The 112818-nt window shown below is 71.8% G+C and carries 102 protein-coding genes, 1 pseudogene and 1 riboswitch; of the genes and pseudogenes, 56 read left to right on the top strand and 47 right to left on the bottom strand.

Annotated features, from left to right (window positions below; translation table 11 throughout):
• Positions 1–128 precede the first annotated feature (128 nt).
• A complete protein-coding gene (locus ACWD4O_RS05540; RefSeq protein WP_451277652.1) occupies positions 129–1409 on the bottom strand; it encodes a helix-turn-helix domain-containing protein in 1281 nt (426 codons plus the stop codon).
• Positions 1410–1505: 96 nt separating this feature from the next.
• Between ACWD4O_RS05540 and ACWD4O_RS05535 the strand changes: the two genes are divergently transcribed.
• Positions 1506–3332 (top strand): cell division protein PerM, encoded by a 1827-nt coding sequence (locus tag ACWD4O_RS05535; protein ID WP_451277650.1) that lies wholly within the window; start codon positions 1506–1508, stop codon positions 3330–3332.
• Positions 3333–3342: 10 nt separating this feature from the next.
• On the opposite strand, the gene ACWD4O_RS05530 is transcribed toward ACWD4O_RS05535, so the two are convergent.
• Positions 3343–4098 carry a hypothetical protein gene (locus tag ACWD4O_RS05530; RefSeq protein WP_451277648.1) on the bottom strand — a complete coding sequence of 252 codons (756 nt, stop codon included), beginning with the start codon at positions 4096–4098 and terminating at the stop codon, positions 3343–3345.
• A 344-nt stretch (positions 4099–4442) separates the two neighbouring features.
• On the opposite strand from ACWD4O_RS05530, the gene purN reads away from it, so the two are divergent.
• Together purN and purH are read left to right on the top strand one after the other, a co-directional pair.
• A complete protein-coding gene (purN, locus tag ACWD4O_RS05525; protein WP_358800863.1) occupies positions 4443–5072 on the top strand; it encodes a phosphoribosylglycinamide formyltransferase in 630 nt (209 codons plus the stop codon).
• Entirely contained in the window at positions 5069–6652 is a 1584-nt protein-coding gene (gene purH / locus ACWD4O_RS05520; RefSeq protein ID WP_451277646.1) for a bifunctional phosphoribosylaminoimidazolecarboxamide formyltransferase/IMP cyclohydrolase, read from the top strand. The genes purN and purH overlap by 4 nt, the downstream gene beginning before the upstream one ends.
• 61 nt (positions 6653–6713) lie before the next feature.
• Here the strand turns inward: purH and ACWD4O_RS05515 are convergent, their stop codons facing one another.
• The 5 genes from ACWD4O_RS05515 to ACWD4O_RS05495 all read right to left on the bottom strand — a co-directional run bounded on the left by ACWD4O_RS05515 (position 6714) and on the right by ACWD4O_RS05495 (position 11397).
• Positions 6714–7163, bottom strand: a complete 450-nt coding sequence (locus ACWD4O_RS05515; RefSeq protein WP_451277644.1) for a peptidase inhibitor family I36 protein — start codon at positions 7161–7163, stop codon at positions 6714–6716.
• A gap of 70 nt (positions 7164–7233) precedes the next feature.
• On the bottom strand, positions 7234–8142 hold the full coding sequence (locus ACWD4O_RS05510) for a hypothetical protein (RefSeq protein WP_451277642.1): 909 nt from the start codon (positions 8140–8142) through the stop codon (positions 7234–7236).
• Positions 8143–8251: 109 nt separating this feature from the next.
• Positions 8252–9838: a protein kinase domain-containing protein gene (locus ACWD4O_RS05505; protein WP_451277640.1), complete on the bottom strand. Its 1587-nt coding sequence runs from the start codon at positions 9836–9838 to the stop codon at positions 8252–8254.
• Positions 9835–10566: an FHA domain-containing protein gene (locus ACWD4O_RS05500; RefSeq protein ID WP_351908614.1), complete on the bottom strand. Its 732-nt coding sequence runs from the start codon at positions 10564–10566 to the stop codon at positions 9835–9837. The genes ACWD4O_RS05505 and ACWD4O_RS05500 overlap by 4 nt, the downstream gene beginning before the upstream one ends.
• A 213-nt stretch (positions 10567–10779) precedes the next feature.
• Positions 10780–11397: a hypothetical protein gene (locus tag ACWD4O_RS05495; protein ID WP_451277638.1), complete on the bottom strand. Its 618-nt coding sequence runs from the start codon at positions 11395–11397 to the stop codon at positions 10780–10782.
• A 306-nt stretch (positions 11398–11703) separates the two neighbouring features.
• Here ACWD4O_RS05495 and ACWD4O_RS05490 point away from each other — a divergent pair, with 306 nt between their 5' ends.
• The 5 genes from ACWD4O_RS05490 to ACWD4O_RS05470 all read left to right on the top strand — a co-directional run bounded on the left by ACWD4O_RS05490 (position 11704) and on the right by ACWD4O_RS05470 (position 16050).
• Positions 11704–12558, top strand: a complete 855-nt coding sequence (locus ACWD4O_RS05490; RefSeq protein WP_451277636.1) for a bifunctional methylenetetrahydrofolate dehydrogenase/methenyltetrahydrofolate cyclohydrolase — start codon at positions 11704–11706, stop codon at positions 12556–12558.
• Entirely contained in the window at positions 12548–13003 is a 456-nt protein-coding gene (locus tag ACWD4O_RS05485) for a DUF3017 domain-containing protein (protein ID WP_451277634.1), read from the top strand. Before ACWD4O_RS05490 ends, ACWD4O_RS05485 begins: the two co-directional genes overlap by 11 nt.
• Positions 13004–13253: 250 nt before the next feature.
• Complete coding sequence (locus ACWD4O_RS05480; protein WP_451277632.1) at positions 13254–13712, top strand: helix-turn-helix domain-containing protein; 459 nt, start codon at positions 13254–13256, stop codon at positions 13710–13712.
• A 54-nt stretch (positions 13713–13766) separates the two neighbouring features.
• A complete protein-coding gene (locus tag ACWD4O_RS05475) occupies positions 13767–14699 on the top strand; it encodes a helix-turn-helix domain-containing protein (protein WP_451277630.1) in 933 nt (310 codons plus the stop codon).
• A 361-nt stretch (positions 14700–15060) separates the two neighbouring features.
• A complete protein-coding gene (locus tag ACWD4O_RS05470) occupies positions 15061–16050 on the top strand; it encodes a malate dehydrogenase (protein ID WP_351908626.1) in 990 nt (329 codons plus the stop codon).
• A gap of 56 nt (positions 16051–16106) precedes the next feature.
• On the opposite strand, the gene ACWD4O_RS05465 is transcribed toward ACWD4O_RS05470, so the two are convergent.
• The 6 genes and pseudogenes from ACWD4O_RS05465 to ACWD4O_RS05440 form a co-directional block, all read right to left on the bottom strand.
• Entirely contained in the window at positions 16107–19490 is a 3384-nt protein-coding gene (locus ACWD4O_RS05465) for an SAV_2336 N-terminal domain-related protein (RefSeq protein WP_451277628.1), read from the bottom strand.
• 4 nt (positions 19491–19494) lie between these two features.
• Positions 19495–20445: an AAA family ATPase gene (locus tag ACWD4O_RS05460; RefSeq protein ID WP_451277626.1), complete on the bottom strand. Its 951-nt coding sequence runs from the start codon at positions 20443–20445 to the stop codon at positions 19495–19497.
• Entirely contained in the window at positions 20442–22601 is a 2160-nt protein-coding gene (locus ACWD4O_RS05455) for a VMAP-C domain-containing protein (RefSeq protein ID WP_451277624.1), read from the bottom strand. Before ACWD4O_RS05455 ends, ACWD4O_RS05460 begins: the two co-directional genes overlap by 4 nt.
• A gap of 3 nt (positions 22602–22604) precedes the next feature.
• Positions 22605–22991 (bottom strand): CU044_2847 family protein, encoded by a 387-nt coding sequence (locus tag ACWD4O_RS05450; protein ID WP_451277622.1) that lies wholly within the window; start codon positions 22989–22991, stop codon positions 22605–22607.
• A gap of 49 nt (positions 22992–23040) precedes the next feature.
• Positions 23041–23544: pseudogene (locus ACWD4O_RS05445) on the bottom strand (GNAT family N-acetyltransferase); the annotation flags it as partial.
• Positions 23545–23651: 107 nt separating this feature from the next.
• The gene (locus ACWD4O_RS05440; RefSeq protein WP_451277620.1) at positions 23652–25652 is read right to left on the bottom strand and encodes a zinc ribbon domain-containing protein; all 2001 of its coding nucleotides are present in this window, start codon (positions 25650–25652) and stop codon (positions 23652–23654) included.
• A 144-nt stretch (positions 25653–25796) separates the two neighbouring features.
• Between ACWD4O_RS05440 and ACWD4O_RS05435 the strand changes: the two genes are divergently transcribed.
• Together ACWD4O_RS05435 and ACWD4O_RS05430 are read left to right on the top strand one after the other, a co-directional pair.
• Positions 25797–26351: a DinB family protein gene (locus ACWD4O_RS05435; RefSeq protein WP_451277618.1), complete on the top strand. Its 555-nt coding sequence runs from the start codon at positions 25797–25799 to the stop codon at positions 26349–26351.
• A complete protein-coding gene (locus ACWD4O_RS05430; RefSeq protein ID WP_451277616.1) occupies positions 26348–26968 on the top strand; it encodes a GNAT family N-acetyltransferase in 621 nt (206 codons plus the stop codon). Before ACWD4O_RS05435 ends, ACWD4O_RS05430 begins: the two co-directional genes overlap by 4 nt.
• Here the strand turns inward: ACWD4O_RS05430 and ACWD4O_RS05425 are convergent.
• Both ACWD4O_RS05425 and ACWD4O_RS05420 read right to left on the bottom strand, forming a co-directional pair.
• Positions 26959–27402: a carboxymuconolactone decarboxylase family protein gene (locus ACWD4O_RS05425; RefSeq protein ID WP_451277614.1), complete on the bottom strand. Its 444-nt coding sequence runs from the start codon at positions 27400–27402 to the stop codon at positions 26959–26961. The two genes, ACWD4O_RS05430 and ACWD4O_RS05425, sit on opposite strands and share 10 nt — an antisense overlap.
• Positions 27399–27941, bottom strand: a complete 543-nt coding sequence (locus ACWD4O_RS05420) for a carboxymuconolactone decarboxylase family protein (RefSeq protein ID WP_451277612.1) — start codon at positions 27939–27941, stop codon at positions 27399–27401. The genes ACWD4O_RS05425 and ACWD4O_RS05420 overlap by 4 nt, the downstream gene beginning before the upstream one ends.
• Before the next feature lie 47 nt (positions 27942–27988).
• Here ACWD4O_RS05420 and pdxR point away from each other — a divergent pair, with 47 nt between their 5' ends.
• Together pdxR and ACWD4O_RS05410 are read left to right on the top strand one after the other, a co-directional pair.
• On the top strand, positions 27989–29413 hold the full coding sequence (pdxR, locus tag ACWD4O_RS05415) for a MocR-like pyridoxine biosynthesis transcription factor PdxR (RefSeq protein ID WP_451277610.1): 1425 nt from the start codon (positions 27989–27991) through the stop codon (positions 29411–29413).
• 38 nt (positions 29414–29451) lie between these two features.
• The gene (locus ACWD4O_RS05410) at positions 29452–29937 is read left to right on the top strand and encodes a carboxymuconolactone decarboxylase family protein (protein ID WP_451277608.1); all 486 of its coding nucleotides are present in this window, start codon (positions 29452–29454) and stop codon (positions 29935–29937) included.
• A gap of 120 nt (positions 29938–30057) precedes the next feature.
• On the opposite strand, the gene ACWD4O_RS05405 is transcribed toward ACWD4O_RS05410, so the two are convergent.
• The 6 genes from ACWD4O_RS05405 to ACWD4O_RS05380 are packed head-to-tail and all read right to left on the bottom strand — an operon-like array spanning position 30058 to position 38126.
• Positions 30058–30858, bottom strand: a complete 801-nt coding sequence (locus tag ACWD4O_RS05405) for an aminotransferase class IV (RefSeq protein WP_451277606.1) — start codon at positions 30856–30858, stop codon at positions 30058–30060.
• 14 nt (positions 30859–30872) lie between these two features.
• Positions 30873–32051, bottom strand: a complete 1179-nt coding sequence (locus tag ACWD4O_RS05400; protein WP_451277604.1) for an FAD-dependent oxidoreductase — start codon at positions 32049–32051, stop codon at positions 30873–30875.
• On the bottom strand, positions 32048–33616 hold the full coding sequence (locus tag ACWD4O_RS05395) for a class I adenylate-forming enzyme family protein (protein ID WP_451277602.1): 1569 nt from the start codon (positions 33614–33616) through the stop codon (positions 32048–32050). Before ACWD4O_RS05395 ends, ACWD4O_RS05400 begins: the two co-directional genes overlap by 4 nt.
• A gap of 23 nt (positions 33617–33639) precedes the next feature.
• Positions 33640–35202 carry an AMP-binding protein gene (locus tag ACWD4O_RS05390; protein ID WP_451277600.1) on the bottom strand — a complete coding sequence of 521 codons (1563 nt, stop codon included), beginning with the start codon at positions 35200–35202 and terminating at the stop codon, positions 33640–33642.
• Entirely contained in the window at positions 35199–37517 is a 2319-nt protein-coding gene (pabB, locus tag ACWD4O_RS05385; RefSeq protein ID WP_451277598.1) for an aminodeoxychorismate synthase component I, read from the bottom strand. Before pabB ends, ACWD4O_RS05390 begins: the two co-directional genes overlap by 4 nt.
• A gap of 30 nt (positions 37518–37547) precedes the next feature.
• Entirely contained in the window at positions 37548–38126 is a 579-nt protein-coding gene (locus ACWD4O_RS05380; protein WP_450946237.1) for an antibiotic biosynthesis monooxygenase, read from the bottom strand.
• Positions 38127–38354: 228 nt separating this feature from the next.
• Here ACWD4O_RS05380 and ACWD4O_RS05375 point away from each other — a divergent pair, with 228 nt between their 5' ends.
• Positions 38355–39134 carry a DUF3050 domain-containing protein gene (locus ACWD4O_RS05375; protein ID WP_451277596.1) on the top strand — a complete coding sequence of 260 codons (780 nt, stop codon included), beginning with the start codon at positions 38355–38357 and terminating at the stop codon, positions 39132–39134.
• A 487-nt stretch (positions 39135–39621) separates the two neighbouring features.
• On the opposite strand, the gene ACWD4O_RS05370 is transcribed toward ACWD4O_RS05375, so the two are convergent.
• Positions 39622–40482 carry a hypothetical protein gene (locus ACWD4O_RS05370; protein WP_451277764.1) on the bottom strand — a complete coding sequence of 287 codons (861 nt, stop codon included), beginning with the start codon at positions 40480–40482 and terminating at the stop codon, positions 39622–39624.
• A 150-nt stretch (positions 40483–40632) separates the two neighbouring features.
• Here ACWD4O_RS05370 and ACWD4O_RS05365 point away from each other — a divergent pair, with 150 nt between their 5' ends.
• The 5 genes from ACWD4O_RS05365 to ACWD4O_RS05345 all read left to right on the top strand — a co-directional run bounded on the left by ACWD4O_RS05365 (position 40633) and on the right by ACWD4O_RS05345 (position 45955).
• Positions 40633–41055 (top strand): hypothetical protein, encoded by a 423-nt coding sequence (locus ACWD4O_RS05365; RefSeq protein ID WP_451277594.1) that lies wholly within the window; start codon positions 40633–40635, stop codon positions 41053–41055.
• A gap of 51 nt (positions 41056–41106) precedes the next feature.
• A complete protein-coding gene (locus tag ACWD4O_RS05360) occupies positions 41107–42294 on the top strand; it encodes a glutathionylspermidine synthase family protein (RefSeq protein WP_451277592.1) in 1188 nt (395 codons plus the stop codon).
• A gap of 69 nt (positions 42295–42363) precedes the next feature.
• Positions 42364–42453, top strand: a riboswitch (ZMP/ZTP riboswitch).
• A 48-nt stretch (positions 42454–42501) separates the two neighbouring features.
• Positions 42502–43953, top strand: coding sequence for a glycine hydroxymethyltransferase (locus tag ACWD4O_RS05355; protein ID WP_451277590.1), 1452 nt, complete (start codon positions 42502–42504; stop codon positions 43951–43953).
• Between the two features lie 159 nt (positions 43954–44112).
• Positions 44113–45126, top strand: a complete 1014-nt coding sequence (gene trpS / locus ACWD4O_RS05350; protein WP_451277588.1) for a tryptophan--tRNA ligase — start codon at positions 44113–44115, stop codon at positions 45124–45126.
• A 250-nt stretch (positions 45127–45376) separates the two neighbouring features.
• A complete protein-coding gene (locus ACWD4O_RS05345; protein WP_451277586.1) occupies positions 45377–45955 on the top strand; it encodes a 2'-5' RNA ligase family protein in 579 nt (192 codons plus the stop codon).
• A gap of 95 nt (positions 45956–46050) precedes the next feature.
• On the opposite strand, the gene ACWD4O_RS05340 is transcribed toward ACWD4O_RS05345, so the two are convergent.
• The gene (locus ACWD4O_RS05340; RefSeq protein ID WP_451277584.1) at positions 46051–46803 is read right to left on the bottom strand and encodes a decaprenylphospho-beta-D-erythro-pentofuranosid-2-ulose 2-reductase; all 753 of its coding nucleotides are present in this window, start codon (positions 46801–46803) and stop codon (positions 46051–46053) included.
• A gap of 121 nt (positions 46804–46924) precedes the next feature.
• Here ACWD4O_RS05340 and ACWD4O_RS05335 point away from each other — a divergent pair, with 121 nt between their 5' ends.
• Positions 46925–47842, top strand: a complete 918-nt coding sequence (locus tag ACWD4O_RS05335; RefSeq protein ID WP_451277582.1) for a YihY/virulence factor BrkB family protein — start codon at positions 46925–46927, stop codon at positions 47840–47842.
• Here the strand turns inward: ACWD4O_RS05335 and ACWD4O_RS05330 are convergent.
• Positions 47796–49121: a D-alanyl-D-alanine carboxypeptidase family protein gene (locus ACWD4O_RS05330; RefSeq protein WP_451277580.1), complete on the bottom strand. Its 1326-nt coding sequence runs from the start codon at positions 49119–49121 to the stop codon at positions 47796–47798. The two genes, ACWD4O_RS05335 and ACWD4O_RS05330, sit on opposite strands and share 47 nt — an antisense overlap.
• A gap of 91 nt (positions 49122–49212) precedes the next feature.
• Between ACWD4O_RS05330 and ACWD4O_RS05325 the strand changes: the two genes are divergently transcribed.
• The 4 genes from ACWD4O_RS05325 to ACWD4O_RS05310 all read left to right on the top strand — a co-directional run bounded on the left by ACWD4O_RS05325 (position 49213) and on the right by ACWD4O_RS05310 (position 53244).
• The gene (locus ACWD4O_RS05325) at positions 49213–49461 is read left to right on the top strand and encodes an SCO4848 family membrane protein (RefSeq protein WP_351908678.1); all 249 of its coding nucleotides are present in this window, start codon (positions 49213–49215) and stop codon (positions 49459–49461) included.
• A gap of 2 nt (positions 49462–49463) precedes the next feature.
• On the top strand, positions 49464–50948 hold the full coding sequence (locus tag ACWD4O_RS05320; RefSeq protein WP_451277578.1) for a metallophosphoesterase: 1485 nt from the start codon (positions 49464–49466) through the stop codon (positions 50946–50948).
• A 228-nt stretch (positions 50949–51176) separates the two neighbouring features.
• Positions 51177–52715: an ABC transporter substrate-binding protein gene (locus tag ACWD4O_RS05315; RefSeq protein WP_451277576.1), complete on the top strand. Its 1539-nt coding sequence runs from the start codon at positions 51177–51179 to the stop codon at positions 52713–52715.
• Between the two features lie 118 nt (positions 52716–52833).
• Positions 52834–53244 (top strand): ATP-binding protein, encoded by a 411-nt coding sequence (locus ACWD4O_RS05310; RefSeq protein ID WP_451277574.1) that lies wholly within the window; start codon positions 52834–52836, stop codon positions 53242–53244.
• An 88-nt stretch (positions 53245–53332) separates the two neighbouring features.
• On the opposite strand, the gene ACWD4O_RS05305 is transcribed toward ACWD4O_RS05310, so the two are convergent.
• Both ACWD4O_RS05305 and ACWD4O_RS05300 read right to left on the bottom strand, forming a co-directional pair.
• A complete protein-coding gene (locus ACWD4O_RS05305; protein WP_451277572.1) occupies positions 53333–54778 on the bottom strand; it encodes an ATP-binding protein in 1446 nt (481 codons plus the stop codon).
• Positions 54775–55464, bottom strand: coding sequence for a response regulator transcription factor (locus tag ACWD4O_RS05300; RefSeq protein ID WP_450946251.1), 690 nt, complete (start codon positions 55462–55464; stop codon positions 54775–54777). The genes ACWD4O_RS05305 and ACWD4O_RS05300 overlap by 4 nt, the downstream gene beginning before the upstream one ends.
• A 165-nt stretch (positions 55465–55629) precedes the next feature.
• Between ACWD4O_RS05300 and ACWD4O_RS05295 the strand changes: the two genes are divergently transcribed.
• Positions 55630–58032 (top strand): MMPL family transporter, encoded by a 2403-nt coding sequence (locus tag ACWD4O_RS05295; protein WP_451277762.1) that lies wholly within the window; start codon positions 55630–55632, stop codon positions 58030–58032.
• A 24-nt stretch (positions 58033–58056) separates the two neighbouring features.
• On the opposite strand, the gene ACWD4O_RS05290 is transcribed toward ACWD4O_RS05295, so the two are convergent.
• From ACWD4O_RS05290 to ACWD4O_RS05275, 4 genes are all read right to left on the bottom strand, one after another.
• Positions 58057–58833 carry a TetR family transcriptional regulator gene (locus ACWD4O_RS05290; protein WP_451277760.1) on the bottom strand — a complete coding sequence of 259 codons (777 nt, stop codon included), beginning with the start codon at positions 58831–58833 and terminating at the stop codon, positions 58057–58059.
• Positions 58834–58872: 39 nt separating this feature from the next.
• Positions 58873–59379, bottom strand: a complete 507-nt coding sequence (locus tag ACWD4O_RS05285; protein ID WP_451277758.1) for a thiol-disulfide oxidoreductase DCC family protein — start codon at positions 59377–59379, stop codon at positions 58873–58875.
• Between the two features lie 5 nt (positions 59380–59384).
• Entirely contained in the window at positions 59385–59801 is a 417-nt protein-coding gene (locus tag ACWD4O_RS05280; RefSeq protein ID WP_351908693.1) for a hypothetical protein, read from the bottom strand.
• A gap of 108 nt (positions 59802–59909) precedes the next feature.
• A complete protein-coding gene (locus ACWD4O_RS05275; protein WP_451277569.1) occupies positions 59910–60323 on the bottom strand; it encodes a VOC family protein in 414 nt (137 codons plus the stop codon).
• Positions 60324–60429: 106 nt separating this feature from the next.
• Between ACWD4O_RS05275 and ACWD4O_RS05270 the strand changes: the two genes are divergently transcribed.
• Positions 60430–60888, top strand: a complete 459-nt coding sequence (locus ACWD4O_RS05270; RefSeq protein ID WP_451277568.1) for an SMI1/KNR4 family protein — start codon at positions 60430–60432, stop codon at positions 60886–60888.
• 7 nt (positions 60889–60895) lie between these two features.
• On the opposite strand, the gene ACWD4O_RS05265 is transcribed toward ACWD4O_RS05270, so the two are convergent.
• The 6 genes from ACWD4O_RS05265 to ACWD4O_RS05240 form a co-directional block, all read right to left on the bottom strand.
• Positions 60896–61507, bottom strand: a complete 612-nt coding sequence (locus ACWD4O_RS05265; protein WP_451277566.1) for a Uma2 family endonuclease — start codon at positions 61505–61507, stop codon at positions 60896–60898.
• A 160-nt stretch (positions 61508–61667) separates the two neighbouring features.
• Positions 61668–62447, bottom strand: coding sequence for a succinate dehydrogenase iron-sulfur subunit (locus tag ACWD4O_RS05260; RefSeq protein WP_450950791.1), 780 nt, complete (start codon positions 62445–62447; stop codon positions 61668–61670).
• On the bottom strand, positions 62447–64201 hold the full coding sequence (gene sdhA / locus ACWD4O_RS05255; protein ID WP_351908702.1) for a succinate dehydrogenase flavoprotein subunit: 1755 nt from the start codon (positions 64199–64201) through the stop codon (positions 62447–62449). Before sdhA ends, ACWD4O_RS05260 begins: the two co-directional genes overlap by 1 nt.
• A gap of 19 nt (positions 64202–64220) precedes the next feature.
• Entirely contained in the window at positions 64221–64703 is a 483-nt protein-coding gene (locus ACWD4O_RS05250) for a succinate dehydrogenase hydrophobic membrane anchor subunit (protein WP_351908704.1), read from the bottom strand.
• A gap of 5 nt (positions 64704–64708) precedes the next feature.
• Positions 64709–65089, bottom strand: coding sequence for a succinate dehydrogenase, cytochrome b556 subunit (gene sdhC, locus ACWD4O_RS05245; protein ID WP_351908706.1), 381 nt, complete (start codon positions 65087–65089; stop codon positions 64709–64711).
• Between the two features lie 251 nt (positions 65090–65340).
• Positions 65341–65895 (bottom strand): 2-oxo-4-hydroxy-4-carboxy-5-ureidoimidazoline decarboxylase, encoded by a 555-nt coding sequence (locus ACWD4O_RS05240; protein ID WP_451277562.1) that lies wholly within the window; start codon positions 65893–65895, stop codon positions 65341–65343.
• Positions 65896–66072: 177 nt separating this feature from the next.
• Here ACWD4O_RS05240 and ACWD4O_RS05235 point away from each other — a divergent pair, with 177 nt between their 5' ends.
• Both ACWD4O_RS05235 and ACWD4O_RS05230 read left to right on the top strand, forming a co-directional pair.
• Complete coding sequence (locus ACWD4O_RS05235) at positions 66073–67743, top strand: beta-N-acetylhexosaminidase (RefSeq protein ID WP_451277560.1); 1671 nt, start codon at positions 66073–66075, stop codon at positions 67741–67743.
• Between the two features lie 154 nt (positions 67744–67897).
• Positions 67898–68464 (top strand): hypothetical protein, encoded by a 567-nt coding sequence (locus ACWD4O_RS05230; protein ID WP_451277558.1) that lies wholly within the window; start codon positions 67898–67900, stop codon positions 68462–68464.
• Between the two features lie 37 nt (positions 68465–68501).
• Here the strand turns inward: ACWD4O_RS05230 and ACWD4O_RS05225 are convergent, their stop codons facing one another.
• Positions 68502–68969 carry a DUF1877 domain-containing protein gene (locus tag ACWD4O_RS05225; protein WP_451277556.1) on the bottom strand — a complete coding sequence of 156 codons (468 nt, stop codon included), beginning with the start codon at positions 68967–68969 and terminating at the stop codon, positions 68502–68504.
• Between the two features lie 137 nt (positions 68970–69106).
• Here ACWD4O_RS05225 and ACWD4O_RS05220 point away from each other — a divergent pair, with 137 nt between their 5' ends.
• The 5 genes from ACWD4O_RS05220 (at position 69107) to ACWD4O_RS05200 (ending at position 73401) form a co-directional block, all read left to right on the top strand.
• Positions 69107–69508 carry a hypothetical protein gene (locus ACWD4O_RS05220; protein WP_451277554.1) on the top strand — a complete coding sequence of 134 codons (402 nt, stop codon included), beginning with the start codon at positions 69107–69109 and terminating at the stop codon, positions 69506–69508.
• 221 nt (positions 69509–69729) lie between these two features.
• The gene (locus tag ACWD4O_RS05215; protein ID WP_451277552.1) at positions 69730–70377 is read left to right on the top strand and encodes an RNA polymerase sigma factor; all 648 of its coding nucleotides are present in this window, start codon (positions 69730–69732) and stop codon (positions 70375–70377) included.
• A gap of 201 nt (positions 70378–70578) precedes the next feature.
• Positions 70579–71307 carry a hypothetical protein gene (locus tag ACWD4O_RS05210; RefSeq protein ID WP_451277550.1) on the top strand — a complete coding sequence of 243 codons (729 nt, stop codon included), beginning with the start codon at positions 70579–70581 and terminating at the stop codon, positions 71305–71307.
• A 280-nt stretch (positions 71308–71587) separates the two neighbouring features.
• Positions 71588–72247 carry an RNA polymerase sigma factor gene (locus tag ACWD4O_RS05205; RefSeq protein ID WP_450950799.1) on the top strand — a complete coding sequence of 220 codons (660 nt, stop codon included), beginning with the start codon at positions 71588–71590 and terminating at the stop codon, positions 72245–72247.
• A complete protein-coding gene (locus ACWD4O_RS05200; protein WP_451277548.1) occupies positions 72247–73401 on the top strand; it encodes a hypothetical protein in 1155 nt (384 codons plus the stop codon). Before ACWD4O_RS05205 ends, ACWD4O_RS05200 begins: the two co-directional genes overlap by 1 nt.
• 217 nt (positions 73402–73618) lie before the next feature.
• Here ACWD4O_RS05200 and ACWD4O_RS05195 read toward each other — a convergent pair whose 3' ends face one another.
• Positions 73619–74473: a L,D-transpeptidase family protein gene (locus ACWD4O_RS05195; protein ID WP_451277756.1), complete on the bottom strand. Its 855-nt coding sequence runs from the start codon at positions 74471–74473 to the stop codon at positions 73619–73621.
• Positions 74474–74619: 146 nt separating this feature from the next.
• On the opposite strand from ACWD4O_RS05195, the gene ACWD4O_RS05190 reads away from it, so the two are divergent.
• Together ACWD4O_RS05190 and leuE are read left to right on the top strand one after the other, a co-directional pair.
• Complete coding sequence (locus ACWD4O_RS05190; protein WP_451277546.1) at positions 74620–76200, top strand: acyl-CoA mutase large subunit family protein; 1581 nt, start codon at positions 74620–74622, stop codon at positions 76198–76200.
• A 44-nt stretch (positions 76201–76244) separates the two neighbouring features.
• Positions 76245–76892: a leucine efflux protein LeuE gene (leuE, locus tag ACWD4O_RS05185; RefSeq protein WP_451277544.1), complete on the top strand. Its 648-nt coding sequence runs from the start codon at positions 76245–76247 to the stop codon at positions 76890–76892.
• A 23-nt stretch (positions 76893–76915) separates the two neighbouring features.
• Here the strand turns inward: leuE and ACWD4O_RS05180 are convergent, their stop codons facing one another.
• Positions 76916–78262: an FAD-dependent monooxygenase gene (locus tag ACWD4O_RS05180; RefSeq protein ID WP_451277542.1), complete on the bottom strand. Its 1347-nt coding sequence runs from the start codon at positions 78260–78262 to the stop codon at positions 76916–76918.
• A gap of 73 nt (positions 78263–78335) precedes the next feature.
• On the opposite strand from ACWD4O_RS05180, the gene ACWD4O_RS05175 reads away from it, so the two are divergent.
• From ACWD4O_RS05175 to ACWD4O_RS05160, 4 genes are all read left to right on the top strand, one after another.
• Entirely contained in the window at positions 78336–78986 is a 651-nt protein-coding gene (locus tag ACWD4O_RS05175; protein WP_451277540.1) for a TetR/AcrR family transcriptional regulator C-terminal domain-containing protein, read from the top strand.
• Between the two features lie 109 nt (positions 78987–79095).
• Positions 79096–80145 (top strand): glycosyltransferase family 2 protein, encoded by a 1050-nt coding sequence (locus ACWD4O_RS05170; protein WP_450950806.1) that lies wholly within the window; start codon positions 79096–79098, stop codon positions 80143–80145.
• Positions 80135–80545 carry a GtrA family protein gene (locus tag ACWD4O_RS05165; RefSeq protein WP_451277538.1) on the top strand — a complete coding sequence of 137 codons (411 nt, stop codon included), beginning with the start codon at positions 80135–80137 and terminating at the stop codon, positions 80543–80545. The genes ACWD4O_RS05170 and ACWD4O_RS05165 overlap by 11 nt, the downstream gene beginning before the upstream one ends.
• Positions 80542–81810: an NAD(P)/FAD-dependent oxidoreductase gene (locus ACWD4O_RS05160; protein WP_451277536.1), complete on the top strand. Its 1269-nt coding sequence runs from the start codon at positions 80542–80544 to the stop codon at positions 81808–81810. The genes ACWD4O_RS05165 and ACWD4O_RS05160 overlap by 4 nt, the downstream gene beginning before the upstream one ends.
• A gap of 111 nt (positions 81811–81921) precedes the next feature.
• On the opposite strand, the gene ACWD4O_RS05155 is transcribed toward ACWD4O_RS05160, so the two are convergent.
• Entirely contained in the window at positions 81922–83655 is a 1734-nt protein-coding gene (locus tag ACWD4O_RS05155) for a hypothetical protein (RefSeq protein WP_451277534.1), read from the bottom strand.
• 164 nt (positions 83656–83819) lie between these two features.
• Here ACWD4O_RS05155 and ACWD4O_RS05150 point away from each other — a divergent pair, with 164 nt between their 5' ends.
• Both ACWD4O_RS05150 and ACWD4O_RS05145 read left to right on the top strand, forming a co-directional pair.
• Complete coding sequence (locus tag ACWD4O_RS05150) at positions 83820–84803, top strand: glycosyltransferase family 2 protein (RefSeq protein WP_451277532.1); 984 nt, start codon at positions 83820–83822, stop codon at positions 84801–84803.
• Positions 84800–86152 carry an alpha-2,8-polysialyltransferase family protein gene (locus tag ACWD4O_RS05145; protein ID WP_451277530.1) on the top strand — a complete coding sequence of 451 codons (1353 nt, stop codon included), beginning with the start codon at positions 84800–84802 and terminating at the stop codon, positions 86150–86152. The genes ACWD4O_RS05150 and ACWD4O_RS05145 overlap by 4 nt, the downstream gene beginning before the upstream one ends.
• A 79-nt stretch (positions 86153–86231) precedes the next feature.
• Here ACWD4O_RS05145 and ACWD4O_RS05140 read toward each other — a convergent pair whose 3' ends face one another.
• The 3 genes from ACWD4O_RS05140 to ACWD4O_RS05130 all read right to left on the bottom strand — a co-directional run bounded on the left by ACWD4O_RS05140 (position 86232) and on the right by ACWD4O_RS05130 (position 89905).
• Complete coding sequence (locus ACWD4O_RS05140) at positions 86232–87401, bottom strand: acyltransferase family protein (RefSeq protein ID WP_451277528.1); 1170 nt, start codon at positions 87399–87401, stop codon at positions 86232–86234.
• A gap of 156 nt (positions 87402–87557) precedes the next feature.
• Positions 87558–88925 carry a polysialyltransferase family glycosyltransferase gene (locus ACWD4O_RS05135; RefSeq protein ID WP_451277526.1) on the bottom strand — a complete coding sequence of 456 codons (1368 nt, stop codon included), beginning with the start codon at positions 88923–88925 and terminating at the stop codon, positions 87558–87560.
• Positions 88925–89905: a glycosyltransferase family 2 protein gene (locus ACWD4O_RS05130; RefSeq protein ID WP_451277524.1), complete on the bottom strand. Its 981-nt coding sequence runs from the start codon at positions 89903–89905 to the stop codon at positions 88925–88927. The genes ACWD4O_RS05135 and ACWD4O_RS05130 overlap by 1 nt, the downstream gene beginning before the upstream one ends.
• 197 nt (positions 89906–90102) lie before the next feature.
• Between ACWD4O_RS05130 and ACWD4O_RS05125 the strand changes: the two genes are divergently transcribed.
• The 14 genes from ACWD4O_RS05125 to ACWD4O_RS05060 all read left to right on the top strand — a co-directional run bounded on the left by ACWD4O_RS05125 (position 90103) and on the right by ACWD4O_RS05060 (position 106197).
• Positions 90103–91449: a DUF6716 putative glycosyltransferase gene (locus tag ACWD4O_RS05125; RefSeq protein ID WP_451277523.1), complete on the top strand. Its 1347-nt coding sequence runs from the start codon at positions 90103–90105 to the stop codon at positions 91447–91449.
• Between the two features lie 26 nt (positions 91450–91475).
• A complete protein-coding gene (locus ACWD4O_RS05120) occupies positions 91476–92693 on the top strand; it encodes a cytidylyltransferase domain-containing protein (RefSeq protein ID WP_451277521.1) in 1218 nt (405 codons plus the stop codon).
• A gap of 13 nt (positions 92694–92706) precedes the next feature.
• Positions 92707–93645, top strand: a complete 939-nt coding sequence (locus ACWD4O_RS05115) for an N-acetylneuraminate synthase family protein (RefSeq protein ID WP_451277519.1) — start codon at positions 92707–92709, stop codon at positions 93643–93645.
• A 53-nt stretch (positions 93646–93698) separates the two neighbouring features.
• Positions 93699–94784, top strand: coding sequence for a hypothetical protein (locus ACWD4O_RS05110; protein ID WP_451277517.1), 1086 nt, complete (start codon positions 93699–93701; stop codon positions 94782–94784).
• A gap of 313 nt (positions 94785–95097) precedes the next feature.
• The gene (locus tag ACWD4O_RS05105; protein WP_451277515.1) at positions 95098–96348 is read left to right on the top strand and encodes an amidohydrolase; all 1251 of its coding nucleotides are present in this window, start codon (positions 95098–95100) and stop codon (positions 96346–96348) included.
• 278 nt (positions 96349–96626) lie between these two features.
• Positions 96627–97697: a BMP family lipoprotein gene (locus ACWD4O_RS05100; RefSeq protein WP_451277513.1), complete on the top strand. Its 1071-nt coding sequence runs from the start codon at positions 96627–96629 to the stop codon at positions 97695–97697.
• Between the two features lie 242 nt (positions 97698–97939).
• Positions 97940–98992, top strand: coding sequence for a BMP family lipoprotein (locus ACWD4O_RS05095; protein WP_451277511.1), 1053 nt, complete (start codon positions 97940–97942; stop codon positions 98990–98992).
• 257 nt (positions 98993–99249) lie between these two features.
• A complete protein-coding gene (locus ACWD4O_RS05090) occupies positions 99250–100950 on the top strand; it encodes an ABC transporter ATP-binding protein (RefSeq protein ID WP_451277754.1) in 1701 nt (566 codons plus the stop codon).
• Positions 100947–102065, top strand: a complete 1119-nt coding sequence (locus tag ACWD4O_RS05085) for an ABC transporter permease (protein WP_451277509.1) — start codon at positions 100947–100949, stop codon at positions 102063–102065. The genes ACWD4O_RS05090 and ACWD4O_RS05085 overlap by 4 nt, the downstream gene beginning before the upstream one ends.
• Positions 102065–103327: an ABC transporter permease gene (locus ACWD4O_RS05080; protein WP_451277507.1), complete on the top strand. Its 1263-nt coding sequence runs from the start codon at positions 102065–102067 to the stop codon at positions 103325–103327. The genes ACWD4O_RS05085 and ACWD4O_RS05080 overlap by 1 nt, the downstream gene beginning before the upstream one ends.
• Positions 103324–103734: a cytidine deaminase gene (locus ACWD4O_RS05075; RefSeq protein ID WP_451277505.1), complete on the top strand. Its 411-nt coding sequence runs from the start codon at positions 103324–103326 to the stop codon at positions 103732–103734. The genes ACWD4O_RS05080 and ACWD4O_RS05075 overlap by 4 nt, the downstream gene beginning before the upstream one ends.
• Positions 103735–103814: 80 nt before the next feature.
• Positions 103815–105098, top strand: coding sequence for a thymidine phosphorylase (locus tag ACWD4O_RS05070; protein ID WP_451277503.1), 1284 nt, complete (start codon positions 103815–103817; stop codon positions 105096–105098).
• A gap of 95 nt (positions 105099–105193) precedes the next feature.
• On the top strand, positions 105194–105787 hold the full coding sequence (locus ACWD4O_RS05065) for a Uma2 family endonuclease (protein ID WP_451277501.1): 594 nt from the start codon (positions 105194–105196) through the stop codon (positions 105785–105787).
• Between the two features lie 44 nt (positions 105788–105831).
• Entirely contained in the window at positions 105832–106197 is a 366-nt protein-coding gene (locus ACWD4O_RS05060) for an STAS domain-containing protein (RefSeq protein ID WP_451277499.1), read from the top strand.
• On the opposite strand, the gene ACWD4O_RS05055 is transcribed toward ACWD4O_RS05060, so the two are convergent.
• The 3 genes from ACWD4O_RS05055 to ACWD4O_RS05045 form a co-directional block, all read right to left on the bottom strand.
• On the bottom strand, positions 106081–107094 hold the full coding sequence (locus ACWD4O_RS05055) for a sigma-70 family RNA polymerase sigma factor (protein ID WP_451277497.1): 1014 nt from the start codon (positions 107092–107094) through the stop codon (positions 106081–106083). The two genes, ACWD4O_RS05060 and ACWD4O_RS05055, sit on opposite strands and share 117 nt — an antisense overlap.
• A 118-nt stretch (positions 107095–107212) precedes the next feature.
• The gene (gene dnaN / locus ACWD4O_RS05050) at positions 107213–108334 is read right to left on the bottom strand and encodes a DNA polymerase III subunit beta (RefSeq protein WP_451277495.1); all 1122 of its coding nucleotides are present in this window, start codon (positions 108332–108334) and stop codon (positions 107213–107215) included.
• Positions 108335–108423: 89 nt separating this feature from the next.
• Positions 108424–109716 (bottom strand): MFS transporter, encoded by a 1293-nt coding sequence (locus ACWD4O_RS05045; RefSeq protein ID WP_451277493.1) that lies wholly within the window; start codon positions 109714–109716, stop codon positions 108424–108426.
• Positions 109717–109779: 63 nt separating this feature from the next.
• On the opposite strand from ACWD4O_RS05045, the gene ACWD4O_RS05040 reads away from it, so the two are divergent.
• On the top strand, positions 109780–110733 hold the full coding sequence (locus ACWD4O_RS05040; protein WP_451277752.1) for a LysR family transcriptional regulator: 954 nt from the start codon (positions 109780–109782) through the stop codon (positions 110731–110733).
• Between the two features lie 33 nt (positions 110734–110766).
• Here the strand turns inward: ACWD4O_RS05040 and ACWD4O_RS05035 are convergent, their stop codons facing one another.
• On the bottom strand, positions 110767–111528 hold the full coding sequence (locus tag ACWD4O_RS05035; protein ID WP_451277491.1) for a prolyl oligopeptidase family serine peptidase: 762 nt from the start codon (positions 111526–111528) through the stop codon (positions 110767–110769).
• A 113-nt stretch (positions 111529–111641) separates the two neighbouring features.
• Here ACWD4O_RS05035 and ACWD4O_RS05030 point away from each other — a divergent pair, with 113 nt between their 5' ends.
• The gene (locus tag ACWD4O_RS05030; RefSeq protein ID WP_451277489.1) at positions 111642–112805 is read left to right on the top strand and encodes an adenosine deaminase; all 1164 of its coding nucleotides are present in this window, start codon (positions 111642–111644) and stop codon (positions 112803–112805) included.
• Positions 112806–112818 lie beyond the last annotated feature (13 nt).

Raw genomic sequence — 112818 nt, 5'->3', positions numbered from 1 at the left:
CCGACCCCGCAGCGCGCGGGGGCGGGCCCAACGGTGTTTTCGCCGGTCAGCCGGTCAGCCGGTCAGCCGGTCAGTCAGCCGGTCAGCCGGTCGACCAGTTAGTCGGTCGGCTGGTGGGCCGGTCGGCGTCAGCGGCCTTCCGGGAGCAGGCGTTCGGGGCCGGGCTGGGCCTCGGCCCGCAGCTTCGCGCGCAGGTTCAGCTCCGCGTCCGAGAGCGCGCCCGGGGCCGTTCGGGGCGGGACTCCCTGCACGGTCTCGCCGGGCGGCACCGGGGGCTCGTACCGGGTGGGGGCCGTGCGCGCGGTCAGCGCCGTCGCGCCGATGATCGCGATCGTGAACGCGATCGCCGCCCTGGTCCAGAAGCGGGCCCGCCGTTCGCTGCCCAACCGCACGGTGGGCGACTTGGCCGCACGCAGCCGCTCGGCGGACGCCACCTCCGCCAGCCGTCGGTGGAGCTCCACCGGGTCCGCCAGGTCGGGGAGCCGCGCGGCGATCACCTTGCGCGCGTGCAGCAGCCGGTTCGCCGCCGCCGGTGTGCTCGCCTCCGTCTCGGCCGCGGTCTCCGGCAGGTCGAGGCCGACACCGTCATAGAGGAGGAGGGTGCGGCGCTGCGGCGCGGGGAGGGTCAGGAACACATCGAGCAGCGCGCGGTCGGAGGCGTCCGCCGGGGGCGGCTCCGGGTGGCGGTAGCGGGGGCGGAACCGGTGCCAGGGGGAGAGGGCGAACTCGTACGCGGTCGCCCGCACCCAGCCCGCCGGGTCGCGGTCGACGGCCACCTCGGGCCAGCGCTGCCAGGCCAGTTGGAAGGCCCACTCGACCGATTCGCGCGCCAGTTCGCGGCGACCGGAGAGCAGATAGGTCTGCCGGACCAGGGCGGGGGCGCAGAAGGCGTAGAGGGCGTCGAAGGCCTGAGCGGGGGTCAGAGAAGCGCCGGGAGGCGGGGGCGAGGGGGCGCCGACCCCGGGCACGAGAGGCGCGGGGGATGCGGGGGATGCGGGGGCTGCGAGAGGCGCGAGGGGCGCGAGAGGCGCGACGGGTTGCAGTTCGAGGGTGGAGGTGAGGGTGGAGGTGAGGGCCGGGTCGAGGAGAGGCGCCGACGCCGTGCCCGACGGTCTCGGCCTCCGGTCCTTCCTGCCCTTCGCGTCCGGGCCTGCCGTCACCTGGGGTCGAGGCGCTGTCTCCTGGGTGTTCGTCACCTTGTCCGCCTTGTTCAGCGATGCCAGCAGTTTCGCGTACGCCTCCCGCTTGGGGCCGCTCGGTGTCGTGCGGCCGGACTCCCACGCGCGCACCGTCTCCCGGGCGACGCCCACCTGCTCGGCGACCTGAGCCTGCGTCAACGAGGCCGCCTCGCGCAGGCGTCGGCGTTCCTTGGGGGACGGGAGCGGGGGGACAGGGCGCTGCTGCGTCACAGGATGTCCCTTCGCGCGAAAAAGTACATAAGCGTATATTGAGCGACACAGCGGAAGTTCGCCTGTTACGACGGGAAAGCGCGTGTCGTTGGGACCATGACCGTCGTGATCCAGATGACCGCTCGCCGACTGTCGCTGTCGCCCCTGCTCGCCCGGATGCGCGACCGCTCGCCCGGACTCGCCGCCGGCTTCCTGGGCGGGGTGCTCGCGGCCGGGCTGGGGCTCGGTGCGTTCGCCGTGCTCGTGATGGTGCTGTGGATCAGCTCCCCGTATCCGGACAGCGGGCCCGGCGGCGCGCTGCACGTCGCCGCCGCGCTCTGGCTGCTGGCCCATGGCGCGGAACTGGTCCGCGTCGACACGCTGTCCGGGGTCCCGGCCCCGGTCGGCGTCACTCCGCTGCTGCTGCTCGTGCTGCCCGTGTGGCTGGTGCGGCGCGCCGCGCGGGACGCGGTGGACGGGGGCGTCGTCGTCGAGGCGGACGGCACCGGCGAGTACGGGACGCTCGTGAGCGCTCGTACGGCCTGGGCGGGCGTCGTGCTCGGCTACCTCGCCGTCGGCTCGGGCATCGCCTGCTACGCCGCCGGCGGTGTGCTGCGGCCCTCGTGGGTGTGGACGGCGGTGTCGGTGCCCGCGGTCGCCGTGCTGGCGGCCGGGGCGGGGGCCTGGTCGGCCCACGGCCGTCCGCGCGGGCCGGTGGACAGGGCACTGCAGGTGCTGCCGCGCGGGATGCGGCGGCTGCTCCTCGAGGAGGACGGGCGCGCGCGGCTCGGGGTCGCCGGGCGGGCGGCGGGGGCCGGGGCAGCGGTGCTCGTCGGGGGTGGGGCGTTGCTGGTGGCGGCCTCGTCGGTGTGGCACGCGGATGCGGCTCGGCAGGCGTTTCTGCAGCTCACGGAGGGGTGGTCGGGGCGGTTCGCGGTGCTGTTGCTGTGCGTGGCGCTGGTGCCCAACGCGGCGGTGTGGGGTGCGGCGTACGCGCTCGGTCCGGGGTACGTCCTCGGGGCCGGGCAGGTCATGGCACCTCTGTCCGCCGACCCCGCGCCGCTGCTGCCGCCGTTTCCGCTGCTGGCGGCGGTGCCGGAGGCGGGAGGCGGGACGGCGTTGAACTGGGCGGCGGGGGTGGTGCCGCTGGTCGCCGGGGTGACGGTGGGCGTGTTCGTGGCCCGGGCGGCAGACGTGGCGGACGCGGCGGGGCGTTGGTCGCGGCGGCGGACCGTGGAGGCCGTCGCGGCGGCGGGGGCGGTGTGCGGGGCGCTGATGGGAGCGCTCGCGGGGTTGGCCGGCGGCCCGCTGGGAGTGGCCGCGTTGGCTCGGTTCGGGCCGGTGTGGTGGCAGGTGGGGGGCGCGGTGCTGCTGTGGACCGTGGGGGTGGGGATGCCGGTGGCTGTGGGGGTACGGGGATGGCGGGGGCGTGGGCAGCGGGAGAGAGGGCGGGAGCGGGGCGCTCGCGGGGCAGGTGGGGCTTGGAAGGGATGGAGAGACTGGTGGGGCTGGTGGAGGCGTGGGGCGAAGGAGGAACGGGGGGTGCCGGCGGTGGCGATGAGGGCGGAGTCCGCGTCCGGATCGGAGTCGGAGCTGTACGACTTCGCTCCCCTTGAGCCCTTCGCCGCGGAGCCCCCGCCCTCGCCAGGGCCCCCGTCCGTGTCCGCGCCCACATCCGTGTCCGTACCCGCCCCCGCGCCCGTGCCTTCGCCCGTAGTACCCGCAGAGCCCGTGCCTTCGCCCGTAGTACCCGCAGAGCCCGTGCCCTCGCCCGAAGTACCCGCAGCGCCCCTCGTGCACGCAGCGCCCCTCGTACCCGCAGCGCCCGGTGCCGTCGAGCCCGACCCCGTGGACCCGGACCCGGTGTGGCGCGGGGACGTCGGTCGGGAGGCTCGGTGGGCCGCCCTGCGGGAGGCGGGGGAGGACGGGCCGGAGGGGCGGTGACCTGAAGGAATCAGGCGTTCGCGCCCAGGATTCCCTTCAGCTCCTTCGGCAGCAGGTCGCTGCACGACTGCTTCGCCTCGTTCGTCAGGGCGTCGTTCGTGCAGGTGTAGTAGTCGCTGTAGACCAGCTGCGCGGTGAAGCTCGCGGCGACCAGGGCCAGGGCCAGGGACGCGGTGACCAGGCCGCTGACGGCGGCGGTCCGCTGGGGACGGGCGCCGGTCTCGGGGGTGGGCGGGATGTCCGGGTCGGGGGTGCGGGGCTTGGCGCGCAGGGCGCTGATGCCCCAGTTCAGGGCCAGTGCGCCGAGCAGCAGGGCCACGTACGGCCAGCCGAAGAGGGCGAAGAAGAAGGCCCACATACCGCAGAGCAGGGCGTAGCGCGCGCGGCGCTGGGCGGGGTCCGTGGGGTCCCAGCGTTTGCCGGGGTCGGTGTTGCCGGGGCCGCCGCCGCCCTCGGGGCTGCCGCCGCCGGGTCGCTCGCCGAAGCCGCCGGGGGAGCGGCCGGGCTGCTGGTTGCTCCAGTGGCCGCCCCACGGGGAACGCCCGCTCTCGGGGGCGCCGCCCGCCGGGCGCCGGGGCTGCCAGGGGCGGTCCGGGGCGCCCTCCGGCGGCGGGGCGAAGGGGTTGTCGTCCTCGGGGGGTGTGCTGTCGCCCGACGGGGCGTCGGGGGGAGAGGCTGGGCGCTCCCGCAGCAGCACGGCGCCGCGCTCCCCTCCCTGCGGTGACTGCGGGGGGAGCGTGAGGAGTCGCAGACTGCGGTCCGGCATCAAATGAGCGTCTTCCCCTAGGAGGTACGACTGTCTGGAGTGAGCTGTCACTTCGGAAACGCACCGCACTACCACCGCGTTCCCGATCCGGCTCGTCGCAGACGCTACCTTCCGGCCACGCCCCCGTCCCGTGGGGGCTGCCTCGTGTGCCGGTATCGTTGCTGACGGTCGGCTGCTTCGTAGGCTTCCCCGTATCCGGGGGCGCGATGCATTCGTATGAACGTACAAGTGGCGAACGTGCGAGTGGCAACGTGTCAACAGGTGAACGGGTGAACGGGTCATCTGTGAGTGACGCGGGGCGGGCCGGCATTGCACACACGTTTCCCCGAGAAAGGGCCCCCGCCGTGGCCGCCAAGCCCGTGGCCAAGCGCCTCGTCGTGCTGGTCTCCGGATCCGGTACGAACCTGCAGGCACTCCTGGACGCCGTCGGAGCCGCCGGCGTCGAGGCCTACGGAGCCGAGATCGTGGCCGTCGGGGCCGATCGCGACGGCATCGAGGGGCTGGCCCGTGCCGAACGGGCCGGGATTCCCACCTTCGTGCGCCGCGTCAAGGACTACGGGAGCCGGGAGGAGTGGGACGCCGCTCTTGCCGAGGCCGTGGCCGAGCACGAGCCCGACCTCGTCGTGTCCGCCGGGTTCATGAAGATCGTGGGGAAGCGGTTCCTGGCGCGGTTCGGGGGGCGGGTCGTCAACACGCATCCCGCGCTGCTGCCCAGTTTTCCCGGGACCCACGGCGTGCGTGACGCGCTCGCGTACGGCGCGCGGGTCACCGGCTGCACCGTCCACTTCGTCGACGACGGCGTCGACACCGGGCCGATCATCGCCCAGGGCGTGGTCGAGATCCGGGACGAGGACGACGAGAGCGCTCTGCACGAGCGCATCAAGGAAGTCGAGCGAAGGCTGCTCGTCGAGGTCGTGGGGCGGCTCGCCCGCAACGGCTATCGCATTGAGGGACGAAAGGTAGTTATCCAGTGACCGCCGACAGCACTGTCACGGCCGAGAGCAGCAAGCGGGGCATCCGTCGCGCGCTCGTCAGCGTCTACGACAAGACCGGTCTGGAAGAGCTCGCGCGCGGGCTGCACGAGGCGGGCGTGGAGCTCGTCTCCACCGGGTCCACCGCCTCCCGCATCGCCGCCGCCGGCGTCCCCGTCACCAAGGTCGAGGAGCTCACCGGCTTCCCCGAGTGCCTGGACGGCCGGGTCAAGACCCTGCACCCCAAGGTGCACGCCGGCATCCTCGCCGACCTGCGCCTGGAGAGCCACCGCGAGCAGCTCGCCGAGCTGGGCGTCGAGCCGTTCGACCTGGTCGTCGTCAACCTCTACCCGTTCCGCGAGACCGTCGCCTCGGGCGCCTCGCCCGACGAGTGCGTCGAGCAGATCGACATCGGCGGGCCGTCCATGGTGCGTGCCGCCGCCAAGAACCACCCGTCGGTGGCCGTCGTCACCAGCCCGGCGCGGTACGCCGACGTCCTCGCGGCCGTGCAGGACGGCGGGTTCGACCTCGCCGCCCGCAAGCGGCTCGCCGCCGAGGCCTTCCAGCACACCGCCGCCTACGACGTGGCCGTGGCCTCCTGGTTCGCCTCCTCCTACGCGCCCGTGGACCAGTCGCGGTTCCCCGACTTCCTCGGCGCCACCTGGGAGCGCAGGAGCACCCTGCGCTACGGCGAGAACCCGCACCAGCCCGCCGCGCTCTACGTGGACGGCAGTGGCGCCGGTCTCGCCGAGGCCGAGCAGCTGCACGGCAAGGAGATGTCGTACAACAACTACACGGACACGGACGCCGCGCACCGTGCCGCGTACGACCACGCCGAGCCGGCCGTCGCGATCATCAAGCACGCCAACCCGTGCGGGATCGCCGTCGGCGCGGATGTCGCCGAGGCGCATCGCAAGGCACACGCGTGTGACCCGCTGTCGGCGTTCGGCGGCGTCATCGCCGTCAACCGGCCGGTCAGCAAGGAGATGGCGGAGCAGGTCGCGGAGATCTTCACCGAGGTCATCGTCGCGCCCGACTACGAGGAGGGGGCCCTGGAGGCCCTCGCCAAGAAGAAGAACATCCGGGTGCTGAAGGCGCCGCAGGGCCCGTCCGGCCCGGTCGAGCTCAAGCCCGTCGGCGGCGGCGCGCTGCTCCAGGTCGCCGACCGGCTGCAGGCCGACGGCGACGACGCGGCCCACTGGACCCTCGCGGCCGGGGAGGCGCTGAGCCCCGAGGAGCTGAGCGAGCTGTCCTTCGCCTGGAAGGCGTGCCGGGCCGTGAAGTCCAACGCCATCCTGCTCGCCAAGGACGGCGCCTCGGTCGGCGTCGGCATGGGGCAGGTCAACCGGGTCGACTCGGCGAAGCTGGCCGTCGAGCGGGCGGGCGAGGAACGGGCACGCGGTTCGTACGCCGCGTCCGACGCGTTCTTCCCGTTCCCGGACGGGCTGGAGGTGCTGCTCGACGCGGGAGTCAAGGCCGTGGTGCAGCCCGGCGGCTCGGTCCGTGACGAACTGGTCGTCGAGGCCGCGAAGAAGGCGGGCGTGACGATGTACTTCACGGGGACGCGGCACTTCTTCCACTGAGCCGCACAGGGCGAGGGGGGCGGTCCGGCACAGCGCCGGGCCGCCCCCCTCGTCACGGGCATCACGTCAGGAAGGCTCCGCAGGCGCTCGCGACGACCCACTGGTGCGAGGTGATCGCGTCGTTCACGTTGACGCCGTTGGTGAACGCGTTGTCGGTCAGGTTGTCGGCGTACAGCTCGCCCGGCTTCAGGCAGGCGTGGCCGCCGCCGTAGTTGATGTCCTGGTAGAACGCGACGACGTCCCGGCCACCGGTGTAGCCGCGGTTCATGACGGACGTGGCCTTGTCGTTGGAGGCGCCCCAGTAGGTGCTGTTCCCCGGCGTGCCGATGAGCTGGGCGCCCTGACAGTCCAGGTCCTGCCAGGCGTACACGTTGCCGTTGCGCGGACCCCACTTGCTGTCGCAGCCGGGGCCGGCGACGGTGGACCCGGCCGCCTGAGCGGTCGCGGTGGGCACGACGACGCCCAGCGCGGTGAGCGCGACGAGCGCTGCCGTGACGGTGAACTTGCGCATGGTGTTTCCCCTCGTAGGTGGTGGTGCCTTGCGGGTGGTGCGTGGGCGGCGCCCGTCCGGGGCGCGGTGGTCAGCCGCGCTCCGGAACGACGTGCACCGCCCGGTCGTAGGCCTGCCGACCGAGACGTCGATAGGTGTCGACGTCCTTGCCGTACCGGTCGCGCAGGCGGTCCTGGTAGTACGTCTCCCGGGCCGTGGCCACGGCCCGCAGGGAGGTCTCGCGGGCGCAGGTCGCGTCCGCGACGGCGGTCCTGCGCTCGGCGGCGAACGCCTCGTCGGCGCGGGCCGCGCCCAGCCGGGCGGTGGCGGTGCGGACGGCGTCCCGGGCCGCCTGGGGGTCCTTGTAGGGCTGCCCCGCGGTCTTCATGCACCGGGACCAGGCCCCCACCGCAGCCGTGAGCTCACGGTCCTTCATGAGCTGTCCGCCGTAGAGCGAGTTGAGGCCCGTGGCGACCTTGCCGGTGCGGAACCATTCGGCCGGATCGCCGTAGAGCTCGCGTTCGGCCTCCCCCGTGCAGCCGCCGAGGCGTTTGCGGATCTCCCCGCCGCCCGGCAGCGCAGCGGTGAGCACGCGGGTGCCGGCGCCGCCGTCCAGCGCCTCGTCGAAGGCGGCGCGGCGGGCGGCGGACAGGCCCTGCCGGTACGCGGCGATGGGATTGTCGGTGTGCAGCCGCTCCTGCTCCGCGTCGATCCGGCCGCCGTAGCCGTACGTCCGCGCCCAGGCCACGTCGTCCTGCACGTACCGCACCGGTCTGCTCTCGCGCAGGGTCAGGGTGCGGTCCTCCCAGTACGTGAAGCCGTGACGCTTCATGCACCGGGAGGTCAGCCGCGCTTGCGCGTCGCTGATCCGCAGCTCCTGCTGCCAGGTCAGCGGCGCGGGCCGGGCTGCCCGTTCGGCGTCCGAACCGGTGCCGCATCCGGTCGCGACGGCCCCCGTCACCGCCGCGACCGCACACAGCGAAGCGAGAACACGCTTCATGGGACGTACCCCCGTTTCCCCTGTGGTTTCCCGGACGCCGCCCGTATCCCGTGCGGCACTCACACCATCGGGCACGCGACGGGGGAGGGGTACCTCGGAACTCTCAGGGTCACTTCCGGCCCGGGGGCGTGTACTCCTTGAGGTAGTGGGCGACCCGGTCCGCGTAGGCGCGGTACTCCGAGGGGACGCCGTCCGCCTTGTTCACGACGTCCCACGAGGTGCGGTAGGCGGCGGCGACCAGGACGCGCCGGTCGCCCTTGAGGTCGGCGTCCAGCCGCGGGGCGATCCAGCACAGGTAGCGGCCCATGGCCGGGACGGACTCGGCCGGCGGGAAGGGAGGCGAGGGGACGGCCTCCCCGGGGGTGCCGTCGGCGTTCATCCACCAGCGCAGCACGCTCGGGGTCCAGCGGGCGATCCCGTACTCGTTCTTGTCGGGGTCGGCGAGGTCCGGGTCGAAGTCGCTCTCCACCTTCAGCATCGCGGCGATCAGGGAGGGGGTGACGGAGTCGTGGTCGCAGTCGTGCGCCGTCTCGACGATGAGCAGCCGGTACGCGGCCGGCACGCCCTTGTCGGTGCGCAGATCCGCCGCGCCGTACTGCGCGGCGGCGCTCGCCGTCCCGCTCCCACCGCCCTTGCCGTCGCCCGAGTCGAGGAGGCCGCCGGCCCACACGCTGACGCCGTAGCCCAGGGCGACGGTCACCAGGACGCCGGCCAGGACCGTCGTGCGGCGGGACGGCCGACCGGTGAGCAGCCGGGGCCGGCGGCCGCTGGGCGCGGTGGCGGTGGCGGTGGCGGTCTCCACCCGGCGCAGCAAGGCCTCCGTGCCGACGCGGTCGGCGTGCGTGCGGGCCAGACAGGCGTGGACGATCTCCCGCCAGGCGTCCGGGAGTTCGGGGGACAGCCGCAGTTCGGCGGTGCCGCGCGCGTACGCGACCGCCGCGTCACGGCGGGCCGTCGGCGTGCCGCCGGGCAGCGGGAAGGAGCCGGTGAGGACCAGATGGGCGAGGACGCCGAAGGCCCAGACGTCGGCGGAGGGGCGGATCCGGCGGCCGCGTTCGCCGATCTCGGCCCACAACAGCTCGGGCGGGGTGTAGTCGGGGGTGGAGAAGGCCGGTGTGTAGGCGTGGGTGCCCTCCAGCTCGGCGGCCATGTTGAAGTCGGCGAGCCGCGCCGAACCGTCCTTCATCAGCAGGACGTTGGCCGGCTTCAGATCGCCGTGCACCCAGCCCGCCCGGTGCAACTGGGCCAGCCCCGCGCAGATCTCGGCGAGCAGGGCGGGACCTGCGGCGGGCGCCGGGTCGCGGTTCAGCAGCGCCGCCAGCGAGTCGTCGGCCTTCTCCAGCACCAGCACGGTGGCGCCGTCGAGTTCGGGGCGGGACGGGTCGTCCACGGTGAGGGTCTCGTAGAGGCGGACCAGGCGCGGGCTGCTCAGCCGGCTCAGCAACTCCACCTCGCGCTCGGCCAGTTCGCGCAGATGGGCGAGTTGGCGGGGGGTGTGGGTGCCGGTGGGCAGGAACTTGAGCGCGGCGGACTCCGGCAGCGCCGCGGTCGGAACATCGTTGTCACCCACCGGGCCGCAGGCGCGTCGCTGCGCCGCGTACACGCTGCCGAACGCCCCGGTCGCGATCGGCTCCCGCACCTCCCACCGGCCGACCCGGTAGCCCGTGGGCACCCGGACCGCGTACGGCTCGGTCACCGCACCGCCGCCCGGTCGGTCGACAGCAGGACGAGGTCGTCCTCGCGCACCAGGTCGAAGCGGAGCGCCAGCGACACCAGGGACTCCTTCTTGCCGTTGAGCCGCGGGCCCGGGTCCGCCGTGTCGGGGCCGGGCTTGAGGCGCAGCTTCACGGCCAGGTAGTCGATGTTCCACTGCACGGAGGTGCGGGAGGCGGCGGGCCAGCCGGGACGCAGCCGGGCGACGACCTGGTCGACGGTGGGCAGCGGGGCGTGCGGCGCGCCGCGCAGCCGGGGCTCGCACAGGGCGGCCAGCACCGCGAAGTAGCGCTTGGTGCGGTCCAGGGAGAACGCGGGCGCGGTGGTCGCGCCGTCCAGGCCCGACGACGTGCCCAGGTAGTCGTGGCGCGGGGCCCACACCTCGAACGTGAGCAGGTCGCCCGCCGCGGGCAGCACGATCCGGGCGAACTCGAAGGGGACGGGCGCGTCCAGACGCGCGGGCCCGACCTTGATGTGCTCGCCGGCGCCTTCCGGGTTCTCCACGACGTACGTCTGCTCGCGGCTGAAGTTGCTGAGTATCCAGAACGCGCCCTGCGCGGTGATCTCGCCGGCCCGCCGGGAGACGCCCTCGTGCGGGATCGCCAGGTCGTTGTCGTGCGCCGACCGTCCGAAGGCCAGCCGCTCACCGGGGGCGAGCCGAAGCCGCCCGGGCTCGTGCGCTCCCGGAGGTACGACGATGATGCTGTACACGGTGTGTCACCCCGTCCCCACCTGCTTCTACGGCATCAGGGTGGGCGACGGGACAGGGCCGTGTCACGACGTGACACGGCCCTGGTGAGGAATGGCGAGAAGAAGCCGTTCCGGTGATCTTTCCCTGTTCTTTCCCTTGATCTTTTCCGACCGATCCCGACCGGCTCGGCTCCTTGGAGACGCATCAGGGTCTGGCTCCGGCCGTGCGCGCGGTCAGTACCGCGGACGGTTGAACCAGGCTCCGCCGCTGATCATCGCGGAGAGGATGATGCCGCCGATGGCGAGCGAGATGACACCGCCGAAGGTGGCCGAACCGCCCCCGCCCTGCACGATGTTGGCCAGGCTGCCCAGGATCATCAGCGAGGAGTACACGAGCGTGGTGATCCGGATGCCGCTGCGACCCGTCTTGAACTTCACGCCCAGGAAGATCGACAGGCTGCCCAGCCCCAGCATCAGCAGCGCGATCGCGATGATGACGCCCGTCGCCGTGCTGCTCTCGTCGCCGGAGCCGAACGCGTTGGACGTGTCCTGCAGGGCGCCGGCCGCGATGCCGATGATCACGCCGGCCAGGAACTGGAAGCCGGCGATGATGAACAGCAGCACCCGAGCGGTCTTGACCAGGCCGGGCATCTCCTGGGGGACGCCGTAGCCGTACCCCTGGGGGACCGGCGGGGCCTGCGGATAGCCGTAGCCGGGCTGACCCTGGGGAGCGGTGGGGTAGCCGTAGCCGGGCTGCTGGGGCGGCGGAGCCTGCGGCGGGTAGCCCGGCGGCTGGCCCTGCGGCGGACCCTGCGGCGGGCCGTAGGGGTTGTTCGGGTCGCCGAAACTCATGGCGGTCCTTCCTCCGTGTGCACTCGAGTGCGGGGACGCGCGGTCTGGCTCGGAGGAAAGTTCTACAGATGCGGTTCGTCCCCCCGGTACTGCCCGCGGCACTGTGGCGTCAATCGTTCTGCAATGGCCGGTTTGTTGTCCAGCCGCATTCCGCGGCATTCCCCATGTGTTGTGCAAGTGCAACATCATTGATCGCTTCGTCGATCAGATCCGCACACGTCAGCCTGGGCGCGCGCGTCACCTGGACAGGTCGTGCGGGGTCACCCGGATTGGAACCCGGGGGCCGTCATCCGGGAGGATGGGCACATGACCGCCCAGATTCTCGATGGCAAGGCAACCGCAGCCGAGATCAAGTCCGAGCTGGCCGCCCGCGTGGCGGTGCTGAAGACGAAGGGCGTGACGCCCGGACTCGGCACGATCCTCGTCGGCACCGACCCCGGCAGCCAGAAGTACGTCGCCGGCAAGCACCGTGACTGCGCCGAGGTCGGCATCGCGTCCATCCAGCGCGAGCTGCCCGGCACGGCCACCCAGGAGGAGATCGAGGCGGTCGTCCGGGAGCTGAACGACGACCCCGCCTGCACCGGCTACATCGTCCAGCTCCCGCTGCCCAAGGGCATCGACGAGAACCGGATCCTGGAGCTCATGGACCCGGCCAAGGACGCCGACGGCCTGCACCCGATGAACCTCGGCCGACTGGTCCTCAACGAGCCCGCGCCGCTGCCCTGCACCCCCAACGGCGTGCTCACGCTGCTGCGCCGGTACGGCGTCGAGATCAAGGGCGCCGAGGTCGTCGTCGTCGGCCGCGGGGTCACCATCGGCCGTCCGATGCCGCTGCTGCTGACCCGGCGCACCGAGAACGCCACCGTGACCCAGTGCCACACCGGCACCCGGGACCTCTCGGCGCACCTGAAGCGGGCGGACGTCATCGTCGCCGCCGCGGGCTCCGCCCATCTGGTCCGGGCCGAGGACGTCAAGCCGGGCGCGGCCGTCCTCGACGTCGGCGTCTCGCGGGGCGCGGAGGGCAAGATCGTGGGCGACGTCCACCCGGACGTCCGCGAGGTGGCCGGCTGGATCTCCCCGAACCCCGGCGGCGTCGGCCCGATGACCCGTGCCCAACTGCTCGTCAACGTGGTCGAGGCGGCGGAGCGCAGTGTCGCCTGAGAACACCCCCGCAGCGGGCGACGGCAACGAGGCGCCGGACGCCGACGGCGTGCCGCGCCGCACCACCCGGCGCTTCCCGAAGTTCACCCGGGACACCGCGCGCCCCGAAGGCGCCGGCCGGGCCGCGCCCGGTGACGCGCTGGCCGCCCGGCAGTGGCCGATCATCGCCGTCCTGGGCATCGTCGCGGTCGGTCTGCTGGTGACCGCGCTCGACGTGTTCCGGATCGGCACCATCCTGATCGGCGTCGGGCTGCTGCTCGGCGCGGTCCTGCGCTGGCTGCTGCCCGGCGTCGGCATGCTCGCCGTGCGCTCCCGCTTCACCGACATCGCGACCTACGGCGTGCTCGGCACGGCGATCGTCCTGCTCGCGCTGATGGCACAGCCCAACCCGTGGCTGCAGATCCCGTTCCTGAAGGACACCCTGCACTTCACCGTGAGCAGCTGACCCCGGAACCGGATGCAGCGCCGAACGCAGGCGTGCGGCGGCCCGTCCTCATCCCCCGAGAAGGACGGGCCGCCGACGTGCTCCACGCTCCTCCATCGTGAACGCCCTGTTCAACAGCTGTCCGGACGCTGTGGCACGGAAGTGACCGTTCCGCTACGGTGTGCGCGCCCCGCCACAGCCGTCCGCGCCGCGGGAACCGTCCGGCCGCCCGGCGTCGTCCCCCCAACGGATCGAAGGGGAGGCGGGCGGGATGGGCGCCTGGCAGCCGCTGCCGGACGGGCTGCCGTCGGAGGTACGGCACTTCGTGGAACAGTTGCGGCAGCTCAAGGACGGTACGGGACTCAGCCTCGCCGCGCTCGGCGCGCGCACCGCGTACAGCAAGTCCTCCTGGCAGCGGTATCTCAACGGCGTCCAGCCGCCGCCCCGGCAGGCCGTCGCCGCGCTGTGCAGGGTCGCGGGGCTGGCCGGCGCGGAGGCCGAACGGCACGTCGTGCGCTGGGAGCTGGCGGTCGAGGCCTGGCCGCGACCGGCGGCGGCGAGTCCGGCCGACGCGTACGAGGACGATCCGACGGTCCCGTGGTGGGACCGGCTGGAGGAACCCGCGCCGCAGCCGCCGCCCCGGCCGGCCGGACGCCTTCTCCTCTACGCGGTCCTGCTGTTGCTCGCCCTGCTGCTCACGGCCGTCGGCGGAGCGCTCGCCTTCGGCTGACACACATCGGGTCTAACCTGGACAATGGCGGACTTGGTGGAGGGAGGGGACTCGATGCCACGCTGGAGGGATCTGCCGGACGAACTCGACCCGCAGGTAAGGGAGTTCGCCGAGCAGTTGCGAAGAGTCGTGGACCGCACGGGACTGAGCGTCGCGGCGGTGGCCGACCGCACGGGCTACAGCAAGACGTCCTGGGAGCGTTACCTCAACGGCCGGCTGCTCGCGCCCAAGGGGGCGATCGTCGCGCTGGCGGAGGTCACCGGCACGCCTCCCATCCATCTGACCACCATGTGGGAGCTGGCCGAACGGGCCTGGAGCCGCTCGGAGCTGCGGCACGACCGGACCATGGAGGCCGTCCGGATCGCCCAGGCGCGCGCCGCCCTGGGGGAGTTCGGGCCGCCGCCGCCCGAGACGCCCGAGACGCGGGAACCGCAGGAGCCGCCCGGGACGCCCGAAGCCGCGCCGTCCTCCCCGGCGAGCGCGCCCGCCTCCGCCGCCGGTTCCCGCGCCGGGCTGTTCCTCATCGGGGTCGTGGGTGTGGTGATCGTCGTCGTGGGCGCGTTCCTCCTGACCGAGGGCGGGGACCCGAAGCAGGCGGTGGGCGCCGCCAAGTCGCCGTCGCCGTCCGCCAGTCCGGCCCCCGTGCTGCCCTCCGGGGTGCTGTGCACCGGCGCGGACTGCACGGGGCGGGACGCGGAGGAGATGGGGTGCAGCGGCGACCTCGTGGCGACGGCGAAGACCGCGACGGTCGGGACGACCCTGGTCGAGGTCCGCTACAGCCGGACCTGCGGGGCGGCCTGGGGCAGGATCACGCAGGCCGCGCAGGGGGACTCGGTCGGGGTGACCGTCGGCTCGGTCCGCGAGACCGGGAGCATCACCGCGGCCGGCGACACGATCGCGTACACCCCGATGGTGGCGGTGAAGGACGCGGCGGAGGCGAGGGCCTGCGCGGTGCTGGCGTCGGGGCAGCAGGGGTGCACGGGGTGACCCGCTGAAGGGCGGCCCGGGAGGCGGCTCGGGAAAGCGGCTCGAAAAAAACCGGCGGTCGTAGGAATACCCCCCTCCGCTCCGGGAACGCGAACCGTACCCCCACGGGAGTCCGGTCACGACCCGGTGCCCCCACCACGGCGGCCGTCGGTCATTCCTCTCCCGGACCGGCGGCCGCCGGTCCGTGCCGCCGTATGCGCCGCCGGTCTGTGGGCCGGGCCACACAACCCCGCGCATCCGGGATCCCGGATGCGCGATAGCCTGACCGCTGGATGGATCTCTTGATACCAAGAGATCGATCATTTGTACGTCCCACCCGGGGCAGGGACGCCCCACCGACAGCTGTCATACGGAGAACGCCATGACCCGCACTCCCGTGAACGTCACCGTCACCGGCGCGGCCGGCCAGATCGGTTACGCCCTGCTCTTCCGCATCGCCTCCGGCCAGCTGCTCGGCGCGGACGTGCCGGTCAAGCTGCGCCTGCTGGAGATCACCCCGGCGCTCAAGGCCGCCGAGGGCACCGCCATGGAGCTCGACGACTGCGCGTTCCCGCTGCTCCAGGGCATCGACATCAGCGACGACCCGAACGTCGCCTTCGACGGCGCCAACGTCGCCCTCCTCGTCGGCGCCCGCCCGCGTACCAAGGGCATGGAGCGCGGTGACCTCCTGGAGGCCAACGGCGGCATCTTCAAGCCGCAGGGCAAGGCCATCAACGACCACGCCGCGGACGACATCAAGGTCCTCGTCGTCGGCAACCCGGCCAACACCAACGCGCTGATCGCCCAGGCCGCCGCGCCGGACGTACCGGCCGAGCGCTTCACCGCGATGACCCGCCTCGACCACAACCGCGCGCTGACCCAGCTCGCGAAGAAGACGGGCTCGACGGTCGCCGACATCAAGCGCCTCACCATCTGGGGCAACCACTCCGCGACGCAGTACCCGGACATCTTCCACGCGACGATCGCCGGCAAGAACGCCGCCGAGGTCGTGAACGACGAGAAGTGGCTGGCCGAGGAGTTCATCCCGACCGTCGCCAAGCGCGGCGCGGCCATCATCGAGGCGCGTGGCGCGTCCTCCGCCGCCTCCGCCGCCAACGCGGCCATCGACCACGTCCACACGTGGGTCAACGGCACCGCGGACGGCGACTGGGCCTCCATGGGCATCCCGTCGGACGGCTCCTACGGCGTCCCGGAGGGCCTGATCTCCTCCTTCCCGGTCACCGCCAAGGACGGCCGGTACGAGATCGTCCAGGGCCTGGACGTCAACGAGTTCTCCCGCGCCCGTATCGACGCCTCCGTCGCCGAGCTGGCGGAGGAGCGCGAGGCGGTCCGCGCGCTCGGCCTCATCTGAGCCGTGTTCATCGAGCAGTGACCAGGTGATCCCCGGGCGGCGCGGCTGCCCGGGGATCACTGCGTCCGCGGTTCGGCGACCCGCTCCGCCAGGTCCAGGAACATGCTCACCGTCGACGACCGCAACCGGCTCAGGTCCTGGAACCGCGGCGAGCTCAGCGCCCGGTCGAAGGGGACCGCGACCACCTGGTTCACGCTGACGCCGACGCGGCTGGCCAGGGCCGCCGGCACCCGCCGCGCGGACGGCCCGTCGACCTCGGTGACGACGACGACCGCCTCGGCGGCCAACTGCCAGCGACGGGCCGCGCGCAGCCGCTCCAGCACCTGCCGGGCCGCGGTGAGGAACCAGTCGGCGGTGCCGCAGCACAGGATCAGCCGGTCGGTGAGGTCCAGGACGGCGTCGGCCGCGTCGTCGAGCCGCTGCGGGGCCCAGTCGGTGAGGACGAACGAGTAGTAGGGCTCGGTCCGGGCCAGTACGTGCTCGTAGGCCTGGGCGTGCACAAGGTTCGGGTTGGCGTGCCCGGGCGGGTGCGCGGCCACCTCCAGGCCGGACGGCAGCCGGGTGGTGAGGGCGCGGACCTCGGCGTACGACGGGTCGGCGGGCAGGCCCGCGAGGTCGCGCACGGTGGCCGGGTTGCGGGCCGTGAGGAAACGGTCCAGGGCGCCTTCGTGGGGCGCGCCGTCGACGGCGAGGACGGGCTCGCCCCGGACGACGGCGAGCAGGGAGCCCAGCACCATCGTCGTGGTGGCCCGCCCGCTGTAGTGGTAGGCGCCGACCACCGTGAGCCGCCGGCCGTGCCGCAGCGGTGTCCGCAGCCGGGCCAGCCGGGCCTCGGCCTCGCGGCGGGCGGTTCCGAAGCGGGGCACGCGCAGCGCCGGCTCACCGCCGCCGGGCACGGCCGCGGACGGCGGCAGGGCCAGCGGAACGCGCTCCGTGGGCAGCGCATTGACCGTGGACGCCGGCGGGACGGTGCGAGAGACCCGGGACTGGGCGATGTACCGGGCCAGGACGTCGGCGACCTCGCCCGCGGTGGGCCGCCGGGCCGGGTCCGGGTCGAGGCAGCGCAGGACGCGCTGCCGCAGCTGCCGCCAGGTGTCGCCCTGCCACAGGTGCATGCCCTCCGGGCTGCCCGGCAGCTCCCGGCCCGCCTTGCTGCTGACGAGCTGGAGCAGTTCGCCCAGCGCGCGCACATTGTCCTCGGGGGTGGGCGGCGGCCCGGCGCCCGCGTACCGGCCGTCCACCGAGCAGTCGGACAGGTCGGCGAGAACCACCGAGCGGCGCAGCACCAGGACGTTCTCGGCGTTGAGGTCCGCGGGCACGATCCCGTGCAGATGGCACAGGGCCAGGGCGCTCGCGAGGTGCCAGCCCACGACCAGCGCGGTGATCTTGTCGAAGGGGGCGCGGCTCTCCGTGTGGGCCGCGTTGAAGATCTCCGCCAGCCGGGGCGGGTCCGACGCGCCGCTGCCGCTGAAGGGGACCACCGCCAGCCACGGCGGGTCGTCCCGGACCCCGGCGGCGAGCAGCGCCGGGGCGTACTGACCGCCCAGCCGGCGCAACGCCTCCGCCTCGGCGAGGGGCTCCTCGCCGGCCGGGAGGTCGGGGCGCGGGGTCCGCACCAGGGCCTGGACGCGGTGCTCGTCGAGGCCGTCGTACTCGACCGTGCGCCGCAGCCGGCGGCGGCTCAGCAGCCGGTACGGGCCGAGGCGGCGGGGATCGTCGGGGGTGAGCGGCCCCCAGCCGTCCTGGACGCCGTCGCCGAAGTCGGTTTCCCTGCCGAGACCCAGCGCCTCGCGTTCGAAGGACACGCCGAAGCGGGTGAGCAGCCGCCGTTCGACGCTGGTGAACGGTCGGTGCGCGCCGGGGAGGTGGGCCGGGCCGTCCGGGTGGGCGAGCCAGGCCGGGAAGTCGGGGGAGCGGCCCGCGAGTTGCTCCAGATGCCGGCCGATGCTGCGGCTGGTGCGCAGCAGTTCGGCCTGGGGGACGGCGTCGAGGAGGATCAGCCGGGACGCGTCGCTGAAGTCGAACACCAGGTGTTTCGCCGGCAGCGGGCCCGCCACCGGCGCGGGGTGCGGCCGCATCAGGCCGCCGAGGAACACCTCGGCGAGATGGGAGGTCCGCGCCCGCCAGGGCACGGCCGTCTGGACGAGCCGCATGACCGGCACCGTGAGCGGCGACACGGCCGCCAGATGCGCGGCGAGGCGGTAGGCCTCCGGGGTCGCCGCGTCCCGGAAGTGCTGGGCGTCCCCGCGGCCGGGGCCCGGGGCCGCGGCGCCGTGGCGGGCGGGCCGGGCCAGCAGGGGCAGGGACACCGTGGCGCCGGGCGAGGCGAGGAGATGGGCCCACTTGCGCAGGGAGGCGGCCGTCGGCTCCAGGACCGGCACCGGCACGCCGTCGAAGACGGCGAGGTCGGGCGGCAGGACCGGGTCGGTGATCTCCCAGGAGGTGTTGGCGCCGCCGATCCGCCGCGTCGAGGCCTGCCAGCGCTCCGCGTGGATGCCGGACCCCTCCCACAGCTCGGGCGGCAGGGTGTGGAGCACCGCGGTGGGCCCGCGGGAGGCCCACCGGGTCAGCAGCCGGTGCAGCGCGCCGCTGCGCCAGGAGGCGCCCATGCCGTCGGTGACGACGAGCACGAGCGTCTGCCCCGAGGGGTCGTCGACCGCGCTGAGCGGCACGGGGGTGCTGTCGTGCCGGAACGGGCGGGCGTGCAGCCGGGGCTCGTGTGCGGAGCGGGCGTCGAGGCCCATGACCCGGCTGCCGGCAAAAGCGCCCAGCCGTTCGAGGAGGGTGCGCAGTTCGGCGCCGAGGCGATGCCACAGCAGCATCGACAGACCGTCGTCGACGAGCAGCACGAGATGCAGCCAGCGCTCCTGCACCGGGCGCTGCACCACGTCCGGCAGCCGGGTCTCGGCGAGTTCGGCGGCCGTGCGCTCCTCGTCGATCTCCAGCCGGTGCGGGCTGGCGCGCCGGCGGCGCAACGGCCGCAGGGCGCGGCCCAGTTCGAGTTCCCCGGTCAGGGCCTTGTCCTCGGGGACCCGTACGGGCATCGCCCGTCCCGGATCGGGGCGGTGCGGCAGCCGGATGTCGGGTATGGAGGCCGGGGTCTGGCGGGCCGACCCGTACAGGGAGGCCGTGGTGGTGAGGTCGGGCAGATCGGGGTCGCCGGGCTCCGGGGCGGGCCGGGCGGGGGCGGGCCGGTCCGGTTCGGCGACCGGGGGTTCCACGGCCGTCGGGGGCTCGACGGGCACCAGCCGGCGCAGCGGCGCGTCCGCTCCGACGGGCACCCGCCGGGCGAGCCACAGCACGTCGAGGACCTGGTCGGCGTCCAGTTCCCGCCCGCAGGCCCGCAGGACCCGCAGCGCCTCCGCGAGCCGCTCCCCGCCTCCCGGTCCCGGTCCCGCGCCCGACGACCCCGGTGCCCCCGCCCCCGTCCCGCTGCTCATGGCGTCACAGCGCCCCGGTGAGCTGGTGCAGTACGGCGTCCAGGAGGCCTTCCGCGTCGAGGTCGACGCCGCCGGTGCGCAGGAAGACGGCGTTGAGGAGCTGGTCGGTGGCGAGTTCGCCGGGGGCGCGGCGGCGCAGGAACGCGTCGATCAGATCGTCGGCGTCGCGCAGCGCCTCCTCGCCGAGGTGGGCGGTGACGATGGCCCGCAGCCGCGCCTCGTCGGGCACCGGCAGGTCCAGGCGGACGCAGCGGCGCAGGAAGGCGGGCGGGAAGTCGCGTTCGCCGTTGCTGGTGATGACCACGACCGGGAACTCGGCGCACTGGACGCGTCCCTGACGCACCGTCACTGTGCCGCGGTGGTCGGCGGTCTGCACCTCGACGTGCGCCATGTCCTCGGGGAGCCGGGTCAGTTCGGGGATGTCGAAGTAGCCCTCCTCGAAGACGGTGAGCAGGTCGTTGGGCAGATCGACGTCCCCCTTGTCCATCTCGTCGACGAGCAGGGCGCGCGGGGTGGCGGCCGGGACCAGCGCGGTGCCGAGCGGGCCGAGCCGGACGAACGTGCCGATGGACGGCTCCCGTTCGCCCCGGTCGCGGCTGAGCGTGGTCTCCCGCAGCCGCCCGATCGCGTCGTACTGGTACAGCGCCTCGCGTACGGCCGAGCGGCTGTTGATGGACCAGCGCAGCAGCTCGCCCAGGCGCAGTTCGTGGGCGACGGCCCGGGCGAGCGACGACTTGCCGGTGCCGGCCGGGCCGGTCACCAGCAGCGGCCGGCGCAGATGCAGGGCCGCGTTGACGACGTCGGCGTGCTCGCGCTCGATCAGATAGGGCAGTTCGGGCCGGACCGCCGGCGTGGGGCTGAAGCGTCGCCACGGCGGGGCGGAGGGCAGGTCGACGGCCCGCGGGACGCCGTCGCCGCGGAAGAGGCGCCAGTCGGCCTCGGAGGCGGAGGTCATGGGCTCTCCTGGGGTTCGGTCAGGTGCAGCCGGGGCACCGTGCGGTCGGCGTCCGCCCAGGCGAGGACCGGGCGGCCGGGGTACTCCGGAGCGGTCTTCCCCTTGGCCTTGGCCCGGTAGACGCGGACTCCGTCAGGAAGTTCACGGGTGGCGACCTGCGCCATGTGCTCGGTGACGTGCGAGGCGGTGTCCCGCCCTCGGTCCCACATCACCACCGGTATGCCCACGGCGAGGCAGATCTCGACGATGGCGTCGCGAGGCCCCGCCGGCACGTCGACCGACACGCGGACCGTGTCGAGCCTGCCCATCAGCTCGTAGTAGATCTGGTGCGGATCCTGGGCGGGGTCCGACACGACCAACGTCTCCCCGGAGTCGAGTTGCCGCCACCGCTCACGCCAGTCGGGGAGAAAACGCTCGTGCCTGCGCAGGAGTTCCGGACAGTGCACCACCAGCGGGAACTCCACCCCGAGCACTCCGGGCACCAACTCGCCCGGCGCCTGGGCCGCCCACTCGTCCACCGGGAGGTTGAGATCGGCACGGTCCACCAGGACCTCCACGAGCGGCCGCCCGCCGTCGGTCGCCGAGGGTGCGAGGGACTCCAGGACGCGCAGCAGCTCACGCGCCGCCTCCGACCCCGAGTAGCTGGCCGAACTGTCGGTCGACACCTGCCGCGGCCCGGTGCCCTCGTCGCACCACACGCGCAGCCGGTGACGGCCCCGCTCGGCCCGCGTCACCCGGGCCAGCACCCGCACCCGCCGGTTCCCGCCGCGCACGGCCCGGGACCACTCCTGGGCGTCGGAGCGCCGCTCGCGCAGCGCCGCCGACGGAATGCCGAGCCGCGCGGCCACCCGGTCCGACCAGATGCGCAGCTCCGCCTGCCGGTGCGGCGGGCACAGCGCGGCGATGTACTCGACGACCCGCAGCAGCGCCGGGACGCGCGGCCCGCCGTCGTCGGAGTGGCCGTCCCCGGGCAGGGTCTCCAGGCGATCGAGGACAGCGTCCAGGGTCGCGCCGTCGGACGGCACCGCGACCCGCTTCGTGGCCTCGCGCACCGCTTCGGGGAACCGGGCGAGCACCGGCTGTCCGATCGTGGGCAGCAGCTGGTGCAGCCTGTGGTGCTCGCGCGGCGAGAGCAGCCGCGGGGTGTCCGAGAGCCGCCCGGCGACCAGCGCCCGGTCGGCCGCCCTGGGGTCCCGGGGCCGCAGGATCTCGGCGAGGGCGGCCAGTGCGCGCGGGTGGGTGAGCAGGAAGGCCGCGAACTCCTCGACGGTGGGCGGCGTCACGGGGCTCCCGGTCCCCACACCGCACGCGTGGGCGATCTGCCGCGCGGTGTCGCCGAGCGTGTACGCCGACGGCAGCGCGTTCGCGATCACCGCCACCAGCATGCCGTGGGCCGGCTCGTCCGCCGCGACGGCCCCGGCGGCCCCGCGGTCGTCGGCGTCGTGGGCGCCGCGGACCTCGTCGAGGGCGTCCAGGGACCGGAGTTCGGCCTCCACGCGCTGCCAGGGGATGCCCCAACTGCGCCGGACCACGCCCTGTGAGCCGTGCCCGGCCGACGGCATGAAGTGCGCGGCGACCAGACCCACGACGGCCCCGTCCTCCTCGCACCACAGCGGACCGCCGCTGTAGCCGGGCCCCACGGCCATCCCGGTGCTCTTGCCGTCGAGGTAGCCGATGGGGCCCTCCAGCGCGGCGACGGTCAGATCGGCGAAGGTCGAGCCGCTCCCGCTGCAGTGCCAGGCCCGCACCTTCTGGCCGGGAGCCATCTCCGTACGGGGTTCGGGGGCGGGCAGTTCGCCTGGCGGCGAGTTCAGCCGCAGCACGGCGAGATCGCCGAGCCATCCGCGGGCGCCGTCCCGCACGACGCCGCCGTCCTGCGTGCGGGGTGCGATCCAGTGCACGAGGTGCGCGGGGTACCCCTTCCGCGGTCCGTCCAGCGTGACGAACATCAGGCTGCGTTCGGGACTCGGCGCCTGCTGCTCGAAGGGCCGTCTGCCCAGCGCGTCGTTGACGACATGGGCGCAGGTCAGCACGGTGTCGGAGCCGAGGATCAGGCCCGCGCCCGCCGTCCTGCCGTCGAGGGCCCCGCACACGGACGCGATGACGGGCCTCGCCCCGCCCCCGTCGGCCGACCCGGCCGCCTTGAACCAGCCCACGCGTCACTCCGCGCCGGGCGTCGGATTCGCCTGATGCACCGGATTCCAGGAGGCGGTCACCGTCAGATGCGCCTGCCCGCTCCCGCCCACGATCCCCAGCTTCAGATCCTGCCCGACCTGCACCCCGAAGGTGACGCTGAACTCCGCGGGCGGATCCGGCACGGCCCGCACGGAGTCGTGCACCTCCTGAAGCAGCGGTCCGAGCGGCCTCAGCGCCTGCCGCAGCGCCCCCGCCGCGAAACTGGCGACGGCGGCCCCACCACTGGCCACGGGGACGACCGTGCCCATGCTCTCGGGCAGATCGTCGTAGCCGCCGCCGTGGTCGCCGCCCGGCGCAGGGCCGAGGACGAATCTGACGGGCGTTCCGTCGTCCAACTCGACTGACTCCACTGGCCCATTGTGATCGACGTGACGAACGCGGACCAGACCCCGGGCCGTTTCAGGGACCCGCGTGCACCTGGCAGGTCGACAGCCGCTTCTCGAACCAGTGGGAGGCGTGGACGTGGTCGACGTACGCCGGGATCTCGCGGTAGCCGGACGCCCGGTACATCGCCTGCGCCTCGGTGAGCGTGGCGTGGGTGTCCAGCCGGACGACGTCCAGGCCGCGCCGCGCCGCCGCGTCCTCCAGATGTGCGAGGAGCCGGCGCGCGAGGCCGAGCCGACGGGCGTCCCGGTGCACCCACACGTGCTTGATCTCGCCGACCCCCGGCTCCAGCCGGCGCAGCGCCCCGCAGCCCACGGCGCGCCCCTCCTCGTACGCCACGAAGAACGCGCCCGCCTCCCCGGCGACCTCGTCCGGGCCGACCAGGTCGGACTTGTCGAAGCCCTCGGGGAAGCGGACGTCCAGGTCGGCGGCGTAGGCGTCGAGGCAGGCGCGGGCGTCCGGCGCGTGGCCGTCGACCGGCTCGACGGTGATGCCGGCCAGCCGCAGCAGACGCCGGGCGGCGGCACTTGAGTCCGTCGCACCGGCGGTGGGGCTCTCGTTGTCCTTCATCCGGGATCCTCGTATTTCGGCAGCGGATCGTCCGGAACGGAATCTAGCGTCTCAGATCAGCTTGGTGATCCTGTGTCAGACGTGGTGTCTGGCAGCGGGATGTCCCATCGTGGAGGGGTGGCATGGGTGTGCAGGTGGAATCCTGCGCCCAGTGCTGCTCCTCGTGGCCGGTGACCGGCTGTGGTGGGGATGCTGATCGTGGTCACGTTCTGGTGCCGGTGGGCTGCGCGGGGCAGCTGGTGCCGGTCCGTTGGTGCGTGTCCCTCCGGACGCTTGCTCGCCGGGCCCGTGAGCCTGGTGGGGGAGGGTGCCCTGCGTCGCCTGGGCGCGGGGCGTGTGGAACGGGGCCGGGTGGGTCCGGTCTTCGAGCGGTCCGTCCGGCTGGTCTCGACGGTGTTCGGGGTGATGACCGCCGTGGTTTCGAGTATGTCGACCACGGTGCGGACCACCGTCCGCCCGGTGGTGCGGTCGGTGACGGTCTTGGCCTGGTGGGTCAGACCGCGGGCGGCGATGCGCTGCCACGCCCCGTGGTCGCGGTCGCCCTGCCAGCCACAGTCGCCGTTGGGGCACAGGGCCCATTTCCAGCCTGCGGTGGTGGGGCGGTCGGGGGCCTTGCGGTGGCGCAGCGGGGTCAGGCACCGGGGGCAGTGGCGGGAGGTGTTGCGCGGCGGGACGGTGACGACGGCTATCCCGACTTCAGCAGCGAGGTGCCGTACATGTTCGGCGATCTGGCCGCGCACGGTCTGGGACAGGCGGGTGTTCATGGTGCGGCCCATGCTTTTGGCTTCCATGGACCGCAGGTCTTCCAGATACATGACGGTGGCTCCGGCGGCGATGGCCTGGTCGACCGCCCAGCGGGCGGCGGCCCACGCCAGGGCGCCGCTCAGGTTCGTGCGGCGTGCGCTGACGCGGCGGATCTCCTCGCGCAGGACCTCGTGCTTGGCGTGCAGCGGGTGTCCGGTGGTGTCGGTGTCACCGGTGTGGTCGCCGATGAGCCGTTGACACTGGTCGGCCTTGGTGTGCAGGTGCTCGGACAGGCGGCGCAGGCGGTGCTGTTTGGCCAGCACCCCCGCGGTACGGAACTGGGCTCCCGCACCCAGCGCGGTGATCCGGCCGTCGTCGTGGAGACGGGCGGCCCCGGCGGACAGCAGGGTGTTCAGGCCCCAGTCCACGCCCAGTGCCACCTGGTGACCGACACGGTGGGCCTTGGGAACGGCATGGGTGTGGGCGAGATCGACACGCACCCGGCCGCCGGTCATGCGCAGGGCGGGAAGGTGCAGGACGGCGTTGGCGGGGATCGTCGGCGGCAGAGTGATCGGGCAGGCCACCCACGTCCAGTCCGCGTAGGAGCGCGGGTCGGGCCGAGTGGGCAGTTGCAGCCGCAGCAGCGCCCGGCGCGGGTCGGTCTCGCAGCGTTCGATGGTGGCCTGCTGTCCGTCACAGGCGGACAGCAGCAGCATCCGCGCCGCCCGGGGCGCCTCCTCCAACTCGAACACATCAGCCGGCAGGCGGCCGTGCTCACGCTCGAACGCGACGATCTGCCGGGTCCGCGAACGGATCACAGCCGACGGGAGACACCGGCCGCCGGGAATGGCGTCCCGCACCGCGTCCCACTCCTCACCGCTACGCCGGGACGGATCGGCAGGCCACGCGGCGAGGACTCCGGCCGTGAGATCGGCCCGCCACTTCGCCGACCGCAGCGCACGCCCCGCCTGCTCCTGGGCCATCCGTACAATCCGGTCATTGACCCTGACCGGACCGGGGGCAGCGACGGTCCAGCCCAGACGCCGCAACGCCATCCACGCGTTCGACGGCAGCTTCCGCCCACCCGCGTCCTCACCACAAGCGAGGACGTCGACGTCGGCGGCATTCCAGTGCCCGGCCAGCAGTCCGGCGGACATACCGGACACCAGCTCAGCCGCCCAGCCCACCCGCTGCTCCAGCATCGCGGCCGACAGCACCTCACCCGACTTCTCCACCACACCCGCCCGCAGCAGACCACGGGCACAGGCAGTCCGGGCCGCCTCATTCGCACCCAGCGGCAGCCTCCGGCTCACCAGTACCCCCCTTTCTCCAGCCCGTGGTGCTGTCATCGGATCAACGACACCCCTGCGAAAAGGTCACGCATTCGATCCACGCACTCACATACGATGCAGGTGCCATCACCACGGATGCCAAAGGAAACCCGTGAGCCTGCTGCCATGAACGAGAACACCGAACCGGCGCCGCTCCTGGAACCGCCCGTCGCCGGCAGCGAGGCCGACACCCTGATCGGCTCCCTGGAACGCCAGCGCAGAACCCTGGCCTGGAAGTGCGAGGGGCTGGACGCGGCCGGTATGAACACCCGGCTCGCCCCCTCGACGATGACCCTGGGCGGTCTGCTCAAGCACCTGGCCCTCGTCGAGGACGAGTACCTCACCGGGCGGTTGCTGGGAAAGCCGCTCGGCGCGCCCTGGGACGCCGTCGACTGGGACGCCGAGCCCGACTGGGAGTGGCGCTCCGCCGCCTCCGACACACCCGAGGAGCTCTTCGCGCTCTGGGAGTCCGCCGTCGCCCGCTCCCGGGCCCATGTCCGCCGGGACCTCGCCGAGGGCGGCCTCGACACGCAGGCCCGCCGCGAGTGGCCCGACGGGCGGGCGCCCAGTCTGCGGCGCATGCTGGTCGACCTGATCGAGGAGTACTCCCGCCACGTCGGCCACGCCGACCTCGTCCGGGAGTCCGTCGACGGCCGCGTGGGGGAGGACCCGCCGCGATGAGCGACGCCGTCCGGCCCGACGCGCTCGAGGTCGTCCCCGCCGACGAGGCCTCCTGGGACGACATCCGGGCCGTCTTCGGCACTGCCGACTACCCCGGCCGCTGCCAGTGCCAGCGCTACCGGGTCCTCGACCACGACTGGCGCGCCGCCACCCCCGAGGAGCGCGCCGCCCGCCTCCGCGAGCAGACCGGCTGCGACGACCCCGGCGCCCGGTCCACCGCCGGACTCCTCGCCTACCTCGACGGCGAGCCCGTCGGCTGGGCCGCGGTGGCGCCCCGGACCGACTTCCCCCGTCTGCTGCGCACCCGCGTGCCGTGGACGGGCCGCACGGAGGACCGGGCCGACGCCGACGTCTGGGCGGTGACCTGCCTCCTCACCCGCCGGGGCTTCCGCGGCCGGGGCATCACCTACGGCCTGGCCCGCGCCACCGTCCCCCACGCCCGCGACCGCGGCGCCCGCGCCCTGGAGGCCTACCCGATGCTCACCGTGCCCGGCGTCGAGATCACCTGGGGCGAACTCCACGTCGGCGCCCGTCAGGTCTTCGCCGAGGCGGGGTTCAGGGAGGTGAGCCGGCCGACCCTGCGGCGGGCGGTGATGCGGGTGGACTTCTACGAGTAGCCGCCCGGCGGGATGCGGCGGGCGACCATCACCCGGTTCCAGCTGTTGATGGCGATGATCAGGGCGATCAGGTGGGCGAGCCGGGCGTCCGGGAAGTGCCGGGCAGCGGCGGCGTAGACCTCGTCCGGCACAAAGCGGTCCGTGAGGACCGTCACCGCCTCCGTCAGCGCGAGCGCAGCCCGCTCGCGCTCGTCGTAGACGTCGTCCCCCGCCTCCTCCCACGCGCTCAGCAGATCGAGCTGCTTCTCGCGCACCCCGTGCTCACGCGCGATCGTGAGATGCATGTCCACGCAGAACGCGCAGTGGTTGAGCTGCGAGGCGCGGATCACGACCAGTTCGGCGAGCGCGGGATCGCCCACGCCCCGCTTCGCGGCGGCGCTGAGCGCGGACATGGCCGCGCCGACCTCGCGGTCCAGCAGGTTCGTCCGGCTCACGCGTGCCCGCCCGGACGGTAGTGCCCCGGCACCAGCCGGCAGGTCACGCCGAACCGGTTCCACGCGTTGATCACCGTGATCGCGGCGATCAGCTGCGCCAGCTCGGGCTCCTCGAAGTGCTTCGCCGCCCGCTCGTACACCGCGTCGGGCACGAACCCTTCGGTCAGCACGGTCACCGCCTCCGTCAGCGCCAGCGCCGCGAGCTCCTTCTCCGTGTAGAAGTGCTCCGACTCCTCCCACGCGCTGAGCTGGATGATCCGCTCGACGCTCTCGCCCGCCGCCAGCGCGTCCTTGCTGTGCATGTCGACGCAGAGCGCGCAGCGGTTGATCTGCGAGGCGCGGACCTTCACCAGCTCCAGCAGCTTCGGGTCCAGTCCCCTACGGGCGGCGGCGTCCAGTCTGAGCATCGCCTTCAGCACCTCGGGCGCATGCTCGGACCAGTTGAGCCGGGGGGTGTGCTCGGGCGCGTACCCCTCCGTTGTCGTGGCGGTCGTCGTGGTGGCGGTCGTTGTCGTGACGGTGTCTTCCTGTGTGGTCATGTCCTCGACCCTAGGAGCGAGGCAGCCCAGCGGTATGGTCCATTTCCATGGCGAGATCCTGGGCCACTTTGGGCGTCGACCTTCATCTGGAGCCGACCGGACCGCAGCTGCGCCGGGGCCTGACCGACGCCCTGCGCGAAGCGGTCCGAGGCGGCCGGCTGGCCCCCGGCACCCGCCTGCCCTCCTCCCGCTCCCTCGCCGCCGATCTGGGCATCGCCCGCAACACGGTCGCCGACGCCTACGCCGACCTCGTCGCCGAGGGCTGGCTCACCGCCCGCCAGGGCTCGGGCACCAGGGTGGCGGGCCGGACGGTCGTCCCGCCGACCGGCGCGGCGGCCCGACCCCCCGAACGCCGGCGGCCCCTCTACGACCTGCGTCCCGGCAGCCCCGACCTCGCCTCCTTCCCGCGTGCCGAGTGGCTCAGGGCGGCCCGCCGCGCGCTCACCGCCGCCCCCTCCGAGGCCTTCGGCTACGGCGATCCCCGCGGCCGCGTCGAACTGCGCACCGCGCTCGCCGGCTACCTCTCCCGGGCCCGCGGGGTGCGCGCCGACCCCGAACGCGTCGTCGTGTGCGCCGGGTTCGCGCACGGCCTGCGGCTGCTCGCCACCGTCCTGCGGGCGCGCGGGGCGCGCACGATCGCCGTCGAGTCGTACGGCCTGGACGAGCACTGGCGGCTGCTGGCCTCGACCGGGCTGACCACGGTCCCGCTGCCGTTCGACGAACTCGGCACGGAACCGGGTGGGTTGACCGGTCCCGGGGCCGTCCTGCTCACCCCCGCCCACCAGTTCCCGATGGGTGTGCCGCTGCATCACGACCGTCGGGCGGCCGTCGTGGACTGGGCCCGGCGCACCGGCGGGCTGGTCCTGGAGGACGACTACGACGGCGAGTTCCGCTACGACCGCCAGCCCGTCGGCGCTCTCCAGGGACTGGACCCCGACCATGTGGTCCACCTCGGCACGGCGAGCAAGTCGCTGGCCCCCGGGCTGCGCCTGGGCTGGATGGTGCTGCCGCCGGACGTGGTGGAGGACGTGGTGCAGGCCAAGGGCGGGGTGGACACCTCCGGGGTCCTGGACCAGCTGACGCTGGCCGAGTTCATCGTGTCGGGCGCGTACGACCGCCATGTCCGGGCGGCGCGCACGCGCTACCGCAGGCGACGGGACGCGCTGGTCGCCGCCCTGGCCGCCCGCGCCCCGGCGATCCGCGTCACCGGCATCGCCGCGGGCCTGCACGCCGTCCTGCGGCTCCCGCCCGGCACGGAGGGGGCGGTGGTCCGGGCGGCCGCCTACCAGGGCCTGGCGGTCGACGGCCTCGTGCCCCGCTACCGTCACCCCGACGCGGTCGCCGAGCCGCTCGACGCGCTGGTCGTGGGGTACGGGACCCCGCCCGACCACGCGTGGTCCGGCGCGCTGGACGCACTGTGCGCCGCATTGCCTTTCGGTGCGGACGGCGCCGGAATTCCTTTTCCCGGATGACGTCACAGGATCGCCGGATCACAAGATAGAGTCGCCCCATGACCAACAACAATTCGGTGTCCCGTGTGGCCCTCAAGAAGATAACCCCCGATGTCTCCGCCGCGATGGGCTCCCTGCACGGCGCCGCCGTTTCCGCAGCGCAGGACGCCAAGGTCGAGCCGGAACTGCTGGAGCTGATCAGGATCCGCGCCTCGCAGCTCAACGGCTGCGCGTTCTGCCTCGACATGCACACGAAGGACGCCCGCGCCCAGGGCGAGACCGAGCAGCGCATCTACGCGCTGAACGCCTGGCGGGAGACCCCCTTCTTCACCGAACGGGAGCGCGCCGCACTGGCGTTGACGGAGTCGGTGACCCTGGTGCACGACGGGCAGGTCCCGGACGCGGTGTACGCCGAGGCCGCGGAGGTCTTCGACGAGGCGCAGGTGGCGGCGCTGATCTGGGCGGCCACGGTCATCAACGCGTACAACCGGATCGCGATCGCCACGCGCATGGTGCCGGGTGCTTATCAGCCCGCACAGAAATAACCCGGAAAACAGCTCAGGAGCAACGCAGAATGCGGGCATCGGCAACATTCGCCGATGCCCGTTGTTTTATCTGCTCTCTGCTCTCTGCTCTCTGCTTTCCGGCCCTTTGTTTTTCTTATTTCAATGATGCGGAAGCGGCTCCATCAGCGTGTCCAGCCACTGCCGCCATTCCGCGGCGTGCACCGCCGTCCCCGCGTTCATCGGGTGGCCCGTCCACTCCCGCACGGGGCGGATTCCGTGCAGCGCGTTCACCAGCCAGACCTCGCGGCCGTCCAGCTCGGCCAGGGTCCGTTCGGGGTGGGTGACCCGGATGCCGAGGCGGCGGGCGCGTTCCTGGATCAGGCCGGCCGTGACCCCGGCGAGGACCGGCAGCCGGGGCGAGGGCAGGCACAGCGTGTCGTCCTCCCACCACAGGACGCTGGCGGTGGCCGACTCCAGCACCGCACCGGAGGGCGTGGTCAGCACCGCCTCCGTCGCGCCCTCCTCCGCCGCCCGGCGGCGCACCGCCGCCAGCGCGTCCAGGTCGGGCCCCTTGCGGCGCGGCTCGGTCCGCGGATCCGGCCGGCCCACGGCCCAGACCCGGATGTCCGGCTGCAGCGGCGGGGAGTGCCGGAGCAGCAGCCTCAACTCCCGGGCATCGGCGGCGAGTTCCACGCGGGGGAACCACTCGCCGGTACGGGGCAGCGCGGCCGTCGTGTCCTGCCAGAACTCCAGGAGCCGGCGCAGCGGCGGCCCGTCGCACTCGGCGCAGGCCCGCAGGAACCGTTCCCGGTGCCGTTCGAGGCCGCGCACCCGGCCGTCGCGCACCAGCCACGAGTCCGCGACCAGCAACCGCCCACCCACCTCGGCGTCGGCGCCGGGCGTCAGCCCGCCGGCCGGCGTCCACCGCAACAAGCCTTCCAAGACCGCCGGTTGTGCCACCTGAACCGCTCCTTTCAGTACTTGCGGCCCGCCACCGCCGGAGCCCCGCCCCGGGGCCCGTACGGCGCGTGCTCCAGCCACGACCCGCACGAGGGCAGCACGGGCGCGAGGGCCGCCGCCGCCCGCTGCCGGAGCCGTACGCTCCGCCGCTGCGGCCGCAGATGCTCCAGCGCGATCCCTGCGGCGGCGCTGTTGTACAGCCCCGCCGCACGGCGCACTTCGGCGAATCCCTCGACCGCCTGGTAGGTCCCGGCCGCGATCGCCTCCGCCGCCGCTGCCGCGTCGGCGATCCCGCTGTTCATGCCGCGCGCCCCGAACGGCGGGAAGAGGTGCGCGGCCTCGCCCACGAGGAGCACCCGCCGGTGCGGATCGGTGAACGAAGCGGCCACCTTGCGCAGGAAGCGGTACGTCGACACCCACAGGATCCGGTCCTCGTACCCGTCGCCGACGACCGCGGGGAGCCAGCGCCGTACGGCCTCCTCGGTGCCGTACGCCTCCCGGGTGTCGTCGTCGTGGCACTGCAGGTCGACCTGGAAGCCCCCGGTGAACGGCACGCGCATCACACTGCGCCCGCCGACCCCCGGATGCTCGTAGTGGAAGACCCGCTCCAGCGGCAGTTCGGCGCCCGGGACGTCGGCCACGTCCACGACGACGTGGAAGCCCTCGCCGTGCACGCCCTCCATGTCGATGCCCAGCTCGCGGCGGACGGCCGAGCGGGCGCCGTCGGCCGCGACGACATGTCCGGCCCGCCACTCCCGCCCGTCCTCGCAGGACAGCGTCACCCCGTCCGCGGCGGCGCGGACGCCCGCGACGCGCGCGTCCCACTCGAACTCGACCCCGGTCCGCTCGCAGGCGGCGCGCAGGAACCGCTCGGTGTCCACCTGCCGCAGGCTGGTGAAGGGCGGGGCGCCGGTCGGCGGCGGGAAGGTGCGGGAGTACACCTCGCGGCCCCGGTACAGGGTCCGTCGGGTGTGCCAGGTCCGCCCGTACGACGTGATCTCGCCGGCCAGCCCCGGACACATCCCGTCGAGCAGACCGAGGGTCTCGCGGTGCACGAACAGGGCGCGGCTGCCCGGCCGTTCGCGGTCCTTGGGGTCCGCCTCCAGGAGCGTGACGTCCAGCCCGTGCCCGCGCAGCGCGAGCGCCGCCGACAGGCCGACGGGGCCCGCGCCCACCACGACGACCGGGTTCACACGCGCACGCTCTCCGGCGTCCCGGTCAGCATGCGGGTGATCTCCACCCGCTTCACCTTCCAGGTCGCCGTCATCGGCAGCTCCTCGAACCGCCACTGCCGGGGCTCGGCCATCGCGGGCAGATCGGCCGTGGCCTCCCGCCAGCGCTCCGGGTCGAGCGGCTGCTCGCCCCGCACGCACACCACCGGCACCGGCTCGCGGTCGACGCCGGGCACGATGACGACCTCGCGGAGCTCCTCCAGACGCTCCATCAGCGCGTCCTCGACCTCCAGATTGCTGTGCACGCTGTCGATCTGGTCGATCTCACGGTCGATGAGATGCAGCGAGCCCAGCCGGCTCATGTACCCCATGTCGCCCATCTGCCACCAGCCGCCGTCGAGTTGACGGTCGTACTGCGCCTGCGCGCCGAGGTAGGTGAGGATGCGGCCCCGGGTGCGGGCCTCGATCCGCCCGGGCGTGCCGGGCGCGACCGTCCTGCCCTCCGGATCGGCGATCCGCACCCGGGTGAAGCCGGGGATGCCGATCCCGACCCGCCGCCCGTCCGCCCGCGCGGCGCTGCGCCGCGTGAACCACTGGAACGCGACCGGACCGGTCTCGCTCTGCCCGTACAGCTGGACGAGCCAGGGCGCCCGGCGCTTCGACGCGCCCAGCAGCCGTCGCACGGTACGCGGGTGGATCGCGTCGAACGTGGAGCCGTACGACTTCACCCGGGACAGCGGAGCGCCGGGCGCGTCCGCCAACTCCTCCCACAGGACGAAGGTGTTGGGGTGCGTCTCGACGATGCCGGGGCGGTGGCGGACCAGCAGCGGGCCGACGGCCGCCGGCTCCGGGTCGGTGATCAGCACGAGCGGGCTGCCGAAGTGCAGCAGCACGCCGAGCAGGTGGTAGAAGCGCGAGTGCACGAACGACATGTGCAGCGCGGCCGTCTCACCGCGGGTGGGCCAGCCCATCGCCTTCTGCGGCACGAGCCGGTTCCACATGGTGTTGGGGCAGTGCACGGCCAGCTTGGGCAGACCGGTGGTGCCCGAGCTGTGGGTGATCAGGGCGGGGTCGCGCGGATGCAGCCGTACGGGCGCGGCCGGTTCGGCGCCGGCGTACTTCTCCAGGGACTCGGCCCCGGGCGCGTCGTCCACGGAGAGCGTCCGGCGCACGGACCTCTCGACCCCGGCGAGCGGGCCCGCCAGCTTGGCCCGGTCGGTGATCAGCCAGGGCTGCCGCAGCCGTTCGAGCAGCTGCCCGACGACCGGGCCCGCGAGGCCGGGGGAGAGGAGCACGGGAACCGCGCCGATCCGGGAGAGCGCGCAGGTCAGCAGCACGATGTCGACGTTGTCCGTCTTGTGGACGACCACCTGCTCCGAGGGTCGCACCCCGGCCGCCCACAGCCGCCCCGACAGGTCCTCGACCACCTCGGCCAGAGTCGAGTAGTCGAGGTCGACCCCGAGGTGGGGGTGAGTGTCCAGCGGCCGGTCCAGGGTGACGAAGACGGCGCCGTGGCGCTCGGCCGCCCGCCGGAACAGCGGGCCCAGGTAGAACCCGCGGTCGGCGAGCAGGGGTTGCTGCGACATGTGGCTGTTCCTCTCAGACACGGTCACCACGCGCCCTGACGGACGAGGTGGCGGCGGAGCTTTCCGGTGGCGGTGCGGGGCAGGGAGGTCACGAAGCTGACGCTTCTGGGCACTTTGAAGGCGGCGAGGCGCTCGCGCGCCAGGGCGACGAGATCCACTTCGAGGCCGTCCGCGCTGAACCGGCCGTCCGGGCCGGCCTGGCCGACGGGGACGACGAAGGCGCGCAGCCGGCTGAAGCCGCGTCCGTCCGTGACGGCCGCGACCGCGACCTCCCGCACCGCCGGATGGGTGCGCAGCACGGCCTCCACCTCCAGCGGGGAGACGGTGATCCCGCCGACCATCTCCATGTCGTCGGTGCGGCCCAGATGCCGGAAGGCGCCGTCCGGCTCGCGGCGCGCCCGGTCGTGGGTGGCCAGCCAGCCGCCGACCAGGGTGCGCTCGGTCTCCTCGGGCCGGTTCAGATAGCCGGGCGTCACCGTCGGTCCGCGCACCCACAGCTCGCCCTCGGCGCCGTCGGGCACGGGCCGTCCGGCACGGTCGCGCAGCTCCACCTCGAAGCCGGGCACGGGCCGTCCGACGGTGCCGTCGTGGTTGTGGTCCAGGCTGTTGGCGCAGAAGGCGTGACCGGCCTCGGTGGAGCCGATCTGCTCCAGCACGGGCGCGCCGAGCAGGTCGCTGACCTGGCCGCCGAGGCCGTCCGGCAGGCCCTCGCCGGCCGACACCGCGGCGCGCACCGAGGCGAAACAGGCCGCGTGTCCGCTGCCCCGGTCGGCGACCAGCGCCGCGTACGCCGACGGCACGGAGTAGAGCAGGGTCACCCGGTGCCGGGCGACGAGCTCGTCCACGGCGGCGGGGTTCGGACGCCGGTCCACCAGGACGGCGCTGGAGCCGGAGAAGAGCGGGAAGACGAACGCGTTGCCGAAGCCGTAGGCGAAGTACAGCTTCGACACCGACAGGGTGACGTCCTCCTCGGTGATCCCGAGCAGCCGCCGGCCGATCAGGTCGTGGTACGCCTTCGGGTCGCCGTGCGTGTGCACGACCCCCTTGGGGCGACCCGTGGTTCCGGAGGTGTACTGCACGTACAGGGGCGTGTGCGCGTCGACCGGATGGGCGGCGGCGGGCTCGGCGGCGGGGGCGAGCGCGAGGAACTGGTCGGCGCCCAGCCGCGCCCGGTCGGCGAAACGGTCCTCCAGCCCCGGCCCGGTGACGCACAGCACGGCCTCGGTGTCCTCGGCCATGAACGCGTGCTCGGCCGCGGGCAGTTCGGGATTGACCAGTACCGCCACCGCCCCGAGCCGGGCGACGCCGAGGAAGGCCGCGACCCACGCCATCCCGTCGGGCAGCGCGAGCAGCACCCGGTCCCCGGCCCGCACCCCGTGCCCCGCGAGCACCCCGGCCGCCCGCGCCCCCAAGTCGTGCACCTCACCGTGCGTCCAGAACTGATGCCCCTGATGAAACGCGGCCCGACCGGTCCAACCGCGCCGCTCGACGAGGTCGGCGAGATACGCGGCGAGGTTGCCGGGGGTGTCGGTGTCGGAGCCGGTGCGGGGCCGAGGCGCGGTCGTCGTGGGCTGGGGGGTCGTCATCGGGGGGCCTTCTTCGGGGTGGCCGGGGTGGGAGTCCGACGGCCGGTCGGCGTCGGCTCGGGGGCGTCCGGCCGGGCCCCGCGGCCCACGGACCGTGCCTCGTCGGCGAGTTCGCCGCCCGCGCCGGTGCCGCCCGGGCCGCCGCGCGGCCGGCCGGCGCCCACCCGGGCCGTCTCCTCGTGCGCCGGCGGCAGCGCCGCGGTGTGCTCCCGCAGGGCGCGCATCTGGGCGGCCGTCTTCAGCAGCATCTCGTCGTACTCGGCGACCGGGTCGGAGTCCAGGACGATCGCGCCGCCGGCGCCCAGCTGCATCAGGCCGTCGGCCATGACGGCCGTGCGGATGACGATGTTGAGGTCCGCGCCGCCGCTGCAGCCCAGGTAGCCGAGGGCCCCCGAGTACACGCCGCGCGCCTCGGTCTCCAGCTCGTCGATGATCTCCATCGTGCGCAGCTTCGGCGCCCCGGTCATCGACCCGCCGGGGAAGCAGGCCCGCACACAGTCCACCGCGTCCGTGCCCTCGCGCAGCCGTCCCTCGACCGTCGAGACCAGCTGGTGGACGGTGGCGTATGTCTCGGCGGCCATGAGCCGGGTGACGCGTACCGTCCCGGTGCGGCTGACCCGGCCCAGGTCGTTGCGGAGCAGGTCGACGATCATCAGGTTCTCGGCGCGCGTCTTGGCGTCCGCCGCCAGCGAGTCCCGCAGCCGGTCGTCCTCCAGCGGATCCGCGCCGCGCGGCGCGGTGCCCTTGATCGGCTTGGCCTCGGCGACGCCGTCCCGGGTGATCCGCAGGAACCGCTCCGGCGAGGAGCCGGCCACGTCCAGGTCGCCGAATCTCAGGAACGCGGAGTACGGGGCCGGGTTGACGCGGCGCAGCACCCGGTAGAAGTCGTACGCGTCGTCCGGAGCGGGTAGCCGCGCGGCGTTGGTCAGACAGATCTCATAGCTGGTGCCCGCCGCCAGCTCCCGCTGACTGGCCGCGATGTCCGCGAGGTAGGCGGCCCGGTCCCGCACCAGCCACGGCTCGACGGCGCCGAGGTCGACCGCGCCCGGCGCCGGCAGCGGCGGCCGCGCCAGGTCGCTCTCCGCGGGCAGCGAGGTGAGCCCGGCCAGCGTGCTCTCCAGCCAGTCGGCGGCCTCCCGGGCGGCCTGCGCGGTGTCCTCGGCCAGGCAGACCGCGTAGGTGAAGCCCTCCTGGTGGTCCACCGCGATCAGCCGGTCGGCGAACAGCCAGGCGGCGTCCGGGGTGGCGGCGCGGTGCCGGTTCGGCGAGCCGCAGTCGGCCTTCGTCTCGTAGCCGAAGTAGCCGACATAGCCGCCGGTGAAGTCGAAGGGCAGTCCGGCGGCGTCGACCTGACGGTTCGCCAACTGCCGCTTGAGATAGTCGAAGACGCTCGCCCGGACCTTGCGCGTCGGCCGGCCGGCCCGCTCGATCTCGCAGCGCCCGGCCTCGACGTCGTACCGGACGAACTCGGCGAGCGGCCCGCTGTCGTCACCGAAGAACGAGAACCGGGACAGCCCCTCCTCGACCCGCGAGCTGTCCAGCCAGAACGCCCGCGGCGAGCCGGCGTACAGCCGGGTGAAGGCGGCCTCCGCGTCGATCGCCTCGGCGATGCGACGGGTGTGCAGCCGGTACGCGGGACGGTCGGCGCGGCGCGGGCGGGGGACGGTCACCGTGGGGATCGGCATCGCGGCCGCCGCCGGGGTGACCGCAGTGTTCTTCGTCCGCGGCTTGTGGGCCCGCTCGGCCGTCAGGTTCCGGAAGTTCACCAGCATCCGGTGGCCGTACTCGGTGAGCACCGACTCCGGGTGGAACTGCACGCCCCACAGCGGCCGTTCGCGGTGCCGCAGCCCCATCAGGACGCCGTCCTCGGCCCAGGCCGTGGCCTCCAGGGAGGCGGGCAGCGGCTCGCGCACGGCCAGCGAGTGGTAGCGGACGGCGGTGAAGTTCTGCGGCAGCCCCTGGAACAGGTCCCGTCCGTCGTGCCTGACGGCCGACAGATGCCCGTGCCGGGGCTCCGGGGCGGACTCCACGCGGGCGCCTTCCCCGTGCGCGATGCCCTGGTGACCGAGGCAGACGCCGAGCACCGGTATCGGGGACTCGGCGAGCACTCTGGCGCTGATGCCGAAATCACGAGCCTTCGCCGGGTGCCCGGGGCCCGGCGACACCACCACGTTGTCGAAACGCGCAAGATCGGGAACGGCGCCCGCGGGGGCGTCATTGACGATCACCACCGGTTCCTCGCCGTTGACCTCGGCGATCAGCTGGAACAGGTTGTACGTGTACGAGTCGTAATTGTCGATGAGCAGGGTCTTCACCCGCCCACCTCCCTAGGGTCGTTCTCTGGTCTACGCGGTCCGTCGTTTATGCCGTCCGCGGAGCGCCTGGAGCGGTGGATACAGCCATTTCTTGAAGAAACGCTGAAGGCGGGGCATGAGAATCCAGGTGACAAGTGCCGTCACGCACAGGCAGAGCAGCAGCGTGCGAATGAACGGATTGAGCCCGCCGAGATATGGAAGCACGATAATGTTGAACAGGAGCACCGGTGGAAAAACGGCGCTCATATTCACGAACCATAACTTCCATTTCGACGGCGGGGCCGGTGCCTTCGGCATGGCGGTCTGTGAGTCGAACCACGTCTTGGAGCCCCGCACGCTCCTGCGGTCCGTCTGCTGGGCGAAGCCCTGCGTCTGGGCGTCCCACTGCTGCCGGGTGGACGAGTCCTCCCAGGCCCGGGCCGTTCCTTCGCTGGCGAAGCGATAGACGACATGCCAATCCGCCTCTCCATCGGCAAGCACGCCACCCCCGAGGAAGCCGGGCTGCTGCGCGCTCGCGCCCAGCATGGCCCACCCCCAGGAGTGAAAGTCGGCCTCACGGCCCGGCATCACGCGATAAGCAGCGGTGACGGTGACGGGATTACTGGTCACGCCATCGAGTACGGAAAGCGGGCGGCCCGCGTTCACAGGTTCTTCAAACTTCTACAACTGTCCAGCACGTGACTCTTTGATGCTTTTTCGGTGGGTTTGGCGTCTTCTGTCGAGTGATACGAATGACAACTTTCGAGTAATTCGGGGAAGCGCTTGCAAGCGAAGTCGAGGAACGAGCACGATCGGCCTCCCGAAGACGGGAACGGGGAGAACGAAGGAGAGATTTTCATGTCCAGGTACGACTGGAATATGACCCACGACGGAATCGACCGGGCCCGTTCCGAGATCGAATCCGCGCGGAAAGAAGTGACCGCCCACCCGATCTATCAGCGCATCGAGAGCCGCGAGGACATGGCGGTCTTCCTGACGCACCACGTGTTCGCGGTCTGGGACTTCATGTCCCTGCTGAAGTCGCTGCAGCGGGACCTCACCTGCGTCGACGTCCCCTGGGTGCCGCGCGGCTCGGCCGTGAGCCGACGGCTCATCAACGACATCGTGCTCGTCGAGGAGAGCGACGCCCTGGGCGGCGGCTTCACCAGCCACTTCGAGCTGTACCGCGCCGGCATGGACGAGGCGGGCGCCGACACCACCCGGATCGACACCTTCCTCGCGCTGATCGGCGAGGGCCACGATCTGCCTTCGGCGCTGCGGGTCGCCCAAGTGCCCGCCGCCGCAGCCGAGTTCGTCGGCACGACCTTCGCGATCATCGCCGACCGCCCGCTGCACGCCCGGGCCGCCGCCTTCGCCTTCTCCCGCGAGGACCTCATCCCGGACATGTTCGACCAGGTCATCAAGAAGGAGGGCACCGACCGCTTCCCGCTCTTCTGCGACTACCTCGCCCGCCATATCGAGGTCGACGGCGAGGAGCACACCCCCATGGCCATGCAGATGGTCGCCGACCTCTGCGGCGAGGACGAGACCCGCTGGCGCGAGGCCGTCGAGACGGCCAACCTCGCCCTGGAAGCGAGGGTGCGCCTGTGGGACGGCATCACCGAGGCGATGGGCTGAGCCACACCGAAGGGTCGCTCCCGACCCGCGTGTTCGGCGCAGGCGCCGGAGCAGGCGCAGGTGTCAGCGTCGGCGGCGGCACCGGTTCCGATGCCTCGCCGAAGCGGGCCGACACCAGCGGCCCTGTCACGGTTGCGGCGCCCCGGCGGTGTCGGCCGATCGAGCCCTGTGCTCCGCCGGTGGGGCGGCGACACGGCGGCGATCGCCTGTCTTGGGCCCATGGGCCAGCACGTGGTCATGGCCCGGCGGGCGGTCACGGTCCGGTGGGCGGTCATGGCTCGGCGGGTGGTCATGGCTCGGCGGGCGGTCGCGGTCCGGCGGGCGGTCGCGGTTCGATGGGCGGTCGCGGTCCGGCGCGTGGTCGCGGTCCGGCGGGCGGTCGCGGTTCGATGGGCGGTCGCGGTCCGGCGCGTGGTCGCGGTTCGATGGGCGGTCGCGGTCCGGTGGGCGGTCACGGCTCGGCGCGTGGTCGCGGTCCGGCGGGGAGTCATGGCCCGACGGGCGTCTCCCGGGAAGGTGCAGGCGTCGGTTCTGGGGCCTCGCCGAAGCGGGCCAGTGCCAGTGCTCCCGCGACCGCGACGGCGAAGCCGAGGACCGCCAGCCAGGCGAGGCCCTCGCGGGTTCGGTCGCCCAGCCAGATCACACCCACCAGGGCCGGGCCGATCGTCTCGCCGATCACCATCCCCGCCGTGGCCGTCGTCACCGAGCCCCGTTGCAGAGCCGAGGTCAGGAGCAGGAAGGCGGCTCCGCCGCCCAGGAGCAGGGCGTAGGTCGCCGGGTTGGTCAGGAGGTCCGAGGGAGCGAGGGAGTCGATCAATCGCACCGCGACCTCCACCACCCCGAACCCGAACCCGGCGCCCAGCCCCAGCACCAGCGCCCGCCCCCGCCCGGCGAGCCGCCCACCGGCCAGGCCCAGCAGCAGCACCGCGCCCGCCGCGCCGAGCATCACCCACGGCAACGCCTCCGGCCCGCTCTCCTCACCCTCCGTGCCCGAGGCCAGCCCCAGCATCGCCAGCCCCGCGCACACCACCCCCACCGCCAGCCACTCGGTCCGGCTCAGCCGCACCCGCAGCAGCCGCGCCGCGACCACCGCCGTCACCGCCAGGCTCGACGCGAGGGCCGCGCCCACCGCGTAGATCGGCAGCGACCGCAGCGCGGCGATCTGGAACAGGAAGCCGAGGCCGTCCAGTCCGAGCCCCGCCAGATACCGCCACTGCCGTACCGCCCGCAGCAGCAGCGCCGCCTCCCCGCCGCTCGAGCCCTCGTCGACGGCGACCGCCCGCGCCGCCATCGCCTGCAGAACCGTCGCCGTGCCGAAGCAGACCGCAGCGCCGAGGGCGCACATCATTCCAAAGAGCACGAAAGGACTGTAGGGGAGCGGCTCGTGGACGGACCACGGGCGGGCCGCCTACGCGTCTTCTCCTCCCCATGTCTAGGCTGACGGCCGGAAATCGCCGTAGCGGCGATCAAACAGCTGGGGCAACGGGGAGACGGGGACATGGCGGACACGACGGCACCACGCAGGCGACTTCGCTCGGGCACGGTCGTACTCGGCGGCATGGGGATACTTGCGGCGGCGCTCACCGCCTGCTCCTCCGACCCCGACAAGCGCTGCGTCGACCGCGACAGCTACAACGCGGCCAAGGGCTACAAGGTCGTCGCCGACAAGAACTGCAAGTCCGCCAAGACCTCGACGACGACCTCGGCGAAGGTCACCACGGACAACGCCTGGTACTACGGGGGCAAGAAGAAGGGCTCCTGGGTCGACGGCGGCTCCTTCACCAAGTCCGGCAGCGGGTCGAGCAGTTCGACCAGCAGCACCGGGGGCAGCAGCAGCGGCGGCAGCGGCGTGGACCGCGGCGGCCTCGGCAGCGACAGCGGCAGCGGCAGCGGCAGCCACAAGGGCAGCTCCGGCGGCTGAGCCGGCCGGGGACCGATCGAGGACCGACCCAGGACCGACGAGGACCGCACCGTGCGACGCCACACCATCGAGCCCCGCCCCGGCTGGCAGCAGACCGTCGAGGAGCAGGGGCTCGTCTATCCCCTCACCCGCCACCCCGACGGCGGACTGCGCCCCTACTGGGACGAGAGCGCCTACTACGTCTTCACCCTCGACGAGGTCGAGGCGCTGGAGGAGACCGTCGAGGAACTGCACGCCATGTGTCTGACGGCGGCCGCCCACCTCGTCGAGTCCGACCGCCTCGCCGACCTCGGCATCACCGACCCGCGCGTCGCGGCGGCGGTCGCCGAGGCCTGGCGCCGACGCGCCGAACTCCCCTCCGTCTACGGCCGTTTCGACCTCCACTACGACGGCAGCGGCCCGGCGAAGCTCCTGGAGTACAACGCCGACACCCCCACCTCCCTCGTGGAGGCGGCCTCACCCCAGTGGTTCTGGATGGAGGACCGTTTCCCCGGCGCCGACCAGTGGAACTCCCTCCACGAACGCCTGGTCGCCGCCTGGAAGGACCAGGCCGGTCTCCTCCCGCCCGGCAACCCCCTCTACTTCGCGCACTCCTCCGCCGACGAACTCGGCGAGGACCTCATGACGGTCGCCTACCTCAAGGAGACCGCCGAGCAGGCCGGCCTGGACACCGACTGGATCTCCATGGAGGAGATCGGCTGGGACCCGCTGTCCGGCCGCTTCGTCGACCGGCAACTCCGCTTCATCCGCAGCTGCTTCAAGCTCTACCCCTGGGAGTGGCTGACCACCGACCGCTTCGCCGGCCACGTCCTGGACACCCTCGACAACGGCGGCGGCACCGGCGCGACCATGTGGATAGAGCCGGCCTGGAAGATGCTGCTCAGCAACAAGGCGCTGCTCGCCGTCCTGTGGGAGCTGTACCCCGGCCACCCCAACCTCCTGCCCGCATACCTGGACGGCCCCCGCGAACTGGCGACCACCACCGGCTACGTCGCCAAACCCCTGCTCGGCCGCGAGGGCGCCGGCGTCACGATCCACGAACCCGGCGCCGAGCCCGCCCTGCGCACCGACGAACCCTGCTGCTACCAGCAGTTGGCGCCGCTGCCCGCCTTCGACGGCAACCATGTCGTCCTCGGCGCCTGGGTGGTGCGGGACGAGTCGGCGGGCCTCGGCATCCGCGAGTCCTCCGGCCTGATCACGGACGAGTACGCCCGCTTCCTGCCCCACGTGATCCTCTAGCCGGATCTGCGCAGGTCGCTCGCATGGTGGACGTCGCCCGGTGTCACGCGCGCGTGGCCGGTAGGCTGGCGAGCGGGCCGTGACTGGCGCGCTGGGATGGGACGGACCATCGGGGAGCGGCCTGAGAGTGACACAGTGCCGTGCGCCTGGGCCGAGCCGTGAACCCGTGACCGCTGTCCAGCACCCACGCCACCCGGAGGCCGACGAATGTCCGAGCAGCAGCCCCTCTCCACCGAGTCCACCGCCTTCCGCGCCGCCCTCGACGTGATCCGCGCCGTCGAGCCGCGCGTGGCCGACGCCATCGGCCAGGAGGTCCACGACCAGCGCGAGATGCTCAAGCTGATCGCCTCCGAGAACTACGCCTCCCCGGCCACCCTCCTCGCGATGGGCAACTGGTTCAGCGACAAGTACGCCGAGGGCACGGTCGGCCGCCGCTTCTACGCAGGCTGTCGCAACGTCGACACCGTCGAGTCCCTCGCCGCCGAGCACGCCCGCGAGCTGTTCGGCGCCCGCCACGCCTACGTCCAGCCGCACTCCGGCATCGACGCCAACCTGGTCGCCTTCTGGGCCGTCCTCGCGGACCGGGTCGAGGTCCCGTTCCTGGCGAAGACCGGCGCCCGCCAGGTCAACGACCTCTCCGAGGCGGACTGGGCCGAGCTGCGCCGGGCCTTCGGGAACCAGCGGATGCTCGGCATGTCCCTGGACGCCGGCGGCCACCTCACCCATGGCTTCCGCCCGAACATCTCCGGAAAGATGTTCGACCAGCGGTCGTACGGCACGGACTCGGCGACGGGCCTGATCGACTACGAGGCGCTGCGCACGTCGGCGCGCGAGTTCAAGCCGCTGATCATCGTGGCGGGCTACTCCGCATACCCCCGCCTGGTGAACTTCCGGATCATGCGCGAGATCGCCGACGAGGTCGGCGCGACCCTCATGGTCGACATGGCCCACTTCGCGGGCCTGGTCGCGGGCAAGGTCCTGACCGGCGACTTCGACCCGGTCCCGCACGCCCAGATCGTGACGACCACCACCCACAAGTCCCTGCGCGGCCCGCGCGGCGGCATGGTCCTGTGCGACGACTCCCTCAAGGACCAGGTCGACCGCGGCTGCCCGATGGTCCTCGGCGGCCCGCTCCCGCACGTCATGGCCGCCAAGGCCGTCGCCCTCGCCGAGGCCCGGCAGCCCTCCTTCCAGGACTACGCCCAGCGCATCGTCGACAACTCCCGCGCGCTCGCCGAGGGCCTGATGAGCCGGGGCGCCACCCTCGTCACCGGCGGCACCGACAACCACCTCAACCTGATCGACGTGGCCTCCTCCTACGGCCTCACCGGCCGCCAGGCCGAGACCGCGCTGCTCGACTCGGGCATCGTCACCAACCGCAACGCCATCCCCGCCGACCCGAACGGCGCCTGGTACACCTCCGGCATCCGCATCGGCACCCCGGCGCTCACCACGCGGGGCCTGGGCACGGCGGAGATGGACGAGGTGGCGGCCCTGATCGACCGCGTCCTCACGGCCGCCGAGCCGGGCACGACGAAGTCGGGCGCCGCGTCGAAGGCCTCCCACGTCCTGGACGAGAAGATCGCCGACGAGATCTCCCGGAGGGCGACGGACCTGGTGGCGGGCTTCCCCCTGTACCCGGAGATCGACCTCGGCTGAGATGTTCTCAGGGGCGCGGGGCCGCATCTATTTGCGGCTCCGCCGCGATGGGGGTCCCCCCGCTCGAGCGCAGCCGAGAGTGGGGGAGCGACAAGCCCCCACCGGCCCGCAGCTTCCCGCGTACCGAAACCACCCCACACCTCTGAGACAATGAAAAACATGGCCTCTGACCGACCCCGCGTGCTCTCCGGAATCCAGCCGACGGCTGGCTCGTTCCACCTCGGCAACTACCTCGGCGCCGTCCGCCAGTGGGTAGCCCTGCAGGAGACCCACGACGCGTTCTACATGGTCGTCGACCTGCACGCGATCACGATGCCGCAGGACCCGAAGGAGCTCACGGCCAACACCCGCATGGCCGCCGCCCAGCTCCTCGCCGCCGGTCTCGACCCCGAGCGCTGCACGCTGTTCGTCCAGAGCCATGTCCCCGAGCACGCGCAGCTCGCATGGGTCATGAACTGCCTCACCGGCTTCGGCGAGGCGAGCCGGATGACCCAGTTCAAGGACAAGTCCGCCAGGCAGGGCGCCGAGAGCGCGAGCGTCGGCCTGTTCACGTACCCGATCCTCCAGGTCGCGGACATCCTGCTCTACCAGGCCCACGAGGTCCCGGTCGGCGAGGACCAGCGCCAGCACATCGAGCTGACCCGCGACCTCGCGGAGCGCTTCAACGGCCGCTTCGGCGAGACGTTCACGATCCCGAAGCCGTACATCCTCAAGGAGACGGCGAAGATCTACGACCTTCAGGACCCGTCGATCAAGATGAGCAAGTCGGCGTCCACGCCGAAGGGCCTCGTCAACCTGCTCGACGAGCCGAGGGTCACCGCGAAGAAGGTCAAGAGCGCGGTCACGGACACCGACACGGTCGTCCGCTTCGACGCCGAGAACAAGCCCGGCGTGAGCAACCTGCTCACGATCTACTCCACGCTGACCGGCAAGAGCATCCCGGAGCTGGAGCAGGAGTACGAGGGCAAGCTCTACGGCGCGCTCAAGACGGACCTCGCCGAGGTCGTCGCCGACTTCGTGACGCCGTTCCGGGACCGCACCCAGCAGTACCTGGACGACCCGGAGACGCTCGACTCGATCCTCGCCAAGGGCGCGGAGAAGGCCCGTGCGGTCGCCGCCGAGACGCTGTCCCAGGCGTACCAGCGGGTGGGCTTCCTGCCCGCGAAGCACTGACCAGCCGAGCACCGACCTGCCGAGCACCGGCCCACCGAGCACCGACCCGCGAAGCACTGAGCGGCGCTCGGAAGCACCCGGGGCGCACCGCACACACGTTCCTCTGGGCAGAGCGCTGCACATCACTTCCCCTGCGCCTGCCCAGAGCACAGCCGTGGCCGTACAGTCGATAGCCGTACGACTGAGTACGAACCCGGCACGACAGCCTGGCGCCACACCCCGCCATGACGACATGACGACAGGAGAAGACGTGGGGACCGTAACGATCGGCGTGTCGATCGCGGTCCCGGAGCCTCACGGCAGCCTGCTCCAGGAGCGGCGCGCGGGCTTCGGCGACGCCGCGGCTCACGGCATCCCCACCCACGTCACGCTGCTGCCGCCGACCGAGGTCGAGGCGGGCGGGCTCACGGCCGTCGAGGCGCACTTGAGCGAGGTCGCCGCGGCCGGGCGGCCCTTCCCGATGCGGCTGTCCGGCACGGGCACCTTCCGGCCCCTGTCGCCGGTGGTCTATCTGAAGGTCGTCGAGGGCGCCGAATCCTGCGCCTGGCTCCAGCAGCTGGTGCGGGACGCGTCCGGGCCGCTCACCCGCGAGCTCCAGTTCCCCTACCACCCGCACGTCACCGTCGCGCACGGCATCGACGAGGCGGCGATGGACCGCGCCTTCGAGGAGCTCGCCCACTACGAGGCCGAATGGTCCTGCACGGGCTTCGCCCTCGCCGAGCAGGGCTCCGACGGCGTCTGGCGCAAACTCCGCGAGTACGCCTTCGGCAGCGCGGTCGTACCCCCGCAGCCGGCCCACGCCGACCGCGGTTCCCTCCCCACCCGCTGAAACGCTCCGCTGGGTGTGCCGTCGTTCTGCTGCGGCGCCGTCGTGGCTGGTCGCGCAGTTCCCCGCGCCCCTTCAGGGCGCTGCTGGGCGCTGCCCTAGATCGGCAGGCGTCGGAACAGCGCTCGTGGTGTGTGCCGTAGCACCGTCATCGCCACGCGCAGGATCCCCGGCACCCACACCGTCTCCGAGCGTCGCCGCAGCCCCAGTTCGACGGCCGTGGCGACCGCCGCGGGGGTCGTGCTCAGCGGCTCCTCGGCCCGCCCGGCGGTCGTCGTCCGGACGAACCCGGGGCGTACGACCATGACATGGACGCCCGTGCCGTGCAGCGCGTCGCCCAGGCCCTGGGCGAAGGCGTCGAGGCCGGCCTTGCTGGAGCCGTAGATGAAGTCCGAGCGGCGGGCCCGCTCGCCGGCGACGGAGGACAGGACGACCAGCGAGCCGCGACCCTGGGTCTGCAGGGCCCGCCCGCAGATCAGCCCCGCCGACACCGCGCCCGTGTAGTTGGTCTGCGCGACGCGCACCGCGGCCGCCGGATCGCGCTCGTCGTTCGCCTGGTCGCCGAGGACGCCGAAGGCGAGCAGCACAGCATCGACGTCGCCCTCGGCGAAGACCTTGCCCAGGACCGCCTCGTGGGACGCGGTGTCCAGCGCGTCGAAGGGCACGGTGTGCACGTCCGCCCCCAGCACGCGCAGCTCCGCGGCCGCCGTCTCCAGGGCGGCCGACGGGCGCCCCGCCAGCCACACCGTGCGGGCGCGGCGGGCGATCAGCCGGCGCACGGTGGCCAGCGCGATCTCTGACGTGCCGCCGAGGACGAGCAGGGACTGGGGGAGGCCGAAGGCGTCAGACATGGAACCGAACGTATCGCCCATATGCGGGCTATCGGTTATGAAACGTCCCGTGCTGCCTGCTCGCTCCCCGAAATGGGGGTACCAGGACATCGGGTGTCCCCGAGAAGGGCAGAGTCGGATCATGGACTGGCTGAAAAAGCTTCCCGGAATCGGGCCGTTGGTCACGCGGCTCACCGCCACCCACGCGTGGCGGTCGTACGAGCGCCTGGACCGGGTGAAGTGGACGCGGCTCGCCGCCGCGATGACGTTCATCAGCTTCATCGCGCTCTTCCCGCTGCTGACCGTCGCCGCCGCCATCGCCGCCGCCACGCTGAGCACGTCCCAGCAGCAGGAGCTCCAGGACAAGATCACCGATCAGGTGCCCGGCATCTCCGACCAGCTGGACATCAACGGCCTCGTCCAGAACGCCGGCGCCATCGGCCTCATCGCCGGCGCGGTGCTGCTGTTCACCGGCATCGGCTGGGTCGGCCAGATGCGGGACTGTCTGCGCGCGGTGTGGGAGCTGCCGGACAGCGACGAGAACCCGCTCCTGCGCAAGGCCAAGGACGCGGGCGTCCTCGTCGGGCTGGGCGGCGCGGTCCTGCTCACCCTCGCCATCTCCACCGTCGCCTCGGCCCTGGTCGGCTGGATCACCGACCAACTCGGCATCGACAAGGCGGGTTGGGGCAGCCTGCTGCTGCGCGTCGCCGCGTTCTCCGTCGCCGTCCTCGCCGACTTCCTGCTCCTGCTGTACGTCCTGACGCTGCTGCCGGGCGTCGAACCGACCCGCCGCCGGCTGGTCGTCGCCGCGCTCCTCGGCGCCGTCGGCTTCGAGCTGCTGAAGCTGCTGCTCAGCGGCTATATGCAGGGCGTGGCCGCGAAGAGCATGTACGGCGCGTTCGGTGTGCCCATCGCCCTGCTGCTGTGGATCAACTTCACCTCGAAGCTGGTCCTGTACTGCGCGGCCTGGACGGCGACCGGCAGTGCACCCGACGACCCCCAGGACATCGACGTCAGCGACGACGTCGTACCAGGTCCGGCAGCGGCCAGCGGCGGTTGACCAGGAACGCGCCGCCCGCCAGCAGCACCAGCAGGCCGCCGGCGATCGCCAGCGCGATCCACATGCCCCCGGAGCCGTTCTCCGCCACCGCGCCCGCCACCGGCTTCGACGACACGTTCCCCGCGCCGCCGGCCTCCCCGGCCGCCTCGGGGGAGGCGTTCGCGCCGGGCTGGGCGCTGGCCTGCGTCGTGCCCTGCGGCGCGACCAGCTCCCCCACCGGCGTCACCTTGCCGGCCGCCTGGAAGCCCCAGTCGAGCAGGGCCGCGGACTCCTTGTAGACCTCGTTGTGGTCCGTCTTCGACGGGTTCATGACCGTGACGAGCAGCACCCGGCCGTTGCGTTCGGCGACCCCGGTGAAGGTGGCGCCCGCGTTGGTGGTGTTGCCGTTCTTGACGCCCGCGATGCCCGGGTACTGGGTCATGTCGTAGTCGCCGCTGAGCAGCCGGTTGGTGTTCTGGATCTCGAAGGTCCCGCGGGTCGTCTTGCCCTTCTTGTTCTTCGTCGTCGCGCCCGGGAACTTGGCCGAGACGGTCGAGCAGTACTCCCGGAAGTCCTTCTTCTGCAGACCCGAGCGGGCGAACAGCGTCAGGTCGTACGCCGAGGACACCTGGCCGGGGGCGTCGTACCCGTCGGGGGAGATGACGTTCGTGTCGAGGGCCTGGAGCTCCTCGGCGTGCTCGTTCATCTCCTTCACCGTGGCGCGGACGCCGCCGTTCATCGCCGACAGGACGTGCACGGCGTCGTTGCCCGACCGCAGGAAGACGCCGAGCCACAGGTCGTGGACCGTATACGTCTCGCCCTCCTTTATGCCGACCAGGCTGGAGCCGGACCCCATGCCGGCCAGGTCCGCCGGCACGACCTTGTGCGCGGTGGTCCTGGGGAACCTCGGCAGCACGGTGTCCGCGAAGAGCATCTTCAGCGTGCTCGCCGGGGGCAGCCGCCAGTGCGCGTTGTGCGAGGCCAGCACGTCCCCCGACTCGGCGTCGGCGACGATCCACGACCGCGCGCTGATGTCCTTCGGCAGCACCGGCGCGCCCCCGGCGATCGCCACCTGAGTCCCGGCCTGACCGAGCCGCGTCCCGCCCACGGTCGACATGTTCGCCGGGGGAGTGACGGACGGACCGGCCGAAGGGGACGCACTGGCCTTCGGCGACGCGGACGGCGACGGCGTCGGACTCGGCGCCGCGAGCGAGGCGGGCGCGGTGAGCGCGAAGGACGCGAGGGTCGCGGAGGTGACCAGCAGGGAGCGCCTGACGGTCTGCTTCATGGGTGCGGGCACGTCGGAGAAAGTACCTGGCACACGACGGGAAGTCCCACCGCCCTCCCCACCCCGGTCACGGAACCGGACACCCTGCGGTGATACTGAACGCATGAAGCTCAGCCGCCCCGTCTCCTGGTTCCTGCTCGCCTTCGGGGTGTGGAGCTGGGTCATCTGGGTCACTTTCGTCAAAAACCTGGTCAAGGACAGCAGCGGGCTCGCGTTCGACGACGGCGACCCCACGGCGTACTTCTGGGTGCACCTGACGCTCGCCGTCGTTTCCTTCGTATTGGGGACGGTCGTCGGGGGCATCGGGTTGCGCGGTCTGCGCGCACTCGGACGGCCCGGACGGACGTCCTAGCCATGGTGATCGTCTTCGCGCTGCTCGCGCTGACCGTGATCGTCGCAGCCAACTGGTACCTGTGGCGCCGTCTGTTCCACGACACGACCCGCGGGCCCGGCTGGGCGCGCCGCGGGGGCGCGGCGCTGATCGCGGGCGGCTGGGTGCTGGCGATCGGCGCCCTGGTCGCCGAACGCACGGGCGCGCCGTTCTGGCTCCAACGCGTCCTGGCCTGGCCCGGCTTCCTGTGGCTGGCCCTGGCGATGTACCTCATGCTGGCCGTGGTCGTCGGCGAGGCCGTACGCCCACTGCTGCGCCGCTTCCTTCAGCGGCGCGCGGCGACCGCCGGGACGCCCGCGCCGCACCCCCGGTCACAGCCGCAGCCGCAGCCGGGCCAGAAACCGCTCCCGGTGGGCGCCCCGGAGCACCAGCGGCCGACGTCCGACCGTCCGGGGGCCGGCGGACCCGAGCCCGACGCCCCGACGTCCGACCGGCCGACGTCCGACCGGCCGACGTCCGACCGGCCGGCGTCCGACCGACCGGCGCCCGGCGAGACCGCGCCCGACCCGTCCGGGCCCGACGGGCCAGGGTCCGGTGAGACGGCGACTGCCGGGCCGGGGGCTGCCGGGCCGAGGTCCGATCGGCCAGGGGACGGCAAGGCGTCCGAAGGGACGGTCGGCGGGCCCTCGCGGCGGCTGTTCGTCTCCCGGGTCGTGGGCGGCGCGGCCGCCGCGGCCGCCGTCGGGACGGTCGGTTACGGCACCTACGGCGTCCTGCGCGGCCCCCGCGTCAAGCGGGTGACCGTGCCGCTGGCCAAGCTGCCGCGCGCCGCCCACGGCTACCGGATCGCGGTCGTCAGCGACATCCACCTGAGCCCCGTCCTCGGCCGGGGTTTCGCGAGGCGGGTCGTCGACACGATCAACTCGACGCAGCCCGACCTGATCGCGGTCGTCGGCGACCTGGTCGACGGCAGCGTCAAGGACCTGGGCCCGGCGGCCGCCCCGCTCGCGCAGCTGAAGGCGCGGCACGGCAGCTTCTTCGTCACCGGCAACCACGAGTACTTCTCCGGCGCCGAGCAGTGGGTCGAGGAGGTGCGCCGGCTCGGCCTGAACCCGCTGGAGAACGCCCGCACCGAGCTGCCCTGGTTCGACGTGGCCGGCGTCAACGACATCGCGGGCGAGAGCGACGGCCAGGGCCCCGACTTCACCAGGGCGCTCGGCGACCGTGACACCACGCGCGCGTGCGTGCTCCTCGCCCACCAGCCCGTGCAGATCCACGACGCCGTGAGCCACGACGTCGACCTCCAGCTCTCCGGCCATACGCACGGCGGCCAGCTGTGGCCCGGCAACCTGATCGCCGCCGCCGCGAACCCGACCGTGGCGGGCCTGGAGCGCTACGGCGACACGCAGCTGTACGTGTCCCGGGGCGCGGGCGCCTGGGGCCCGCCCACGCGCGTGGGAGCCCCGTCCGACATCACCGTGATCCAACTGGCGTCGACGCGGACCTGACGGCCGGCCGGGGCGTCGCCCGGGGCGCGGAGGGACCTGTGGAGAAGCTGTGAAACTCGGCTGAAACAGTGCGTGGGTAAGGGTTTTCTCATGTCGTCAGAATCCTCTTCCGTCACCTGAAACCCCTGTGATTAGGTGAGCCCGCCGCCATGGGGAGTGGCAGTTTTTTGTGGACTGGGCCCGGTCTCGAGGGCCGGGAGGCAGGACACCACCATGCGATCGGCTCGCATGCGGATACTCGTGACGCTGCTGGTTCTCGCGGTCGTCGCGGTGGGCGGCTGGCAGTTGCTGCCGTCGCAGGACAAGAGCGACGAGACCATCACGGTCGGCACCACGGACACCGTCACCTCGCTCGACCCGGCCGGCGCCTACGACGCCGGCTCCTGGGCGCTGTTCAGCAACGTCTTCCAGTCGCTGCTGACCTACGAGCCCGGCGGCGTCTCGCCCGTGCCGGACGCGGCCAAGAGCTGTTCCTTCGCGAAGGGCAGCCTGACCACCTACACCTGCGAGCTGCGCGACGACCTCACCTTCACCGGCGGCGACAAGGTCACGGCCGAGGACGTGAAGTTCTCCTTCGACCGGGTCAAGAAGATCAACTCGGACGTCGGTCCCGCGTCGCTGTTCTCCACCCTGAAGTCGGTGGACGCCAAGGGCATGACCGCCACCTTCCATCTGTCGTCGCCGGACGCCACCTTCCCGTTCAAGGTGGCCACCGGAGCCGGCTCGATCGTCGACCACACCCGCTACCCGGCCGACGCCCTGCGCACCGGCAACGATGTCGACGGCAGCGGCCCGTACCGGCTGACGGGGTACTCGAAGGGCAAGAAGGTCGTCCTGTCGCCCAACTCGGGCTACCGGGGCGCGGTGGACACCGGCGCGCCGATCGAGCTGCGCTACTACGCCGACCCCGAGGCCCTGGACAAGGCCTGGCAGGCCAAGGAGGTCCAGGCCGCCACCCGGCAGCTGCCGCCCAAGGTCCTCGCCGCTCTCAACGCCAGCGACCCCGACATGCGCGTCACCGAGGCCGACAGCTCCGAGACCCGCAACCTGTACTTCGACACCCGCTCCGGCTCGCCGCTGCACGAAACGGACGTCCGCAAGGCACTGGCCTGGCTGATCGACCGCGCGCAGCTCGCGTCGACCGTATACGACGGGACCGTCGAGCCGCTGTACTCGCTCATCCCGACCGGCATCACCGGCCACACCACCTCCTTCTTCGACAGCTACCCGGACCCGGACGCCAAGAAGGCGCGCAAGCTGCTGGAGGAGGCCGGCGTCAGCGTCCCGGTGAGCTTCACCTACGGCTACGGCCTGGGCAGCGGCTCCGCGGCGGCCGAGGCCACCGAGCTCAAGCGGCAGCTGGAGGCGAGCGGCCTGTTCAAGGTGAACGTCAAGGGTTACGAGTGGACCGACTTCCAGAAGCGGTGGGCCACCGGCAAACTCGACGCGTACGCCGTCGGCTGGGTCGCCGACTACCCCGACCCGGACACCTTCGCGGCCCCGCTCGTCGGCACCGACTCCACCATGAACACCGGCTACAGCAACAAGAAGGTCGACGGCTACATCACCGACAGCCAGCAGTTCGCCGACCGCAGCCGGGTCGACGACGACTTCCGCGACCTCCAGCAGGTCGTCGCCGAGGACGTGCCGGTCATCCCGCTGTGGCAGCGCAAGGAGTACATCGTCACCAGCTCGGACATCGGCGGCGGCCAGTATCTGGCCGACGGCAACGGCGTGTTCCGGCTGTGGAAGCTCGACTGGATCTGAGCCGAATCACCCCGGCCCGCGGGCTTGATCCCGTCAGCGGGCATGCGCACCCACCCCACCGGGCAGGCACCCGACGCGGCACCATGTGACGGAGGTGTGCAGGAGGTGAGGAGCAGACGTGCTGAGACGCAACTCCTTCCGGCTGCCCCGGCACCCGGCGTCCGTCGGTCTCGCCCGGCGCCGGGTGCGCGACCATCTCGCCGACTGGGGGCACGGCCCCGAGGACCCGGCGCTGGTCGACGCCGTCCTCGTCGTGTCCGAGCTGGCCACCAACGTCGTACGCCACGGGCCGCTGCGGGAGCGGGAGTTCGAGGTGGCCGTCACCGCCCTGGGCGACGGCTCCTGCCTGATAGAGGTCTCCGACGAGGGCCGGGTCGAACCCCGGCTGCGGCCGGTCGGGGAGTGGGAGGAACACGGCCGGGGCCTGCACCTGGTGGAGCACATCGCCGCCGCGTGGGGCGTCTGGAGCCGAGGCCGGCACGGCAAGACGGTCTGGGCCCTGGTCGTCGAACCCACAGCAGCGCCCTGAAGGGGCGCGGGGAACTGCGCGACCAGCCACGACGGCGCCGCACCGAATCGACGGCCCATCGCGGCACCTCGCGGCACCAGCGGAGCGCTTATTCGCAGCCCGTAAGCCGCGCCGGCAGCGTCACCGCCACCTCCAGGCCCTCGCCCGGCGCCGTCCGCACGCTCACCTCGCCGCCGTGCGCCCGGACCGCCCCCTGCACGATCGCCAGGCCCAGCCCGCTGCCCGCGCCGCCGCCGGCCCGGAAGAAGCGGTCGAAGACCCGCGCCGCGTCCTCCGCGCCCAGCCCCGGCCCCTTGTCCTCGACCGACAGCCGTACGACGCCGTCCGCGCGCTCCAACGCGAGCCGCACCGGCACATCGGCCGCCGTGTGCGTGCGGACGTTCGCCACCAGGTTGCCCAGCACCTGCCGCAGCCCCGACTCGTCGGCCCACACCAGGACGGCGCCGTCGGCCTCCACCGTGACCGGCCGCCCGGGCTGCTGGGCCCGCAGGTCCTGTGCCGCGTCCCGCACCAGCCGGCTCACGTCGACGTTGCGCAGCCGCAGCTCGGGCCGCTGGTCGAGGCGGGCCAGGGTGAGCAGCTCGTCGATGAGCCGGCCCATGCGGTCCACCTCGCCGTTCATCCGGTCCCAGGCCCGTCTGCGCTCCCCGGGCTCGACCAGCATCCCCTGCTCCAACAGCTGGAGATAGCCGCGGATCGCGGACAGCGGGGTGCGCAGTTCGTGCGAGGCGTCGGCGACGAAGCGGCGCAGCTGGGCCGCGCTGCGCTCGCGCGTGCGGTACGCCGTCTCCACCTGGTGGAGCATGGAGTTCAGGGCGAGCCGCAGCTGCTCGACCTCCTGCGTGGGGTGGTGGCTGGAGGGCACGCGCCGGGTCAGGTCGCCCTCGGCGATCGCCGACGACGTCTCCACCATGTCCTCCAGCGGCCGCATCCGCCGCCGCACGCTGAACAGGGTCAGACAGGCGAGCAGGGCGAGCAGCAGCGTGCCGACGGCGACGTCGAGCTTCAGGGCCTTCGCTATGCCCTTGTGGAGGCCCTCGGTGGAGGTGGCCAGCAGGATGTACGTGCCGTCGGGGAGCCGGGTCGCGGTCGCCCGGTAGGCGGCGCCGTGCACGCTGACGGCGTGCGGGCCGCTGTCGGCGGCGAGGGCCCGCGGATCGTGCACGGCGTCCGCCAGTCCGTGCTGGGCCTCGGTGGGCCTGATGCCGAAGAGGGTGAGGACCGTGCCCTCGCCGTCGACGGCGGTGAAGATCGAGTCCGGGGCCGGCCGGGCGTCCGTCGCCTGGAGCGAGTAGCGGTCGCTGATGACGCTCAGCACGCTCAGCGAGTCGATCTCCCGCATGGTCAGCTGCGAACTGCCCAGCGAATCACGCATCTTGGTCAGCTGGGCGTCCACCTGGCCGAGCAGATAGTGCCGCATCCCCATGAGGCTGACGGCGGTGGCCACGACGATGCCGAGCGCGAGCAGGAAGACGTTCGCCGCGGTCAGCTTGATCCGCAGGGAGTGGACGCCGTGCCGGTGCGCCCGCCTCATGCCAGCCCGTATCCCACGCCCCGCCGCGTGGTGATCACCGGCGCTCCCAGGCCGTCCAGCTTGCGCCGCAGATAGCTGATGTAGGTCTCGACGACCGTCGACTCCGGCGGTGTGTGCTCGTACTGCCAGACGTGGCGCAGGAGCTGCTCCTTGGGCACGATCCGGCCCCCGTTGCGCACCAGGAACCGCAGCAGCGCGTACTCGGTGGGCGTGAGCTCGACCGAGCGCCCCGCGCGGTGCACGCTGTACGTCGTGTCGTCCAGCTCCAGATCGCCGTACCGCAGCGGCGGCCGCTGCGGGAGGACGTCGGCCGGCCGGGTCCGGCGCAGCACCGCCGTGATCCTCGCGACGACCACGTCGATGTCGAACGGTTTGGTGATGTAGTCGTCGCCGAAGCCGAGGGCGCCGACGATCTCGGCCGGCGCGTCCCGCGCGGTGAGGAAGACGAGCGCCAGGTCCGGCCTGCGGGCGCGCAGTTCACGCCCCAGCGCCCGGCCGTCGCCGTCCGGCAGCATCACGTCCAGCAGCGCCACGTCGGGCCGGGTGCGGCCGGCGAGCGCGAGGGCCTCGCGGACGGTGCCCGCGATCATGACCTCGAAGCGGTGGTAGCGCAGGGCGATGGCGAGGACGTCCGCGATGCTCGGTTCGTCCTCCACGACCAGCACGGTGCCTTGGGCCGTCGTCATGCCCCCAGTATCGGGCGGGCCGCCGACAGCCGGGCCGGAACGGTCTTTGGAGTTCCTTGAGAGTCATGGGCGTGCCGTGTCCACACGCGTGTGCCGCTGCCGATCCTGTTCCCAGGACCTGGGGGGACCATCCGACTGTGAGTGAGGAGCTCGATCGTGGCGGCATTGGCGCGCTGGTGTTACCGGCATCGGCTGGTGGTCCTGTTGCTGTGGGTGGGGGCGCTGTTCGGCCTGGGATTCTCGGCCTCGACGGCGGGCACGGACTACGCGAACGTCTTCTCCCTCCCCGACACGGACTCCAAGAAGGCGTACGACCTGATGGAGAAGGCGTTTCCCGCGCGCGCGGGCGACACCGACACCGTCGTGTGGAAGGTCGACGAGGGCTCGGTCCGCGACCGGGACGTGCAGTCCCGGATCCAGCCGGCGCTTGACGAGATAGCGAAGATGAAGGGCGTCGGCCAGGTCGCCGGCCCGTACTCGGGGGACGGGGGCACGGCGCAGATCAGCGATGACGGGCGGATCGCCTACGCCCAGATCACCTTCACCGAGCAGGCGAACGCCGTGCCCAAGGAACTCGTCCAGGACGTCGTCGACACCGCACAGGGCGCCGAACGCGACGGCCTGGAGGTCGAGTTGGGCGGCCAGGCCATCATGCGGGTGCAGGAACCGCCCACCGGCCTCGCGGAGATGGTCGGCCTCGGCGCGGCCGCCGTGGTCCTGTTCCTCGCCTTCGGCTCGCTCTTCGCGATGCTGCTGCCGCTCGCCATCGCGATCTTCGGCGTCGGCATGGGCCTCTTCGGGACCCAGCTGCTGAGCCATGTCACCGACATCCCCGACCTGGCCCCGCTGCTCTCCTCGCTGATCGGCCTCGGCGTCGGCATCGACTACGCCCTGTTCATCGTCACCCGGCACCGCAAGGGCGTCCTGCGCGGCCTGGACCCCGAGGAGTCGGCGGTCACCGCCCTCAACACCTCGGGCCGCGCGGTGCTGTTCGCGGGCGGCACGGTGTGCATCGCGCTCGCCGGGATGCTGGTCACGAACCTGCGCTTCCTGGACGGCGTCGTCATCGGCACCTCCCTGACCGTGGTGCTGAGCGTCCTCGCCGCCACCACCCTGCTGCCCGCGCTGCTCGGCTTCCTGGGCGGGCGCGTGCTGAGCCGCAAGCAGCGGCGCCGGCTCGAGGCGACCGGCCCCGAGCCGGAGAGGACGAGCGGACCCGCGGCCCGCTGGTCGACGGGCGTGCAGCGCAGGCCCCGGACGATCGCCGCGCTCGCGTTCGTCGTCATGGCCGTCCTCGCGCTGCCGGTGCTGTCGCTCCGCCTCGGCGCCACCGACCAGGGCAACGACGACGCCGCGACGACCACCCGCAAGGCCTACGACCTGCTCGCGGAGGGCTTCGGGCCGGGCTTCAACGGCCCGCTCCAGGTGGTCGTGCAGGGCGGTGACACCACCGCGCTGGTCAAGAGCATCGAGGAGACGCCCGGCGTGGCCCAGGCGGCCGCGCTGCCGCCCGCACAGGGCGTCACCGTCATCCAGGTGGTGCCCACGACCTCCCCGCAGTCCGAGGAGACGGACACGCTCATCGACCGGCTGCGCGAGGACGTCGTCGCCGAGGCGGGGGTCGAGGCCCATGTGGGCGGGGTGACGGCCGTCTCGAAGGACTTCGCCACGGTCACCGGCGACCGGCTCCCGCTGTTCGTCGCCACCATCATCGGCCTGGGCTTCCTGCTCCTCCTGGTCGCCTTCCGCTCCCTGGTGGTGCCGCTGACGGCGGCCGTGATGAACCTGATCGCGGCGGCGGCCTCCTTCGGCGTCCTCGTCGCGATCTTCCAGTGGGGCTGGGGCCTGGAACTGCTCGGCCTCGGCAAGGAGGGCCCGATCAACGCCTTCCTGCCGGTCATCATGCTGTCGCTGCTCTTCGGCCTGTCGATGGACTACCAGGTCTTCCTGGTCAGCCGGATGCACGAGGAGTGGGTGCACACGCGCGACAACGCCCGCGCGGTCCGCGTCGGCCTCGCGGAGACCAGCCGGGTCATCAACTCGGCGGCCCTGATCATGGTCTGTGTGTTCCTCGCGTTCGTGCTCAGCGGCGACGCGGGCGCGGCCATGGCGGGCGTCGGTCTCGCGGCGGCGGTCGCCCTGGACGCGTTCATCCTGCGCACGGCCCTGGTCCCGGCCGCGATGCACCTGCTCGGCGACTCCAACTGGTGGCTGCCGGGCTGGCTGGAGAAGCGGCTGCCGCATCTGGCGGTGGAGCCGAAGGAGGAGCCCGCGGCGCCGGCCGCGGCGGGCGAGGGCCCGTCCTCCGTCGTCCACGGCTTCGTCCGGGACACGGCCGGCGACCCGGTCGAGGGCGCGGCGGTCACGCTCCGGTCCCTGGGCGGCCGGGAGCTGGACCGCGTCACCTCCCTGGCCGACGGCTCCTACATCGTCTCGGTCCCGGCCCCGGGGACGTATCTGCTGGCGGCGACGGCCGACTCCTACGACTCCCGGGCCCGCCAGGTGAGGGTCGCGGGAGAACCATTGGTGTACGACGTGGAGCTGACGGAGATGTCGGAGGTCAACTGACCCTGTGGTCAGCCGGCCCTGACGTCAGCCGACCTTGCCCGAACGCCCTGCCGGATCCGGCAGGGCGTTCGTCATGCCGGGCAGGAAGTCCGTGAACAGGTCGTGCACCTCCAGGACGAGCGGCCGCAGCACCCGGAACCGGGCCAGCGCCACGCCCCGCGCGGTGAGCCGCGCGCCGCGCTCGGCCAGCCGGTAACTGCGCTCGCGCCCTTCGGTGCGGTCGTAGATCCAGTACATGACGAGGCCCATCTGCGAGAGCCACATCAACTCGGGCAGCACCTCCCGCAGTTCCTCCGGCACCTTCGCCTTCGACCCCGCGAGCACCTCCTTGTGGACGGCGATGGCCTCCACGCGCGCGTGCTCCGACTCGGCGGAGAACGGGCTCAGCGGGCTGTCCGGGTCGGCCGCGTTCTTGAAGAACTGGACCGCGAACTCGTGGTACGGCGTCGCCACGTCCAGCCAGACCCGCAGCACCCCCGCCAGCCGGGCCTCCAGGCTCGTCTCCCGGGCCAGGACGTCCCGGACGGCCGCCCGGTGCTCGGCGGCGAGCCGGTCGTAGAAGCCCTGGATCAGGTGCTCCTTGCCGGCGAAGTAGTAGTACGCGTTGCCGACCGAGACCCCGGCCTCCTTGGCGATGGCCCGCATCGTCGTCTTGTCGTAGCCGCGTTCCTGGAACAGCCGCATCGCCGTCTCCAGGATCAGGGCGCGGGTCTGCTCGGACTTGCTGACGGGCGCGACGGCGTCGTCATGACCGGTGACGCCGGGGTCGGCGTCGCCACGGTCGGCGTCCTCGCCGGGGATCTCGCCGGGGTTCTCGATGTTCGCAGGCACGGAAGGAGCCTAACGAGTGGAGCAGGAGCCGTCGGCACAGGTGGGCGGGTGGTAGGCCCAGCCCTGGTACGGGTCGTACGACCACCCGTCGCCCCGGCGGTACACGCCCCCGCCCCAGCCCGCGCCCTGCCCGTCGCGCCACTTCGCGGCGGCGAGGACCACGGCCCGCGCGACCTTCGCCCCGGCGGGCGTGCTCAGCCGGTGGGACATCGGACGGTGCTCGCGCAGCGCCCACAGGGTGACGATCCAGGCGGCGGCGCCCGTGTAGACCTGCCCGGAGTCGCCGACGACGGTGATCTCGTCGAGGGTGGCGCGGTGGTCGAGCCCGGGGAAGCGGGCGCAGGCCTCGGCGGAGGCCGCCGGGACGAACTCCAGCGGCACCAGCTGCGGCTGCCGGCCCAGCCAGTCGCGCAGGAACGCGCACAGGGAGCAGTCGGGGTCGTAGAGGACGGTGAGCCCGCGGACCGGGACGCGAAGGGCGTCCCGGTCCGCGGCGGCGGCCTGTTCGGCGGCCATGGTCGTCACGCCCCGGCCGTGGGCGCCGACGGGGTGGCCCAGCCCTGCGGGGCGACCGGCGGGAGCTGCTCGCGCTCCATGATCCCGCGCCGCCGGATCCGGTTGAGCACGTACACGTTGCCCAGGTGCATCGCACCGAGCACCAGCAGCACCACGCCCACCTTGGTCGACAGGGCCTCGAAGATGCCGCGGGTGTCCTCGATGGTGTCGTCGCCGCTCAGGTAGAGCGCGACGAAGCCGAGGTTGACCAGGTAGAAGCCGACCACCAGGAGGTGGTTGACGGCGTCGGCGAGCTTCTCGTTCCCCTGCAGCACGTCGGCGAGGAAGATCCGCCCGTTGCGGCTGAGGGTCCTGGCCACCCAGACGGTGAGTCCGATGCTGACGACGAGGTAGATGACGTAGGCGATGACCGTGCGGTCCATGTTCCCCACCCTTTCGCGAACGCTTGCACGCGAACGCGTAGCCGAACGCGCTCTTGAACACGTTCAAAACGCTGACAGGGAAAACTGTAGACCTGTTTTTGAACACGTTCAACCGAGTGGGCGTCCGAGCTCGGGCCGCTTTGAGTAGTCCGTGAACCCGAGGACGTTCCCCCAGGGGTCCGCGACCTCGACCGTCCACCCGGTCGCCACGGGGAACGGCGGATCGAGCGCGGCGATCCCGGCGCCGGCCAGCCGCCGGGCCGCCGCCCGCGCGTCCGGCACCTCCATCCACACGCGCGTGGACGGCCAGGCCGGCGGCCGATGCCCCAGCCCCTCCTCCTGCCGCAGCAGGATCCCCGGCGTCTCGCCCCCGACCTTCAGCAACACGATCCCGGCCTCGTCGAGCCGGAACGCCACCGCGAAACCCGCCCGCCCGTAGAAAGCGACGGCCTCGCCGAGATCGCCGACGGGCAGCAGGACGTTGTCGAACCCGAGCAGGTCGTACGACTGGTCATCTGACATGCGATCAGATTAGGTGCCCGTCGCTCAAATCTGGACAAATGTCTCGTTGAGTTGCGAGGCGTCTGCGTTCTCGTCGCGCGGCGAGGGTTGTGCATGGTGCAGATCCATGAAGGATGAGCGCATGTGGATCGAGCTCATCTCCTCGCTCGCGGGGGACGTGGAAGTGGCGGGCGGACCCGGGTGCGAGGAGGAGATGCGGGTCGCGGAAGTGGTGTTGGGGCATCCGCTTCCTGCCGCGTTGAAGGATTTCTGGCGCATGGCCGACGGGGCCCGCGACAAGTTCGGGGCCGGGGTGGTGTGTTCGGTCGGCGAGGTCGTGGACCGGAATCTCGAGTTCCGGAGTTCGGTCGAATTCCGGGGGCTCTATATGCCGTTCGATCCGCTGCTGCTGTTCGGGGAGGGCGGCAACGGTGATCTCTTCGCCTTCGTGGTGAAGCCCGAGCGGTCGGACGTCTTCGTCTGGGATCACGAGACGGACAGCCGGCGGTGGGTGGCGAGCAGCCTGGAGGACTACCTTCGACGGCGGCTCGGGAGCGGGGATCCCGAGTGGTATGCCTCGTGGTGACAGAGGCTCAGTCGCTCCGCTTCGGCTGTCCCGCCGTGAGGATCTCCGTCACGTCCAGAGCGACCTTGGCACCGATGGAGTCGGGGAGGGTGACGAGTTCCCCGGGGGCATGGACGCGGTGATTGCCGTACTCGCCCTTGGCCGGGTCGGTCAGGACATGGAGACGTTGGTGTTTACGGTCGACGATGACGTACACGGGAACACCGGCGCCGGCGTAGGCGGCGACCTTGGTGCGTAGGTCGGACTGGTAGTTGCTGGAGGTGACTTCCAGGACGAGACGGAAGCAGACGGGGTCGTAGCAGTTGTTCTCGACGAGGTGTTCTTGGACGTCGGCATCCACCAGCGCGAGGTCCGGGATCGCGTAGTCCTCGGCACCGCTCGGCAGCCAAAGCCCGATGCCCTGGAGCACCTGTGACTCCGCTCCGTGCAGTCCCGCCGCGAGGAAGGGGACCATCAGGTCGGTCAGGGCACAGGCGTGCGCACCGTCCGGGGGCGGGGACATGAGGATCTGGCCTCCGATGATCTCGACGCGATAGCCCGGGTTGCGATCCACGAGACGGTTCGCCTCCGCGATCAGCGGACGGTCGCCGTGGGGCCGCTCGACGGATGCTGCGGACATCGCGTGCCTCCTAGGGGCTGGTGTCGAGAGCAACATCGTAGGCCGGACACCGCCCCGGTGTCCGTCTTGATCACGTTCACCCGATCGTGGCGTTTGAACGCCTGAGGGCCCCGTTCCAGTGGAATCCACTGGAACGGGGCCCTCAGCGGAGCCGACGGAGTCAGAAGCGGCGCGTGATCAGCGCCTTCTTGACCTCGGCGATCGCCTTGGTGACCTCGATGCCGCGCGGGCAGGCGTCCGTGCAGTTGAACGTCGTGCGGCAGCGCCAGACGCCGTCCTTGTCGTTCAGGATCTCCAGGCGCTGCTCGCCCGCCTCGTCACGCGAGTCGAAGATGAAGCGGTGGGCGTTCACGATGGCCGCCGGGCCGAAGTACTGGCCGTCGTTCCAGAACACCGGGCAGGACGACGTGCAGGCCGCGCAGAGGATGCACTTCGTCGTGTCGTCGAAGCGCTCGCGGTCCTCGGCCGTCTGGAAGCGTTCCCGGGTCGGCTCGTTGGTGTCCTTCGTGATGAGGAAGGGCATCACGTCGCGGTACGCCTGGAAGAACGGGTCCATGTCCACGACCAGGTCCTTCAGGACCGTCAGACCCTTGATCGGCTCGACCGTGATCGGCTTCTCGGGGTTGAGGTCCTTGATCAGGGTCTTGCAGGCGAGACGGTTCTTGCCGTTGATCCGCATCGCGTCCGAGCCGCAGATGCCGTGGGCGCAGGAACGGCGGAAGGTCAGCGTGCCGTCGAGGTCCCACTTGATCTTGTGGAGGCCGTCGAGGACCCGCTCCTTGGGGTCGATCTCCAGCTGGAAGTCCTCCCAGACCGCTTCCGCCGAGACCTCGGAGTTGAAGCGGCGGATCCGGAAGGTGACCGTGATGTAGGGGGAGTCGGCGAAGCCGGGCTCGGGCTGGCCGGCCGCGTCCGCCTTGTCCAGAACAGGGGTTGCCATCAGTACTTACGCTCCATCGGCTGGTAGCGGGTCTGCACGACCGGCTTGTAGTCGAGACGGACGGTCTCGCTGCCGTCGTCGCCGACCTCGCGGTACGCCATGGTGTGGCGCATGAAGTTGACGTCGTCGCGGTTCGGGTAGTCCTCGCGGTAGTGACCGCCGCGGGACTCCTTGCGGGCCAGCGCCGACACCGCCATGACCTCGGCCAGGTCGAGCAGGTTGCCCAGCTCGATGGCCTCCAGCAGGTCCGTGTTGAACCGGCGGCCCTTGTCCTGGATCGACACGTTCCGGTAGCGCTCGCGCAGCTCGGCGATCTTCTCGACCGCCGTCTTGATCGTCTGCTCGGTGCGGAACACCATGACGTTCGCGTCCATGGTCTCCTGCAGCTCGCGGCGCAGGACCGCCACCCGCTCGGTGCCCGTGGAGGCGCGCAGGTGCTCGACCTGGTCGATCACCTGCTGGGCGGGGTTCTCCGGCAGCTCGACGTAGTCGGCCTTCTGGCTGTACTCCGCCGCCGCGATGCCCGCCCGCTTGCCGAACACGTTGATGTCCAGCAGCGAGTTGGTGCCCAGCCGGTTCGCGCCGTGCACCGACACGCACGCGACCTCGCCGGCCGCGTACAGACCCGGGACGACCGTGGTGTTGTCGCTGAGGACCTCACCCTGGACGTTCGTCGGGATGCCGCCCATCGCGTAGTGCGCGGTGGGCTGGATCGGGATCGGGTCCGTGTAGGGCTCGATGCCGAGGTAGGTGCGCGCGAACTCGGTGATGTCCGGGAGCTTGGCGTCCAGCTGCTCCGGCGGGAGGTGCGTCAGGTCCAGGTAGACGTGGTCGCCCTCGGGACCGCAGCCGCGGCCCTCGCGGATCTCCGTGTAGATGGAGCGGGACACGACGTCACGGGACGCGAGGTCCTTCATGACCGGCGCGTACTTCTCCATGAAGCGCTCGCCGTCCTTGTTGCGCAGGATGCCGCCCTCACCGCGGGCGCCCTCCGTCAGCAGGATGCCCATGCGCCAGATGCCGGTCGGGTGGAACTGGAAGAACTCCATGTCCTCCAGCGGCAGCCCACGGCGGTACACGGCGGCCTGGCCGTCACCGGTCAGCGTGTGCGCGTTCGACGTCACCTTGAAGAACTTGCCGGTGCCGCCGGACGCGTAGATCACGGCCTTCGCCTGGAAGACGTGGATCTCGCCGGTCGCGAGCTCGTACGCGACGACGCCCGACGACTTCTTGACGCCGTCTTCCTCGGTGATCAGCTGGTCGAGGACGTAGAACTCGTTGAAGAACTCCACGCCGTGCTTGACGCAGTTCTGGTAGAGCGTCTGCAGGATCATGTGGCCGGTGCGGTCGGCCGCGTAGCAGGACCGGCGGACCGGGGCCTCGCCGTGGTTGCGGCTGTGACCGCCGAACCGGCGCTGGTCGATCGTGCCGTCGGGCGTCCGGTTGAAGGGCAGGCCCATCTTCTCCAGGTCGAGGACGGAGTCGATGGCCTCCTTCGCCAGGATCTCGGCGGCGTCCTGGTCGACCAGGTAGTCACCGCCCTTGACGGTGTCGAAGGTGTGCCACTCCCAGTTGTCCTCCTCCACGTTGGCCAGCGCGGCGGCCATGCCGCCCTGCGCGGCGCCCGTGTGGGACCGGGTGGGGTAGAGCTTGGTCAGCACGGCGGTGCGGCTGCGCTTCGTCGACTCGATCGCGGCGCGCATACCGGCGCCGCCCGCGCCGACGATGACGGTGTCGTACTTGTGGATCTTCATGATTCTCGCAACCCCGTGCCTAGCGGATGTTCGGGTCGAAGGTGAAGATCACCAGCGTGCCCAGCAGGATGGTGAACACCGTGGCGGTGTAGAGCAGGCCCTTCAGCCACAGCCGGGTGTTCGCGCGCTCCGCGTAGTCGTTGATGACCGTGCGCAGGCCGTTGGCCCCGTGCAGCATCGCGAGCCACAGCATCGCCAGGTCCCAGACCTGCCAGAAGGGGCTCGCCCAGCGGCCGGCCACGAAGGCGAAGCCGATCTTGGAGACGCCGCCGTCCAGCACCAGCTGGATCAGCAGGTGGCCCAGGACCAGGACGACGAGCACGACGCCGGACAGGCGCATGAACAGCCAGGCGGCCATCTCGAAGTTGCCCCGGGTGGACTTCGGGGTCTTCTTGGTGCGCTTGCGCGGAGCCTCGATGACGGGCGCCGGGTTGTCCACGCTGTAGACGGAACCGCCCTCGACGGGGCCGATGCCGGCTGCGGTGGTTTCAGTGGTGGCCATCGGTGTCAGCTCCCGAACAGTTCACGAGCGGCGTGCCCGAGAACGGGGTAGATCGCCCCGAGCATCAGCACGAGCCACAGGCCCACGACGCTCCAGAGCATCTGCTTCTGGTAGCGCGGGCCCTTCGACCAGAAGTCGACGGCGATGACCCGCAGACCGTTGAGCGCGTGGAAGAGGATGGCGGCGACGAGGCCGTACTCGAGCACGGCGACGATCGGGGTCTTGTACGTGGCTACGACCTTGTCGTAGTCCTCGGGGGAGACACGCACGAGAGCGGTGTCCAGCACGTGTACGAACAGGAAGAAGAAGATGAGGACGCCGGTGACTCGATGAGCCACCCAGGACCACATTCCTTCCCGGCCGCGGTACAGCGTTCCAGCCGGCACGGAAGAACCCTCCGGGAGCGGGGATTGGGGCCTGCCGGCTTCGGCGTCGGACGGGCCCGGCCGGGTACGGTCCACCGGCCCCCAGCATCGTAGCGACGTGCTGCCGCTGGGCTTACGCCGGGAGTACCGGTGTGATCAAACCGGCACGCGTATGGGTGAGGTTTGCGGCATCTGGGGTGGGGTGGGCCGTTATCGGCCGGGTGTCGCGCCGTCGTGCGCCGGCCGTGCCCACGCGGCGGAGCCGCACGTCGTCACAGCCCCGCGCCCCTCAGGTGGTCGGTCAGCCGTTGCTTTGCGAGGCGGCGGAGTTCTTCTGCCGCTCCCACCCGCTCGTCCTCCGGATCGTTTGTCAATCGTGACCGGATGGCTTCGAGGACGTGGTCCAGGGACTCGTCCTGCGGGACGCCGTCCAGGCAGATGACGAACACATGTCCGAATTTCGCCTCGTAGGCCGCGTGGGCCGCGCCCAGCGCCATGTGCGCCGCCCCGTAGGTGTCCTCCGGCAGGGTCGGCAGGGACTCCGCCGCCAACGCCTCCGCCAGATCGCCCGGGGCCAGGTCGTAGGCGGCCTCGTCGGAGGCGGCCAGAAGGGCCTCCAGCGTCGGATAGGGCCGGTGGTCGGCGACGCGGCGGGCCCAGCGGAGGCTGCGGAGGCAGGCGAGGAGGATGTGGTGCGCCGCATCGGCGGAGGCGGAGTTGAAGCCGTCCAGCAGAGGTGCGGGTGAGGTCCGGGTCTGCGCCGGTATGGCGAGGCGTCCGGAGAGATGGGAAAGGCGGTGCGCAGGCAGCGTGGATCCTCGCGTCACGAGTGATGTGGCAGGGGATGCAGTGAAAGATGTGTCGTCACGTTACCGAGAGCGGTCACTACGTGTCTGACGGATGCCTGAATTTCACCCGAACGAGAGAGTTTCAGAACGTGTCGTGGACTCCATCGCGCGGTCTTCGGCGCGCCTGCTCCGGATGAGCGTCGTACGGTTGGCGGAGTGAGCAGGCACAGGCATCGCAAAGCCCCGAAGAAGCCGCAGCGGAAGGTCGTCGCACCGGCGCTGGTGGCGGGCGGGCTCGTCGCAGCGCTCGGCGTGGGGACGGGGCTGTGGGCCTCGTCCGGCTCCGGGGGCGCCGACGGGACGCCGGCCGGGTCGGCCGCCTCCCAGCAGGCCGCCGCCGGGACCTCCGCGGGAACCCCGGCCGCCGCCACGACCGCGAGCCCGACGCCCAGCCGCTCCTACGCCCTGTCCACCGCCCCCCGCACCATCCCCGCCGTCCGCTCCCACACCCCGGCGCGCGGCCCCGGCTGGCGTCCGGCGACCGCGAACCGCGTCGTGGTGAGCGACTCCCGGCTCGCCGACGAGGGGCGGCTGGTCGCCGGCGAACTGGGCATGACGTACGCGGGCGAGAAGGACGACGTGCGCGCCGGCGACCTGCGGCTGGCGCTCAACGCCGGCAAGGGCGCGAACCCGGAGTCGTACACGATGACCGTGCAGGGCGGGCGGGTCACCATCAGCGGGCCCTCCGACGCCGGCGTGTTCTACGGCACCCGCACCCTCAAGCAGGAGGTGCACGGCGGCGGTAGGGCGCCGGAGGGCGTGGTCCGCGACCAGCCGGCCAAGCCGCAGCGCGGCTTCATGCTGGACATCGCGCGCAAGAACTTCAGCGCCGCCTGGATCGAGGACCGGGTGCGCGAACTCGGCGACCTGAAGTTCAACCAGCTCGGCCTGCACTTCTCCGACGACCAGGCCTTCCGGATCGAGTCCGACACCCACCCGGAGATCGTCGCCACGGAACACCTCACCAAGGCGCAGGTCAGGAGCATCGTCGCGCTGGCGGCCCAGCGGCACATCACCGTCGTGCCCGAGATCGACTCGCCCGGACACCTGGGCGCCGTCCTCGCCGCCCACCCCGAGCTGCAGCTGCGCAACGTGAACGGCGTGGCGACCCGCGGGGCGATCGACATCTCCAAGGACGCCTCCGCGAGTCTCCTCGACGACCTGCTGAACGAATACGCACCCCTGTTCCCCGGCGCCTACTGGCACCTCGGCGGCGACGAGTACCAGGCACTGACCGTGTCCAGCCCCGCCGCCTCCTACCCCCAGCTCGCCGCCGCCGCGACGGCCCGGTACGGCTCCGGCGCGGGCGTCGCCGACCTCGCCACCGGCTGGCTCAACGACCGCGCCGACACCGTCCGCGCCCACGACCGGTCCATGCGGGTGTGGAACGACGGCTTCTTCCGCGGCACGTCGGTGAAGCCGGCCTCCGACCTCGTGGTCGCGTACTGGACCGGCAAGGAGATCGGTGCCCGGCAGCCGGTGGAGTACCTCAGCGCGGGGCGCAAGGTGCTCAACTACAACGACGAGTACCTGTACTACGTCCTCGGCGAGCCGCAGACCTTCGTCTACCCGACCGGGCAGCGCATCTACGAGCAGTGGACCCCGCGGGTGCTGCGCGGCACGACACCGGTCGCCGCGAAGTACGACGCCCAGATACTCGGCGGCTCCCTCGCGGTCTGGTGCGACCTCGCGAACTCCCAGACGCAGGCGCAGGTCGCCGCGGGCATCCGGATGCCGCTGCGGGCGACCTCGCAGAAGCTGTGGGACGCGGGGACGCCGGACCTGACCTGGACCCAGTTCAAGGCGCTCGCGGGACGGCTGGGCTGAAGCCCGGCGCGAAACCCGCACGGAAGCCGGGGTCGCCGCCCGACCCGAAGCCCCGGTTGGCCGAAACCTCGTCTGTGACACTCCCGGCCCGTCGCACGCAGTAAGGGGAAGTGTGGGCTCCGTTAAGGTCGGCGCCCTGGCGAGGGAGGCGTGGATGAGCCTGGTGGAACTGATCGCTCAGGCCGACGAACGCGGACTGGCTGCCAGCGGGCTGGCTTGTTTGGATCGGTGCGTGCCGCTGCTCGGCGGCGACGACGAGATCCTGCGACCCCTGTGGGGGAACCTCACGGAGTCCTCGGACGCCGCCGACTGGGGCAAGCTGCTGGAGCAGGCGCGCGACAGCCTGGAGTCCCCGCAGGAGGACGGCGACGAGGACGGCGACGAGGCCGCGCTGCTCGTCCGCCGGATGCTGGCCGCCGCCCCGGGCGACCGCTACGACGCCGAAGTACGGATGTGGGCCGACGCCTGCTCCGTCGCCTCGCTGCAGATCCACCGCCTCCTCGACCGGCCCGTGGACGCCTCCCCGGTCGACTCGCGCCGGGAAGGCCGCACGGAGGGCATGTCGCCCCTGGTCGCCGCCGAGCTGCGCCGCCAGATCACCGTCCTGGAAGTGCTCGCCGACCACGGCGCGGGCGGACTGCGCCGGGCCCTGGAAGTGTCCACCGAGGGCCGCCGGGTGCTGCGCGCGGTGGTGTCCCGGCGGGCCCGGGGACGTAAGTGAGCGGACCAGGTGACGCAAGTGAGCGGGGCCGGGCCGCTCACGGCACGGGCATCAGCCGCTTGACGACGGCGTCCCGGTGCTCGGCGGTCGCGGTGTAGAAGGCCGTCAGCTCCCGGTGCGCCGAGGCGAAGGCGGCCCGGGTGCGGGTCTCCTCGGCCGCGCCGCCGTACCGAGGCAGCAGCTCGGCACGGGCCGGGCGCCACAGGTCGTCGAAGTCGCTGCCCGCGAGGAACCCGGCGACCCGGATCGTCTGGGCCACCGTCAGCAGCACGCACGGCGGCTCCTTCGAACCGGCCCGGTGCACGCGCTCCCCACCGAGCACGACAGGGGCGTCGGGGTAGAGCAACTGGTGGTCGCCGTAGCGGCCGTCGAGGGTCGGCGCCCGGTGCCGGTTCATCCGGTCCCGCACGGTGTCCTGGTCGTCGTCGAACAGCTTCCGCAGCCAGGTCGCGCTGTTGCGCAGTGCCGCAGGCGGTACGGCGCGGAGCTGGAGGTACGCGCTCATCACTCATGGAGCGCACGGGAGCGCAGAAGTATCACTTCTGTGCTCGTGGTGCGGTGGAGCCGGGCCGGTTCTGCGGCGGTCTCGCGGAGGGCCCGGACGCGAGTGACAGAACACGGCCTGACCTCGCTCTTCTGAGTGTGACGCGTACGACGACCGAGCAGACCGGACAGCCGCCGCCCCGACCCTCCGCCGCGACGAGACCCGTGCGGTGGGCCGCGGAGGCGGTGGCCGCCGCGCCCGACGGCACGCGGCGACACCTCGACCACTCCGCGCAGAGCCTGTGGCGCGTCGACCGCCTGATCGAGGACCTGCGGCGCGCGGGCACGCCGTACTCCGCCGTGGCGGACACCCTGCGCGGGCTCGGCGCCTACGCCGGCGAGGTGATCGTCCGGCAGGCCGGCGCCGAGTGGTGGGCCGCGGGCGGCGACCACTGGGTCCGCACCCCCGACGGCCGCCTGTGGGAACCCCTCGACGAGGCCCGCCGCTGCTTCGGCGGCCATGGATCGCTACGGCTCCTTTGCCGGGACGCGATGAGATGAGACGAGGGGGCGCGGGGGCGTCCTGTGACGCTTCGCGGGCGCCGTCCGCTGGGACGGGGGAGAGCCGATCCGGCTGTCCCCGGCCGACCGAGGGGTGCGGACGCTGTGACACTTCTGTGTGGCCCGGCGCTGATGACCGTGGGAGCGCGGCCGCGTCAGGACCCGGCGTCCGGCGGGGGAGTCGCGTGCCCGCAACGAACTCCGTACGAACGAGGACAGTCTTGGGCCAGGGAGGGGAAACCCGGCGCGCACAGCCGTACGACGGGGAACTGGGCGCGGCGGTGGCACGGGCCCAGGGCGGCGACGAGGCGGCGTTCGCCGTCGCGTACCGGATCGTGCAGCCCGGACTGCTCGGCTATCTGCGCGGCATCGTCGGCGACGACGCCGAGGACGTGGCCTCCGACGCCTGGCTGGAGATCGCCCGGGACCTCGGCCGCTTCCAGGGCGACGGCGCCGGGTTCCGCGGTTGGACGGCGACCATCGCCCGGCACCGGGCCCTCGACCACCTGCGGCGGCTGCGGGTGCGGCCGCGCTCGGCGGCGGTGCTGGAGCAGGACGCCGTCCTCGACCTGCCCGGGCCGCACAGCACCCACGACCAGGCGCTGGAGTCCCTGTCCACCGAGCGTGCCCTGGACCTGGTCCGCGGGCTGCCGCGCGACCAGGCCGAGGCCGTGCTGCTGCGGGTCGTGGTGGGGCTGGACGGCCCCGCCGCCGCCCGCGTCCTCGGCAAGCGCCCCGGCGCCGTCCGCACGGCCGCGCACCGGGGTCTGAAACGGCTCGCCCGCCAACTCGGCGTCGAGGGCGCGGGCGACGGCGCGGGCGAAGGTGTGACGGATGACGGCCCCCGGACGCTGGGGGAGTCAAGGTGAACGGCGGCGGCCGCGGCCCGTATCGATCAGGGACGGCGAACGCTCCCACGAAGGTTGCCGCGGACGTTCCACAAACGTTTTCACGGGCAATCACGCGAACGAACCGAACAGAGAACGAACCGAACAGAGAACGAACCGAACAGAGAACGAACCGAACAGCGAACGAACCGGACAGAGGCGGGCGCGGACATGGGTGAACGGATGAGCGGCGGCGCAGCCCGCGGCCGTCGGCGTGCGCACTCTGGCGACGCCGGATCCGGACCGCACGGCGCAGTGGAGGCGCTGCTCGCGGCGGCCCTGCGCGAGACCGACGACCCGGACGCCGTACGGGACGCCGCCGAGCTTCGGGCCGTCGCCGCCTTCCGGACGGCCCGTGACGAGGGCGTGCTCCGGGCCGCCCGTACCCGGCGCCGGGACGACTGGCGGCCGCGGGCGGTCCGGCACACCGCCCGCTCGCTGCGGACCACGCTCTCCGTGGCGGTCGCCGGCCTCGCCCTGGGCGGCGCCGCGTACGCCGCGATCGGCTCCGCCACGGACGGCGGCGACGGCGGCACCGGTCGCCCCGAAGCGTCGGCGTCGGCGGCGGCGTCCGAGGCCCGGTCCGCCGCCGCCCCCTCCGGGAGCCCGGACGCCCCGGCCGGCCGCGAGCGCCCCGCGAACGCCAAGGACACCGAGGCCCACTGCCGGGCCTACGAGAACGTGCGGGGGACGGGCAAGGCGCTGGACTCGACGGCCTGGCAGCGGCTGGTGACGGCGGCGGGCGGCGAGGAGAACGTCCCCGCGTACTGCGCGGCGCAGGGCGGGACGAAGGCCGAGAAGACGCCGAATGCGGAGAAGTCCGAGAAGCCCGGGAAGTCCGCGAAGCCCCTGAAGCCCGAGGCCACCGACAAGGCCGCGAACGGGGCCACGGACAAGGCGACGAGCGGGTAAGCCCTTACGCCAAGGCAACGGCCGAGGCCGCCACCCCCCACAGGAGAGGCCCCGGCCGTCGCGCGGCACGGGCCGCGCGGCGGCCCGTATTCCCTACAGCGCCATGAGTGCGTTTTCTGTCACACCCAACTGCGTCACGAGTCAGTTGCATGTTCTACGGACATGGACGTGCGGCGGTTTCAGGTCGTAACGTGCCTTTCGCGCCGGACGGCCAAGCGGCAGACCACCGCAACGACCTGCGGTCCAGAAACCGCGATCCATCGACCGAGGAAACCACGACGTGGGGGACGACGCGGAGCTGACAGCCGCGGTGCTCGCGGCACAGAACGGGGACGAGACCGCGTTCCGGACTGTGTACCGCACGGTGCACCCGCGGCTGCTCGGGTACGTGCGGACGCTCGTCGGCGACCTCGACGCCGAGGACGTGACCTCCGAGTCCTGGCTGCAGATAGCCCGCGACCTGGAGCGGTTCAGCGGGGACGCGGACCGCTTCCGGGGCTGGGCGGCCCGGATCGCCCGCAACCGAGCCCTGGACCACATACGCATGCGCGGGCGGCGGCCCGCTACAGTCGCCGATGAGACGGAGCTGACCGGCCGGGCCGCCGAGTCCGACACCGCGGGCGAGGCCATCGAGGCGCTGGCCACCGGCCGCACCCTCGGCCTCATCGCCCGGCTGCCGCAGGACCAGGCCGAGGCCGTCGTCCTGCGGGTGGTGATGGGACTGGACGCCAAGACGGCCGCCGAGACGCTCGGCAAACGACCCGGCGCCGTACGCACGGCCGCACACCGCGGTCTGAAGAAGCTCGCCGAACTGCTCGGCGAGGATCCGGAGACGGCCGGGGCGCTCGACGCACTGCCGCCTCAGCGAGGATCGCGCTCGCGCGCGGTGACGTCCGCGGGTGTGACGCATGCGCGTCCCCGGACGCAGAAGGACATGTGATGGCCGACAAGCAGGACAGGTGGCTCGACCGCGAGACGGCGGAGCGTCTGCTGCGCGGTGAATCACCGGACAACGCTGTCGCCGGCGGGCCCGCGGCCGGCGAAGAGGCCGAACGGCTCGTGCGGACGCTGTCCGCCCTGTCCGCGCTCGCGGCCGAGCCGCTGCCCGCCGACGAGGAACTCCCGGGCGAGGCGGCCGCGTTGGCGGCCTTCCGCAAGGCCCAGGCGGACCGCACCGACCTCGCCGTCCACACCGCCCCCACCGGCATCCCCGGCACGGCCGGTCTGCGTTCCGGTCCGGTCGGCGCGGCCTCCGTCGACAGGGAACCGGTCGACGCCGGGCTGGTCCGGATCGGCGGCCGGGTGCGGGAGGCGGGGCGCCGTTCTCGGTGGAGTCGGCCCGCGCGGTTGGGGTTGGCCGCGTCGTTGGCCGTCGGGATGGCCGGCGGGGTCGCGGTCGTGGCCGGGTCCGGCTTACTTCCGATCCCGTTCGACGACGACGAACCGGGTCGCCCCGCCGCTTCCGTCTCGGCCCCCGTGGTCCCCGACCGCCCGTTCGTCTCGCCCACCCCGGAGATCTCGGGCGGCGCGGAGCACTCCGCGACACCGGACGGCGGCGAGACCGGCGAGACCGGCGACTCCGACGGCGGCACCGCGGGCGGCGACAGCAGCGCGGGCGACGACGACGCCGTGGCGGCCCCGGACACCGGCGGCAGCCGGCCGTCCGAGGCGACCGCGTCCTGCCGTGACCTGAACGCCGGCAAGCCCCTGGCCTCCGACCGCCGCAAGAGCCTGGAGAGCCTGGCCGGCGGCGCGAAGCGCGTGTCGGCGTACTGCGCGAGCGTCCTCGGCAACTCCCCCGCGGGGAACCCCCGCGGCGACGCCCGCACCGGCAACGGCACCACCGGCCGGGACCCCGGAAAGGGCCAGACGTCCTCCGGCGGTCAGAACGGACTGACCCCCGGGAGCAACCTGGGGGACAAGTCCGGCGCCGGCAGCGGTGGCGACGACGAAGACGAAGACGACGGCGGTCACGACGGCCGCAACGGCGGCAACGGCGGCCACGGCCGGGACGGTGGCGGCCACCAAGGACGCAGCGGCGGCGGACACGGCGGCGGACACAGTGGCGGGCACGGTGGCCACGGCCACCGCTAGACGTCTCTGACCTGCGACTCCGTAGATCGTTGAAGTTTTTTCGCGGTGGGTGTGACGTTTTCGGCGGCCGGGGCGCAGTAACAAGTGAGCCGACTGGTCATCGGCCCTTGCACCGAGCCGGGGTTCCCCCCGTACCTTCGGCTCGTGCGCTCGGCGCGGGCGGGACACGTTCCCCCGGTCCCGCTCGCGCCACAAACTCCCTCTCGGGCAGCAGTGCCTACCAGGACACGACGACCTTGTCGCCGTTCCTCACCTGCGCGAAGAGAGCCGCGATCGTCGCCTCGTCCCGGACGTTGACACAGCCGTGCGAGGCGCCGGCGTAACCGCGGGCCGCGAAGTCGGACGAGTAGTGCACCGCCTGGCCGCCGCTGAAGAACATCGCGTACGGCATCGGCGAGTCGTAGAGCGTGGACACATGGTCGCGGGACTTCCAGTAGACGTGGAACACACCCTCCCGGGTGGGCGTGTACTGCGAACCGAAGCGGACCGACACCGTCGAGACGGTCCGGCCGTCGATCATCCAGCGCAGGGTCCGGGTCGTCTTGTCGATGCACAGCACCCGCCCGGTCAGGCACCGGGGATCGGGCGCGGCGGCCGGCTGACCGCCCATCAGATACAGCTCCCACTTCTGCGGTTCGTGGGTCATCCCCAGCAGCCGCTGCCAGGTGACGGTGTCCGTCTTCCCGGTCTTCGGCAGCCCGCGCTTGCCCTGGAAGCCCTGCACCGCCCGCATGGTGGTGTCGTCGTACGTCCCCGTCGGTCCGGTGTAGAGCCAGGCGACCTGCCGCAGCCGGGCCTGGAGCTCGCGCACGGCGCGCCCGGAGTCGCCGCGGGACCACAGGACCGCGGGAGGCGGGGCACTGGTGGTGGCGCTGGTGGTGGCACTGGTGGTGGCCTTGCCCGGGGCGCTCGGCCGGCCCTCGGTGACCGGGGCGCCGGCCGAGGCTGTCGGGCCGGCGTCGCCCAGGACGGGCGGGCGCGCCTTTCCGTCCGCCCCCGGGGCCTGCACGCTACAGCCGCACACCGTCACGAGGGCCGCCGTGCCGGCCAGGACGGTGATCGATCTCCGCATCCGCATGCCAGAGATGTTCCCCCCGGATGACGCTTCGCGAACGGCGCGGCATTGTTATGACAGGGGCTCAGCGCAATCGTCCTAATGATCCGATCGTCCCTTTGTCCGATCGTCGGAGCAATTGCTCTTCGGGAGGCATCGCACCCATGGCGCGTGAGTCGGAGTCCGGACTGCCCGTCGAGCCCGTCTACGGGCCGCAGGACCTGGCCGGCTGGGACCCGGCCGAGAAGCTGGGCGAGCCGGGCGGGTATCCCTTCACCCGGGGCGTCTACCCGTCGATGTACACCGGCCGCCCCTGGACCATGCGTCAGTACGCGGGCTTCGGCACGGCGGTGGAGTCCAACGCCCGCTACCGGCAGCTGATCGCCCACGGCACGACGGGCCTGTCGGTCGCCTTCGACCTGCCCACCCAGATGGGCCACGACTCCGACGCCCCGATCGCGCACGGCGAGGTCGGGAAGGTCGGGGTCGCCGTCGACTCGGTCGAGGACATGCGGGTGCTGTTCGACGGGATCCCGCTCGACAAGGTGTCGACGTCGATGACGATCAACGCCCCCGCGGCGCTGCTGCTGCTGATGTACCAGCTGGTCGGCGAGGAGCAGGGCGTCCCGGCCGACCGGCTCACGGGCACGATCCAGAACGACGTCCTGAAGGAGTACATCGCGCGCGGGACGTACATCTTCCCTCCCAAGCCCTCCCTCCGGCTGATCGCGGACATCTTCAAGTACTGCCGGGCCGAGATCCCGAGGTGGAACACGATCTCGATCTCCGGCTACCACATGGCGGAGGCGGGCGCGTCCCCGGCGCAGGAGATCGCCTTCACGCTGGCCGACGGCATCGAGTACGTCCGCACCGCCGTCGCGGCCGGCATGGACGTCGACGACTTCGCACCCCGGCTGTCCTTCTTCTTCGTGGCCCGGACGACGATCCTGGAGGAGGTCGCCAAGTTCCGTGCGGCGCGCAGGATCTGGGCGCGGGTCATGCGGGACGAGTTCGGCGCGCGGAACCCGAAGTCCCTGATGCTGCGCTTCCACACGCAGACGGCCGGCGTCCAGCTGACGGCCCAGCAGCCGGAGGTGAACCTGGTCCGGGTCGCGGTGCAGGGCCTGGCGGCGGTGCTGGGCGGCACGCAGTCGTTGCACACCAACTCCTTCGACGAGGCGATCGCGCTCCCGACGGACAAGAGCGCCCGCCTGGCCCTGCGCACTCAGCAGGTGCTGGCCTACGAGACCGACGTGACGGCGACGGTCGACCCCTTCGCCGGGTCGTACGCCGTGGAGAGGATGACCGACGACGTCGAGGGCGCGGCCGTCGAGCTCATGCGGAAGGTCGAGGACCTCGGCGGCGCGGTGTCCGCCATCGAGCACGGCTTCCAGAAGAACGAGATCGAGCAGAGCGCGTACCGCATCGCCCAGGAGACCGACTCCGGCGAGCGGGTCGTGGTCGGCGTCAACCGCTTCCGGCTGGACGCCGAGGACCCGTACGAGCCCCTCCGCGTCGACCCGGCCATCGAGGCCCGACAGGCGGAGCGACTGTCCGGACTGCGCGCGGAGCGCGACCGGCGGGCGGTGGACGCGGCCCTGGCCGCGCTGACGAAGGCGGCGGAGGGGGAGTCCAACGTCCTGTACCCGATGAAGGACGCGCTGAAGGCCCGGGCGACGGTCGGCGAGGTGTGCAACGCGCTGCGCGAGGTGTGGGGGACGTACGTTCCCGCGGACGCGTTCTAGGGGTGTTCTGGGGGCTGTCGTACCCCCGTGCGAGACTCGTTTCCATGTTCGGTGTCATCGACCTTCCCACCTATCTGGCAGGACTCGTCCTGATCGTCCTGCTGCCCGGGCCCAATTCGTTGTACGTCCTCTCCGTCGCCGCCCGGCGGGGCGTCCGTGCGGGGTACACCGCCGCGGCCGGGGTGTGGTGCGGGGACACCGTGCTGATGACCCTGTCGGCCGCGGGCGTCGCGTCCCTGCTGCAGGCCAACGCCGTGCTGTTCGGGATCGTGAAGTACGCGGGGGCCGGGTATCTGACCTGGCTCGCGATCGGGATGCTGCGGGCCGCGTGGGCGATGTGGCGGACCCGGCGGGACCGGGTCGCCGAGGCCGGGGAACCTGTCGTCGCCGGTGAGCGGCCCTACCGCCGTGCGCTGGTCATCAGCCTGTTCAATCCCAAGGCGATTCTGTTCTTCGTCGCCTTCTTCGTGCAGTTCGTCGATCCGGGGTACGCGTATCCGGCCCTGTCGTTCGTGGTGCTGGGCGCGTTCGCGCAGGTCGCGAGCTTCCTGTACCTCACCGCGCTGATATTCGGTGGGACGAAGCTGGCGGGTGCCTTCCGGCGGCGCCGGCGGTTGTCGGCGGGGGTCACCTCGGCCGCGGGGGCGTTGTTCCTCGGGTTCGCGGTGAAGCTGTCCCTGGCGAGTACCTGAGGTCGCGCAGTTCCCCGCGCCCCTCAAAGGCCGATGCGTACCCGGTACTCCTCCATCCCCTCCTCCGTCTCGCCCGCCCAGCCCACGTAGCCGTCCGGCCTGACCAGGAGGACGCCGTCCTCCAGCTTCAGCACGGTCCAGTCCGGGCCCCTGAGCCTGTCGTGGAGTCGTACGCCGTCCACCGTCAGGTCCGGCATGCGGTCGCCCGCCTGGATGGGGCCCGGGGTCGGCCTGGTCTCCTCGCTGAGTGACGAGTCCCGGTAGTTCAGGCCCAGCTGGCGGGTCGCCGCACCCCGCCGCGCCTCGTCGCGGTGGATGGCCGTCGACAGGCCCAGCATGGCCGCGGCGATGGGACGTCGTTCCTCCTCGTACGTGTCCAACAGTGCCTCCGGAGCCCGTCCGCTCAGTACCGCGCCCAGTTTCCAGCCCAGGTTGTAGGCGTCCTGGACGCTGGTGTTCAGGCCCTGGCCGCCGGCGGGGGAGTGGACGTGCGCCGCGTCCCCGGCCAGGAAGATCCGGCCCGCGCGGAAGCGGTCGGCCAGGGCGGCGCGCGGGCGGAAGTCGGAGGCCCAGCCGACCTCCGTGACGTCCTCGGCGGCGAGGTGGGTGCGGTCGGCGACCAGCTTGCGGATGCCCTCGGGGGAGAGATCCGGTTCCGTCCCCGCCGGGAAGCGGGCCACCAGCTGGAAGTCCTCCGTCCCGGCCAGCGGGCACAGGGCCAGGAACTCCGAGCCCTCCCCGTTCGGCGGGAAGATGTGCCAGAACGTCCGCTCCAGGCCCGCGATCCGGACGTCCGCCACCAGCGTCGGGTTCGGGTCGAGCAGCTCGCCCGTCATCTCGATGCCCAGCGCCCGCCGCACCGCCGAGCGTCCCCCGTCGGCGGCGACGGCGTACCGCGCGCGGACCGGCTCGCCCGAGGTGAAGTGCGCGGTCACGCCCGTCTCGTCCTGCTCGATCCGCGCCATCTCGCGGCCGAAGGCCACCGACCCGCCGAGCTGCTCCAGGCGGGCCCGCAGGATCTCCTGGTTGCGCCACTGCGGGACCATCCAGGGGCCGGTGAACCGGCAGCCCTCCTCGCCGTCCTCCGCCGGGTCGAACATCGGGAACTCGCCGGTCCGCCTGCCGTCTGTCCAGAGCATGCCCACCGGGTACGGGCCCCCGGCGGCGAGGATCTCGTCGAGGACGCCGAGGTCGTCGTAGACCTCCATCGTGCGCGGCTGCAGACCCTTGCCGCGCGAGCCCCGGGCGAGCGTGTCGCCCCGCTCCACCACCAGCGCGTCCACCCCGCGCCGGGCCAGGTCGATGCCGAGGGCCAGGCCGGTGGGGCCCGCGCCCACGATCAGTACGTCGGTCCGCGTCTGTGCCGTCATGACCAGTCTCTCCTTAACGCTGTTAAGTTCGGTTCCCCGTCAGCGTGGCCTTAACGGCGTTAAACTGTCAAGTGTGAGTACCGGACGACGAGCCCCCCTGGACCGCGCGCGGGTCGCGGACACCGCACTCAGGCTCCTGAACGAGGTGGGCCTCGACGGGCTGACCCTGCGGGCCATCGCCAAGGAGCTGGATGTGAAAGCGCCCGCCCTGTACTGGCACTTCAAGGACAAACAGGCGCTGCTGGACGAGATGGCGACGGAGATGTACCGGCGGATGGTCGCCGGCGCGGCCCTCGACCCCGCCGACACCTGGCAGGACCGGCTGCGCAAGTCCAATCACGGGCTGCGCGAGGCGCTGCGCGGCTACCGCGACGGCGCGAAGGTCTTCAGCGGCTCACGCTTCACCGGCATCGAGCACGCCGAGCAGATGGAGGACAGCCTGCGGCTCTTCACGGCGGCCGGCTTCGCCCTCGCCGACGCCGTCCGCGCGACCTCGACGACGTACCTGTACACGATCGGCTTCGTCACCGAGGAGCAGGGCGTCCAGCCGCTGCCCGACGAGCGGCGCGAGGGATACGACGTCGAGGAGCGCGCCCGGCTGATGAGGGAATTCCCGTTGGCGGCGAAGGCGGGCGCGGAGATCTTCGCCGACTACGACCTGCATTTCACGGAAGGGCTGGAGTTGGTGATCACCGGGATTGAGGTGCGGTACGCGCGGGAATAGGTCGACTTGGCGGCCATTCGGGCGGGCGAGCGGCATATGTCGACTCATCGCATCCCAATGCTAATTACGCGTTTACAGTGGGTTCATATCGTGCCCCTACGTTCGCCGAATGCCAGACATAGACAGCCGGGTGCAGGGGGCGCACGTGCCCCGCCAGCGTGGCGGCGCCGCACTCGTCTCATATGTATTGCCCGTCTTCAACGAGCAGGACGGGATCCGTCACTTCCACGAGGAACTCGTGGCGGCACTTGGTGAACGCACCGAGTTCACCTATGAGTTGGTGTACGTCAACGACGGCTCCGCCGATGGCACGCTGCCCATCCTGGAAGACATCGCGAAGAACGACCCGCGCGTCCGGATCGTCGACTTCGCGCGCAACTTCGGGCACCAGATGGCCATCACGGCCGGTATCGACGTGGCGCGCGGCGATGCCGTGATCGTCATGGACACCGACCTCCAGGATCCGCCGAAGGTCAGCCTCGAGCTGATAGACGCCTGGCGGGAGGGCGCGGAGATCGTGCACGCCCGTCGGCGCAGCCGGCAGGACTCGTTCTTCAAGAAGACCACCGCGCACGCCTTCTACCGTCTGCTGCGGTCCTCCACCGAGGTGGACATCCCGGTGGACACCGGCGACTTCCGGCTCATGGACCGGCGCGCCGCCGACGAGCTGCGGCGCTTCCGCGAGCGCAGCCGGTTCGTGCGCGGCATGGTCGCCTCGATCGGCTTCCGGCAGAGCGAGGTGCACTTCGACCGCGACGAGCGGTTCGCCGGCGAGACCAAGTACCCGCTGAAGAAGATGGCGCGGCTCGCCATCGACGGGCTGACCGGCTTCTCCACCGCACCCCTGCGGATGATCACCAAGCTGGGCTTCGCCGTCCTCGCCTTCTCGCTGATCGGCATCGTCTACGCGCTCGCCATGAAGGTGCTGCGGCCGGAGATCACGGTCTCCGGCTGGACGATGCTGATGGTGACCGTCCTGTTCCTCGGCGGTGTGCAGATGCTGTCGCTCGGCGTGCTGGGCAGCTACATCGGGCGCACCTACAACGAGGTGCAGGGCCGGCCCCTGTACACCGTGCGGCAGGTCATCGCGTACGAGACGGAAGCCGACGGCGACCGTGCCGAGGGCGACCGCGCCGACGGCGTCGGCCATGGCGACTGACGCCCTGGAGGGCACCCGGACCCGCACCCGTGACCTCCGTCAGCTGATCACCTACGCGCTGGTCGGCGGCAGCGGAGTGCTCCTCGACATGGGCGCGTTCCTGCTGCTCTACAACGTGGCCGGGATGCACGAGCAGGTGGCCAACGTGCTCTCCACCAGCCTCGGCATCACCAACAACTTCGTTCTGAACGCCCTGTTCACCTTCGACAAGCGGGACCGGCTGCTGATGCGCTACCTGCGCTTCTACGCCGTCGGCCTGACCGGCATCGGACTGACGTTCGTGCTGTTCGCGGTGTTCTCCCGCGGGCTCGGCGTCGACCCGAACCTGGTGAAGGCCGGCTCGCTGCCGCTGGTGCTGGCCCTCCAGTTCGTGCTCAACAGAAAGTGGAGTTTCGCATGAATCTCGGCGTCATCGGCGCGGGCGCGACCGGCCTCACCGCCGCGTACGACGCGGTCAAGCAGGGCCACGCGGTCACCGTCCTGGAGGCCGCCGACGAACTGGGCGGGCTCGCCGCGTCGATCCCCGTCGGGGGAGTGCCGCTGGAGCGCTACTACCACCACATCTTCCGCAGCGACCGCCAGATGATCGAGCTCATCGAGGAACTGGGCCTCGGCGGCGACCTGCGCTTCCACAAGACCACCACCGGTGTGTACCGGGGCGGCCGGATGAACCCCTTCAGCACTCCGCTGGAGATGCTGACCTCCCCGCTGTACGGCCTGCCCGCCGGCATCCGCTTCGGGCTGTCGTCGGCGTGGCTGAAGGTGGTCCGCGACGGGGAGAAGTTCAACGACCGCACCGCCCTGAGCTGGGTGCGCAAGTGGGCCGGGCGGCGCGCCACCGAGGCCGTCTGGGAGCCGCTGCTGCGGGGCAAGTTCGGCGACCGCGCCGACCAGGTGTCCATGGCCTGGCTGTGGGCGCGGGTGCACTGCCGCACCTTCGAGCTGGGCTATCTGGACGGCGGGTTCGAGCGCGTGTACGCGACGCTGCGCGACCGGATCGCCGAGCGCGGCGGCAAGGTCGAGTTCGGCAAGCGGATGGAGACGATCCGGCAGGACGGCGAGGACGGGCCGGTCACCGTGCGCACGGCCGACGGCGCCTCGTACACCTTCGACCAGCTGATCGTCACCACCCCGCAGCCCGCCTTCGCCAAGGCCGCCGACGTGCCGGCCGACGACGCCGTCTGGCGCAACCAGTACCTGGGCGCGACCTGCTTCGTCCTGGAGCTGGACCGCAGCGCCATCCCGTACTACTGGCTCAACATCAACGAGCCCGACTTCCCGTTCCTCGCGGTCGTCGAGCACACGCAGATGATCGACCGCGCCCAGTACGGCGGCCGGCACATCCTCTACGTGGGCAACTACGTCGAGCGCGATGACTGGCGCTTCACCACCGATCCGGCCGAGCTGCTGGACCGGTACCTGCCGTATCTCCAGCGGCTGAACCCGCAGTTCGACCGCTCCTGGATCCAGGACTGGCACTTCTCCCGGGCGCCCTTCGCCCAGCCCGTGGTCACGCCCGAGTACAAGGCGCTGATCCCCGGTCACGGCACCCACCTCAGCCGGGTGACGCTCGCGACGATGTCGCAGATCTACCCGCAGGACCGGGGGCAGAGCTATTCGGTCGAGCTGGGCCACAAGGCGGCCCGGATCGCGGGCGCGGTCTGACCGACCCGGTCCGAACGACGCCGAGACGAGTCGGCCCCGGCGGTGAGTTCACCGCCGGGGCCTTCGTCTTTGCCTTTGCCTTCGCCTTCGTACGAGCCGCACGCACCCGCGTCAGCGCAGCTTGCACACCACGAGCTGCCGTCCCTCGGGCTTGGGGCAGTCGTACGTACGACGGATGTCGGCCGCGATCCGCGGATCGATGATCCCCAGCGACAGCCAACTGGGCTGGTACACGGCGTACTCGGCCGGGTGGTCCTGCGTGATGCAGCGGACGTTCTCCCGGGTCGACGTCAGCGAGGGGACGTCGGTGAGCTGCTTGGGCACGTTGAAGAAGGTGGGGAAGGGGTACCGGCAGGCGGTCGGGTGGTCGATGTAGTACGCCTGCTGGCCGAAGGTCAGGTACAGGACCGGCGCCCCGGCCGGGAGTTCGGCCTTCACCTGCTCGGCTGCGGCCTCCGCCGACCGCGCCTGCACCTTGAGCTCGGCGTTGGTCGTGACGATGCGCCCGAGGATCACCCGGACCCCGGACGTCGGCCACACGGTCGCCGCCAGGCACACCACGAGCGCGAGGACGGGCAGCGCCACCGGCAGGCGCGCGGCGCGCGGACGCGGCGTCCGCACCCGCCACAGGTCCACCGCACCGGCGAGCAGGGCCGCGGCCGAGGCGAGCCAGGCGATCACGTCCACGTCGACGTCGGCGCGGACCTGGGCGAGCAGCGGGGTCCCGACCCCGTACAGCAGGGCGAGCACGGTCAGGCACAGCGGGGGCCTGCCGTGCCGTCCGTACCAGCGGCCGATCGCGAGACCGGTCACGGCCGCGGCCACCGCCACCAGGCTCTCGCCGTGGTACGCGAACCAGTTGCCCTGGTAGACCACGACGGCCAGGCCGATGCCGCACACCAGCAGGGTGGTGACCACGGCCTCGATCCGCTGCCGGCGCGAGGCGAGCGTCGCGGCGAACAGCAGCAGCGCCCCGGGCAGCAGCGCGAGGACCGGCGTGAGCGCGGTCCGGTCGCCCACGTAGAAGGCGGTCCGCTGCAGCAGGTCGGAGACGACGAGCGGATCCTTGCCCCAGGCGTGCGCGTTGATGTGCGGCATGTCGCGCAGCCACTGCAGTTCGCGCGAGCCCGACCAGGCGCTGACCGCGAACAGCAGGCCGGTGGCGACGCCGCTCGCGGCGGCCAGCAACAGCCCACGTATACGGTCCACCGCGAAGACGACGACGAGCGCCATCGCGGCGGTGCCCGCGGTGGAGTACTTCATCAGGACGGCGAGACCGAGCGGCAGCGCGGCGAGCGCCGCGGCCTGCCAGCGGTTGTCGAGACCGAGCGCGGCGGCGACGGCGAGCAGCGCGAAGACGATCGCGAACCACTCCGGCTGCATGTAGTCGATGACGGGCGCGAAGGCCAGCGCCAGGGCGACAGCCCCCGCGACCAGCAGCGCGTCCCGCTCGGGCATCCGGCGGCGCAGGGCCCGGTGCAGCAGCAGACCGGCGGCCGCGCACAGGGCGAGGCCGAAGAACCGCAGGGTGGCTTCGCGCACCGCGTTCGAGCCGCCGGTGGCGGAGTCCAGAGCGGCCAGCAGCCAGCGGTAGAAGAAAGGCCGGTGAGCGAAGATCTCGGAGGGGGACAGGCCGCTTTTTCCCGTGGTGCGCAGGGCGGCGAGCACATAACGGAGGTCGAGAAAGACACCGGCGGTGAGCGTCGTGTAGATCAGCAGCCCGGCGGCGGTGAGGGCGGTCGTCCACCCCGCGGGAGAGGTGAGGCGCAGTCGGCGGGAAGCCGGTCTGTGCGGACTCTGACCGCGTTGTGCGGCCGGTGGAGTCGAGGTGGATATTTCGGTCACGTGCGCGAACCTAGCATTGTGCTTTGAGAGAATACTGTGGTGCCTAAAGAGGCGGAGGGCTTGTCACACCGAATTCACCTGAATGTCGATGACGGGACACACGAATGCAGATCCCGATTTCTTAAGATCTCTTGACTTTCCGCAGAGAATCCAGGTGCGCACACGTGGCCAACACACCGACCCTGTCCGTCGTCGTCCCCTGCTACAACATCGAGTCGTACATTGCCGAGACCGTGACCAGCCTGGTCAACAACGCTCGGGACGACTTCGAGTTCATCTTCGTCGAGGACAGGTCAACCAAGGACAAGACCTACGAGGCACTCCTCGCCCTCACGGAGCGGCTCGGGAACAGCCGGGTGATCCGGCACGAGCGGAACGGCGGACTGGCGACCGCGCGCAACACCGGCATCGACGCCGCGGACGGCCGCTACCTCACCTTCCTCGACGGCGACGACTGGCTCGCGCCGGGCTATCTGGCCCGACTGGTCGACGTCATCGAGCGGTTCGACGTCGACTTCGTCCGCGTCGACCACGTACAGGTCACCGGTGTCGAGCGGGCCGTCCACCGGGCGCCCGAGGGCCGCCGGCACACCCCGCTCGACCCGCGCACCTCGATCCTCCCCGTCGACGACACCACGATGGTCGACTACCCGTACGCCTGGGCCGGCGTCTACCACCGCCGCCTCCTCGACCGGGGCATGCTCCGCTTCCACGACGGGCTGCGCACCGCCGAGGACCGCCCGTGGATCTGGGACCTGCACCGCAGGGCCGAGTCCTATGTCGCCGCCAGCCTGCACGGGGTCTTCTACCGCCGGGGGATCGCCAGTTCGCTCACCCAGATCGGCGATGTGCGCCAGCTGGACTTCTTCCGCTCCTTCGACCTCGTCCTCGCCGAACTCGCCGACGACCCCGAGGCGGCCCGGCTGCGCACGAAGGCCCTGCGCAACTACTGCGTCGTCATCGCCCACCAACTCCTCGACCGGCACCGGTTCGAGCGCAGCGTGGCCGCGAAGCTGAAGCGGATGGCCGCCGACGCGCTCGGCGCGATGAGCGAGGCCGAACTGAGCGAGGCCGTGGTGGGGATGGGCGAGGAACGCGTCGACATGCTGCGCCGGGTCCGGGGCGGCCTCAAGGGAGTGGCGGCATGATCCAGATCTTCTTCTCGGCCACCCAGTACGCGGCCGCGACCGTCACCGCCGCGATCCGCGCCGGCCAGTTCGGCCCGCGCGAGGGCGTCCGCCGCCTCCTCGTCGTCAGCAACACCGCCTCGGTCCCCGAGGTCGGCACCCCGCTGGACCGGATGGCCGGCTTCGAGAAGCTGCGCCCCGAGTTCGACGAGGTGCACTCCTGGAACGAGTTCATCTCCCCGCACCACCCGGTCGGCTGGTCCCCGCGCGCCCAGGACGCCCAGCTGTGGGAGAAGGCCGTCCGGCTGGCCTGGGGTCTGGGCGACGAACCCGTCGAGATCGCCTGCGAGTCCATCCAGGCCAACCCCTCCCGCGCGGTCGCCGACATCTTCGCGGACAGCCCCATCCATGTGTACGCGGACGGCCTGATGAGCTACGGCCCCACCCGCAACCGCATCCCGCACGGCATGAGCAGCCGCATCAAGCGCGTCCTCCACCTCGACCTGGTGCCGGGCCTCACGCCCATGCTGCTGTCCGAGTACGGCGTCGAGCCCGAGGCCGTGCCGGGCGAGGCCATCGTGGACGTCCTCGCGCAGATCGGCGAGTCGGGCGCCGGCATCCTCGCCGAGCGCCTCCCCGCCGACCACCCGCCCACCGCCGTCCTCCTCGGCCAGTACCTCTCCGCCATCGAACTGATCACCCAGGACGAGGAGGAGCAGCTGCACATCCGCATGCTGCGGGCCGCCGCCCGCGCGGGCCACGAGGATGTGCTGTTCAAGCCGCATCCGAGCGCCCCTGCCGTCTTCAACGACGCGCTGGAGGCGGTCGCGAAGGAACTCGGCGTACGGCTCACGGTGCTCAACGAACCGGTCCTCGCCGAGACGGTCTTCGCCTTCCTGAAGCCGAAGCTCGTCATCGGCTGCTTCTCCACGGCCCTGATGACCGCCGCCGCCTTCTACGGCATCCCGGTCGCCCGCGTCGGCACGGAGCTGCTCCTGGACCGCATCACGCCGTACGAGAACAGCAACCGCGTCCCGCTCACCGTCATCGACGCGGCGCTGCCCGACGCGGAGCGCGCCGATCTCGGCGCCCCGCTCGAACTCGTGGGAGCGGCAGCGGAGTTGACGCCTCTGGTGCGGGCGGTGGGGTACTGCATGCAGTCCCGCAAGCATCACGCCCTGCGCGACGAGACGGCGGCCTGGCTGACCGAGCATCTGGCCGAGTACCAGCGCTACTTCAAGCGCCGCCGCCTGACCAGCCTGCGGCTCCCCGGCGGGGCCCCGATCCGGGCGGAGGCGCTGCGCCGGCATCCGGCGGTGCGCCGGGCGGTGCGCCGGATCCGGTCCACGGCGGCGGCGCGCCAGGGCTGACGCCACGGAGCCCCGCGAGCCCCGCGAGCCCCGCGCCCCAAGAGGGGCGCGGGGCTCCGTCGTTCGTTGTGGGGGCCGCTCAGGCGCGGCGCGCGGGCTGCGTGGCCAGCGCCTTCCTCAGCCGGGGCCCGAACGGCTTCTCCACGAACTTGTGCAGCAGCCAGGCGATCCCCAGCATGCACAGGATCGTCGTGGCGATCGTCAGATACGGGTTCAGACCGAACTCGCGGTACAGCACCCGGATGAAGAACCAGCCCAGGTGCTCGTGGATCAGGTAGAAGGGGTACGTCAGCGCCCCGGCCACCGTCAGCCAGCGCCAGTTCGCCTTGCTCGTCCAGCCCAGGGCCACCGCGGCGACGGCGACGAAGGCGACGAGGACGATCAGCTCGATGACGTGCGGGTTGCGGTGGAAGGCGCCCTGCGGACCGGGGTGCCACAGGGCCGTGACCGAGTAGCGCTGGCCCAGCAGGAAGCTGAACACCACGATGCCCCACAGCAGCAGGTCGCTGCCGAAGCGGTAGATCAGGTAGAGGGCGAGGCCGCCGATGAAGTACGGCGCGTGGTCGCGCATCACCAGCTGGTCGGTCAGCGGGTGGTCGGCGACCCGGGCGAAGACGCCGGCCAGCGTCCACAGGATGCAGAACATCACCACCCGCCGGTAGGTGACGCCCTTCCAGACCACGAACAGCGCGAACAGGGCGTAGAAGCGCACCTCCACCCAGAGCGTCCAGTCGACGCCCAGCACCCGGGGCACGCCCATCGGCTGCTGCAGCATGGTGAAGTTGACCAGCACCTCGTCCGAGCGGAGCGGCGCGGAGACCGCCGGCGCGACGAAGCAGGCGGCGGTGACCAGGACTATCGCAGCCCAGTACGCCGGGTACAGGCGGGAGACCCGGGAGCGGAAGAAGTCCCCCATGCTCTTGCCCCAGCTGCTCATGCAGATCACGAAGCCGCTGATCAGGAAGAAGAACTGCACGCCCAGGCTGCCGTAGGTGGCCATCTGGGACAGCAGGGGGAACTTGTCGGCGGGGGACTGGTGCCAGGAGGACGCGACCTCGCCGTTCTTGCCGGCGTAGTGGTAGAAGCAGACCATCAGGGCCGCCAGCAGACGCAGACCGTCCAGGGCGCGCAGCCGGTTCTCCGCCCGGGGCCGGACCTCGGTCCGGTCGGGCAGGGAGAGTTTCAGCCTGGGTGCCGGTTCCGGTGCCGGTGCTGGTACCGGTGTCGTGGCCTGGTCAGCCGCGCTCATCCTGAGGACCTTCCGTTGTAGCCATGGGAGCCGATCTGGAAATGTGTTCGGACGCTACGGACCTGCCGCGAGTGACGGATGTGGAGCGGCTGACCCAGGGGCAGCGCGGAGGTTTCGATCCGATGAACCCCCGAGCCGCCCGGCGTCCCGCCCGCCCTACCGTTTGCCGGTCACCCGCTTCAGGGCCCGCGCCCGGCGGGCGAGCCGGCGTACGGCCGCGTTGCGCGGGATGAAGGCGAGCTGGGCCGGTACGGCGCCGGGCAGGGCCAGGGCCGCCAGGCGCCGTCGCTTGAAGTAGCGCCAGGTGTGCGGGTTCAGCCGGGTGGAGAGATAGCGCTCCGCCTCGCCCCGCAGCCCCGGGTGGATCTTGGGCTGCATCGCGAAGCCGACCGCTTTGAGGAGCAGCGCCAGTTCCGCCGTCCGCTCCGCCGACGGCATGCTCCAGCTCTCCACCGCCGACTTGTCCGCCAGGTCCGGCAGAGTCGCGTCGGCGATGGTGAGCGGCACCCGGTCGCTGTTCTGGTAGGGCGTGAGCCTGGCCAGCACGGTGTCGGTGCCGGCCCGGGCGACCGGGAGGCCGTACAGACCGGCGGCGGTGAGGAGCGCGGTGGAGAAGCAGCCGACGACGAGCGCGGGCCGTAGCCGCTGGTAGGCCACCTCCGCGAGGACCGGCCCGTCGAGGAGCGTGAGTTCGGCGCCCAGTCTGCCCGCCTCGTCCTCCAGCCGCCGGGACCAGCGGACGGGCGCCGTGGGGTGCGGCTTGAAGACGAGCGTGCGGTGCCCGAGCGCCACGGCCCCGCGCACCATGCCCAGGTACAGGTCCTCCTCCTGGGCCTCGCTGAGGATGCCGAGCTCCGCGAGGCGCTGTCCGAGCAGCAGCGCCGGTCGCACCTGCTCCCCCTGCGCTGCCGGGGCGGGCGACCCCTCGTCCCCGTCGGCCAGTTCGGCCAGCACCTTCAGGAAGGCCTCGGACGGCACCGGCACCGCCGGCACCCCGAACTCGGTGAGCAGCAGCGGGCTGAGGTCCGGGACGAGATCGAGGTGCAGCAGCCGGTCGACACGGGTGCCGACCAGCGGGTCGATCTTGTCGCGGGTGGGGCCGTAGCTCAGCGGGCCGTCGGCGTAGACGTCGACGGGAGCGCCGGTGAACACCTGGCACAGCGCGAGCGCCGGGTTGAGGTGAACGGACTCCACGGCCAGCCGGACGTCGTCCTCGCCGAGGTCCCACAGCAGCCTTATGTGCCGCTCCCACAGCGGGATGTCGTCGCCGCGCGGCGACCAGCCGCCGGGGTGGAACGGGGCGATGGTCTCGTTCCAGGACAGCACCTCGTCGAAGCGCTCACGGATCCGGGCGAAGCCCGGCATCGCGTCGACGGACGGGGTGATCTCGGGGTTGGCCGCGCTGTTGGCGACCAGCAGCAGCCGGCGGTCGGTCGGCTCGAAGAGCCCGGCGTCCAGAGCGGCGGCCAGGGTCGCGGCGCCGTACAGCGTCGAGACGCAGAAGATCCGGGTGGTGCGAGCCATCAGACGGCCACCGCCCGTGCCGTCGTCGGCCTGCGCCGCACGCGCCGCAGCACGCCTGCCCGCTGTACGTCCATCGAGTCCATGACCTCCGCGAGCACGTCCTGCGGCATTCTCCGCAGGGCGGCGGCGCACAGGGAACGCAGTTTGCGGGCCACGGCGGGTTCGAACCTCTCGATCGTGCCGAGGTGATGCGTCATGACCGCGCAATAGGTGCGCACTGCTTTGGGCAACAACTTATCCGCCTCGGGGTCACGTGATGTTTCCTCGATGACCTGGTCGAATGCACGCACGAAATCCAGTTGTCGGACATCTCCGATCTGGGTGAGCGACGAGGTCACACCGCGCCGGTAATAGACGCCCAACAGCCCTACCACGGCGAAGGATTCGGCTTCCCGGTGGAGCTTCCAGATCCAGGGCCGGTCCTCGGCCGTCCGCAGTCCGTCGGTGAAGTGCAGCAGACCGCGGTCGACGAGCCGGCGATGGTATACACCCGCCCAGGCGTAGGCGTAGTCGACCGACGTCGACCGGTCCGCGGGCAGGATCGCGGAGCGCGGGCTCAGCACCGTCCCGCGCCGGCCGTGCGGGACGCGGTGGACGGCCCGGGCCCGTCCGGTGGACTGCACATGGTCGGTGCGGACGAAATCGCACCCCAACTCCTCGATGGAGGCCAGGAGTTGCGGAAAATAGCCCGGAGCGAGCCAGTCGTCTCCGTCCAGGAACGTCAGGTACTCGCCGCGCGCGCGGTCGATCCCGGTGTTCCGAGCGGTCGCCAGCCCCCCGTTCTGGTCATGTCTGACGTACACCGCGCCCGGCAGTTCGCGCTCCGCGCGCTCCAGGAGGGCGGGCGTCGCGTCGGTCGAGCAGTCGTCGACCAGAATGAACTCGAAGTCCGCATGGGTGTTCGCACGCAGGCTCACGAGAGTGTCCGACGCGTATTGCTGCACGTTGTAGAACGGCACGATGACGGAGAGCTTTGGCACAGTGAAACCCTAGGGCGCAGCCCGGCGGCAAATATTTCCGCCGGGGGTATGGGGTATGAACTCGGTGTGTCGGAACGGTGCATCACATCTAATTCCTGGCCAATGGCCAGGCGGTTCGGTATTCGGTGATGTGTTGTTAACTCATTGTTGACTTGTGGTTGGCACACGGCTGGATTTCCCTTTCTACGGTCATGACCGTGCCAGCAAGCAATGCGAAGCCCCTCCGGATCGCAGTCCTCGCGGACTCCGACACCCGCTGGAAATGGGGCGCCCTCACCGCCGGCCGGATCGCGCCGGACCGTGCGCAGGCCGGCCTCGTCCTCGACGGCTTCCTGCTGCGCGGCCGGGCCACGCCCACCGCCCGGCAGCTCACCGAGGTGGGCGTGCGCGCCGACTCGTTGCGCGAGGTGACGGCGGTCGAGTTCCTGCGCGCCATGGGCGAGGAGGGGGCGGAGCCGTACGACGTCCTGGTCCTCGCGCTCGTCGGCGGCGGCGTCCAGGCGATGCTGCACGGCCTCGGACGGGTGTGGGAGGACCGCGAGCGGCGGCCGGTGGTCGTCACCGGGTACGTCGGCGTCGTCTACGAGAAGCTCGCCGACGGTCTGCTGCTGCGGCACGGCGCGGACCTCGTGCTCGCCAACTCCCGCCAAGACGCGGAGCGCTTCCGCGCCGTGTTCGAAGGGGTGGGCGCCGACGCCTCGGCGGTGACCGAGGTCGCCCTGCCGTTCCTGGGCGGCGCGCCGTACACGGGCGAGCGCGACCCCTACACGGTCGTCTTCGCCGCCCAGCCCTCCGTGCCGGAGAACCGCAGGGACCGCACGTACCTCCTCGAACGGCTGGTGCGGCACGCGCGTCTGCACCCCGAGCGCGAGGTGCTGCTGAAGCTCCGCTCCCGGCCCGGCGAGCACACCACGCACATCGAGGAGCTGCCCTACCAGAAGCTGGCGCAGAAGCTCGATGCGCCGGCCAACTTCCGTCTGGTGTACGGGAACATGGGCGAGGTCCTCGACCGCACCGACCTGATGGTCACGGTCAGCTCCACGGCCGCCCTGGAGTCCCTGCACCGCCGTATCCCCACCGTGGTCCTCACCGACCTCGGGGTGCGCGAGGCGCTCGGCAACCACCACTTCGTCGGCTCCGGCTGCCTCTCCTCCTGGGACCGGCTCGACGCCGGCCACCGCCCCGTCCCGGACGAGGAGTGGGTGGCCCGCCAGGGCGTCGCGGCCGGCGGCGGCCCCGCCGGGGAAGGCACCTACGACCGCGCCTTCGACGCGGCCCGCGAACGCATCGCCAAGCTGCTGGACCGGCCCTCCGGTCTGCCCCCGCTCACCCCCTACTACACCCTCGCGACCGCCTCCGGCTATCTGCCCGGCATCCTCGCCCGCCACCACCTCGGCCCCGACGGCACCCCGCTGCCCGGCGCCCCCGCCGCCGACAAGGAGCCGGGCCCCGTGCGCCAGATCGTGCGCCGGGCCGCCCGTGGCGCCTACCGGCACGGCGTGCAGCGCGTGGCCCCGGTGATCCGGCGGATGGGGGAGCTGTGAGCGATCCGACTCAAGGAGTTCAGCCCATGTTCGACACAGCGGCCGGGGTACGCCGGGTGCTCGCCGTGATCCCCGCGCGCGGCGGCTCCAAGGGCGTCCCCGCGAAGAACCTCGCCTCCGTCGGCGGCATCCCGCTGGTGGCGCGCGCGATCCGCGAGTGCCTGGCCGCCCGGCTGGTGACGGACGTCGTCGTCTCCACCGACGACCAGGCCATCGCCGTCGCCGCCCGCCAGGCCGGCGCCGAGGTCGTGCTGCGCCCGGCCGCCATCGCCGGGGACACCGCCACCTCCGAGGCCGCCGTCGCGCACGCGCTCGACGTCCACGAGGCGCTGCACGGCGCCTCGGTCGACGTCGTCCTGCTCGTGCAGTGCACCAGCCCGTTCCTCGTCCGTGAGGACGTCGACGGGGTCGCGGCGGCGGTCGTCGAGAACGGCGCCGACACGGCGGTGACGGTCGCGCCGTTCCACGGCTTCGTGTGGCGCGACGCCGATCAGCAGTCCGAGGGCGGCACGGGCGTCAACCACGACAAGTCCTACCGCCCCCGCCGCCAGGACCGCCCCCAGGACTACCTGGAGACCGGCGCCGCCTACGCCATGCGGACCAAGGGCTTCCGCGAGCACGGCCACCGCTTCTTCGGCCGCACCGAGCTGGTCCGCACCGACCCCGCGCGCGTGCTGGAGATCGACGACCCGCACGACCTCGCGCGGGCGCGGGCGCTGGCCCAGATCTTCGACGCGGACCTGCCCGGCGCCCTCCCGACCGCGGACGACATCGACGCGGTCGTACTCGATTTCGACGGCACCCAGACCGACGACCGGGTGCTGATCGACTCCGACGGAAAGGAGTTCGTCTCCGTGCACCGCGGCGACGGACTCGGCATCGCCGCCCTGCGCAGGAGCGGGCTGAAGATGCTGATCCTCTCCACGGAACAGAACCCGGTCGTGGCCGCCCGGGCCCGGAAGCTCAAGCTCCCGGTCCTGCACGGCATCGACCGCAAGGACCTCGCACTGAAGCAGTGGTGCGAGGAGCAGGGCATCGCGCCGGAGCGCGTGCTCTACGTCGGCAACGACGTCAACGACCTCCCGTGCTTCGCCCTCGTGGGCTGGCCCGTGGCGGTCGCGAGCGCCCATGACGTCGTGCGCGGCGCCGCACGCGCGGTCACCACCCTCCCCGGTGGCGACGGCGCGATCCGGGAGATCGCCGGCTGGATCCTCGGACCCTCTCTCGATTCCCTCACCAAGTAAGGAAATCCCCGCAATGAGCACCAACTCCCGTCTGCGTACGTTCGGTTCGCGCGAGGTCGGCCCCGGCCGCCCCGTCTACATCTGCGGCGAGATCGGCATCAACCACAACGGCGAGCTGGAGAACGCCTTCAAGCTCATCGACGCGGCCGCCGAGGCCGGCTGCGACGCCGTGAAGTTCCAGAAGCGCACCCCGGAGATCTGCACCCCCCGCGACCAGTGGGACATCGAGCGCGACACGCCCTGGGGCCGGATGACGTACATCGACTACCGCCACCGCGTGGAGTTCGGCGAGGACGAGTACCGCAAGATCGACGAGTACTGCAAGGAGAAGGGCATCGCGTGGTTCGCGTCCCCGTGGGACACCGAGGCCGTCGCGTTCCTGGAGAAGTTCGACGTCCCGGCCCACAAGGTCGCCTCCGCCTCCCTCACCGACGACGAGCTGCTGCGCGCCCTGCGCGGCACCGGCCGCTCGGTCATCCTCTCCACGGGCATGTCCACCCCGAAGCAGATCCGCCACGCGGTCGAGGTCCTCGGCTCGGACAACATCCTCATGTGCCACGCCACCTCGACCTACCCGGCGAAGGCCGAGGAGCTCAACCTCCGCGTGATCAACACGCTGGAGAAGGAGTTCCCGAACGTCCCGATCGGCTACTCCGGCCATGAGACGGGCCTGCAGACCACGCTCGCCGCGGTCGCCCTCGGCGCCGCCTTCGTCGAGCGTCACATCACCCTCGACCGCGCCATGTGGGGCTCCGACCAGGCGGCGTCCGTGGAGCCGGGCGGCCTGACCCGCCTCGTCCGCGACATCCGCACCATCGAGGCGTCCCTCGGCGACGGCGTGAAGAAGGTCTACGACTCCGAGCTGGGCCCCATGAAGAAGCTGCGCCGCGTCTCCGGCGTCGTCGCCGAGGCCGAGATCGCCGCGGCCGCGGGCGAGCCGGTCACGGTCTGAGTCTCCCTCCGAGTACCGCTACGAGTGCCTTACGGACGGACGGTCGTACGTCGATGATCCCCCGCGCCGGGAGTACCGGCACCCCCCACACCCTCGCCTTCGTCGAGAGCCCGGTGCAGCTCCTGAACGTCCTGGAGTGGGCGCACGCCCAAAAGCTCCACGGGCAGGCGGAGCCCGGCGCGGGGTTCACCCTCGTCGTCCTGTCCCCGACCGACCCGATGACCCGCGGCCAGCTGCGCCGCATGGCCGAACTGGCCCGCGGGGAAGGGCACACCGTCCGCTGGGAGGAAGCCCGCGGCGGCGCGGCCGCCCCCTTCCGCACGATCGGCGGCCTCACCCGGCTGCTGCTGCGCGCGGAACGGATGGTGATGGGCGACCCGTTCTCCCGTTACGTCCAACTGCTGCTGACGATCACCCGGGCGCGCGAGCTGGTCGTGGTGGACGACGGCACGGCCACGATGGAGTTCGTCGGCCAGCTGGCCCGCGGCGAGCGCCTCGTGCGCTGGCACCGCAAGGGCGGCCGCACCGGCCCGCGCGACGTGCTCTTCGCCCCGGTCTCCGCCTCGGCCCGCCGCCGCCTCACCCCGACCGCGACCCGCAGCGTCGAGGTCTTCTCCTCCATGCCGGTACCGGAGGCCCCCACCGGCGTCGCCCTCACGGTCAACTCCTTCGCCTGGACCCGGGACCGTTTCGGCCCGCCGCGCGTGACGAAGGGCGCCGACATGGTGGGCACCTCGCTGGTGGAGACGGGCGTGGTGGACGCCGACCACTACCTGACGGCGGTCCGCACCCTGGCCAGGACGCACGGCGTCACCCGCTACTTCGCCCACCGCCGCGAGAGCACGGACAAACTCCACCGCCTCGCGGTCGAGACCGGCCTCGAGGTCGTCCGCCCGGACCTCCCCCTGGAGCTGATCGCCCGCCGGGGCCCCATAGGGCGGACGGTCCTCAGCTTCCCCTCCACGGTCGTGCACACCCTGCCCCTGGCCCTCTCCGGGACCGACGTCCGCGTCACGGTCTGCGACATCGACCCCGCCTGGCTCACCGAGCACGCCTCCCCGAGAGCCCAGGGCTTCCTCTCCGGCGTGACGGGAACGGCGCGAGACGTCCACAGACTGACGACGGTCAGCGCGATGTGACGGGCCCCGGGACCCTCGACCGGTCGCGCTGTGTGGCGGCCCGGCCGCGCGCGGGTGATGATTCCGGGATCGGCCCCCGGTCACGGTGGTCCCGGTACGTGGACAGGCACGGCGTGCCAGGAGTGGTCCGTGGTATCCGTGAAAGGAAGGAAGAAGTGTGGGCGGCTGCCGGAAAGCCGGTCGAGTTTACCCACCGCCCACAGCAGCCATGCGCCGCGCGACCGACTTTTCTTCCCCTGAGGGGTTGAACTTTTGTTGATCGTAGGTCGGTCGACCGTCCCGGCGTCCTACCCTTCAGAGGGTGAAGCAACTGATGTCCCGAGAGTCCGAGGCCGATCCTTCCGGGGAAGACACGCTCCCCGGTGTGCTCCCAGGCACCTTGCCGGAGGCGCTGCGCGCAGAACTCGTGGCCTTCCGCCGCGACCTGCACATGCACCCCGAGCTCGGCAACCAGGAGTTCCGTACGACGGCCGCGATCAAGGCCCGCCTCGAGAAGGCGGGGCTCCAGCCACGCGTGCTCGGCATCGGCACCGGCCTCATCTGTGACATCGGGACCGTGGACGCGGGGGCGGACGACGTGCCCGTCCTCGCCATGCGCGCCGACATCGACGCGCTGCCCATCCCGGACACGAAGACCGAGTGCGCCTACCGGTCCACCGTCCCCGACCGCGCCCACGCCTGCGGCCACGACGTGCACACCACCGTCGTCCTCGGCGCCGGACTCGTCCTCGCGGAACTGCACCGGCAGGGCCGGCTGCCGCGCCCGGTGCGGCTGATCTTCCAGCCCGCCGAGGAGGTGCTGCCCGGCGGCGCCGCCGACGCCATCGAGTGCGGCGCGCTGGACGGCGTCGGCCGGATCATCGCCGTGCACTGCGACCCGCGCGTGGACGCCGGGCGGATCGGTCTGCGCGAGGGCGCCATCACCTCCGCCTGCGACCGGCTGGAGATCTCCCTGGACGGCCCCGGCGGCCACACCGCCCGCCCGCACCTGACCACCGACCTCGTCACGGCGGTCGCCCGGGTCGTCACCGACGTGCCCGCGCTGGTCGGACGGCGGGTGGACACCCGCGCCGGGCTCGCCGTCACCTGGGGCCGCATCGAGAGCGGGCACGCGCCCAACGTGATCCCGCAGCACGCCGAGCTCTCCGGGACCGTCCGCTGCCTGGACATCGAGGCGTGGCGGCAGGCCCCGGACATCGTCGTCGCCGCGATCGACGAGGTCGCCAACCTGCACCGCGCCAAGTCCGAGATCAACTACGTGCGGGGCGTCCCCCCGGTCGTCAACGACGCCGACGTCGCCGCGCTGCTGCGGGACGCGATGGTCGTCCGGCGCGGCGAGGCGGGCGTGGAGTCCACCGAGCAGAGCCTGGGCGGCGAGGACTTCTCCTGGTACCTGGAGCGGGTGCCCGGCGCGATGGCCCGCCTCGGCGTCCGCCCGCCCGGCGAGCGCACCGTGCGCGATCTGCACCAGGGCGACTTCGACGCCGACGAGTCGGCGATCACCGTCGGCGTGGAGCTCTTCACGGCCGCCGCGTTGCTCGACGCGACGACCCGTTTGAGCTGAGAGAGCCGGAAGTTCCACAGGGGGGCGAAGGGTGTCCGAAAGGTAACCCTTCGCCCCCCTGTGTCACCCACCCGTAACGCCGAGGACGCGCTTGTAACCCGGGGGCGGCACGAATCGATAACGGCCGCGAGAAACCCCGTTCCCCTCCCCTTCTACGCGCGTTACTGTGCGCCGGAATCGCCCACCTGGAACGGCTTGTTGGGGAGCCCTCCCGGAACGGCGCCACCAAGGGGAATGCGGGCCGGTATCGGCGCCGTGGGGATGAAGGGGTGCTTGCAATGCGTCTGATATCTCGGAGGACGAGATTCACCCGGGCTGCGGTGACCGTCGCGGTCGTCGCTCTCGCCGCCGCCGGCTGCGGCAAGTCCAAGTCCGACGCCCAGGCCGAGGCCACCGAGTCGGGCAAGTACTCGGGCAAGGGCATCGGTCTGGCGTACGACATCGGCGGCAAGGGCGACCAGTCGTTCAACGACGCCGCCTACGCCGGTTTCGAGAAGGCCCAGAAGGAATTCAAGATCGGCGGCCAGGACGTCGAGCCGCAGGACGGCGAGTCCGACGCGGACAAGGTGCAGCGGCTGAGCCAGCTCGCCCAGGCCGGCTACAACCCGGTGATCGGCGTCGGCTTCGCCTACGCGCCGGCCGTCAAGGAGGCCGCCGCCAAGTTCCCGAACATCACCTTCGGGATCATCGACGACGAGCAGGTGCAGGCCAAGAACGTCGCCGACATGGTCTTCCACGAGGAGCAGGCCTCCTACCTGGCCGGCGTCGCCGCCGCCAAGGTCTCCAAGAAGGCGCACATCGGCTTCATCGGCGGCGTGGACATCCCGCTGATCCACAAGTTCGAGGCCGGCTACATCCAGGGCGCCAAGTCGATCAACCCGAACATCAAGATCGAGTCGCAGTACCTGACGGAGACGGCCCAGGAAGGCGGCTTCTCCAGCCCCGACAAGGGCAAGACCGCGGCGAGCGGCCAGATCGAGGCGGGCGCCGACGTCATCTACCACGCGGCCGGCCTGTCCGGTCAGGGCGTCATCACCGAGGCCGCGGCCAAGAAGGTGTGGGCCATCGGCGTCGACTCCGACCAGTACAGCCAGAGCGCGCTGGCGGCCTACAAGGACTACATCCTCGGCTCGGCGCTGAAGAACGTCGGCGGCGCGGTCTACGACCTCGTGAAGTCCGTCGTCGACGGCAAGCCGCTGTCCGGCGTGGTCCGCGGCAGCCTCTCCAACGAAGGCGTCGGCTTCGCCGACACCAACCCGAAGTACAAGGCGATGACGGACGTCGTCGCGGCCGTCGACAAGGCCAAGAAGGCCATCATCGACGGCACGATCACGGTCAACACCAAGTAACGACCGGAAACCGGCCCCAGCCCGCCCCACCCGCCACTTGCTACGCCCTTACGGGCGTCCTCGCAGCCCATGCGCCCCTTGCTTCCCGCAAGGGGCGTTCGGCTGTCCGTAACCTTGGCTCCATCTGTGGCCACAGCTCGGTAACGGACCGGACAGAAGGGTTTTTCCGTCTGGTCTACGCGCGTTACGCTGCGGCGGAACCAGCGCCTGGTTTGGGCGCTTGCACAAAGGAGTCTCGTTCCATGCGCCGGGTGTCCCGAATCGCGGTTGCGGGTGTTGCCACCGCAGCCCTCGCCGTGACCGTTTCCGCTTGTGGAAGCTCGTCCACGTCGTCCTCTTCCTCTGACAGCAGCGACAAGAACCTGGGCCTCGCGCTCGCGTACGACGTCGGCGGCAAGGGCGACCAGTCCTTCAACGATGCCGCGACGGCGGGCCTGGACAAGGCCGACGCCGAGTTCGGCTACAAGTCCACCGCCGTCGAGCCGCAGGACGGCGAGTCGGACGCCGACAAGGTGCAGCGCCTGGAGAGCCTCGCCAAGCAGGGCTACAACCCGGTGATCGGCGTCGGCTTCGCCTACGCGCCGGCCGTCAAGGAGGTCGCGGCCAAGTACCCGAAGACCACCTTCGGCATCGTCGACGACGAGCAGATCAAGGCCGACAACGTCGCCGACCTCGTCTTCCACGAGGAGCAGGCCTCCTACCTCGCCGGCGTCGCCGCCGCCAAGGCCACCAAGACCAACACCGTCGGCTTCGTCGGCGGCGTGGACGTTCCGCTGATCCACAAGTTCGAGGCCGGCTTCAAGCAGGGCGTCGAGGACACCAAGAAGGGCGTCACGGTCAAGTCGCAGTACCTGACCGAGACCGCCGCCGAGGGTGGCTTCTCCAGCCCGGACAAGGGCGAGAGCGCCGCCGAGGGCCAGATCGACGCCGGTGCGGACGTCGTCTACGCCGCCGCGGGTCTGTCCGGCCAGGGCGTCATCAAGGCCGCCAACGCCAACAAGGTGTGGGCGATCGGCGTCGACTCCGACCAGTACAAGCAGGACGCGCTGAAGGCGTACAAGGACTCGATCCTGACCTCGGCCATGAAGAACGTCGAGGGCGCGGTCTACACGCTGGCCAAGTCCGTCAAGGACGGCAAGCCGGAGACCGGCATCATCCGCGGCTCCCTCGACAACGGCGGCGTGAGCGTGTCGAACTCGAACCCGGCCTTCGCGAACAACGCCGACATCCAGGCCGCGATCAAGAAGGCCGAAGCGGGCATCAAGGACGGCACCATCACGGTGAAGACCTCCTGACCCCTCGGTCGAAGGCTGTCACAGGCCTTGGCTGAAGAAGCGCTGTAATGGCAGCGTTACGGCCACGGAACCGGGCGCGGGAAGGATGTCCTCCCCGCGCCCCGTTCGCGCGGCAGAATGCTCGGAACGGATCGTGACTTGATCGGGATGCCCGCTCGACGGCTATCAAGATCATTCAAGTTCGATCAGGTCCGGGCACTATTTAAAGCAGGGGCGCTACGCGCGTAGAGCGGCCCCTTTCCCAAGGAGAGTGCGCCATCGACGCGTCCAGCAGCCCTCCGCTCACCGCACAGTCGACGATCGCGGTAGAGCTGACGGGGATCACCAAGCGCTTCCCCGGTGTCGTCGCCAACCACGACATCCACCTCGCTGTCCGAAAAGGCACGGTGCACGCCCTCGTCGGCGAGAACGGCGCCGGCAAGTCGACGTTGATGAAGATCCTCTACGGCATGCAGAAGCCGGACGAGGGCACCATCGCGATCGACGGCGACCAGGTGAGCTTCTCCAGCCCCGCCGACGCCATCGCGCGCGGCATCGGCATGGTCCACCAGCACTTCATGCTGGCCGACAACCTGACCGTGCTGGAGAACGTGGTGCTGGGCAGCGAGAAGCTGTACGGCATCGGCGGCAACGCCCGTAAGAAGATCAAGGAGATCTCCGACCGCTACGGCCTGAACGTCCGCCCGGACGCCCTGGTCGAGGACCTCGGCGTCGCCGAGCGTCAGCGCATCGAGATCCTCAAGGTCCTCTTCCGCGGCGCCAAGACCCTCATCCTCGACGAGCCGACCGCCGTGCTCGTCCCGCAGGAGGTCGACGCGCTCTTCGACAACCTGCGCGAGCTGAAGTCCGAGGGCCTGTCCGTCATCTTCATCTCCCACAAGCTGGGCGAGGTGCTCTCCGTCGCCGACGACATCACCGTCGTCCGGCGCGGCACGACCGTCGGCACGGCCGTCCCCTCCGAGACCACCCCGCGTCAGCTCGCCGAGATGATGGTCGGCAGCGAGCTGCCCACCCCGGAGACCGCCGAGTCCACGGTCACCGACAAGCCCGTCATCCAGGTCGCGAACCTCACCGTCTACGCGAGCGGCGGCGCCTCCCTGGGCGTCGAGGCCGAGCCCACGGCCGGCGGGGTCAGCGGCATGATCTCGCCCGAGGTCGCTCTCGGCGGCGAGGTCAAGAAGGCCCTCGACGACGTCAGCTTCACCATCCACGCCGGCGAGGTCATGGGCATCGCCGGCGTCGAGGGCAACGGCCAGACCGAGCTGATCGACGCGCTGATCGGCACCAAGAACGCCGACTCGGGCACCATCGCCTTCCTCGGCGAGGACATCACCCCCTGGCCCACCCGAAGGCGCCGCGAGTCCGGCGTCGGCTACATCCCCGAGGACCGCCACCGCCAGGGACTGCTCCTGGAAGCGCCCCTGTGGGAGAACCGCATCCTCGGCCATGTCACCGAGGCCCCCAACGCCAAGGGCTTCTGGCTCAACCCCAAGGGCGCCCAGGCCGACACCCGCCGGATCGTCGAGGAGTTCGACGTCCGCACCCCCGGCATCGACGTCACCGCCGCCTCCCTCTCCGGCGGCAACCAGCAGAAGCTGATCGTCGGCCGCGAGATGAGCCACAACCCCAAGTTCCTGATCGCCGCCCACCCCACCCGCGGAGTGGACGTCGGCGCACAGGCCCAGATCTGGGACCGCATCCGCGAGGCGCGCCGCGAGGGCCTGGCCGTGCTGCTGATCTCCGCCGACCTGGACGAGCTCATCGGCCTGTCGGACACCCTGCGCGTGATCTACAACGGCAGGCTGGTCGCGGACGCCGACCCGGCCGCCGTCACCCCGGAGGAGCTCGGCTCCGCCATGACCGGCGCCGCGTCCGGTCACCTGGAACACGCGGACGACGCGGAAACCGCCGCGGAGACCACCGAGGAAGCTGCCGGTCCGGAGGACGAGGCCCGATGAAGAAGTTCGACAGGGAGCGCGTGCTCCTGGCGGTGGCCGGCCCGGTCATCGCGCTCGTCGCGGCGATCCTGCTGACCTCGGTCGTGCTGCTCGCCTCCGGCAAGAACCCGATCGAGCCGTACACGCTCATGCTGGAGCAGGCCGGCTACTCCGACGTCCAGGTCCTGATCGTCAACCAGGCCTCGATGTACTACATCGCCGCCCTCGCGGTCGCCATCGGCTTCCGCATGAACCTGTTCAACATCGGCGTCGACGGCCAGTACCGCCTCGCCGCCATGATGACCGCCGTCGTCGGCGCGAACATCGCCCTGCCGGGCTTCCTCCAGGTCCCGCTGCTGCTCCTGGTCGGCGTCCTCACCGGCGCCTTCTGGGCCGGCATCGCGGGCATCCTGAAGGTCACCCGGGGCGTCAGCGAGGTCGTCGCGACGATCATGCTGAACGCGATCGCCACCAGCGTCATCGGCTACCTCACCCTCGACAACATCTGGGGCGTGCAGGTCGGCAACAACAACACCACCGGCGTCATGAAGGACTCCGGCTGGGTCCCCGGCATCGACCTGGGCGCTGACGTCGGCGAGATCTATGGCCTGGTCTTCCTCGCCATCGCCCTCGGCATCGTCTACTGGGTGGTCCTCAACCGCACCCGCTTCGGCTTCGACCTGCGCGCCACCGGCGAGTCCGAGACGGCCGCCGCCGCCTCCGGCGTCAACGCCAAGAAGATGGTCCTCACCGCCATGCTGATCTCCGGCGGCATCGCGGGCCTCTCCGGCCTGCCCCTGCTGCTCGGCGACGCGCACACCTACAGCCTGAGCTTCCCGACGGGTCTCGGCTTCACCGGCATCACCATCGCGCTGCTCGGCCGCAACAACCCGGTCGGCATCGCCTTCGCCGCGCTGCTGATCGCCTTCCTCGACAAGGCCTCTCCCGCCCTCGACTACGCGACCCCGGTGGCGTACGAGAAGGAGATCGCCACGATCATGCAGGGCCTGATCGTCTTCGCGGTCGTCATCTCGTACGAGGCCGTACGCCAGTGGGGCCTGCGCCGCCAGCAGAAGCGCGTCGGCGCCGAGCTCGCGGCCGCCGCCCAGAACACGAAGAAGGAGGTGGCGGTCTGATGAGCACCACGACCACGGCCAAGCCGCAGGCGAAGCAGCCCGGCAAGGGCGGCCGCCGTTTCTCGCTCCCGGTCCTCCTGCTGATCATCGCGGGCGTCCTGGTACTGACCTCGATCGTCCGCCTCATCACCGGCGCGGACGGCATCACCTCCACCGGACAGATGTCCACCGCGCTGCGCCTCGCCGTCCCGATCGGCCTCGCCGGTCTCGGCGGTCTGTGGGCCGAGCGCGCGGGCGTCGTCAACATCGGCCTCGAGGGCATGATGATCCTGGGCACCTGGTTCGGCGCCTGGGCCGGCTACCAGTGGGGCCCGTGGACGGGCGTCGCCTTCGGGATCATCGGCGGCGCGCTCGGCGCCGTCCTGCACGCCATCGCGACCGTCACCTTCAACGTGAACCACATCGTCTCCGGTGTGGCCATCAACATCCTGGCCCTGGGCACCACCCGCTACCTGTCGAAGTTCACCTTCGAGAACGCCGACGGCGGCTCCGCCAAGCAGTCCCCGCCGATCGAATCGCTGGGCACCTTCGACATCCCAGGACTGTCCGGCTGGCTGGACACCCTCAACGAGAAGCACTGGTTCCTGATCTCCGACATCGCCGGCCTGGTCGGCGGTCTGATCACCGACCTGTCGCCGCTCACCGTCGTCGCCGTCGCCCTCGTCCCGGCCACCTGGTGGGTGCTGTGGCGCACCGCGTTCGGTCTGCGCCTGCGCTCCTGCGGCGAGAACCCGATCGCCGCCGAGTCGCTCGGCGTCAACGTCTACAAGTACAAGTACATCGCCGTGATCATCAGCGGCGGCTTCGCCGGCCTCGGCGGCGCGTTCCTGTCCATCGTGGCCTCCAACGTCTACCTCGACGGCCAGACCGCGGGCCGCGGCTACATCGGCCTCGCGGCGATGATCTTCGGCAACTGGATGCCGGGCGGCCTCGCCCTCGGCGCGGGCCTGTTCGGCTACACCGACAGCCTCAACCTGCGCGGCGGCACCACCAACGTCCACGCGCTGATCCTGCTGCTCGCGATCCTGCTGGTGTTCGGCGCGGCCTACCTGGCGTGGCAGAAGAAGTACGTCCCCGCCGTGATCACCGCGGCCGTCTCGGCCCTGATGTTCATCTGGTACGTCGGCACGGACGAGGTCCCGCGCCAGGTCGTGACGGCCGCCCCGTACGTAGTCACCCTGCTGGTGCTGTCGCTCTCCGCCCAGTCCCTGCGCATGCCCAAGGCGGACGGCATGCCCTATCGGAAGGGACAGGGCAAGTGACCCCGCCCGCCGCCGCGGACGCCACGGTCGACTGGGAGAAGCTGCGCACCGTGGCCCGGGACGCCATGTCCCGGGCGTACGCCCCCTACTCCGGCTACCCGGTCGGTGTGGCGGGCCTGGTCGACGACGGCCGGATCGTGTCGGGCTGCAACGTCGAGAACGCCTCCTACGGGCTCGGCCTGTGCGCCGAGTGCGGGCTGGTCTCGGAGCTGCAGAACACCGGCGGCGGCCGGCTCACCCACTTCACCTGCGTGGACGGCCGCGGCGAGATCCTCGTCCCGTGCGGCCGCTGCCGTCAGCTGCTGTACGAGTTCGGCGGCGCGGAGCTGCTGCTGGAGACGCCGGCGGGGGTCCTGCCCCTCTCCGAGATGCTCCCGCAGGCTTTCGGCCCGGACCACCTCAGGTAACTCCCGCCCGGCCCCTCTGACTGGCGCAGAGGGGCCGCGCGGTTTCTGAAACGTCTTTCTGCACCACCGGAAGGAAAGCCATGGCCATGGACGCCGTCTCCGTCATCCGCACCAAGCGGGACCGCGGTGAGCTCAGCGACGAGCAGATCGACTGGGTCATCGACGCGTACACCCGCGGCGAGGTCGCCGACTACCAGATGGCCGCCCTGAACATGGCCGTCCTGCTCAACGGCATGAACCGCCGCGAGATCGCCCGCTGGACGGCCGCGATGATCGCCTCCGGCGAGCGGATGGACTTCTCGGCCCTGTCCCGCCCGACCGCCGACAAGCACTCCACGGGCGGCGTCGGCGACAAGATCACGCTCCCGCTGGCCCCCCTCGTGGCGGCCTGCGGCGCGGCCGTGCCCCAGCTCTCGGGCCGCGGCCTCGGTCACACCGGCGGCACCCTGGACAAGCTGGAGTCGATCCCCGGCTGGCGCGCCCTGCTCTCCAACGAGGAGATGCTGTCCGTGCTGGACGGCACCGGCGCGGTGATCTGCGCGGCCGGCGACGGCCTGGCCCCCGCCGACAAGAAGCTGTACGCCCTACGGGACGTGACCGGCACGGTCGAGGCCATCCCGCTGATCGCCTCCTCCATCATGTCGAAGAAGATCGCGGAGGGCACCGGCTCCCTGGTCCTGGACGTGAAGGTCGGCACCGGCGCCTTCATGAAGACCATCGAGGACGCCCGCGAGCTCGCCGCCACGATGGTCGGCCTCGGCACCGACCACGGCGTGAAGACCGTCGCCCTGCTCACCGACATGTCCACCCCCCTCGGTCTCACGGCGGGCAACGCCCTGGAGGTCCGCGAGTCGGTCGAGGTGCTGGCCGGCGGCGGCCCGGCGGACGTCGTGGAACTGACGATCGCGCTCGCCCGCGAGATGCTCGACGCGGCCGGTGTGACGCACACCGACCCGGCGAAGGCCCTGGCCGACGGCTCGGCGATGGACGTCTGGCGCCGCATGATCGCGGCCCAGGGCGGCGACCCGGACGCCCAGCTGCCCACGGCGAGGGAACAGCACGTCGTGACGGCGCCCTCCACCGGCGTCCTCACCCGCCTCGACGCCTACGACATCGGCATCGCCGCCTGGCGGCTCGGCGCGGGCCGCGCCCGCAAGGAGGACCCGGTGCAGGCGGGCGCGGGCGTCGAGCTCCACGCCAAGCCCGGCGACACCGTGCGGGAGGGCCAGCCCCTGCTGACCCTGCACACCGACACCCCGGAACGCTTCGACTACGCGCTCCAGGCGGTGGCGGGCTGCTACGACATCGACGCGCCGGGAACCGCCTTCACCGCCTCGCCGGTGGTGCTGGAACGTATCGCCTGAACAGGGGATCTCTCGTTCGGGTGAACGGGACCGGTGGACCTCCGCCGGTCCCGTTCGGCATGCTGGACTCGGTGACGCACTGATTGGAGACCGCCATGAGCGCACTCACCGTCGACCACTCGACGGCCAACGGCCACGAGTGGGACGGCCTCGTCCGGATCTGGCAGGAGACGGACGCGCCCGAGGGCTGCAAGGTGGAGATCATCGAGGGGATCGTCACCGTGGCACCACCGCCTTCCAACGCCCACAACGACATCGCAGACCAGGTGACGCGAGAGCTGTATCAGGTGATCCCGCGGCAGTGGGGCATTTACCAGACGCTGGGGACCGCAGTCCCGTCACGCGACGGCCTTTACATCCCCGACATCGCGGTCGCACCGAAAGAGGTCCTGCGAACGGGGAAAGAGAACTACATTCCGGCATCTGCGGCCGAACTGATCGTTGAGATCACCTCGAAGTCCAACGCGGTCAATGACCGGATCAAGAAGGCTGCCGGCTATGCCCAATCCGGGGCTCCGCTCTACCTCCTGATCGACGGCTGGGCCCCGGGTGGCCCCACCATCACGCTGTATGGAGAGCCGCAGCGGGACGTCTACCGCGTGCTGCGAGCCTGCAAGTTCGGCGACGCGATCGAGCTGCCCGAGCCGTTCCGGCTGAAACTGGACACCAGCGAGTTCCCGGCCGGCTAGCGACACCGCCGATGAGTTGAGCCCCGCCCCGGGGTCTACCGCACGTGGACCCCAAGACACCGCCCGTGCTCACCCTGACCGCCCCTGTCACCCGCACCCGGGTGACAGGGCTCGCCGACGACGTACGGGCGCTGCTGGCGGACACCGGAGCTCGCCCAGGCGCCGCGGTCGTCGTGTGTGACGTGGCCGGCATCGGGCCGCCCGGGCTCGCCGCAGTCGAACTGCTGGCCCGCCTCCAGCTCGCCGCCCGACGGGCCGGGGGACACATCCGGCTGCGGGCCCCCGAGCCCGCCCTACGCGCCCTGCTCGACCTCGTCGGCCTCCGCTTCGAGGTGGAGGGGGAGACCGAAGAGGGGGAACCAGCGCTGGGTGTCGAGATAGAAGTGGAACCCGGTGAGGCGGCCGTCTGAGATCTCCAGGACCTGGATCGCCCACGGGCTGAACCCGCCCTTCTCCGGGTCCGGCTTGTACTGCGCGAAGCCCGGCAGCCCGTTGACCTGGACCGGCAGCAGCCGCGACCCCTCGCAGGCCGAGCCGATCGTGGTCATGAAGCCCGTGATGTCGTCGTGCCCCGTCAGCCACAGGTCGAACGGCGGCATCGTCATGATGGCGTCCTCGTGGAGGAGGGCCGTCAGCGCCGTCATGTCGTAGCCCTCGAAGGCCGCCACATAGCGTTCGAGGAGCTTCTGCTGCTCTTCGTCCAGCGGGTCCGACACCGCCGCGTCCGCGCCGGCGGCCTCCCGCTCGGCGAGCGTCGCCCGGGCCCGCTGGAGCGCGCTGTTGACCGAGGCGACCGAGGTGTCGAGCAGTTCGGCGACCTCGCTCGCCTTCCAGGCCAGCACCTCCCGCAGGATCAGCACCGCCCGCTGCTTGGGCGGGAGCTGCTGCAGCGCGGCCATGAACGCGAGGCGCACCGACTCCTTGGCGATCGCCGCCTCGGCCGGGTCCTCCACCGTCGGCAGCACACGGGCGTCGGGCATCGGTTCCAGCCAGGTGTTGTCGGGACGGGGGGAGAGCGCCGCCCGGGCGAGCGGGGTGGCCTCGGACAGGTCCATCGGTCTGGCCCGCTTGTTGCCGGCCGTCAGCATGTCCAGACACACGTTCGTCGCGATCCGGTACAGCCACGAGCGCAGGCTGGAACGGCCCTCGAACTTGTCGTAGCTCCGCCAGGCCCGCACCAGGGTGTCCTGCACCGCGTCCTCCGCCTCGAAGGACGAGCCGAGCATCCGATAGCAGTAGCCGGTCAGCTCGGTCCGGTGCTTCTCCAGTGCGACGTCGATCTCCGTCGTCGCCGTGGTGTTGCTCATCGTCCACCCACCCCTGTGGCCGTTCTGTCACGCGCCTTTGCGCCCAGCACTTCGGAAGCTACCGCAGCCCACTGACAATGGCCCGCCGAGTCGACGAAAGCCCAGGTCAGAGGTGCTCTCACACCAACTGCTTGACGGACATCAGCAGATGCCGACAGGCCTCGGGCGCGTCCGCCGCACCCAGCAGCGCCCGCTGCCCCGTCCCCAGCAGCTCCACCCGCAGCGTCGACGTCTCGAAGGAGGCCAGCGCGTCGAGCAGATACGCCGGGTTGAACGCCACGGTCACCTCCTCGGCCCCGGTCAGCACGGCGGGCAGCCGCTGCGCGGCCACGTCGTCGCCGTACCCGGCGCGCAGCAGGACCGACTCCGCCGAGAAGTCCAGCCGTACCGGACTGTTCGCCTCCGCCACCACCGCGACCCGGCGCACGGCCTCCGTCAGCGCCCCGCACTCCACCTCGGCGACCGCCGCCCCCGCCATGTCGAACAGCTTCCCGTAGGCCGGCAGCCGCCCGTCCAGCGGCCGCACTGTCGACCGCATCCGCCCGCCCTCGAACCCGATCGGCCCGCTCCCCGAGGCCCCGTCGAGCCCGACCCGCACCACCCCGCACCTCGCCAGCGACCGGGCCACGTCCAGCAGCCGCCGGGCCGGCACGAGCGCCTCCACCACACCCCCGGCAGCCGCCTCCGCCTCCGCCTTCCACCCCAGCCGCCGCACCGCATACCGGTACCGGTCCGACGCCGACAACGTCATCTCGTCGCCGTCCAGACGCAGTTGGACGCCGGTCAGCACCGGCAGGGTGTCGTCCCGGCCCGCCGCCACCGCGACCTGGGCGACGGCGGTCGCGAACGCGGCCGCGTCCACGGTGCCGTACGGCTCGGGCGGCGCGGGCGGGGTGGGGTACTCCTCGAGCGGGAGGGTCGACAGGCCGAAGCCGGCGCCGCCCGCCTCGACGGTGAACCGCGTCCCGTCCAGGCGGCAGCTCACCGGCCCGTCCGGCAGCACCTTGCAGATGTCGAGCAGCCGCCGCCCGAGGACGAGCACCCGGCCCTCGACGACCGTCTCGGCGTCCGTCTCGATCCGCGCCGCCGTCTCGAAGTCGAACCCCGCCACGCTCAGCCGCCCCGCCGCCGCGTCCAGCAGCAGCCCGCCCAGGACGGGCACCGGTGTACGGGCGGGCAGCGCGCGGGCCGCCCAGGCCACCGCCTCGACCAGGTCACCGCGATCGATCCGGAATTCCATGGATGAGCCCCCTGCCAGAACCAGTTGTGGTCGCGGAGGCTATCCGCGACCACTGACAACCGGCCCTGAGCAGGGGGAACCCGGACAACTCAGTGAGCGGCGACCAGGGTCCGGCGACGGGCCGCCCGGGTCCCGAACACCGTGATCGTCACGACGCCGAGCACCGCCAGGACGCCCACGCCGACCGTGCCGGCCCAGCCGCCCGCGTGGAAGGCGATCGCCCCGACCGTGGAACCGGCGCTGGCGCCGATGTAGTACGCGGACTGGTAGAGCGCGGAGGCCTGGGCGCGACCGGTCGTCGCCGTCCTGCTGACCGCCGAGGACGCCACCGCGTGGCCCGCGAAGAAGCCCGCGGTGATGAGCACCAGGCCCAGCAGCACCGGCACCAGCGAGTCCGCCAGCGACACCAGCAGGCCCGCGGCGGTCGTACCGCCCGCCAGATACAGCGCCCCGCGCCGGCCGAGCCGGCCGACCAGCCGGCCCGCCGTCGAGGCCGACACCGTGCCCACCAGGTACACCAGGAAGATCGAGCCGACGATGCCCTGCGGGAGGGAGAACGGGGCCTCCGTCAGCCGGTAGCCGATGACCGTGTACACGCCGCCGAAGACGGTCATGAACAGCGCGCCGATCGCGTACAGCCGGCACAGCAGCGGGTCGGCGAGGTGCGCGCGGACCGTACGGACCAGCACCCGGGGCGCGAGTGAACCCGTCTTGAAGTGCCGCGGCGCGGGGAGCAGCAGCCGGAAGGCGATCGCGCAGGCCACCGCCAGCACGCCGATCGCGCCCACCGCGACCCGCCAGCCCCACTCCTGCGCGACCCAGCCGGTGATGACCCGGCCGCTCATCCCGCCGACGCTGTTGCCCGCCACGAACAGACCGATCGCGGTGACCAGCGCCTTGGGCCGGACCTCCTCCGCGAGATACGCGGTCGCCGAGGCCGGCAGCCCGGCCAGCGCCGCGCCCTGCACCGCCCGCAGCACGACCAGCGCGCCCAGCGACGGCGCGAAGGGAACCAGCAGGCCCACGCCCACCGCGACGCCCAGCGAGGCCGTCATCACCGAACGACGGCCGTAGCGCTCCGACAGGGCGCTCATCGGCAGGACGAACAGCGCCAGTCCGCCGGTCGCCGCCGCCACCGTCCAGCTCGCCTGGCTCGCCGCCACCCCGAAGTCGCCGGAGATCAGCGGCAGCAGCGCCTGCGTGGAGTACAGCAGGGCGAAGGTCGCCACACCGGCGAGGAAGAGCGCGAAGCTCATCCGACGGTAGCCGGGGCCGCCCGGAGTCATACGCGAGTCGGCGGCGGGGACGGAGACGGCGGGGACGGAGGGGAGGGACGGGACGGCGCCCACGATCGTGGACGCCCCGGTACTGGCGGGAGACATGCCTCGAAACTACGTACGCTCCGGTTCATCCGTCCAATGCACGGACTCGGCATAATCGTTCCCATTGTGCATCAACAGAGGTCAGAGGCCCGCCTGTCACCGTCCAGTGACACAGAAGACATGGTGATGAAGCTGGCGCCCCGGCTCGCCTACTTCGCCGGAGTGGCCCGCACCGAGCACGTGACACGGGCGGCGCAGGAGATGCAGGTCCCGCAGTCGACGCTCTCCCGGGCGATGGTCCGCCTCGAACAGGACCTGGGCGTCGACCTGTTCGCCCGCCGAGGCCGCACGGTCTCGCTGACCCCCGCCGGCCGTACCTTCCTCACCTCGGTCGATCGCGCCCTCGCGGAGATCGAGAAGGCCGCCGACGAGGTCCGTGCGGACGCCGACGCGGCCACCGGCAAGGTCGCGTTCGGCTTTCTGCACACCATGGGCGCCGAGACCGTCCCCGGCCTGATCCACGCCTTCCGCGCCGACCATCCGCGCGTCCGGTTCAGCCTCGTCCAGAACTACGGCGAGGCGATGATCGAACGCCTCCGCGCCGGGGAACTGGACCTCTGTCTGACCTCCCCGGTCCCGGACGCCCCCGACCTGGTCGCCCGCCGTCTCGACGAGCAGAAACTCCGTCTGGTCGTCCCGGCCGACCACCGTCTCGCCGCCCGCAGACGAGTCCGTCTGGCCGAGGCCGCCGACGAGGCCTTCGTGACCCTGGAACCCGGCTACGGTCTGCGCCGCATCACCGACGACCTGTGCAAGGAGGCCGGTTTCCGCCCGAAGGTGGCCTTCGAGGGCGAGGAGGCGGAAACGCTGCGGGGCCTGGTGGCGGCGGGCCTGGGCGTAGCGCTCCTCCCGCCGCCCGCGGTGGCCCGTCCGGGAGTGGTGGAGCTGACGGTCACCTCCCCGAGAGCGGCCCGGGAGATCGGCGTGGCCTGGCTGGACGGCCACCCGGACACCCCGCCGGTGGCGGCCTTCAAGAAGTTCCTGCTGTCGAGAAGGGGCAACGTGCTGGCGACCTGAGGGCAGCTCCGCCAGGGGGCCCGCTCCGTCGCCTCACCGTCGCAACGACCGGCCGAACCCCACGGCCAGCGGCATCCGCAACCCCAACGGCGGCGGAGCCGCCAGCGCGTCCTCGAGCGGGCGGGCGAACGTCCGCCCGAACAGCACGCCCATCACGAAGTCCTCGGCCAGCGCCAGCACTTCCGCCCGGTACTGGTGTAAACCGTGCCCGTCCGTGTGCACCTCGAACCGACACACCTCCCGGTTCGCCTTCTTCGCGCGCGCCGCGAGCCGGAACGACAGTTCGGGGTCGCACCGCTCGTCGTTCGTGCCGTGCACGATCAGCACCCGCCGTCCCGCCAACTGCTTCACCGGTTCGGGTGGGGCCGCCATGTCCTCCTCCGGCAGCCAGGGAGCGATCGCCAGCACGGAGTTGACGGCCTCGTGGCCGCCCGAGTGCAGCGCGGCCCGCGCACCCATGTCGACGCCGGCCAGACACACCGGAACGTCCCCGTACCGCCGTACGGCCTCGTCGGCCGCCCAGGCCGCGTCGGTGGCGAGCTGCGCCTCGCTGCCGTTCCAGCCGCGGGAGCGGTAGTGCACGGCGTGCACGGCCAGGCCCTCCTCGTGTCCGGCCCGGGCGAGCTTGCGCCCCAGGCCCCGGACGGAGGCGGCCGCCCAGAGGGGGGACGGTCTGCGATCGGAGGTCTCCTCGCCGCCCGGGAGCAGCAGCACCACCCCGCTCACCGCCGTCGGCTCCGGGCCGAGCGCCCTTCCCAGCCGGGCCGTTCGAACCGGCGTCACTTCCTGTCCCATGACAGAACAGTGTCAGAAGCACCGGTGTACTCCACCCGTCCGCACGGTCACCGTTACGTATCGGCGGAGTTGTACAACGCGCCGTCTACGCGCGTAGGAGTTAGAGTGCGGAAATGACGAGCCAGAGCATCCAGGCGGGCATCATCCCGAGTTCGGACCAGATCCGGCGGGCGCCCAAGGTTCTGCTGCACGACCATCTCGACGGCGGGCTGCGCCCCGGCACGATCGTCGACCTCGCCCGGGAGACCGGGTACGCCCAACTCCCCGAAACCGACCCCGACAAGCTCGGCGTCTGGTTCCGGGAGGCCGCCGACTCCGGTTCCCTGGAACGGTACTTGGAGACGTTCTCGCACACCGTCGGCGTCATGCAGACCCGCGAGGCGCTCGTCCGGGTCGCCCGCGAGTGCGCCGAGGACCTCGCCGAGGACGGCGTCGTCTACGCCGAGGTGCGCTACGCGCCCGAGCAGCACCTGGAAGGCGGGCTGACCCTCGAACAGGTCGTCGAGGCCGTCAACGAGGGCTTCCGGGACGGCGAGCGGACGGCGCGCGAGAACGGCCACCGCATCCGCGTCGGCGCCCTGCTCACCGCGATGCGGCATGCGGCCCGCTCGCTGGAGATCGCCGAACTCGCCAACCGCTACCGGGATCTGGGCGTCGTCGGCTTCGACATCGCGGGCGCGGAGGCCGGCTTCCCGCCCACCCGGCACCTCGACGCCTTCGAGTACCTGAAGCGCGAGAACAACCACTTCACGATCCACGCCGGCGAGGCCTTCGGGCTGCCGTCCATCTGGCAGGCCCTCCAGTGGTGCGGCGCCGACCGGCTCGGACACGGCGTGCGCATCATCGACGACATCGAGGTCGCCGCCGACGGCACCGTCACCCTCGGCCGGCTCGCCTCCTATGTCCGCGACAAGCGCATCCCGCTGGAGCTGTGCCCGTCCTCCAACCTCCAGACCGGAGCGGCCGCCTCCTACGCCGAGCACCCCATCGGGCTGCTGCGCCGGCTCCACTTCCGGGCCACCGTCAACACCGACAACCGGCTGATGTCCGGCACCGCCATGAGCCGGGAATTCGAGCACCTTGTCGACGCATTCGGTTACACGCTCGACGATCTGCAGTGGTTCTCGGTCAATGCTATGAAGTCAGCATTCATTCCTTTCGATGAACGACTGGCCATGATCAATGACGTGATCAAGCCCGGATATGCCGAGCTGAAGTCCGAATGGCTGTTCCAGCAGACCGTCTCCACCAGCGGTTCTGTGGCCTCGGAGGACTGACGGCCGAGCGTGG

The organism is Streptomyces sp. NPDC002623 (assembly GCF_053592635.1).
Note: the sequence above shows the minus strand (reverse complement) of the source record. Positions and strands in the feature narration are given on the sequence as shown.

What these genes read in the sequence shown, in the direction of transcription:
- ACWD4O_RS05535 (WP_451277650.1), top strand. Translation starts at nt 1,506, where the DNA reads ATGACCGTCGTGATCCAGATGACCGCTCGCCGACTGTCGCTGTCGCCC.
- ACWD4O_RS05530 (WP_451277648.1), bottom strand. Translation starts at nt 4,098, where the DNA reads ATGCCGGACCGCAGTCTGCGACTCCTCACGCTCCCCCCGCAGTCACCG.
- ACWD4O_RS05515 (WP_451277644.1), bottom strand. Translation starts at nt 7,163, where the DNA reads ATGCGCAAGTTCACCGTCACGGCAGCGCTCGTCGCGCTCACCGCGCTG.
- ACWD4O_RS05510 (WP_451277642.1), bottom strand. Translation starts at nt 8,142, where the DNA reads ATGAAGCGTGTTCTCGCTTCGCTGTGTGCGGTCGCGGCGGTGACGGGG.
- ACWD4O_RS05495 (WP_451277638.1), bottom strand. Translation starts at nt 11,397, where the DNA reads ATGAGTTTCGGCGACCCGAACAACCCCTACGGCCCGCCGCAGGGTCCG.
- ACWD4O_RS05490 (WP_451277636.1), top strand. Translation starts at nt 11,704, where the DNA reads ATGACCGCCCAGATTCTCGATGGCAAGGCAACCGCAGCCGAGATCAAG.
- ACWD4O_RS05480 (WP_451277632.1), top strand. Translation starts at nt 13,254, where the DNA reads ATGGGCGCCTGGCAGCCGCTGCCGGACGGGCTGCCGTCGGAGGTACGG.
- ACWD4O_RS05475 (WP_451277630.1), top strand. Translation starts at nt 13,767, where the DNA reads ATGCCACGCTGGAGGGATCTGCCGGACGAACTCGACCCGCAGGTAAGG.
- ACWD4O_RS05470 (WP_351908626.1), top strand. Translation starts at nt 15,061, where the DNA reads ATGACCCGCACTCCCGTGAACGTCACCGTCACCGGCGCGGCCGGCCAG.
- ACWD4O_RS05465 (WP_451277628.1), bottom strand. Translation starts at nt 19,490, where the DNA reads ATGAGCAGCGGGACGGGGGCGGGGGCACCGGGGTCGTCGGGCGCGGGA.
- ACWD4O_RS05460 (WP_451277626.1), bottom strand. Translation starts at nt 20,445, where the DNA reads ATGACCTCCGCCTCCGAGGCCGACTGGCGCCTCTTCCGCGGCGACGGC.
- ACWD4O_RS05435 (WP_451277618.1), top strand. Translation starts at nt 25,797, where the DNA reads ATGAACGAGAACACCGAACCGGCGCCGCTCCTGGAACCGCCCGTCGCC.
- ACWD4O_RS05430 (WP_451277616.1), top strand. Translation starts at nt 26,348, where the DNA reads ATGAGCGACGCCGTCCGGCCCGACGCGCTCGAGGTCGTCCCCGCCGAC.
- ACWD4O_RS05420 (WP_451277612.1), bottom strand. Translation starts at nt 27,941, where the DNA reads ATGACCACACAGGAAGACACCGTCACGACAACGACCGCCACCACGACG.
- pdxR (WP_451277610.1), top strand. Translation starts at nt 27,989, where the DNA reads ATGGCGAGATCCTGGGCCACTTTGGGCGTCGACCTTCATCTGGAGCCG.
- ACWD4O_RS05410 (WP_451277608.1), top strand. Translation starts at nt 29,452, where the DNA reads ATGACCAACAACAATTCGGTGTCCCGTGTGGCCCTCAAGAAGATAACC.
- ACWD4O_RS05395 (WP_451277602.1), bottom strand. Translation starts at nt 33,616, where the DNA reads ATGTCGCAGCAACCCCTGCTCGCCGACCGCGGGTTCTACCTGGGCCCG.
- ACWD4O_RS05390 (WP_451277600.1), bottom strand. Translation starts at nt 35,202, where the DNA reads ATGACGACCCCCCAGCCCACGACGACCGCGCCTCGGCCCCGCACCGGC.
- ACWD4O_RS05375 (WP_451277596.1), top strand. Translation starts at nt 38,355, where the DNA reads ATGTCCAGGTACGACTGGAATATGACCCACGACGGAATCGACCGGGCC.
- ACWD4O_RS05370 (WP_451277764.1), bottom strand. Translation starts at nt 40,482, where the DNA reads ATGATGTGCGCCCTCGGCGCTGCGGTCTGCTTCGGCACGGCGACGGTT.
- ACWD4O_RS05365 (WP_451277594.1), top strand. Translation starts at nt 40,633, where the DNA reads ATGGCGGACACGACGGCACCACGCAGGCGACTTCGCTCGGGCACGGTC.
- ACWD4O_RS05355 (WP_451277590.1), top strand. Translation starts at nt 42,502, where the DNA reads ATGTCCGAGCAGCAGCCCCTCTCCACCGAGTCCACCGCCTTCCGCGCC.
- trpS (WP_451277588.1), top strand. Translation starts at nt 44,113, where the DNA reads ATGGCCTCTGACCGACCCCGCGTGCTCTCCGGAATCCAGCCGACGGCT.
- ACWD4O_RS05340 (WP_451277584.1), bottom strand. Translation starts at nt 46,803, where the DNA reads ATGTCTGACGCCTTCGGCCTCCCCCAGTCCCTGCTCGTCCTCGGCGGC.
- ACWD4O_RS05335 (WP_451277582.1), top strand. Translation starts at nt 46,925, where the DNA reads ATGGACTGGCTGAAAAAGCTTCCCGGAATCGGGCCGTTGGTCACGCGG.
- ACWD4O_RS05325 (WP_351908678.1), top strand. Translation starts at nt 49,213, where the DNA reads ATGAAGCTCAGCCGCCCCGTCTCCTGGTTCCTGCTCGCCTTCGGGGTG.
- ACWD4O_RS05320 (WP_451277578.1), top strand. Translation starts at nt 49,464, where the DNA reads ATGGTGATCGTCTTCGCGCTGCTCGCGCTGACCGTGATCGTCGCAGCC.
- ACWD4O_RS05315 (WP_451277576.1), top strand. Translation starts at nt 51,177, where the DNA reads ATGCGGATACTCGTGACGCTGCTGGTTCTCGCGGTCGTCGCGGTGGGC.
- ACWD4O_RS05305 (WP_451277572.1), bottom strand. Translation starts at nt 54,778, where the DNA reads ATGAGGCGGGCGCACCGGCACGGCGTCCACTCCCTGCGGATCAAGCTG.
- ACWD4O_RS05300 (WP_450946251.1), bottom strand. Translation starts at nt 55,464, where the DNA reads ATGACGACGGCCCAAGGCACCGTGCTGGTCGTGGAGGACGAACCGAGC.
- ACWD4O_RS05285 (WP_451277758.1), bottom strand. Translation starts at nt 59,379, where the DNA reads ATGGCCGCCGAACAGGCCGCCGCCGCGGACCGGGACGCCCTTCGCGTC.
- ACWD4O_RS05280 (WP_351908693.1), bottom strand. Translation starts at nt 59,801, where the DNA reads ATGGACCGCACGGTCATCGCCTACGTCATCTACCTCGTCGTCAGCATC.
- ACWD4O_RS05275 (WP_451277569.1), bottom strand. Translation starts at nt 60,323, where the DNA reads ATGTCAGATGACCAGTCGTACGACCTGCTCGGGTTCGACAACGTCCTG.
- ACWD4O_RS05270 (WP_451277568.1), top strand. Translation starts at nt 60,430, where the DNA reads ATGAAGGATGAGCGCATGTGGATCGAGCTCATCTCCTCGCTCGCGGGG.
- ACWD4O_RS05265 (WP_451277566.1), bottom strand. Translation starts at nt 61,507, where the DNA reads ATGTCCGCAGCATCCGTCGAGCGGCCCCACGGCGACCGTCCGCTGATC.
- ACWD4O_RS05260 (WP_450950791.1), bottom strand. Translation starts at nt 62,447, where the DNA reads ATGGCAACCCCTGTTCTGGACAAGGCGGACGCGGCCGGCCAGCCCGAG.
- sdhA (WP_351908702.1), bottom strand. Translation starts at nt 64,201, where the DNA reads ATGAAGATCCACAAGTACGACACCGTCATCGTCGGCGCGGGCGGCGCC.
- ACWD4O_RS05250 (WP_351908704.1), bottom strand. Translation starts at nt 64,703, where the DNA reads ATGGCCACCACTGAAACCACCGCAGCCGGCATCGGCCCCGTCGAGGGC.
- ACWD4O_RS05230 (WP_451277558.1), top strand. Translation starts at nt 67,898, where the DNA reads ATGAGCCTGGTGGAACTGATCGCTCAGGCCGACGAACGCGGACTGGCT.
- ACWD4O_RS05225 (WP_451277556.1), bottom strand. Translation starts at nt 68,969, where the DNA reads ATGAGCGCGTACCTCCAGCTCCGCGCCGTACCGCCTGCGGCACTGCGC.
- ACWD4O_RS05210 (WP_451277550.1), top strand. Translation starts at nt 70,579, where the DNA reads ATGAGCGGCGGCGCAGCCCGCGGCCGTCGGCGTGCGCACTCTGGCGAC.
- ACWD4O_RS05200 (WP_451277548.1), top strand. Translation starts at nt 72,247, where the DNA reads ATGGCCGACAAGCAGGACAGGTGGCTCGACCGCGAGACGGCGGAGCGT.
- ACWD4O_RS05195 (WP_451277756.1), bottom strand. Translation starts at nt 74,473, where the DNA reads ATGCGGAGATCGATCACCGTCCTGGCCGGCACGGCGGCCCTCGTGACG.
- ACWD4O_RS05190 (WP_451277546.1), top strand. Translation starts at nt 74,620, where the DNA reads ATGGCGCGTGAGTCGGAGTCCGGACTGCCCGTCGAGCCCGTCTACGGG.
- leuE (WP_451277544.1), top strand. Translation starts at nt 76,245, where the DNA reads ATGTTCGGTGTCATCGACCTTCCCACCTATCTGGCAGGACTCGTCCTG.
- ACWD4O_RS05180 (WP_451277542.1), bottom strand. Translation starts at nt 78,262, where the DNA reads ATGACGGCACAGACGCGGACCGACGTACTGATCGTGGGCGCGGGCCCC.
- ACWD4O_RS05170 (WP_450950806.1), top strand. Translation starts at nt 79,096, where the DNA reads ATGCCAGACATAGACAGCCGGGTGCAGGGGGCGCACGTGCCCCGCCAG.
- ACWD4O_RS05165 (WP_451277538.1), top strand. Translation starts at nt 80,135, where the DNA reads ATGGCGACTGACGCCCTGGAGGGCACCCGGACCCGCACCCGTGACCTC.
- ACWD4O_RS05160 (WP_451277536.1), top strand. Translation starts at nt 80,542, where the DNA reads ATGAATCTCGGCGTCATCGGCGCGGGCGCGACCGGCCTCACCGCCGCG.
- ACWD4O_RS05145 (WP_451277530.1), top strand. Translation starts at nt 84,800, where the DNA reads ATGATCCAGATCTTCTTCTCGGCCACCCAGTACGCGGCCGCGACCGTC.
- ACWD4O_RS05140 (WP_451277528.1), bottom strand. Translation starts at nt 87,401, where the DNA reads ATGAGCGCGGCTGACCAGGCCACGACACCGGTACCAGCACCGGCACCG.
- ACWD4O_RS05135 (WP_451277526.1), bottom strand. Translation starts at nt 88,925, where the DNA reads ATGGCTCGCACCACCCGGATCTTCTGCGTCTCGACGCTGTACGGCGCC.
- ACWD4O_RS05120 (WP_451277521.1), top strand. Translation starts at nt 91,476, where the DNA reads ATGTTCGACACAGCGGCCGGGGTACGCCGGGTGCTCGCCGTGATCCCC.
- ACWD4O_RS05115 (WP_451277519.1), top strand. Translation starts at nt 92,707, where the DNA reads ATGAGCACCAACTCCCGTCTGCGTACGTTCGGTTCGCGCGAGGTCGGC.
- ACWD4O_RS05110 (WP_451277517.1), top strand. Translation starts at nt 93,699, where the DNA reads ATGATCCCCCGCGCCGGGAGTACCGGCACCCCCCACACCCTCGCCTTC.
- ACWD4O_RS05105 (WP_451277515.1), top strand. Translation starts at nt 95,098, where the DNA reads ATGTCCCGAGAGTCCGAGGCCGATCCTTCCGGGGAAGACACGCTCCCC.
- ACWD4O_RS05100 (WP_451277513.1), top strand. Translation starts at nt 96,627, where the DNA reads ATGCGTCTGATATCTCGGAGGACGAGATTCACCCGGGCTGCGGTGACC.
- ACWD4O_RS05095 (WP_451277511.1), top strand. Translation starts at nt 97,940, where the DNA reads ATGCGCCGGGTGTCCCGAATCGCGGTTGCGGGTGTTGCCACCGCAGCC.
- ACWD4O_RS05085 (WP_451277509.1), top strand. Translation starts at nt 100,947, where the DNA reads ATGAAGAAGTTCGACAGGGAGCGCGTGCTCCTGGCGGTGGCCGGCCCG.
- ACWD4O_RS05080 (WP_451277507.1), top strand. Translation starts at nt 102,065, where the DNA reads ATGAGCACCACGACCACGGCCAAGCCGCAGGCGAAGCAGCCCGGCAAG.
- ACWD4O_RS05070 (WP_451277503.1), top strand. Translation starts at nt 103,815, where the DNA reads ATGGCCATGGACGCCGTCTCCGTCATCCGCACCAAGCGGGACCGCGGT.
- ACWD4O_RS05065 (WP_451277501.1), top strand. Translation starts at nt 105,194, where the DNA reads ATGAGCGCACTCACCGTCGACCACTCGACGGCCAACGGCCACGAGTGG.
- ACWD4O_RS05055 (WP_451277497.1), bottom strand. Translation starts at nt 107,094, where the DNA reads ATGAGCAACACCACGGCGACGACGGAGATCGACGTCGCACTGGAGAAG.
- dnaN (WP_451277495.1), bottom strand. Translation starts at nt 108,334, where the DNA reads ATGGAATTCCGGATCGATCGCGGTGACCTGGTCGAGGCGGTGGCCTGG.
- ACWD4O_RS05045 (WP_451277493.1), bottom strand. Translation starts at nt 109,716, where the DNA reads ATGTCTCCCGCCAGTACCGGGGCGTCCACGATCGTGGGCGCCGTCCCG.
- ACWD4O_RS05035 (WP_451277491.1), bottom strand. Translation starts at nt 111,528, where the DNA reads ATGGGACAGGAAGTGACGCCGGTTCGAACGGCCCGGCTGGGAAGGGCG.
- ACWD4O_RS05030 (WP_451277489.1), top strand. Translation starts at nt 111,642, where the DNA reads ATGACGAGCCAGAGCATCCAGGCGGGCATCATCCCGAGTTCGGACCAG.